75 protein-coding genes, 1 tRNA gene, 2 pseudogenes and 1 riboswitch are annotated in these 83,213 nt (G+C 71.1%); of the genes and pseudogenes, 38 read left to right on the top strand and 40 right to left on the bottom strand.

Translation table 11 applies throughout. The features are described 5' to 3' along the window. Window positions 1-628: 628 nt before the first annotated feature. Window positions 629-1,459, top strand: a pseudogene (locus ABD256_RS05725) (glycoside hydrolase family 16 protein); the annotation flags it as partial. A 56-nt stretch (window positions 1,460-1,515) separates the two neighbouring features. Here ABD256_RS05725 and ABD256_RS05720 read toward each other — a convergent pair. The 3 genes from ABD256_RS05720 to ABD256_RS05710 all read right to left on the bottom strand — a co-directional run bounded on the left by ABD256_RS05720 (window position 1,516) and on the right by ABD256_RS05710 (window position 3,729). After that, complete coding sequence (locus ABD256_RS05720) at window positions 1,516-1,944, bottom strand: cold-shock protein (protein ID WP_344414179.1); 429 nt, start codon at window positions 1,942-1,944, stop codon at window positions 1,516-1,518. A gap of 92 nt (window positions 1,945-2,036) precedes the next feature. Then, the gene (locus ABD256_RS05715) at window positions 2,037-2,975 is read right to left on the bottom strand and encodes an NBR1-Ig-like domain-containing protein (RefSeq protein ID WP_344414177.1); all 939 of its coding nucleotides are present in this window, start codon (window positions 2,973-2,975) and stop codon (window positions 2,037-2,039) included. A gap of 34 nt (window positions 2,976-3,009) precedes the next feature. Next, window positions 3,010-3,729, bottom strand: coding sequence for an SDR family oxidoreductase (locus ABD256_RS05710; protein ID WP_344414175.1), 720 nt, complete (start codon window positions 3,727-3,729; stop codon window positions 3,010-3,012). Between the two features lie 169 nt (window positions 3,730-3,898). Here ABD256_RS05710 and ABD256_RS05705 point away from each other — a divergent pair, with 169 nt between their 5' ends. Beyond that, on the top strand, window positions 3,899-5,041 hold the full coding sequence (locus ABD256_RS05705; protein WP_344414173.1) for a glycerate kinase: 1,143 nt from the start codon (window positions 3,899-3,901) through the stop codon (window positions 5,039-5,041). Window positions 5,042-5,163: 122 nt separating this feature from the next. Here ABD256_RS05705 and ABD256_RS05700 read toward each other — a convergent pair whose 3' ends face one another. The 5 genes from ABD256_RS05700 to ABD256_RS05680 all read right to left on the bottom strand — a co-directional run bounded on the left by ABD256_RS05700 (window position 5,164) and on the right by ABD256_RS05680 (window position 11,539). Continuing rightward, window positions 5,164-5,874: an MBL fold metallo-hydrolase gene (locus ABD256_RS05700; RefSeq protein ID WP_344414171.1), complete on the bottom strand. Its 711-nt coding sequence runs from the start codon at window positions 5,872-5,874 to the stop codon at window positions 5,164-5,166. Window positions 5,875-5,894: 20 nt separating this feature from the next. After that, window positions 5,895-6,650 (bottom strand): DUF427 domain-containing protein, encoded by a 756-nt coding sequence (locus ABD256_RS05695; RefSeq protein ID WP_344414169.1) that lies wholly within the window; start codon window positions 6,648-6,650, stop codon window positions 5,895-5,897. Between the two features lie 91 nt (window positions 6,651-6,741). Next, window positions 6,742-9,288, bottom strand: a complete 2,547-nt coding sequence (locus ABD256_RS05690; protein ID WP_344414167.1) for a family 78 glycoside hydrolase catalytic domain — start codon at window positions 9,286-9,288, stop codon at window positions 6,742-6,744. Window positions 9,289-9,302: 14 nt separating this feature from the next. Next, a complete protein-coding gene (locus ABD256_RS05685) occupies window positions 9,303-10,655 on the bottom strand; it encodes a vWA domain-containing protein (RefSeq protein WP_344414165.1) in 1,353 nt (450 codons plus the stop codon). A gap of 2 nt (window positions 10,656-10,657) precedes the next feature. Then, on the bottom strand, window positions 10,658-11,539 hold the full coding sequence (locus ABD256_RS05680) for an AAA family ATPase (RefSeq protein ID WP_344414163.1): 882 nt from the start codon (window positions 11,537-11,539) through the stop codon (window positions 10,658-10,660). Window positions 11,540-11,686: 147 nt separating this feature from the next. On the opposite strand from ABD256_RS05680, the gene ABD256_RS05675 reads away from it, so the two are divergent. Both ABD256_RS05675 and ABD256_RS05670 read left to right on the top strand, forming a co-directional pair. Next, window positions 11,687-11,965 (top strand): SRPBCC family protein, encoded by a 279-nt coding sequence (locus ABD256_RS05675; protein WP_344414161.1) that lies wholly within the window; start codon window positions 11,687-11,689, stop codon window positions 11,963-11,965. Between the two features lie 27 nt (window positions 11,966-11,992). Next, complete coding sequence (locus tag ABD256_RS05670; protein WP_344414159.1) at window positions 11,993-14,026, top strand: ATP-binding protein; 2,034 nt, start codon at window positions 11,993-11,995, stop codon at window positions 14,024-14,026. On the opposite strand, the gene recD2 is transcribed toward ABD256_RS05670, so the two are convergent. The 3 genes and pseudogenes from recD2 to ABD256_RS05655 form a co-directional block, all read right to left on the bottom strand. Continuing rightward, on the bottom strand, window positions 14,023-16,242 hold the full coding sequence (gene recD2 / locus ABD256_RS05665) for an SF1B family DNA helicase RecD2 (RefSeq protein WP_344414157.1): 2,220 nt from the start codon (window positions 16,240-16,242) through the stop codon (window positions 14,023-14,025). The two genes, ABD256_RS05670 and recD2, sit on opposite strands and share 4 nt — an antisense overlap. A gap of 169 nt (window positions 16,243-16,411) precedes the next feature. Further along, window positions 16,412-16,831, bottom strand: a pseudogene (locus tag ABD256_RS05660) (aconitate hydratase); the annotation flags it as partial. A gap of 28 nt (window positions 16,832-16,859) precedes the next feature. Then, window positions 16,860-18,434 (bottom strand): alpha/beta hydrolase, encoded by a 1,575-nt coding sequence (locus ABD256_RS05655; protein ID WP_344414155.1) that lies wholly within the window; start codon window positions 18,432-18,434, stop codon window positions 16,860-16,862. 439 nt (window positions 18,435-18,873) lie between these two features. Between ABD256_RS05655 and ABD256_RS05650 the strand changes: the two genes are divergently transcribed. Further along, complete coding sequence (locus tag ABD256_RS05650) at window positions 18,874-20,874, top strand: glycoside hydrolase family 31 protein (RefSeq protein WP_344414154.1); 2,001 nt, start codon at window positions 18,874-18,876, stop codon at window positions 20,872-20,874. Here the strand turns inward: ABD256_RS05650 and ABD256_RS05645 are convergent. Next, window positions 20,848-22,347: a glycosyltransferase 87 family protein gene (locus ABD256_RS05645; RefSeq protein WP_344414151.1), complete on the bottom strand. Its 1,500-nt coding sequence runs from the start codon at window positions 22,345-22,347 to the stop codon at window positions 20,848-20,850. The genes ABD256_RS05650 and ABD256_RS05645 overlap by 27 nt on opposite strands. 230 nt (window positions 22,348-22,577) lie before the next feature. On the opposite strand from ABD256_RS05645, the gene ABD256_RS05640 reads away from it, so the two are divergent. Beyond that, window positions 22,578-22,877, top strand: coding sequence for a YciI family protein (locus ABD256_RS05640; RefSeq protein ID WP_344414149.1), 300 nt, complete (start codon window positions 22,578-22,580; stop codon window positions 22,875-22,877). A gap of 66 nt (window positions 22,878-22,943) precedes the next feature. Here the strand turns inward: ABD256_RS05640 and lepB are convergent, their stop codons facing one another. The 3 genes from lepB to metH form a co-directional block, all read right to left on the bottom strand. Then, window positions 22,944-23,861 (bottom strand): signal peptidase I, encoded by a 918-nt coding sequence (gene lepB, locus ABD256_RS05635; RefSeq protein ID WP_344414147.1) that lies wholly within the window; start codon window positions 23,859-23,861, stop codon window positions 22,944-22,946. A gap of 123 nt (window positions 23,862-23,984) precedes the next feature. Continuing rightward, window positions 23,985-24,308 (bottom strand): hypothetical protein, encoded by a 324-nt coding sequence (locus ABD256_RS05630; RefSeq protein ID WP_344414145.1) that lies wholly within the window; start codon window positions 24,306-24,308, stop codon window positions 23,985-23,987. Window positions 24,309-24,352: 44 nt separating this feature from the next. Further along, window positions 24,353-27,982 carry a methionine synthase gene (gene metH, locus ABD256_RS05625; RefSeq protein WP_344414221.1) on the bottom strand — a complete coding sequence of 1,210 codons (3,630 nt, stop codon included), beginning with the start codon at window positions 27,980-27,982 and terminating at the stop codon, window positions 24,353-24,355. Window positions 27,983-27,996: 14 nt separating this feature from the next. Continuing rightward, window positions 27,997-28,073: riboswitch (S-adenosyl-L-homocysteine riboswitch) on the bottom strand. Window positions 28,074-28,645: 572 nt separating this feature from the next. Here metH and ABD256_RS05620 point away from each other — a divergent pair. The 4 genes from ABD256_RS05620 to ABD256_RS05605 all read left to right on the top strand — a co-directional run bounded on the left by ABD256_RS05620 (window position 28,646) and on the right by ABD256_RS05605 (window position 31,093). After that, window positions 28,646-29,290, top strand: a complete 645-nt coding sequence (locus tag ABD256_RS05620) for a TetR/AcrR family transcriptional regulator (protein ID WP_344414143.1) — start codon at window positions 28,646-28,648, stop codon at window positions 29,288-29,290. A gap of 197 nt (window positions 29,291-29,487) precedes the next feature. Further along, window positions 29,488-29,814 carry a 3-hydroxyacyl-CoA dehydrogenase NAD-binding domain-containing protein gene (locus ABD256_RS05615; RefSeq protein WP_344414141.1) on the top strand — a complete coding sequence of 109 codons (327 nt, stop codon included), beginning with the start codon at window positions 29,488-29,490 and terminating at the stop codon, window positions 29,812-29,814. Beyond that, window positions 29,811-30,110: an O-linked N-acetylglucosamine transferase gene (locus tag ABD256_RS05610; RefSeq protein ID WP_344414139.1), complete on the top strand. Its 300-nt coding sequence runs from the start codon at window positions 29,811-29,813 to the stop codon at window positions 30,108-30,110. The genes ABD256_RS05615 and ABD256_RS05610 overlap by 4 nt, the downstream gene beginning before the upstream one ends. Beyond that, the gene (locus ABD256_RS05605; RefSeq protein WP_344414137.1) at window positions 30,107-31,093 is read left to right on the top strand and encodes an ROK family protein; all 987 of its coding nucleotides are present in this window, start codon (window positions 30,107-30,109) and stop codon (window positions 31,091-31,093) included. Before ABD256_RS05610 ends, ABD256_RS05605 begins: the two co-directional genes overlap by 4 nt. Window positions 31,094-31,601: 508 nt before the next feature. On the opposite strand, the gene ABD256_RS05600 is transcribed toward ABD256_RS05605, so the two are convergent. The 5 genes from ABD256_RS05600 to ABD256_RS05580 all read right to left on the bottom strand — a co-directional run bounded on the left by ABD256_RS05600 (window position 31,602) and on the right by ABD256_RS05580 (window position 36,694). Continuing rightward, window positions 31,602-32,594, bottom strand: coding sequence for an aldo/keto reductase (locus tag ABD256_RS05600; RefSeq protein WP_344414135.1), 993 nt, complete (start codon window positions 32,592-32,594; stop codon window positions 31,602-31,604). 278 nt (window positions 32,595-32,872) lie between these two features. Next, complete coding sequence (locus tag ABD256_RS05595) at window positions 32,873-34,108, bottom strand: FAD-dependent monooxygenase (protein WP_344414133.1); 1,236 nt, start codon at window positions 34,106-34,108, stop codon at window positions 32,873-32,875. Continuing rightward, a complete protein-coding gene (locus tag ABD256_RS05590) occupies window positions 34,087-34,314 on the bottom strand; it encodes a hypothetical protein (RefSeq protein WP_344414131.1) in 228 nt (75 codons plus the stop codon). Before ABD256_RS05590 ends, ABD256_RS05595 begins: the two co-directional genes overlap by 22 nt. A gap of 274 nt (window positions 34,315-34,588) precedes the next feature. Further along, entirely contained in the window at window positions 34,589-36,274 is a 1,686-nt protein-coding gene (locus tag ABD256_RS05585) for a SpoIIE family protein phosphatase (RefSeq protein WP_344414129.1), read from the bottom strand. A 63-nt stretch (window positions 36,275-36,337) separates the two neighbouring features. Next, entirely contained in the window at window positions 36,338-36,694 is a 357-nt protein-coding gene (locus ABD256_RS05580; protein ID WP_344414127.1) for an STAS domain-containing protein, read from the bottom strand. Between the two features lie 231 nt (window positions 36,695-36,925). On the opposite strand from ABD256_RS05580, the gene ABD256_RS05575 reads away from it, so the two are divergent. After that, complete coding sequence (locus ABD256_RS05575; protein WP_344414125.1) at window positions 36,926-37,351, top strand: ATP-binding protein; 426 nt, start codon at window positions 36,926-36,928, stop codon at window positions 37,349-37,351. A 303-nt stretch (window positions 37,352-37,654) separates the two neighbouring features. Here ABD256_RS05575 and ABD256_RS05570 read toward each other — a convergent pair whose 3' ends face one another. Further along, the gene (locus ABD256_RS05570) at window positions 37,655-38,188 is read right to left on the bottom strand and encodes a hypothetical protein (RefSeq protein WP_344414123.1); all 534 of its coding nucleotides are present in this window, start codon (window positions 38,186-38,188) and stop codon (window positions 37,655-37,657) included. 86 nt (window positions 38,189-38,274) lie between these two features. Here ABD256_RS05570 and ABD256_RS05565 point away from each other — a divergent pair, with 86 nt between their 5' ends. The 5 genes from ABD256_RS05565 (at window position 38,275) to ABD256_RS05550 (ending at window position 41,426) form a co-directional block, all read left to right on the top strand. After that, the gene (locus ABD256_RS05565; protein WP_344414121.1) at window positions 38,275-38,565 is read left to right on the top strand and encodes a transposase; all 291 of its coding nucleotides are present in this window, start codon (window positions 38,275-38,277) and stop codon (window positions 38,563-38,565) included. Window positions 38,566-38,636: 71 nt separating this feature from the next. Further along, a complete protein-coding gene (locus ABD256_RS44340; protein WP_425546388.1) occupies window positions 38,637-39,056 on the top strand; it encodes an IS3 family transposase in 420 nt (139 codons plus the stop codon). Window positions 39,057-39,866: 810 nt separating this feature from the next. Further along, window positions 39,867-40,433 carry a hypothetical protein gene (locus tag ABD256_RS05560; RefSeq protein WP_344414119.1) on the top strand — a complete coding sequence of 189 codons (567 nt, stop codon included), beginning with the start codon at window positions 39,867-39,869 and terminating at the stop codon, window positions 40,431-40,433. A 27-nt stretch (window positions 40,434-40,460) separates the two neighbouring features. Next, window positions 40,461-40,922: a tyrosine-type recombinase/integrase gene (locus ABD256_RS05555; protein ID WP_344414117.1), complete on the top strand. Its 462-nt coding sequence runs from the start codon at window positions 40,461-40,463 to the stop codon at window positions 40,920-40,922. Window positions 40,923-41,216: 294 nt separating this feature from the next. Then, on the top strand, window positions 41,217-41,426 hold the full coding sequence (locus tag ABD256_RS05550) for a hypothetical protein (protein WP_344414115.1): 210 nt from the start codon (window positions 41,217-41,219) through the stop codon (window positions 41,424-41,426). Window positions 41,427-41,625: 199 nt separating this feature from the next. Here ABD256_RS05550 and ABD256_RS05545 read toward each other — a convergent pair. Beyond that, window positions 41,626-41,699 (bottom strand) — tRNA-Pro (locus ABD256_RS05545). Between the two features lie 248 nt (window positions 41,700-41,947). Here ABD256_RS05545 and ABD256_RS05540 point away from each other — a divergent pair. Then, window positions 41,948-42,370: an NUDIX hydrolase gene (locus ABD256_RS05540; RefSeq protein ID WP_344414113.1), complete on the top strand. Its 423-nt coding sequence runs from the start codon at window positions 41,948-41,950 to the stop codon at window positions 42,368-42,370. Here ABD256_RS05540 and ABD256_RS05535 read toward each other — a convergent pair. Then, entirely contained in the window at window positions 42,342-42,980 is a 639-nt protein-coding gene (locus ABD256_RS05535; protein ID WP_344414111.1) for an HD domain-containing protein, read from the bottom strand. The genes ABD256_RS05540 and ABD256_RS05535 overlap by 29 nt on opposite strands. A 114-nt stretch (window positions 42,981-43,094) precedes the next feature. Here ABD256_RS05535 and ABD256_RS05530 point away from each other — a divergent pair, with 114 nt between their 5' ends. The 3 genes from ABD256_RS05530 (at window position 43,095) to ABD256_RS05520 (ending at window position 45,756) form a co-directional block, all read left to right on the top strand. Continuing rightward, complete coding sequence (locus ABD256_RS05530; RefSeq protein WP_344414109.1) at window positions 43,095-44,060, top strand: GlxA family transcriptional regulator; 966 nt, start codon at window positions 43,095-43,097, stop codon at window positions 44,058-44,060. A gap of 62 nt (window positions 44,061-44,122) precedes the next feature. Continuing rightward, a complete protein-coding gene (locus tag ABD256_RS05525; protein WP_344414107.1) occupies window positions 44,123-45,106 on the top strand; it encodes a GlxA family transcriptional regulator in 984 nt (327 codons plus the stop codon). Between the two features lie 11 nt (window positions 45,107-45,117). After that, entirely contained in the window at window positions 45,118-45,756 is a 639-nt protein-coding gene (locus ABD256_RS05520; protein ID WP_344414105.1) for a DJ-1/PfpI family protein, read from the top strand. An 89-nt stretch (window positions 45,757-45,845) separates the two neighbouring features. On the opposite strand, the gene ABD256_RS05515 is transcribed toward ABD256_RS05520, so the two are convergent. Further along, window positions 45,846-46,151, bottom strand: coding sequence for a methyltransferase domain-containing protein (locus ABD256_RS05515; RefSeq protein WP_344414103.1), 306 nt, complete (start codon window positions 46,149-46,151; stop codon window positions 45,846-45,848). A gap of 39 nt (window positions 46,152-46,190) precedes the next feature. Between ABD256_RS05515 and ABD256_RS05510 the strand changes: the two genes are divergently transcribed. Continuing rightward, window positions 46,191-47,429 (top strand): glycosyltransferase family 87 protein, encoded by a 1,239-nt coding sequence (locus ABD256_RS05510; RefSeq protein ID WP_344414101.1) that lies wholly within the window; start codon window positions 46,191-46,193, stop codon window positions 47,427-47,429. On the opposite strand, the gene ABD256_RS05505 is transcribed toward ABD256_RS05510, so the two are convergent. The 4 genes from ABD256_RS05505 to ABD256_RS05490 all read right to left on the bottom strand — a co-directional run bounded on the left by ABD256_RS05505 (window position 47,389) and on the right by ABD256_RS05490 (window position 53,250). Next, window positions 47,389-48,681, bottom strand: coding sequence for a type I glutamate--ammonia ligase (locus tag ABD256_RS05505; RefSeq protein ID WP_425546381.1), 1,293 nt, complete (start codon window positions 48,679-48,681; stop codon window positions 47,389-47,391). The genes ABD256_RS05510 and ABD256_RS05505 overlap by 41 nt on opposite strands. Further along, on the bottom strand, window positions 48,675-50,420 hold the full coding sequence (locus ABD256_RS05500; RefSeq protein ID WP_344414217.1) for an IucA/IucC family protein: 1,746 nt from the start codon (window positions 50,418-50,420) through the stop codon (window positions 48,675-48,677). The genes ABD256_RS05505 and ABD256_RS05500 overlap by 7 nt, the downstream gene beginning before the upstream one ends. An 83-nt stretch (window positions 50,421-50,503) precedes the next feature. Then, window positions 50,504-51,784, bottom strand: a complete 1,281-nt coding sequence (locus ABD256_RS05495) for a lysine N(6)-hydroxylase/L-ornithine N(5)-oxygenase family protein (protein ID WP_344414099.1) — start codon at window positions 51,782-51,784, stop codon at window positions 50,504-50,506. Next, on the bottom strand, window positions 51,781-53,250 hold the full coding sequence (locus ABD256_RS05490; protein ID WP_344414097.1) for a pyridoxal phosphate-dependent decarboxylase family protein: 1,470 nt from the start codon (window positions 53,248-53,250) through the stop codon (window positions 51,781-51,783). The genes ABD256_RS05495 and ABD256_RS05490 overlap by 4 nt, the downstream gene beginning before the upstream one ends. 221 nt (window positions 53,251-53,471) lie before the next feature. Here ABD256_RS05490 and ABD256_RS05485 point away from each other — a divergent pair, with 221 nt between their 5' ends. Beyond that, window positions 53,472-54,101 carry an SRPBCC family protein gene (locus tag ABD256_RS05485; protein ID WP_344414095.1) on the top strand — a complete coding sequence of 210 codons (630 nt, stop codon included), beginning with the start codon at window positions 53,472-53,474 and terminating at the stop codon, window positions 54,099-54,101. Between the two features lie 775 nt (window positions 54,102-54,876). On the opposite strand, the gene ABD256_RS05480 is transcribed toward ABD256_RS05485, so the two are convergent. The 3 genes from ABD256_RS05480 to ABD256_RS05470 are packed head-to-tail and all read right to left on the bottom strand — an operon-like array spanning window position 54,877 to window position 58,800. Further along, window positions 54,877-55,830, bottom strand: a complete 954-nt coding sequence (locus ABD256_RS05480) for an LLM class F420-dependent oxidoreductase (protein ID WP_344414093.1) — start codon at window positions 55,828-55,830, stop codon at window positions 54,877-54,879. Between the two features lie 29 nt (window positions 55,831-55,859). Then, window positions 55,860-57,938, bottom strand: a complete 2,079-nt coding sequence (locus ABD256_RS05475) for a S9 family peptidase (protein WP_344414091.1) — start codon at window positions 57,936-57,938, stop codon at window positions 55,860-55,862. Window positions 57,939-57,978: 40 nt separating this feature from the next. Then, entirely contained in the window at window positions 57,979-58,800 is an 822-nt protein-coding gene (locus ABD256_RS05470) for a PPK2 family polyphosphate kinase (protein WP_344414089.1), read from the bottom strand. A gap of 196 nt (window positions 58,801-58,996) precedes the next feature. Between ABD256_RS05470 and rocD the strand changes: the two genes are divergently transcribed. Then, the gene (rocD, locus tag ABD256_RS05465) at window positions 58,997-60,223 is read left to right on the top strand and encodes an ornithine--oxo-acid transaminase (protein ID WP_344414087.1); all 1,227 of its coding nucleotides are present in this window, start codon (window positions 58,997-58,999) and stop codon (window positions 60,221-60,223) included. 547 nt (window positions 60,224-60,770) lie between these two features. Here rocD and ABD256_RS05460 read toward each other — a convergent pair. After that, entirely contained in the window at window positions 60,771-61,679 is a 909-nt protein-coding gene (locus ABD256_RS05460) for an FAD-dependent oxidoreductase (RefSeq protein ID WP_344414085.1), read from the bottom strand. A gap of 82 nt (window positions 61,680-61,761) precedes the next feature. On the opposite strand from ABD256_RS05460, the gene ABD256_RS05455 reads away from it, so the two are divergent. After that, window positions 61,762-62,418, top strand: a complete 657-nt coding sequence (locus tag ABD256_RS05455) for a phosphatase PAP2 family protein (protein ID WP_344414082.1) — start codon at window positions 61,762-61,764, stop codon at window positions 62,416-62,418. A gap of 95 nt (window positions 62,419-62,513) precedes the next feature. On the opposite strand, the gene zapE is transcribed toward ABD256_RS05455, so the two are convergent. Continuing rightward, window positions 62,514-63,557, bottom strand: coding sequence for a cell division protein ZapE (gene zapE / locus ABD256_RS05450; protein WP_344414080.1), 1,044 nt, complete (start codon window positions 63,555-63,557; stop codon window positions 62,514-62,516). A gap of 162 nt (window positions 63,558-63,719) precedes the next feature. On the opposite strand from zapE, the gene ABD256_RS05445 reads away from it, so the two are divergent. The 10 genes from ABD256_RS05445 (at window position 63,720) to ABD256_RS05400 (ending at window position 68,471) form a co-directional block, all read left to right on the top strand. After that, window positions 63,720-64,478, top strand: a complete 759-nt coding sequence (locus tag ABD256_RS05445) for a pyrimidine reductase family protein (RefSeq protein ID WP_425546380.1) — start codon at window positions 63,720-63,722, stop codon at window positions 64,476-64,478. A gap of 5 nt (window positions 64,479-64,483) precedes the next feature. Beyond that, window positions 64,484-65,059: an RNA polymerase sigma factor gene (locus ABD256_RS05440; protein ID WP_344414215.1), complete on the top strand. Its 576-nt coding sequence runs from the start codon at window positions 64,484-64,486 to the stop codon at window positions 65,057-65,059. Further along, the gene (locus tag ABD256_RS05435) at window positions 65,056-65,502 is read left to right on the top strand and encodes a hypothetical protein (RefSeq protein ID WP_344414076.1); all 447 of its coding nucleotides are present in this window, start codon (window positions 65,056-65,058) and stop codon (window positions 65,500-65,502) included. The genes ABD256_RS05440 and ABD256_RS05435 overlap by 4 nt, the downstream gene beginning before the upstream one ends. A gap of 132 nt (window positions 65,503-65,634) precedes the next feature. Then, window positions 65,635-66,099 (top strand): Asp23/Gls24 family envelope stress response protein, encoded by a 465-nt coding sequence (locus ABD256_RS05430; RefSeq protein ID WP_344414074.1) that lies wholly within the window; start codon window positions 65,635-65,637, stop codon window positions 66,097-66,099. A 14-nt stretch (window positions 66,100-66,113) separates the two neighbouring features. Then, window positions 66,114-66,473: a hypothetical protein gene (locus tag ABD256_RS05425; RefSeq protein ID WP_344414071.1), complete on the top strand. Its 360-nt coding sequence runs from the start codon at window positions 66,114-66,116 to the stop codon at window positions 66,471-66,473. Next, window positions 66,470-66,745 carry a hypothetical protein gene (locus ABD256_RS05420; protein WP_344414069.1) on the top strand — a complete coding sequence of 92 codons (276 nt, stop codon included), beginning with the start codon at window positions 66,470-66,472 and terminating at the stop codon, window positions 66,743-66,745. The genes ABD256_RS05425 and ABD256_RS05420 overlap by 4 nt, the downstream gene beginning before the upstream one ends. Window positions 66,746-66,760: 15 nt before the next feature. Continuing rightward, complete coding sequence (locus ABD256_RS05415) at window positions 66,761-66,937, top strand: hypothetical protein (RefSeq protein ID WP_344414067.1); 177 nt, start codon at window positions 66,761-66,763, stop codon at window positions 66,935-66,937. Further along, window positions 66,934-67,293: an Asp23/Gls24 family envelope stress response protein gene (locus ABD256_RS05410; RefSeq protein WP_344414065.1), complete on the top strand. Its 360-nt coding sequence runs from the start codon at window positions 66,934-66,936 to the stop codon at window positions 67,291-67,293. Before ABD256_RS05415 ends, ABD256_RS05410 begins: the two co-directional genes overlap by 4 nt. Before the next feature lie 42 nt (window positions 67,294-67,335). Then, a complete protein-coding gene (locus ABD256_RS05405; RefSeq protein WP_344414063.1) occupies window positions 67,336-67,872 on the top strand; it encodes a DUF6286 domain-containing protein in 537 nt (178 codons plus the stop codon). Next, the gene (locus tag ABD256_RS05400; RefSeq protein ID WP_344414061.1) at window positions 67,869-68,471 is read left to right on the top strand and encodes an Asp23/Gls24 family envelope stress response protein; all 603 of its coding nucleotides are present in this window, start codon (window positions 67,869-67,871) and stop codon (window positions 68,469-68,471) included. The genes ABD256_RS05405 and ABD256_RS05400 overlap by 4 nt, the downstream gene beginning before the upstream one ends. On the opposite strand, the gene ABD256_RS05395 is transcribed toward ABD256_RS05400, so the two are convergent. The 3 genes from ABD256_RS05395 to ABD256_RS05385 are packed head-to-tail and all read right to left on the bottom strand — an operon-like array spanning window position 68,472 to window position 74,481. Next, window positions 68,472-69,428 (bottom strand): threonine ammonia-lyase, encoded by a 957-nt coding sequence (locus ABD256_RS05395; protein ID WP_344414059.1) that lies wholly within the window; start codon window positions 69,426-69,428, stop codon window positions 68,472-68,474. It abuts the gene before it with no gap. Between the two features lie 9 nt (window positions 69,429-69,437). Beyond that, entirely contained in the window at window positions 69,438-73,832 is a 4,395-nt protein-coding gene (locus ABD256_RS05390; protein WP_344414057.1) for a HAMP domain-containing protein, read from the bottom strand. Then, window positions 73,825-74,481 carry a response regulator transcription factor gene (locus ABD256_RS05385; RefSeq protein WP_344414055.1) on the bottom strand — a complete coding sequence of 219 codons (657 nt, stop codon included), beginning with the start codon at window positions 74,479-74,481 and terminating at the stop codon, window positions 73,825-73,827. The genes ABD256_RS05390 and ABD256_RS05385 overlap by 8 nt, the downstream gene beginning before the upstream one ends. Window positions 74,482-74,581: 100 nt before the next feature. On the opposite strand from ABD256_RS05385, the gene ABD256_RS05380 reads away from it, so the two are divergent. Further along, a complete protein-coding gene (locus ABD256_RS05380) occupies window positions 74,582-75,658 on the top strand; it encodes an ATP-dependent DNA ligase (protein ID WP_344414053.1) in 1,077 nt (358 codons plus the stop codon). Window positions 75,659-75,735: 77 nt separating this feature from the next. Further along, entirely contained in the window at window positions 75,736-77,307 is a 1,572-nt protein-coding gene (locus tag ABD256_RS05375) for an alpha/beta hydrolase (RefSeq protein ID WP_344414051.1), read from the top strand. 146 nt (window positions 77,308-77,453) lie between these two features. Here the strand turns inward: ABD256_RS05375 and ABD256_RS05370 are convergent, their stop codons facing one another. Continuing rightward, window positions 77,454-78,377 carry a LysR family transcriptional regulator gene (locus ABD256_RS05370; protein ID WP_344414049.1) on the bottom strand — a complete coding sequence of 308 codons (924 nt, stop codon included), beginning with the start codon at window positions 78,375-78,377 and terminating at the stop codon, window positions 77,454-77,456. 73 nt (window positions 78,378-78,450) lie between these two features. Between ABD256_RS05370 and ABD256_RS05365 the strand changes: the two genes are divergently transcribed. Further along, a complete protein-coding gene (locus ABD256_RS05365; protein WP_344414047.1) occupies window positions 78,451-79,386 on the top strand; it encodes a DMT family transporter in 936 nt (311 codons plus the stop codon). Between the two features lie 4 nt (window positions 79,387-79,390). Here ABD256_RS05365 and ABD256_RS05360 read toward each other — a convergent pair whose 3' ends face one another. After that, window positions 79,391-80,209, bottom strand: coding sequence for a thermonuclease family protein (locus ABD256_RS05360; protein WP_344414045.1), 819 nt, complete (start codon window positions 80,207-80,209; stop codon window positions 79,391-79,393). Between the two features lie 202 nt (window positions 80,210-80,411). Here ABD256_RS05360 and ABD256_RS05355 point away from each other — a divergent pair, with 202 nt between their 5' ends. After that, complete coding sequence (locus ABD256_RS05355) at window positions 80,412-81,938, top strand: 3'-5' exonuclease (protein WP_344414042.1); 1,527 nt, start codon at window positions 80,412-80,414, stop codon at window positions 81,936-81,938. 25 nt (window positions 81,939-81,963) lie between these two features. On the opposite strand, the gene ABD256_RS05350 is transcribed toward ABD256_RS05355, so the two are convergent. Together ABD256_RS05350 and ABD256_RS05345 are read right to left on the bottom strand one after the other, a co-directional pair. Beyond that, window positions 81,964-82,788, bottom strand: coding sequence for an endonuclease/exonuclease/phosphatase family protein (locus ABD256_RS05350; protein ID WP_344414040.1), 825 nt, complete (start codon window positions 82,786-82,788; stop codon window positions 81,964-81,966). A gap of 40 nt (window positions 82,789-82,828) precedes the next feature. Beyond that, window positions 82,829-83,071, bottom strand: a complete 243-nt coding sequence (locus tag ABD256_RS05345; protein WP_344414038.1) for a DUF2630 family protein — start codon at window positions 83,069-83,071, stop codon at window positions 82,829-82,831. Window positions 83,072-83,213 lie beyond the last annotated feature (142 nt).

The following is an 83,213-nucleotide window of genomic DNA, read 5'->3' as shown; positions in this document are numbered from 1 at the left end:
TAAGAACAGTATCTCAAAGGAACCTCATACGAGGTTCTAATACATAAGCTCTACTGGCTTAGTTCACTAGCACACTGTTGAGTTCTCAAGCAACACGCCCGGAATGGTTCGCGACCAGCGCAGCCGCATCCCGTGCATTATTTCTTCGTCTTGTGTTCGGAGCAGACCTTACCCGACGTCGAATCCGGAGATTCAGTGGGGGTACTTGTTCCGCACCGTTCGGGCCCACCCACTCTACCGCCTGAGGCGGGAGCTTGGTTCGTGTTCCCGGTGGCCGCCGGGTTTCCCTGGCGACGAAGAGAACATTACACGGCCGGAAACGGGCCGAAACAGGGGGGTCCCTTAACTGCGAAATGCCTGTTCACGAGGCTTCCCGGCGGTCGTGGCGGACAGAACGGGCCACCGGCGGTCTCCACGCCCTGCCCGCACCCGCAGGCGCGAAGGCCACCCCTCTCGCCACGAACGGCGAGCACGAGTCGTCCGGACCAATACGGTTCCCCCGGATGGAGGTAGCCGACACGGTGGGTAAATCGCATACTTCGTTTGTTGTTGGTCGCAACAAACGAAGACGGTCCCCACCCGGCCGGCACCTCGTGTGCCGGTCGACCACACGTGAGAGGTGACAACGATGTCGACCGCACGCACCCGAGGAGTTCGCAGCGCCGCCGCACTGGTCGCGGCCGCCGCGGCGGGCCTCGCGTTCACCGGCGCCCCCTCGGCGACCGCCACTGCCCAAGCGCCGGCGGCGCCGATGGCCACCTTCACCGACGACTTCGACGGGCCGGCGGGCAGCGGTGTCGACGGTTCGAAGTGGCAGCAGGAAACCGGCGACAACGTCAACAACCACGAGCGCCAGTACTACACCTCGGGCGCGGGCAACGCCGCGCTCGACGGCCAGGGCCACCTGGTGATCACCGCGAAGAAGGAGAACCCCGGCAACTACAACTGCTGGTACGGCCGCTGCGAATACACCTCCGCGCGGCTCAACACCTCCGGGAAGTTCAGCTCGAACTACGGGCACTACGAGGCCCGCATGAAGCTGCCGCGCGGGCAGGGCATGTGGCCCGCGTTCTGGATGCTCGGCGGCGGGAACTGGCCCGCCGACGGCGAAATCGACATCATGGAGAACGTCGGCTTCGAGCCGAACACCGTGCACGGCACCATCCACGGCCCCGGCTACTCCGGCGAAGGCGGCATCGGAGCCGGCTACAACGGCCCCAACTTCTCCGACGACTTCCACACCTACGCCGTCGACTGGGCCCCGGACAAGATCACGTGGTCGGTGGACGGCAACACCTACCAGACCCGCACGCCGAACGACCTGAGCGGCAAGAAGTGGGTGTTCGACCACCCGTTCTTCCTCATCCTCAACCTCGCCGTCGGCGGGTACTGGCCCGGCGACCCGGACGGCAGCACGCAGTTCCCCCAGCAGCTCGTCGTCGACTACGTGCACGTGACGGGCTGAGCACGACCGTGCCGGGTGCCGTCGGAGGGGCACCCGGCACGGTTCGGGAGTCAGTTGGCGGAGTCGATCCAGCCGTGCCCGCGCGCGAACGACACCAGGCGCTGCCGCACCTGGACGATCTGCGCGCCGGTGAGCGTCGGCGCGGCGGTGAGCAGCGCTTCGGTCAGCTCGGCGGTGAACTCGGGGATCGACAGCACGTCGCACAGGCCGTCGTCGAACTCCGAGCGGTGCTCCGTGCGCGGCGGTGCGGCGGCACCGACGGGACGAGCGGGCGGGCCTTCGACCAGCGTCACCCCGGAGGCCTTGAGCCCGCGGTCCCCGTCCTCGACGGCGAACTCGACGATCGCGCCCGGCGCGATCAGGCGCTTGTCCACCTCGAGATCGTTGACGTGCATGAAGACGTCTTCGCCGCCGCCCTCCGGCGCCACGAACCCGTACCCGCGAACCTCGTCGAACCGAACGACTTTTCCGGTGACCACGAACCGCCCCGTCCTCGAAACCAGCAGCGCGCCCACCCCGGGCGCTGGCCGACACGGTACAACCGGCCCCAGCGGCGCACAACACGGCGCACTCAGGCGGTGACGGTCACCAGGAAGTAGACCCCGCGCGCGGCGGGGAGCACCTGCTTGCCCGCGGTGTCGACCATCTTCCAGTACACCTTGCAGATCCCGTCGCCCTGCGGGTCGACCGGGACCGCGACCTGCACGGTGTGCCCCGGTTCGGTGGTGGGCACCGGCACCCGCGCGGGGGTCCGGCAGTCGGCGGTGGTCTCGCTGCCGCCGACGCGCTGGAGGTACCGGTCCACCCAGCGCACCGAGCCGGTGTTGCGCAGCTCCCACACCTTCACGAACTGCTGCCCGCGCCGGACACCGCTGCCGTCCGGGATGCTGACGTCCCGCACGAACTCCGAGGCGTCACCGGGAACCGGATACGGGTCGGCAGGCGGTGGCGCCGCCTGCTGCTCCTTGCCGTCGAAGGCGAAGAACGCCACGCCCGCGGCGACGATGAGCACGACGACCACCACGACCACGACCGTGACCAGGCGCCGCCGGTCGAGCATCGCCCGGCCGGCCGTCGTGGCGGACTCGACCGCGGGCTCGACCGCGGGCACGGACTCCGGCGCCGGGGCGGGCACCAGGCCCGGCCCGGGTGCCTGTGCGGCCGCCTCCCTCGCCGCCGACCACCTGGCCTGCCAGTCGGCGCGGACCACGGCCTCGTTGTCGCCGAGCCTGCTCACGGCGAGGCAGCGGACGAACTCCCAGGTGGTCTCCCACGACGGGAGCTCACGGCCCCTGGCCGCGGCGGACAGCGCCGATCGTGACGCGGCCGCACCCAGCTCGTCGCGCATCCGGTCATACGAAGGATCGCCCGCGGCGTCCTTCAGCTCCCACAACCGGTGCGCGAACTCGGCGACGGGCCCGTCGGCCGGGTCCGGCCGCACCGCGCGCCGTCCGCGCTTGCCGTTCGACGGCACCCCGTCCACCTGCACCTCCGCGCTGCCACGAGTCACGCTTTGTGTAGCACGGCCGTACCGGGCTCACCTCTCATGCCCCCGCCTCCCACTGGCGCCGCACCTCGGGGTAGATGAGCTCGAGATCCCGGGGAACGGCGGCCTTCATCTGCTTCGTCCGCTCGTCCGCCAGCACCTCTTCCTCGCCTGCCTCGACGGCGTCGAGCACCTGCGCGGCGATATCGGACGGCGCGTGCTTCCGGCCGGTGAACCCGGTGGCGAGCCTGGTGTCGATGAACGACGCGTGCACACCCACCACCTGGGTGCCCTGCGCGCGCAGTTCCACCCGGACGCCGTTGGTGAGCGACCACAAGGCCGCCTTCGTGGTGCAGAAGGCGCCCATCGCGGGCACCGAGAAGAACGACACCACGGACAGCATGTTCACCAGCGCGCCGCCGCCGTTGCGCGCGAGCACCGGGGCGAACGCGCGGCACATCGCGAGCGTGCCGAAGTAGTTGGTGTCCATCAGTTCGCGCGCCCGTGCCATCGACGGCTCGCCGATCAGCGGCGCGGTACCGGCGATCCCGGCGTTGTTGATCAGCAGTGCCACGTCGCCGCAGCGCCGCGCCGCCGCCTCGACCGATGCCTCGTCCGCGATGTCCAGCTCCACCGGGGTGTGGCCGGTGACCGATGCCGGGTCGCGAGCGGCCGCGTACACCGTGGCCGCGCCACGGGCGGCCAGTTCGTCCGCGAAGGCCTTGCCGAGCCCCCGGTTCGCCCCGGTCACCATCGTGGCTGCGCCGTCTATCCGCATGTCCTGCTCCCCCTTGTCCGCGCTGCTCCGAGCCGAGGACCGTTCTATCAGCGGGGTACGACAATCCCGGTCCCGCCAGTACTGTGCCTGGGGAACTGCCTGGGGACCTGCCTGGGGACCTGCCTGGGAAGACACCGACCGGCGCCGCGACGGCGCGGAGAGGATCACGATGCCTTCGCACGTTCGTGTGGTCATCGCGCCGGACAAGTTCAAGGGGACGCTGCCCGCGGACGGGGTCGCCGCCGCGGTCGCGGCGGGGCTGCGGCGGACCCGCGAAGGCGGCGTCCGCCAGTGGCTCGAGATCGCGGAGTGCCCGATCGCCGATGGCGGGGACGGCACCGTCGCGGCGGCGGTGGCGGCCGGGTACCGCTTCGTGCCGGTCACCGCGACCGGGCCGACGGGCAAGCCGGTGGAGACCGGGTTCGCCCGCGACGAGCGCATGGCGGTCGTCGAACTCGCCTCGGTGTCGGGGCTGAGCCTGCTCCCCGGTGGTGAGCTGGAACCGTTGACGGCGAACACGATCGGCGTCGGCGAGCTGATCAAGGCCGCGCTCGACGACGGCTGCCGCCGGATCGTGCTCGGGGTCGGCGGCAGCGCGGGCACCGATGGCGGCGCCGGTGTCGTGCGCGCGCTCGGCGCCAGGCTGCTCGACGCGGACGGAGCCGAGCTGGCGCCCGGTGGTGCGGCGCTGCTGTCGCTGGCGCGGCTCGACCTCGGCGGATTCGATCCGCGCGTGCGCGAGGCGGAGTTCGTGATCGCGAGCGACGTCGACAACCCGCTGCTCGGCCCGCACGGCGCGGCGGCGGTCTACGGGCCGCAGAAGGGTGCCGACGAAGGCCAGGTGAGCCTGCTCGACGACGCGATGCGCCACTGGTCCCGCATCGTGGAATCCGTGCTGGGAGCACGGTTCGCGGACGCGCCGGGCGCGGGTGCGGCCGGTGGCACCGGGTTCGCCGCGCTGGCGCTGCTCGGCGCGCGGTTCCGGCCGGGGATCGACGTGGTGATGGGGCTGACCCGGTTCGCCGAGCTGTTGCCCGGCGCCGATCTGGTGATCACCGGCGAGGGCTCGCTCGACGAGCAGACGCTGCACGGCAAGGGGCCGGCCGGGATCGCCGCGGCCGCCGCGGCCGCCGGAATCCCGGTGGTGGCGGTCGCGGGGCGGTCCGCGCTGCCGCTGGAAACGTTGCAGGAGAACGGTTTCTCCGCGGCCTACGCTCTGACGGACGTCGAACCGGACGTGGCGCGCTGCATGTCGGCCACCGCCGAGGTGCTCGAAGAACTCGCGGTGCGGGTCGGCGAAGACTGGCTTTAGCCGCAGCGCAGGTGCTCTCGTCCTTCAGGGCTTGCCCGAGACACCGCGACGCGAGCCGAAAGACCCGGCAGCATCGTCACCGCCACGCAGACCACATCGCGCGCGGCCCACGGCGAAGGGAGCTAGCCGCCGAACATCGCCTTCCACTCTTCGAGCGAACTCGGCCGGTAGACGAAGTTGTTCTCCTTCACCGAGGACAGCGCGGCCGACGGGGAGGCGGAGTACTGGTGACCCGGGTAGACGACGGGATCGCCGTCGAGCCCGGCGAGCCACTGCAGGCTGCGGTACATGGCGTCGGGGTCGCCGCCGGGGAAGTCGGTGCGCCCGCAGCCGTCGAGGAACAGCGTGTCCCCGGCGACGAGGTTGCCGTCGACGAGGAAGCACTGGCTGCCGGGGGTGTGGCCGGGCGTGTGCAGCAGGCGGATGCCGATCGCGCCCACCTCGAGGAGGTCGTCGTGGTCGTGCGGGACGAGATCGGTGCCCGACACCCCGGTCACCCTGCGGACCCATTCGGTCTCGTCGCCGTTGACGTGGATCGGGACCTGGGCCTTGCCGAGCAGGTCCGCGATGCCCGGCAGCGAGAACCCCATCATCTCGCCGCCGACGTGATCGGGGTGGTGGTGGGTGGCGAGCACGCCGGTGAGCCGCATGCCGTCGGCCTCGATGACGTCGAGCAGGTCGCCGACGGCGTAGGCGGGGTCGACGAGGACCGTTTCGCGGGTTTCCCGGTCGCCGATCAGGTAGGCGAAGTTCACCATCTGGGTGGCGACCGGGTCCCCCACGGCGTAGTCGCGGCCGGAGAGCAGCTGCCGGAAGTACAGGCGATCGGACATGCGCCCACCCTACGGGCGGGTCAGCCGAAGTGCGTCTTCGGCCGCTCCTGGCGGACGCCGTCGACGAACACGTCCGCGCGCTCGTCCAGGAAGGCGACGCGACCGGCGATCTTCTGGCTTTCCGGGGCCGGATAGCGGTAGTACCAGGCGATGTCGGTGTGCACGGTGTCGCCGGTGCGGAACGTCCAGTACTGGGCGTCGCCCTTGTACGGGCATTGGGTCACCGTGTCGCTCGGCTCCACGAGGTCCATCCTGATATCGGTCTTCGGCAGGTAGTACCTCGTCGGCAGGCCGGTTTCGAACAGCAGCATCGGCTTCTCGGATTCGGCGACCGTGACGCCGTCGAGTTCGACGCGCACGTGCCGGGACGACGCGAGGATGTCGACGCGCGTGTACGGGCTTCGCGGGTGCACGAAGACCTCTTCGTCCTCCTCGAACCAGGCGTCCATCGTCGCCCAGTCGAACCGGACGTGCTCGCGCAGCTCGTCGATCGGCGAGTCCGGGTAGTCGAGCGCCGCGTTCACGGCTTCGCGCCCGCCTGCCCGCACCGTCCAGACCCGGCCCTCTCCCCTGCTCGGAGACCGCTTCGTCCGATCGGTGGCGACCAGCACGCCGTCGGCAACATCGGCGCGCGGCACGTAGTACGCGGGGTAGTACGGGAACTCCCACACCAGCAGCGGCGCGGTCGTGTCGGCGACGACCTGGCCGCCCAGTACGGCACGGACGCGCTTGGCGCCGTGCTCCACGCGGACCCTGCCGCGTTCTCGGGTGCTCATGCCCGGTCCAACCCCGAGCCGCACCGCCGTATTTCCGGCGAACGAGGGAGGCGAGGCGGACGGCGGCCGCCTCGCCACCGCCCAGGATAGGCTAAATCGTTTCAAGCCCGTCGGAGGAAAACACGTACCGGCCGTGCGCTGCCTCGAAAACACCCTCGCGCACCTGCTCGGCGGGACCCTCCACGACCGCGCCGCGTCCCGGCACGTGCACCTCGGCGACCGCCCCGACCGGTACCTCGACGGCCAGCCGGAACCGCCGGCCCGTGCGCGACCACGCGACCGAGATCCGCCCGCGCACGGTGTCCACCGCGGTCTCCGCGCGATCCAGCCCCGCCAGCGCGTCCGGCCGGACGAGGAAGCGCGCGTACCCGTCGTCGACGGGCCGAAGTCCCACCACGTTTTCGTACAGCCAGCCGGTGACGGTGCCCTGGAAGTAGTGGTCGCGCGAGCGCGCGCCGGCGTCCCAGCGCTCCCACATCGTGTCGGCCCCGAGCTCGAACCAGTACCCCCAGCTCGGGTACTCCCGCTGGGTCGCGACCGCGTGCGCGAGGTCCGCGTGGCCGTGCGCGGTGAGCACCGGAAGCAGCACGCTGGTGCCGAGCGCGCCGGTGTTCAGGTGCTCGCCCCGCGCCCGGATGTCCGCGACGAGGCTTTCGACGACGGACGGCACCGCGTCGTCGGGGACCAGCCCGAAGGCGAGCGGGATCGCGTTCGAGGCCTGCCGGTATTCGGGATCCGTCGCGGTCCGGTAGTGGCCCTCGACGAAATCGAGGAATTCGGCGTTGAGCGCGTCCTTCACCGCCGCGGCCGCCGATCGGTACCGCTCGACGTCGTGGCCGAGCAGATCGCCGAGTTCGGCGGCCAGCACCAGCCCGCGGTGCAGGTACGCGGACGCGGTGAGCCGGGTGTCCTCCGGCGGGATGCCCTGCGGGTAGCCCGGCGGGAGGTAGTCGCCCAGTTCCGTCGTCGCGAGGCCGCCGGACAGGCGCGCCAGCTCCCAGTCGAGATAGCGCACGAGCGCGCCCCAGTGCCGCCGCGCGGGGCGGTCGTCGCCGTACCAGCGGTGGAACTCCCGCAGCAGGTACGGGAACACGGTCGTCCACTCCGGGGCGGGGGCCAGCTCGTCGAACCCCCAGCCGCCGCTCGGCACGATCACCGGCAGCCGCCCCGCCTCGTCCTGGCTGTCGGCGAGATCGTCGATCCACTTGGCGAAGAACCGCGGGAGCGCGAAGGCGTGCGCCATGACCGGCGCGCCGAGCTGGGCGTCACCGGTCCAGCCGTTCTTCTCGTACAGCGGGGTGTCGGTGGGGATGCCGTGCAGGTTGTTCGCCAGCGTGCGCCGCATCGCCACGTCGAAGGTCTCGAACAACGGCTCCGAACAGCGGAACGTACTGTGCTCGCGGACCGCGCCGCGCACCACCCTGCCGGTGACGCGATCCGGTTTCGCGCCGCTGATCTGCACGTACCGGAAGCCGTGGTAGGTGAACCGCGGTTCCCAGGTCTCCCGGCCGGTGCCCGCGCAGACGTACTCGTCCGTCTGCTTCCTGGTGCCCGAGACGAACCGGTTCTCCACTTCGACGCTGCCGTCGGCGTTCAGCTTCTCGCCGTGCTTCAGGGTCACGACGGTGCCCGCGGGCGCGGTCACGGTGAGCCGGGTCCAGCCCGCCATCGTGCGGCCCAGGTCGGCGACCACGGAGCCGCCGATTTCGGTCAGCGACACCGGTTCGACGTCCTCGACCACCTTGATCGGCTCGTGCTGCTGCGCCCGGAGGACTCCCGCGGGCGCTTCGCGGAGGAGGGCGTTTTCCCAGGCGCTGTCGTCGAAACCGGGGCCGCTCCATCCGTCCGGGACGAGCCGGGCATCGAAGGTTTCCCCGGCGTACAGGGAATCCGAGCGGATCGGGCCGTCGGCGGCGGTCCAGGTCTCGTCGGTGCCGACCACGGTCCTGGTGCCGTCGGCGTGCTCGATCTCCAGGCGCGCCAGCAGTTTCGGCTCGTCGTGCCAGCGCGCGCGGTCCCAGTCCCACGCGTTCGGCACCGTCATCGCGTAGAACCCGCGGCCCAGCATCGCCCCGATCGCGTTCTCCCCCGCGCGCAGCATCGCCGTGACGTCGTGCACGGCGTACAGCACGGTCCGGTCGTACGCGGTGAACCCGGGATCGAGCACCTGGTCGCCGACCTTCTCGCCGTTGATCTCGACGTGGTAGTAGGCGAGACCCGAGACGTACAGCCTGGCCCGCACGGCGTCGGATGCCGAGAAGCCCTTGCGCAGCAAGGCCGAATCCGGCCCGCCGATCCACCTCGCGCCGAAGTCCCCGCCGAGAAGCCCGGTCTCCCACCACGAGGTCCCGCTCCACGGCGACACCGCGCCGTCGCCGTCCCACACCCGGACCCGCCAGAAGTAGCGGGTGCGCGGCGCGACGGGTCCGGCGTAGGCGATGCCGACGGCCCGGTCCGATTCGACGCGCCCGGAGTCCCACACGTCCGCAGCTCCCGGCTCGCTGCCGACGGTGACCTGGTACGCCGTCTGCCGCGCGCGGTGTCCCGGCGCGGTGAGCGTCCAGGAGAGCCACGGGTCTTCGACATCGGTGCCCAGCAGCGTGGGCGCGTACTCGACGGTGGTCGTGGCGACGAGCATGCCCGGTGCCCCTTTCAGGTCGGCAGGATCTTGGCGACGAGGTCGGCGAGCTGGCGCGCGGTGCGGCATTCGTGCATCTCGACGACGGCGGCGTAGGCGTGCGCGGCCGAGTCGCCGGTGGACCAGAGCGCTTCGCGTTCGGGGTTGAGCCAGTAGGTGCGGCGGGCCCGCGCGCGGATCTCCCGTACGGCAGCGAGGTTCGGGTCGCCGCCGTTGGTGCGGGCGTCGCCGAGGATGAGCACCGACGTCTTCGGCCCGACGGCGTCGAGATAGCGTTCGGTGAACCCGCCGAGCGCGTGCCGGTAGTCGCTGTGACCATCCCAAGTGGACAGCTCGGCCCCGGCGGCGATCCGCTCGCCGAGTGCGGCGGGGTCGCCTTCTCCCCCGGTCACCAGGTGCGTGACTTCGTCGACGGTGTCGACGAAGGCGAACACGCGCACGCGCGAGAACTCCTCGGCCAGTGCCTGCACGAGCAGCATGGTGAAGTTCGCGAACCCGGCGACGGACCCGGAAAGATCGCACAGCAGCACCAGTTCCGGCCTGCCCGGCCGCCGCACGCGGTAGGCGGGGCGCAGCGGCACGCCGCCGGTGCCGAGCGAGCGGCGGAGCGTGCGCCGCAGGTCGATCCGGCCGCGGTTGGCACGGCGGCGGCGCGCGGCGAGGCGGGCGGCGAGCTTGCGGGACAGCGGCTGGACGGTCCGCCGCAGCTCGGCGAGCTGGGCCCGGCTCGCGATCAGGAAGTCGACGCGGTCCGACGGCGGGGCGATGGCGTGCTTCGCGACGCGGTCGCGCCCGCGCACCTCGGCCGTGCGGCGGCGCGCCTCGGTGCGGACGTGGCCGCGGAACGACTCCACCCGCCGCCGCACCTCCTCGCGCCGGAAGCGGTCGGCGAACTCCGGCTCGCCGGTCCGCAGCGCGGCCAGCACGCGCGAAATCAGCGTCTGCGGCTGGAGCCGGTCGAGTGCCTGGTGCGCGGAGAACCCGCCACCGCCCGCCGCCTGCCCGTGGCCGCCGAGCAGGTCCACCGCGACACCGGCGAGCCGCGCCATGGCGGCTTCGTCGCCGGAGACCAGTGCCGAAGCCAGTTCCTCGCGCAGCGCCGCGAGATCGAATTCGCGTTCCCGCGCGCTTTCCGGGATGCCGGCGCCGAGCGGGAAGAACAGGTCGAAGGTCGCGTCGAACACCGCGCGCTGCCCGCCGCGCCGGATGAGCGCCGCGGCGAGCCCTTCCCGCATCCGCTCGCGGTCGTCGAGGCCGAGCACCTCGAGCGCGGCCGCCGCGTCGACGGTCTCGCTGGGGCCTGCCTGGACGCCGTGCTCGCGCAGCGCGCGGACGAACTCGACCAGCCGATCCGGGAGATCGCCCATCCTCAGCCGCCGAGGACGCGGTCGAGCTCCAGCCGGTCGGCCGCCTTCGTCATGTCGTCCTGGTGCTTGAGGATCACCCCGAGGCTGTCGCGCACCACGGTTTCGTCGAGCGTGTCCGCGCCGAGCGCGAGCAGCGTGCGAGCCCAGTCGATGGTCTCCGCGACCGACGGCGCCTTGCGCAGGTCCATCGCCCGCAGCTCGCCGATGACCCTGACCAGCGCGGCGGCCAGGGTCGCGGCAAGCTCCGGCACCCTGCTGAGCACGATCCGGCGCTCCAGCTCGGCGTCGGGGAAGTCGATGTGCAGGAACAGGCACCGGCGGCGCAGCGCCTCGGACAGCTCGCGCGTCGCGTTGGAGGTCAGCACCACGAACGGGCGCCTGCTCGCGGTGATGGTGCCCAGTTCGGGCACGGTGACCTGGAAGTCGCCGAGCACCTCGAGCAGCAGCCCTTCGATCTCGACGTCGGCCTTGTCGGTCTCGTCGACGAGCAGCACCGTCGGCTCGTCACCGGAGATCGCGGTGAGCAGCGGGCGCCGGAGCAGGAACTCCTCGCCGAAGATGTCCGTCCGCGCCGCGTCCCAGCCCTCGTCGCGGCCCGCGGTGATCCGCAGGAGCTGCTTGGCGTGGTTCCACTCGTACAGCGCGCGGGCCTCGTCGATGCCCTCGTAGCACTGCAACCGGACGAGCCGTGCGTCGCGGACCTTCGCGACCGCGTTCGCCAGCTCGGTCTTGCCGACGCCCGCCGGGCCCTCGACCAGCAGCGGCTTGCCGAGACGGTCGGCGAGGTAGACGGTGGTGGCGACCGCGGTGGAGGCGAGGTAGCCCACCTCCGCCAGGCTCGCCGTCACGTCGTCCACCGACGTGAAGAACCCGGTCTGCGTCACGAGCCGTCCTCCCGAAGAGTTGTCATCCGACTCCGATTGTGCGGGATGGCCGTGTCCTCCCGCCGTGCGACTCCGGTCACAGGGGGCGTGCCAGACTGATCCCGCCGGGCACGTCGCGATCGACAGCTCCGGGATGCTGCAGTGCCCATGGGCGAGTACGACGTGACCGTGATCATCACGCGGTTCGAGCCGGACCGGGAGATCGAGTGGACTATCTCCGGCACCGTCCAGCCGCCGATCAGGCACCGCTACGGCTACCGGCTCGAACCGAGCGAGCGGGGCACGCTGGTGACGTCCTACTACGACTGGAGCGAGATCGAGCAGCGCTACCGCGACAAGGACATCTTCCCGGTCATCCCGGAGGCCGCGCCGCGCGCCACGCTCGGGATACTGGCGCGCACGGTGGAACGGCCCGCGTCGCGCTGAGGGCGCTCTTCCGAGAGGATCGCGGCCATGGGTGAGACCACGCCCGCGGGCGAGGTGCCGAACCGGTTCGGCGGCGGCCGTCCCCGGTCGATGGCCGAGCGGGTGCGGCAGCTCCGCCGCCAGGGTTTCGTCGGCAGGGCCAGTGAGCGTCGCGCGTTCGCTTCAGCGCTGCGGGGCGGGCACAACGATCCGCGGGTGCTGCTGCTGCACGGTCCGGGCGGGATCGGGAAGTCGGCACTGCTGCGGCGGCTGGCCGACGACGCCGAGGACCTCGGCCACACCGTGGTGTGGGTGCACGGCGAGTACGTCGCCGCCTCCGCCACCGAATTCGCCGAAGCGGCGGCACCGGTGTGGACCGGCACACGGCCGGTACTGCTCATCGACGGGTTCGAACACTGCCAGGTACTGGAAACCTGGCTGCGAGAGCACTTCCTGTCCACCGTGCCGGACGACACCGTCGTCGTGGTGGCGGGACGGCGCCGTCCCGAACCGCACTGGACGCTCGATCCCGGCTGGCGCCGTGTCGCGCTGGCCATCGCCCTGCCACCGTTGAACCCGCTCGAAGCCAGCGTGCTCCTCGGCGACCGAGGGGTGCCCGGTGCGCTGCACCCGGCGGTGAACCGGTTCGCGGCCGGGCATCCGCTGGCACTGTGCCTCGCCGCCGAGGCCCCGTCGGCGGACGACACCGCGTGGGAACCGAGCCCGGATGTCATCGAGACCCTGTTGACGCGGATGATCGACCGGGTGCCCTCGGCGGCACACGAATACGGGCTGCGCGTCGGCGGCCACGTCCGGCACGTCACGATCGACCTGCTGCGGACCGGCTTGGCCGAGCGGGACGCGCTCGCCGTGTTCGACTGGCTCGCCGCGTTGCCTTACGTGGAGCCGGGAAAGCACGGCCTGGTCGCGCACGAACAGGTCCGCGAGGCGCTCGACACCTCGTTCCGCTGGCGTGATCCCACCGCCTACGCCGAGTTGCACGTGCGCCTGTGGCGGCACCTGAGCGAGCGGGTGAAAACCGCCTCGGAGGACACCGTCACGGCGGTGGCCACCGAGCGCCTCTACCTCTACCGCTACGGCGCGCACGACCTCAGCAACCCGTTCGAACCCCCATCGACCGAGAACCTGTTCGAACGGCACTACACGCCGGACCTGCGCGAGGACGTACTGCGCCTGGCGCGGGAGGACCAGGGCGAGCGCGGTGCGCGGCTGGTGGCCCACTGGCTCGACCGGCAACCCGGGGCGTTCTCCGTCTACTGCCGCGCGAACGACCTGGCCCCGGTGGCCTTCTTCGCCGGGCTGCGCCTCGGCCCCGACTTCGACGACTGGGAGCGCGACCCCGCGCTGGCCCCCGTGCGCGAGCACCTCGACCGCACCGGAGGGATGGCCCCCGGCCAGTACGTCGGAATCGCCCGGTTCATGGTGCCGGCACCGCCCGACGACACCCGCCTGTTCGAAGCGACCGGGGTGAACCTGCACACCGCGCACATCACCTCCGCGAACCTGCGGGAACAGGGCGGTCTCGTCGCCAGTTTCGTGGTGGCCGCCTACATCGACGTCCTCGCCCCCGGGCTCGAGTTGTTCGATTACAAGCTGCTCCGCGCGGTGCCGGAGCTCGGGGACCAGCGGTGGGGTGTCGTCGTGCACGACTGGCGGGGGATCCCGCTGACGCAGTGGCTCGAACGGATCAGCGTCGCGTTCGGCTGGACGAACTCCCCCGGCCATGGCTCCGGCACGCCACCGGCGCTGGCCCGGCCAGCGTTCGACGAGGCGGTCAAGCAGGCACTGCTGGACTGGCACGACGACGGCGCGATCGCCGCGAACCCGCTGACCAGGACCTACGGCGACGGGGATGCCCTGCGCGCCGCTGTGACCGCCGCCGCCCTGCGCGAGGACCCTCGATACGTCAAGCACCAGCGCGTCGTGCGGGCCACCTACTTCGACCGCCGCACCACGCAGGAAGCGGCGGCGGCCCGGCTCGGCCTTCCGTACGGCACCTACCGGCGCCACCTCCGCACCGGTGTGCAGCAGCTCTGCGACGCGCTCTGGAACCGCGCCTAACGCGAGCCGGCCGGAGCCTTCAACCGGAAGTCCAACGCCGTGTGCCTGCGCCCGGCGCCGACCGTCCGGACCGCCTGCCCGATCGCCTTCTTCGAGCCGACGAGCACGACGAGCCGCTTCGCGCGCGTGACGGCGGTGTAGAGCAGATTGCGCTGCAGCATCATCCACGCGCTCGTGGTGAGCGGAATCACCACGCACGGGTATTCGCTGCCCTGCGAACGGTGGATGCTCACCGCGTAGGCGTGCGTCAGCTCGTCGAGTTCCGCGAAGTCGTAGTCGACGTCCTCGTCGTCGTCCGTGCGCACGACCAGCTTCTGCTCTTCCAGCCGCACGTCCACCACCACGCCCTGGGTGCCGTTGAACACCCCGTTCGCACCCTTGTCGTAGTTGTTGCGCAGCTGCGTGACCTTGTCGCCAGGACGGAAAACCCGCCCGCCGAACCGGCGTTCCGGCACGCCGTCGCGCGACGGCGTCAGCGCTTCCTGCAGCCCGAGGTTGAGCGCACCGGCCCCCGCGGCACCCCGGTGCATCGGCGCCAGCACCTGCACGTCGCGGCGCGGGTTCAGGCCGAACTTCGCCGGGATCCGCCGCGCCACCACGTCGACCGTCATCTTCGCGGCTTCCTCGGAATCGTCGACGCTGAACAGGAAGAAGTCGTCGAGCCCCTTGACCTGTGGGTAGTCACCGGCGTTGATCCGGTGCGCGTTCGTCACCACGCCGGATTCGCTGGCCTGCCGGAAGATCCGGTTCAGCCGCACGTGCGGGATCGGCGTCCCCGCCGCGAGCAGGTCGCGCAGCACCTCGCCCGCGCCGACCGAGGGAAGCTGGTCCACGTCGCCGACGAGCAGCACGTGCGTACCCGGCGCGATCGCCTTCGCGAGCTTGTTCGCCAGCAACAGGTCCAACATGGACGCTTCGTCGACCACCACGAGATCCGCTTCGAGCGGCCGGTCCTTGTCGTAGGCGGCGTCCCCGCCCGGTTTGAGCTCCAGCAGCCGGTGCACGGTCGCCGCCTCGTGCCCGGTCAGCTCGGTGAGCCGCTTCGCGGCACGCCCGGTCGGCGCGGCGAGCACCACCTTCGCCCGTTTGGCACGCGCCAGCTCCACAATGGACCGGACCGTGAAGCTCTTGCCGCAGCCGGGACCGCCGGTCAGCACGGACACGCGTTCGGTCAGCGCGAGCTTGACCGCGGCCTCTTGTTCGGGCGCCAGCTCGGCGCCGGTGGTCTTCGCGAGCCAGGCGAGCGCCTTCGTCCAGTCGACATCGGCGAACGCGGGCATCCGGTCCGCCGAGGTGCGCAGCAGGCGGGTGAGCTGGCCGGCGAGCGCGATTTCGGCGCGGTGGAAGGGAACCAGGTAGATCGCGCGCACGTCCTCGCCGTCGCCGCCGGGGATCCGGTCGGCGACGACGCCCTCCTCGCCGACGAGTTCGGCGAGGCAGTCGATCACCAGCCCGGCGTCGACCGCGAGGATCTTGATCGCCTCGGCGATGAGCTCGGTGTCCGGCAGGAAGCAGTGCCCGTTGCCGGTCGCCTCGGACAGCGTGAACTGCAGGCCGGCCTTGATCCGCTGTAGACTGTCGTGCGGGATGCCGACCGCCTTGGCGATGGTGTCGGCGGTCTTGAACCCGATGCCCCACACGTCACCGGCGAGCCGGTACGGCTCGGTGCGCACGACCTCGATCGCGGTGTCGGCGTACTGCTTGTAGATCCGCACGGCGAGCGAGGTGGACACGCCGACCCCCTGCAGGAAGACCATCACCTCCTTGATGGCCTTCTGCTCCTCCCACGCCGCGGCGATCAGCTTGGTGCGCTTGGGCCCGAGGTTCGGCACCTCGATGAGCCTGCCGGGGGTCTGCTCGATGACTTCGAGCGCGTCGACCCCGAAGAAGTCCACGATCCGTTCCGCGAGCTTGGGCCCGATGCCCTTGATCAGCCCGGACCCGAGGTAGCGGCGAACGCCCTGCACCGTCGCTGGCAGCACGGTGGTGTAGTCCTCGACGTGGAACTGCTTGCCGTACTGCGGATGCGAGCCCCAGCGCCCGCGCATTTTCAACGCCTCGCCCGGTTGCGCGCCGAGCAGCGAGCCGACCACCGTCACCAGGTCACCGCCGCGGCCGGTGTCGACGCGCGCGACCGTGTAGCCGGTTTCCTCGTTGGCGAAGGTGATCCGCTCGAGCGTCGCCTCCAGCAGCGCTCCCCGAACCGGCTCCGTCACGACGGCCATCTTGCCCCACGCCGGGTCGCGGTGCCGTCATGAGGGCGGCCGTCCTCGGGTGCTCACCGCGTGCAGGGCGGAGCCTTCGTGGTGTCGCGGACGGTGATCTCCGCATGGGAGCCGAGGTCCCGCGGGTCCTCGAGCACGAGCGTGTCGCCGGATCCGATGCGCTCGTGGTCGGCGGGTAGTCCCCGTCGACCGGGGTGAAGGTGAAATCGGCGAGCTTCGGCACGTTCGACCGGAACGGCAGCGCCCTCGCGGGCGCGATCTCGTCGGTGGACACGTTGTCACCGAGCTTGAACAGCACCGGTGCCTCGGTCCGGCCGGGCAGCTCCGGGAAGTCCGGCGGGGAGGAGATGCCGGGCCCCTTCACCAGTTCCTCGTCGCGGGCACGCTCGGGCGGCAGCGGCGGCATCAGCGTCCTGGTGTTGACGGTGGCCTCGGCGGGCAAGGCGAGCACCGGATACGCGAGCCCCGCGTCGGCGGCGAAGTCACGCGGGTCGGTCAGCACGCCGGTCAACGCCGAGGCGGCCGCGGTTTCCGCGGAGCACAGCCGCACCGAGTCCTCCCTGGTCCCCGGCCGGGGAGGCGCTCAATCCGCGATCACCCTTCCGGTGTCACGCGGGCGAACGGTCGAGGCTCGCCGCCGTCGCCCCGGACGGTCCCGGCACCGGATGCCCGCCGATCGTGGTGTCCGAAGGCGGGAGCTGGCCGGTGGTCAGGTAGGCGGCGCCGAGCTGCTGCGCGCGCTCGTTGGCGTACCCGATCGGGTTGGCGAACACGCAGTGCTTGCCCGAGTCGCGCTCGGTCACCAGCACGGAACCGGGCAGCGCGTTGTGCATCTTGACCGCGCCCGCGTACGGCGTCGACGGGTCGCCGACGGAGTTGAACATCAGGATCTTCGGCAGGGCCTTCCCGGTGATCGGCACCCGCGTGCCGTGCGGGGCCGGCCAGTTCGCGCACGCCGCGCCACTGGCGAAAGTGTTGTACCAGGCGAACTGCGAGCCCTTCGCGACCGCGGCGGTGTCCCGTTCGTAGACGGCGCGGTCGGCAGGCCACGCGGCGTCCGCGCAGATCACCGACTGGAACGCCGAGGTCGTCTGCACCGCGCCCGCGCCGGTGTCCGGCGAAGCCATTCCGACGAGCGCGCTGTCGTCGTGCTTGACCGTGTAGTCGCTCAGCGCGCGGCCGAGTGCTTCCCAGCCGACCTCCGCGAACATCACGTTGAACGTCAGGCCCAGAAGTTCGTTCGCGCCGACGGCACCGTGCGGGTGTGCGCGGAACTCCTCCAGCGCGGCGTTCCACGCCTTCGTGGTCTCGGCGGCGCTGGTGCCGAGGTGGAACACCGGGTCGTACTTCGCGACCCAGGCGAGCCAGTCGGTCACGCGCTTCTGCACGGCGGGCGGCTGCGCCAGCGCCGCCTGGTACCACAGGTCTTCCGGCACCGGGTTGACGTTGCCGTCGAGGATCATCCGGTCGGCCTTCGGCCCGAACAGCTCGCCGTACACCGCGCCGAGGTAGGTCCCGTAGGAGAAGCCGAGGTAGCTGAGCTTGCGCTCGCCCATCCGGTCGCGGATCAGGTCCATGTCCTTCGCGACGTTCACCGTGCCGAGGTGGGGCAGCACCGCGCCCGCCTTCGCCTGGCACCCGGCGGCGAACTTCGCCCACGTCTGCCACAGCCGCTCGCGGCCCGCCGCGGCGTCGGGATCCGGTTGCGGGCCACCGAAGTAGCCGGGGTCGACGCAGCCGAACGGCGAGCTGTGCCCGACGCCGCGCGGGTCCATGCCGATGATGTCGTAGGAGTCGAGCACGCTCGGCGGCAGCCGGGTGACCCCCTTGCCGTCCGGTTTGGTCAGCTTCCCGACATAGGACGCGGCACCCGCGCCGGGGCCGCCGGGGTTGACGAAGAGCGCGCCGCGCCGCTTCGCCGGATCCCGCGCGGGCACCTTCGAGATCAGCAGCGTGGCCTGGCCCTTGCCCGGCGCGGCGTAGTCCAGCGGGACCTGCACGCTGGCGCAGGTCATCGCCGGGTACGGCGTGGCGAGGTCACCGGGGCAGGCATCGAAGGACAGCGACGGTTTCGGGGTCGCGCCCGCCGGTGCCACGACGGCCGCCCCCAGCGCCATCCCCAGCGCCGTTCCCAGCGCCACGGCCAGTGCGGCCGCGCGGAACTTCTGCATGAGCTCCCCCACGGGTGGTCATCTCGGATCAGGTGGCCGACCGCAGGCTATCCGCGAAATGCGCGCTTCGCCGCCCGGCTCGCCCGTTCAGCGCAACACTTTGGCCTGACACCGGGGAAAACGGCTTCGGAAGTACCGTAACGGACCATGGTGTTCGCGGTGTTCCGGCGCCGTTCCCCGGTTTCCGGCTCACGATTCGCGGGGAAGCGCACCATTCGAATTGGGCCGTCCGGCCGATTCACCCCGCCGCGGGGCAGCGCCGCGCCCGCCACCGCCCCGCCTCCACAGTGGACTTTCGCGGCGGGGCGCGCATGCTCCGAAGGTGACCTCGGCACCGGCACGCCGCACGCCGCGAGGGGCCGGGCCTTGACAACGCGGGGTCTGAAGCGTTCTGCTTACTCATGACTGATTAGTCGCTGTAACGTGCATATTCACGCACCTGGAGGCATCCATGCGCTGGCGTCCCCTGCTGTGCGGTGCGACCGCGAGCCTCGTGCTCGCGAGCGCCGTCACGCCCGCCGAGGCAGTGGAAGACGGGCTCACCCGGGCGCCGGGATCCGTGACGTTCTCGGTTCCCCGCACCTTCGGCGCACCCGGGTACCAGCTGCGCATCGACACCGGCCGCCTCGGTGTGACCGCGTCCCGCGGCGGCGACCCGCTCCTGCGCACCGCGCCGGACGCGTTCACCTTCGGCGGCGGCGTGGCCACCGGGGTCCGCTCGGTCACGAAGCAGAACGGCACCCTCGTCGCCGTGGCGGGCAGCACCACCGGGAGGACCGTCACGCTGCGGCTGACCCCGAAGGCCGACCGGTTCGACCTGCGCTGGTCGGTCGACGGTGAACCCGAAGGAGACCGGGCGACGCACTTCGACCTCGCCGCCTCCGGCCAGTGGTACGGCGGCGGCGAGACGAGCGAGGGAAAGCAGCAGCCCTACCCGTTGTCGGCGGGCGCCGTCGACGAGCCGGAGTTCTCCCCCGCCAGCTACATGATGCAGGAGCCGTACTTCTACACCTCGAAGTCGATCGGCGTGTACGTCCGCACCGACCAGCCGATGAAGGTCGCACTCGGCGGCGGGCGCGCCGACCTCACCGTCACCAAGGCAGGCGAGTACTCGAGCACGGTGTTCGTCGAGAGCAGCCGCCGCGCGGTGTACGACGACTACGTCGGCGAGGTCGGGAAACCGGAGAAGAGCGACGCCACCGACGCCGAGTTCGCCAGTCCACTGTGGAACTCCTGGGCGCAGTACTACCGCGACATCGACCAGGACAAGGTGCTGAAGTGGGCCGGTGACCTCAAGGCCGCGAAGGTCACCGGGCACACCATCCAGCTCGACGACAAGTGGGAGTCGAACTACGGCAACCTGACCTTCGACGCGAAGACCTTCCCCGACCCGAAGTCCATGGTGGACAGTATCCACGGCACGGGCCAGAGGTTCGGGCTGTGGACCACGTTCTGGATCAACCTCGACTCGGCGAACTACGCCTACGCCCGCGACCACGGGTACCTGGTGCGCGCCAAGGGCGATCCGGCGAAGCCGTGCACCGTCAAGTGGTGGAACGGCACCGCGGGCATCATCGACCTCGCCAACGAAGCGGCGCGGAACTGGTACACCGGCAACCTGCGCGGGCTGATGTCGAAGTACGGCGTGGACGGGTTCAAGTTCGACACCCGCTTCTTCGACGACAGCTGCGCCACTTCGAACGGGCTCACCCCGCGCGACTACCAGAAGCTCGGCGCGGACATGGCCGACGGGTTCGACCAGCAGGGCGCCGGGATCCGCACGCACTGGGGGAACCAGCGCTACGGGTTCGTGATCAGGGCCGTGGACGCGGACGCGAGCTGGGGCGGGCTGCGCACGTCGCTGCGCCGTTCGATGGCCATCTCCGGCAACGGCTACCCGTTCGTCGAGACCGACATGATCGGGGGTTCGAACAGCAACCCGCCGCCGTCACCGGAGGTGCTGGTGCGCTGGGCGCAGGCGGCCTCGCTGATGCCGCTGATGTACTCCTCCACCTCACCGGTGAGCACGGTCGACACCACCACCGGCAAGCCGGTGACCTACCCGGCGGAAACCGCCAAGCACTACGCCGACGCCGTGCGCACGCACGCGAAGCTGGCCGGCTACCTGAAAACCCAGGTACGGCAGGCGGTCGCGGACGGCAGCCCGATCATGCGGCCGGTGTTCTTCGACTTCCCCGGCGACCACCGCTTCGACACGATCGACGACGAGTGGATGCTCGGGCCGGCGCTGCTCGCCGCGCCGAAGATCACCGAGGGCACCAGCCGCGACGTGGTGCTGCCCGCCGGGCTGTGGTGGGACCCGGGCGCGAAGCGGCTCGTGCTCGGCGGCGGGACGCTGCACGGGTACCCGGCGCCGCTGGGCACCACCCCGATGTTCGTCAGGATCGGCGCGCCCGGCTCCGCGTCACTGATCGCCGACCTTTCCCGCTAGCTCACCAGTCCCCGCGACGAGCCGCTCCCCGCCACCGGGCGGCTCGTCGCGGATTCCACCCGCCTTCGTGGTTTCCCGCGCCGACGCCCACCACGCAGTGGCCAGCAGGAGCGCGCCGATCAGCGCGTAGCTTTCCGCGCCGAGCCACGAGAGCGCCGAACCGGCGGGGAACGGCATCAGCCACGGCAGCCCGGTGAGGAACAGGACCGCGGCGAGCGCGGACACCGCCGCCAGCACCTTCGCCGCGAACGGGTCGGCGGCCCAGCGGGTGCGCGCCGACCACACGAGCAGGACCACCGCGGGCGCGCACCACACCCAGTGGTGCGTCCACGACACCGGCGAAACCAGTAACCCCAGCTGCGCGCAGCTCACCAGCGCCAGCGGGACCCGTCCCGCGCGCAGCGCCGCGGTGATCGCCCCGGCGGCGAGCACCAGCGCGCACACCGCCAGCGCCGCCCACACGACCGTCGTCGAGGTGGTCAGGCCCATCCCGGCACGCGCGAGCATCCCCCGCAGCGACTGGTTGCCGACGAACCACAGGTCCCCCATGCGCGTGGTGTCCGACATCAGGTGCAGCCAGTACTTCGCGGACGCGGCAGGCGCCACCAGCCACATCACCAGCCCGACCCCGGCGAAGGTGCCCAGCGTCCGCGCGAGCGAGCGAAAGTCCTTGCGCAGCAAGAAGAACAGGCAGAACACCAGCGGGGTCAGCTTGACCGCGGCGGCGAGCCCCACCAGCACCCCGCGCGGCCACCGGCGCCACGGCACGAGCACGTCGGCGACGACCGCGAGCATCAGGAAGACGTTGACCTGGCCGTAGTTGAGGGTGGCCAGCACCGGTTCGATGAGCGCCGCGCCGAGCTGGACGACGAGCGCGACCACGGCCGAAGTGCGACGGCGCCTGCCGTCGGCGACTTGCAGCAGGTACACCACGATCCCGAGCCCGGCGATCGACGCGACGCTCATCGCCATCAGGGTGAGCTTCAACGGCGTGACGGTGCCGAGCAGGAACACCGCCGCGGCGAACGGGGTGTAGGTGAACGGCAGGTTCACCCCCTGCGAGGTGAGGACCTTGCCGAGGTACGGGTCGCCGTGCTCGGCGAGCGCGCGCGCCCCGCCGAGGTAGACCTCCAGATCCATGCCGGGGAACCCGCGCAGCAGCAGGACCGCACCGAGGACGGCGATCTCCAGCACGAGGAACACGGCGACGGCGCGATATCGGTGCACCGGATCATCCAACACCGGGGGCCGGCCCGGCTGCACCGCGGGTAACGGCCTGGCTCCGCCCGCCCGGATCGGCGAGACCGGCGGCGGAGCGGCGATCCGCCGCCCGGCCGGCGAGCCCAGCCACTCGGAGCGGCACCCGGCGACGAACTGGCCGGGCGTCCGCCCCGGTGTCGCGGTGGCGGCAGGCGAGATCCTCGCGGCGGGCCCCGCACGAACCGGCCCATCCGAGTGCGGACTTCGGCGCACGACTTCCCCTTTGCCCTGCCGAGCACGCCACCCCCGGCGGCCGAGCGCGCCGCCGCGTGTCCTGGCCCCTCCTCCGGCGCGGCGACACCCGGAGTTCCTCAATTCCACCATCGGTCGAAAAAGGAGCAGTAAAGGTTTCGCGAATTCGCTTGGCTTTGACTTTGCACTCGTGTCCAGCGCCACTGGAAAAGAGCACTCCCCGGCCAGCGCACGAGGTCTAGAATCACAGTATGTACATAGCCATGCAGAAATACCTCGAACCGGAGATCGAAGTCGACTACTCACTGGCAGAACACATGGTCTGGCTGCGACGGCAATTCGAAAGGGGAATTTTCGTGGCCGCCGGAAAATGCACGACGGATTCCGGGAGGGTCATTCTCGTCCGCCCGCTCGACCAGGCGAAACTGCGCGCGATACTGGCCACGGACCCGCTCGTGCTCCGGCACCTGGCGCGCTACGAACTCGTCGAGTTCTCGCCGACCAGGACCGCGAACGACCTGCTCGGGATCAACGAGGCGATCGCCTCCTGACACGGACACCGACGAGCCCGGCGCGACCCCCGCATCGAGGCGAGCGCACGCCGGGCCGCCGTGAAATCACCGCTTCTTGCCTGCTTTGCGCACCCCGGAAACGAGCTTGCGCCCGCCTGCCAGCACCGGCCAGGCCGCGAGCGCGCCGAACCCGATCGGGATGCCCTGCTGCCACGACGGCGCGCTCAGCCCCGCCGCCACCGCCGTCGGCTGCGCGTTCGCCTGCGGATCGTGATCGCTGACCCCGCCCCACCTTCCCGGCGGCAGCACGATGATCCGCGCCTTCCCGATCACGTTGTCCACCGGCACCATGCCGCCGAGCATCTTGTCGCCCTGGCACCGCGAATCGCACGAATTGTTCCGGTTGTCCCCGAGCACGAACAAGGAGTTCGGCGGCACCGTGCGCGGCGGGAAGTCCTGCTGGTACTGCTTGGACGGCGATTCCCAGTGCAGGTACGGCTCGTCGAGCGCCTTGCCGTCCACCACCACGCGGTTCTTCGCGTCGCAGCACTGCACCGTCTGGCCAGCGGTCGCGATCACGCGCTTGACGAAGTCGCGCTCGTCCGGGGGTGCGAGCCCGAACGCCGACCCCACGGTGTGCAGGAAGCGGACGAACGCGTTGGAAGAGGGCTCCGGCAGCATGTCGTTCTTCAGCCACGGCTGCGGCCCCTTGAACACGACCACCTCACCCGGTGTCGGCTCGGTGAAGTCGTAGACGATCTTGTCGACCAGGATCTTGTCGCCGTAGCAGCCGGTGCAGCCGTGCAGCGTGCTCTCCATCGACCCGGACGGGATGGTGTAGACCTTCGCGAAGAACTGCTGGAACACGAACGCCAGCACGAGCGCGATCACGATCAGGATGGGCAGCTCGACCCAGAACGAGCGCTGCTTCTTGGCCTTGCGGCGCCTGCCCGAGCGCGGCCGTGCCTGCTCGTCGGGTTCGGGTTCGTCCTGGGACGCGTGCTGGGAGAGGGGTTCGACCACCCGGCCAGGCTACGGGAATCGGGTTCGGTGCCTCCGGCCCGACACCGGCCCGTCGAGTGAAAGTTCGCCACGGGCGCCGGGCTCGTCCCCGTTCGCCCGGTATCCCCCCACGGCGCGCTCGCGTCAGCCGGTGCCCGCGGGCGGCAGCGCGAACAGCACGTACTGCGACCCGTCGTCCTTGCCGAAGCCGCGGATCCGGCGGCACTTCAGGCAGGTGACCTCGTGGCGCGTCGGCGTCAGCTCACCCGAGCCGAGGCCGGACCAGCCCTGGTGGCACGCGGGCGCCAGCAGGGTCAGCCCGTTGATCCACGGGCGGTCCGCGGAGGCGTGCACCGCGGCGGACAGCCCGATGCGCATGTTGTGGTCGCGGAACCGGTCGTGCTGGACCTCGGCGAACACGGCCGGATCCACCGTCGGCGCGGGGAAGAGCGGGATCGGCTCGGTCATCGGTCCAGTATGCGCCGCGACCCCGACAGTTCCCGGTGTCCGGCTCAGGCCGTGTCGCCCTGGGGTTCGTAGGCGAGGTTGGGCCGCAGCCAGCGTTCGACCTCGGCGATGTCGAGGCCACGGCGCTTCGCGTAGTCCTCGATCTGGTCGAGGCCGAGCCGTCCCACGGTGAAGTACCGCGAGCCGGGGTGCGCGAAGATCAGGCCGCTGACGCTCGCCGCCGGGGTCATCGCGTACGAGGTCGTCAGCTCCATCCCGATGGCCTCGGCGTCGAGCAGGTCGAACAGCTCCTGTTTGAGGCTGTGGTCCGGGCTCGCCGGGTAGCCGAGCGCGGGGCGGATGCCGCGGAAGCGTTCGGCGTGCAGGTCCTCGAGTGCCGGTTCGGAACCGGGCTCGAACCATTCGCGGCGGGCCTGGAGGTGCAGGTACTCGGCGAACGCCTCGGCGAGGCGGTCGGCAAGCGCCTTGACCATGATCGCCTTGTAGTCGTCGTGCTCGGCCTCGTAGCGCGCGGCGAGCTCTTCGGCGCCGTGGATGGCCACCGCGAACCCGCCGAGGTGATCGCCCTCCGGCGCCACGTAGTCGGCGAGGCAGCGGTTCGGCCGTCCCGTCGGCTTCTCGGTCTGCTGGCGCAGCATCGGGAATGCCACTCCGTTGTCGAGCAGGATGTCGTCGCCGTCGGAGCGCGCGGGCCAGAAGCCGTAGGCGCCCTCCGCCCGGAAGTGCCCCTTCTCGATGATCTCGTCGAGCAGGGCGGTCCCCTCGTCGAACAGCTCGCGCGCCACCGGCTGGTCCAGGATCGCCGGGTACTTGCCCTTCAGCTCCCACGCCAGGAAGAAGAACTGCCAGTCGATCATCTCGCGCAGTTCGGCGAGCGCGGGGCGCACGGTGCGGACGCCGGTGAACTCCGGCACCGGCAGCTCGTCGAACGGGACGCGCTCGGGGTTCGCGCGGATCTGATCCAGGGTCAGGAGCGGGCGCTGCTGACGGTTCGCGTGCTGTTCGCGCAGGCGTTCCTGTTCCTCCCGGTTGGCGACGTCGAGACCTTCCGCGCGGTCGGGGTCGAGCAGGTTCGAGACGACGCCGACCACCCTGGACGCGTCGAGCACGTGCACGGTGGTCCCGTGGTAGGCGGGCGCGATCCGCACCGCGGTGTGCTGGCGCGAGGTGGTGGCGCCGCCGATCAGCAGCGGCAGCTTCAGCCCGCGGCGCTGCATTTCGGTGGCCACGTTGACCATTTCGTCCAGCGACGGCGTGATCAGCCCGGACAGGCCCACCACGTCGGCGTTCTCGGCGACCGCGGTGTCCAGGATCTTCGCCGCCGGTGCCATCACGCCGAGGTCGATGACCTCGTAGTTGTTGCAGCCCAGCACGACGCCGACGATGTTCTTGCCGATGTCGTGCACGTCGCCCTTGACCGTGGCGAGCACGATCTTCCCGTTGCCGTGCCCGGAAACCACGTTGCCTGCCAGCCGTGCCTGCTCCTTCTCCTCCTCCATGAACGGCTCGAGGTAGGCGACCGAGCGCTTCATCACCCGCGCGCTCTTGACCACCTGCGGCAGGAACATCTTCCCGGCGCCGAACAGGTCGCCGACGATCTTCATCCCGTCCATGAGCGGGCCCTCGATCACTTCGAGCGGGCGGGCCATGGACTGCCGGGCTTCTTCGGTGTCGTCCTCGATGAAGTCGACGATGCCGTGCACGAGCGCGTGCGACAGCCGCTCCGCCACCGGCGCGTCGCGCCAGGACAGGTCCACCTCGCGGCGGGTTCCCGAGCCGCTGACCGTCTCCGCGAAGGTGACCAGCCGGTCGGTGGCGTCGGGCCGCCGGTCGAACAGCACGTCCTCGACGAGTTCGAGCAGGTCCGCCGGGATGTCCTGGTAGACGGCGAGCTGCCCGGCGTTGACGATCCCCATGTCCAGCCCGGCCTTCACGGCGTAGAACAGGAACGCCGAGTGCATCGCCTCGCGCACCACGTTGTTGCCGCGGAAGGAAAAGGACAGGTTCGAGATCCCGCCGCTGGTGTGCGCGCCGGGGCACCGCTGCTTGATCCGGGGCAGAGCGTCGAGGAACGCCTTCGCGTAACCGTTGTGCTCCGAGATGCCGGTGGCGACGGCGAGCACGTTCGGGTCGAACACGATGTCCTCGGCGGGGAAGCCCGCCTGGCCGGTGAGCAGGTCGTAGGCGCGGCCGCAGATCTCCACCTTGCGGTCGGCGGTGTCGGCCTGGCCCTGCTCGTCGAAGGCCATCACCACGACACCGGCGCCGTAGTCGCGGATCCGCCGCGCCTGCTCCAGGAAGGGCCCCTCCCCCTCCTTCAGGCTGATCGAGTTGACGATCCCCTTGCCCTGCACGCATTTGAGGCCCGCTTCGAGCACCGTCCACTTGGAACTGTCGATCATGATCGGGATCCTGGCCACCTCGGGCTCGGTCGCGATCAGGTTCAGGAACGTGGTCATCGCCCGCTCGCTGTCGAGCAGGTCGGCGTCCATGTTGACGTCGAGCACGTTCGCGCCGCCGCGGACCTGCTCCAGCGCGACGTCGACGGCGGCCTGGTGGTCGTCGCCTTCGATCAGCCTGCGGAACCGCGCGGAGCCGGTGACGTTGGTGCGCTCCCCGATCATCGCGAACCCGGTGTCCTCGGTGATTTCCCACGGTTCGAGACCGCTGAACCGGGTGCGCGCCGCGGGCACCGGGACCGGGCGCGCCGTGGCGCCGGACACCGCCGAGGCGATCGCGGCGATGTGCTCCGGGGTGGTCCCGCAGCAGCCGCCGACGATGTTCGCCATCCCGGTGTCGGCGAAGTCGCCGAGCAGCTGCCCCATTTCGCCGGGGGTCTGGTCGTAGCCGCCGAAGGCGTTCGGCAGGCCGGCGTTCGGGTAGCACGCCGTGTAGGTGTTCGCGAGCCGGGACAGCTCAGCGACGTGCGGCCGCATCTCCTCGGCGCCGAGCGAGCAGTTCACGCCGACCACCAGCGGGGAGGCGTGTTCGATGGAGCGCCAGAACGCCTCGACCGTCTGGCCGGACAGCGTGCGCCCGCTCAGGTCGACGATCGTCACCGAGATCCACAGCGGCAGGTGCGGCGCGACCTCGCGGGCGGCAGAGATCGCCGCCTTCGCGTTGAGCGTGTCGAAGATCGTCTCGACGAGCAGCACGTCGACGCCGCCGTCGGCGAGCGCCTTGACCTGCTCCGCATAGGCGGCGCGGACCTGGTCGAAGGACACCGCGCGGTAAGCGGGGTCCTCGACCCGCGGCGACAGGGAAAGGGTCACGTTGAGCGGGCCGATGGACCCCGCCACGAACCGCCCGCCCGCCTCGTCGGCGGCCTGCCGCGCCAGCTCGGCGCCTCGCAGGTTCATCTCCCGCACCAGCGGCTCCAGGCCGTAGTCGGCCTGGCCGACGCTGGTGGCGGTGAAGGTGTTGGTGGTGGTGACGTCCGCGCCCGCGGCGAGGTACTGGCGGTGCACGTCGAGGATCACGTCGGGGCGGGTGAGGTTGAGCAGGTCCGGATCGCCGGTGACGTCCTTGTGGTGGTCGCCGAACCGGTCGCCCCGGTAGTCCGCCGGGGTGAGCCCGGCGTTCTGGAGCATGGTGCCCCAGCCGCCGTCGAGGACCACGACCCGCTGGTCCAGAAGCTCCCGCAGGGCCTTCTCGCCGCTCGCCACGCTGACCACAGCCACCTCCCAGGTAGTGGGAGGCGCCCTTGCGGAAGATCACCGAGCCGAGCGTGGCGGGCCGGAACCCGTTGCAGCGCCTCTCGGCTCGACGACCAGGATAGTGGGCGAACCGGCTCCTACGCCAGGTTCCCACCCACTGCGAACCGCGCGCGCCCCTCGCCGGCGCGCTCCGGCAGCGATCAGCCCCGCCCGGTATCCGGCCACAGTGGACCGTCCACTCCGGACACTCACCCGCGGCTCCCCGCCACCCCGGGCCACTTTCAGGAGCTGCGCGCCTCCGCTCGTGCGCCGGCCCACCGCGTCATGGCGGCGTCGGGCCGCGCCCGCGCGTCACCGTCCGGTGGTGTGGCCCAGATGACAATCCAGATGAAAAATCCAGATGACAATCCAGACAACAATGCCGTCCGGCCGCACGAGCAGGCTGGGCCGCGACATCCGCGACCTTCCGCTCCACCGGCCGTCGTGGGCGAAGCCCGCCAGCCTGCCCCGGAGGACAGCGCGAGCACCCTGATCGTCACGCCGGGCACGGTGAACAGGTCGTCCCCATCACGTCAGTTCGCCGCATGGTGTACCCCTTAGCCTGGTCCAACAGCCTTTAGTCAGTAGACTTATCAAGTAAAGTTACTGAATAAACACGACAGGACGAGGAGGCGCTGTCACATGCCCAACCGGGGAGATCGCGGCGGGTCGAAGACGCGAGCACACATCGCCGCGGTCGCGACCGCGCTGTTCCTCGAACGCGGCTTCGACGACGTCACGATCGCCGAAGTCGCCGCTGCCGCCGGAGTGTCGAAGGTGACGGTGTTCGCGCACTTCGAGCGGAAGGAAGACCTCCTGTTCGATCGGCTGCCCGACGCGGCCGACATCGTGCGGACCGCCCTTCGCGAACGGGCGAGCGAGGTCAGCGCCGTCGAAGCGATCCGCCGGGCCGCACTGGCACTGACCGGGGAACGACATCCGCTGTCGGTGCTGAACGAGGGAATCGAACCGTTCATGCGGATCGTCGCCGAAGCACCCGCGCTGATCGCGCGGCTTCGCGTGTTCGAGCACGAGATCGAGGTGGCGCTGGCCGGGGAACTCGAAGCCGACACCCGGTTCCCGGGTGACAGCGCCCTCGCCGCCGCACTGGTCGTCGCCGCGTACCGCACCGTCGTCGTGGCGACCGTGCGGCGACGGCTCGCCGGCGATGACCTGGCCGAGGTCGTCACGGCACATCACCAGCACCTGAAACGTGCTTTCGACGCCGTCGAACACGGCGTCTCGCACCGAAACGATACCGAGAAGGTCGAATGCCGCGGGAAATGAGCTGGAATAGATCTTGGGGGGTTCAGGGGCTGCTTAGGGGGTGGTAACCGCACACCCGGACGAAGACGGGATGAGATCCACCGGCGCATGGAGGACTGCCGATCCGCGCTGAACGCTATTTTGCGGAATGATTCTCCGGCTATGCGAATAAGGGGAACCCAGGGGGAGCATTAGGGGGGTGCGCGCCGGTCTTCTCGATGAAGATGAACAGTGCGAGTGCGTGCCGGAGGTGCGGGATCGACGCCTTTCTTGCGGAGGAAACGTGCTGGGCGAACAGGCCGGGAACCACTCCCCCGCCGTGGTCGGCGGGGGCACGACGGGCTTGGGGATCGATTCCCATCGACGAGGTGGCAGGCTACGTCCCCGAACCGGGCAGGCTGATCGGCACGCACTTCATGAACCCGCCGTGCCCGATCCCGGCGGTCGAGGTCATCCGGGGAGTGCGGACCAGCACGGGGGCGGTTCTTCGTGCTGACGCCAGCCTGATCCCCGCTCTCCTCCGGCCACGGGAGGCACCGCAGTGAACCCGACCCCCGTCCCACCGCCGGACTGCGTCGACGTGGACGCCGTCGGCGAGGTGCACGTCGGCGTCACCAAGCTGTTGGAGTTGCTCGAGGACGCCGGCAGCGGGTCGGACGCGGTGCTGGCGGCGTGTGCCGCCTGCTTGGAAGCCACCCGCAGCGTCACGTCGGTGGCGACGGGGCAGCAGGACCCGGCCACCGGCTGTCAGGAGGCGTTGCACGCGGCCAACGCCGCTTCGCTCGCGATCCGGTTCGCCCTGGTCGAAAACGCCGATGCGCGGCGAGCGGCGGCGTCATGACCGGGGTGGCAAGTGGCAAGGTGGCGCACCGGCCCGGCGGCGGTGCGCTGCTCGGCGTGGACATCGGCGGGACGAAGGTGGCGCTGCGCGTCGAGGACGGCGATCGGGTGCTCGAAAAGACCTTCAGGTGGCAGGAAGGCGACGGCTCGCAGGCGGACCTGGACCGCCTCACCGCCGCCATCGCGGACCTGCGTGCCGGCACGCCCGCGCCGTTGACGGCGATGGGGGTGGCGCTGCCGGCCACGGTCTCCGGCGGTGTCGTCGCCGCGTGGCCCTCGCGGCCGGGCTGGGCCGGGCTGGAGATCCGGGAACGGCTGCGGGCCATGGTGGGGGGCGCGCCCGTGGCCATCGCCGACGACGGTGACCTCGCCGCGCTCGCCGAGTCCCGCGCGGCCTCCTGCGACGACCTCGTGTACGTGGGCGTCGGCACCGGGATCGGCGGCGGGATCGTGCTGGACGGGCGGCCCTGCCCCGGACCCGGCCGCGGCTCCTGCGAGCTCGGCCACGTCGTCGTCGCCCTCGACGGCCCGCGCTGCACGTGTGGCAGGCGGGGATGTGTGCAGGCGATCGCGTCGGGCCCGGCGATCCTCGCCGCGGCCGGTCGCGCCCGCGGCAGCCCGGTGTCCGGACCGGATCTGGCGGCGGCCGGGATGGGAGCGCACTGGGCCCGATCGCCGGTGGAGCGGGCGAGCGCCGCGTTGGCCGCCGCGCTCGTCGGCGTCGGCGAGCTGGTGCGCCCGTCGCTGGTGGTCGTCGGTGGCGGGTTCGCCGCGGCCGTACCGGGTTTCACCGACGAGGTCGCGCGGCACTGCGCCGCCCTCGCGCGCCCGGGCCACGTGCCGGCGCCGGTCCGCCCCGCCCTGCTGGGTGGCCTGTCCTCGCTGCACGGCGCGGTGCACGCGGCGGCATTCGCGCGGGACGGCGCCCGTTCAGTCCGTGACGATGTCCAGCAGCGCACGGGCGGCGAGCCGGTAGCCCCGTGACCCGGGTCCCGCGATGACACCGGCTCGTGGCGGAAGCCCTCCCGTGCCCACATGTTCGACAGGTGCACCTCGACCCGCGCCGGAGGAAACCCTGACCAGTGCTCCCGGCCACGCCCCCGCTGAGTCCCGGCAGGTCCGGGTCGAACTGGGCGGCCGTGCATACACCGTCCACATCGGACACAGTGTGCGGTCGCCGGGGTCGTCGAACGGCCGGGCGCACGCCGGGCCGCGGTGGTCACCGCGCGCCCGGCCGCGCAGACGCCGGACACCGGCGCGCCCTCGCTCGTGATCTCCCTCCGTGACGGCGAGAAGGACAAGGACGTCGCGGCCTGCTTCACCCCCGCGTTCAGGGTGTCCGCGCCCAGTTCGCCCGACAGTCGCCGGGCGAAGATCCGGCCGGCGACTGATCCACCACGATGACTGGCGCAGGTGGCGCCGGTCGATCACGGTGCGGGAACGGGCGCTGGCACGACCTCGACGACGTGGTCGAGCTGGACGCCGTGACCGGCTAGCCCCGGGCGACCTCAGCGGTGTGCGCGGGGGTGTAGCGCTCGCCCCGCACCTGGTCGCTGAGCGGGTCCAGCGCGGCCAGCGCCTCAGCGTCCAGGGTGAGTTCCAGCGCCGCCGCGTTCTGCTCCAGCCGGGCCGGGCTGCGGGTGCCCGGAATGGCCGCCACCGCCACCCCGAGCCGCTCGGCCTTGGCGTACACCCAGGCCAGTGCCACCTGGGCCGGGGTGGCACCCAGCCGACCGGCCACCTCGCGCACGGTCTGCGCGATCTTCTCGTTGGCCTCGCCCGCCTCGCCGGTGAATCGGGGGTTGGTGCGCCGGAAGTCCTTCTCGCCCAGCGCGGAGCGGTCCAGGGCGCCGGTCAGGAACCCCCGCCCCAGCGGCGAGTACGGCACCAGCCCGGCACCCAGCTCGACCAGCACCGGGATGACCGCCTCGACGTCGCGGGTCCACAGCGAGTACTCGCTCTGCACCGCGGCGATCGGGTGCACCGCGTGCGCCCGGCGCAGCAGTTCGCCGTCGACCTCGGACAGGCCCAGCTGGCGGACCTTGCCCGCCTCGACCAGCTCGGCCATCGCCCCGACGGTCTCCTCGATCTCCACGTCCTGGGGCGGGCGGTGGGCGTAGTACAGGTCGATCACCTCGACGCCCAGCCGCAGCAGCGAGGCGTCGCAGGAGCGCAGCACGTAGTCCCGCGCACCGCGGATGTGGCGTGCCCGGTCGCCCGCGCTGCGGTCGATGCCGAACTTGGTGGCCAGCTGCACCTGGTCCCGGCGGCCGTGGATGGCCCGGCCCACCAGTACCTCGTTATGCCCGGTGCCGTAGGCGTCGGCGGTGTCCAGGAACGTGACGCCCAGCTCCAGGGCCCGGTCGATGGTGGCCAGGCCGCCGTCCCAGTCGGCGGCGCCGTAGCTCTCGCTCATTCCCATGCACCCCAGCCCCATCGCGCTGACGGTGAGACCGGGCGAGCCGAACGTGGTTCGGGTGATCATGCGCGGACACTCCTCCTGCCCGGCGGACCGGGCGGTGACCTCGAAGACTGCGGTGACCTCGAAGACTGACGAACGCCCCCGACGCTAGGGCCTGGAGCGCGCTCAAGGTCAAGCCGGAGAACCGGCACCGCCGACGTGCCAGGCACAGCGGGAGTGGGAGCGGATGCAACGGTCCACCGACAGCAGGTCGCCCTTCCTCGTCCGAGGCGAGTATGACCAGGCGTGCCACATGATCCACTACGCGACGACGGTTGTTCCCTGCGCTCTGCCGAAGAAGGTCACGACGCTGCTCGCCTCTGGCCGTGGACGCGGGGGCAAGCCGGGTACCGGAGCACCACGTCGGCAAGTGCTTCCGGATCGCGATGCGAGCTGTTCCGCTCCGCCCGGGTGCGGACGGCCGCCGCACCGGGCGGCACCGCACCCTCGGGCACTCCGAACCACCTCTCCAGCGCCTCCGCCAGTCCGGCCGCCGGCACCCGCGTCACCGCGTCGGCAGCCCAGGCCGTGAAGCCGTCCGGACGGACGAGGACCGCCGCCAGTTCCGGGCGGGACGGGCAGCCAGCCGTCAGGGTGTCGACGCGGCCGGCATACCCCGCGGCGAGGGCCCGGAGCTCCGGGTCGTCGGTGAGGTCGAGCAGGAGCGCCCGGCCGCCGTGAAGGTGGTCCGCGAGTCGGCCGCCGCCGGTGAGTTCGAGGTCCGGGGCGCTGCGGCCGGTCAGCGGGTGCTCGCCCGGCAGCTCGTACCGCACCCCGCCACCGTTGAGCCGCGCCGTGAGGTACGTGGTGCCCACGACCGTCCCCGCCAGGTCGCTGACGATCTCGCGCAGGGCCCGGGACCGCGGGTCCGGGCGCATGGCCGCGACCTGGGACCGAGTCCAGTCCAGGACCCACGCGCCGACCGGGTGCCGCTCAGAGGTGTACGTCTCCAGCAGCCCTTCCGGCGCCCACCCGCCGATCACCGCGGCGAGCTTCCAGCCGAGGTTCATCGCGTCCCCGATACCCAGGCTCAGCCCCTGGCTCCCGAACGCGGAGTGCACGTGTGCCGCGTCGCCCGCCAGCAGCACCCGGCCCTTGCGGTACTCGGTGACCTGGCGGGCGTGGTCGGTGAAGCGGGTCGCGGTCCGCACCCCGGTGATCGTGACGTCCACGCCGGACACGCGGCGCAGCCGCGCCTGCAGGTCCTCGGGGGCGACCGGTGCGTCCCGGCCGGCCGGCGGGCCGTCGAACTCCACGGTGACGACGCGGCCCGGCATCGGCCCGTAGGCGTACACCCCGGTGTCCGTGGCGGTCCAGCCGACCTTCAGGTCCTCGGCGCCGGTCATCTCCACGACCGCCTGGTGACAGGTGATCTCCGGGTCCGTACCAGGAAATTCGAACCCCGCGAGCTTGCGGACCGCGCTGCGGCCGCCGTCGCAGCCCACGAGCCAACCGGCACGCAGGGTCCCATGGCTGGTCCGCGCGGTGACGGCCCCGGCGTTCGCGTCGAAGCCGGTCAGCTCCACCCCCCGGCGCACGTCGACGCCGAGCTCGTCCGCTCGCCGAGCAGCCGCTCGATGTCCTGCTGCGCCACGAAAGCGACCTCGGCGGCGGGTCCGGCGTCGCCGAGGCCCGGCTCCGTGCGGTCGACCAAGTCGGCGCGCAGCACGATCCCGGCGAAGTGCCCGACGAACCCGAGCCCTCGGCCGGCCCCGCCTCCCTCCCCGCCGTTCCGCTCGCCCAAGAACGGCCACCCGCGCGCCTCCGAGCCGGAGCTCGCAGGCCAGCATCAGTCCGACCGGGCCGCCCCCAGCCACCACAACGTCATAGTCCATGGCGCCCACTATCACCGAGGGCTCGGAAGGCCAAAAAATCGTTGCGGTGTCAAGGAATCAGCCCCGCGAGGGCTCCCGGCCGGTCTTCGGCCTCCTGCGGCGCCGCCCCAAGTCCGTCAGCGCGGGCGCTGGCCGTCGGCTACGGCTCGCTACTGCCTCGTCGTATTGACGTGGCGTTCGGGTCTAGCGGGAGCCGGGCGGGGTTCGCGTGGCGATGAGGGTGAGGTCGTCGCGGGTGTCGCCGAGGTCGCGGGCCAGCTTCGCGCAAAGTTCGGACAGGGGCAGGCCGTGGTGGGCGCAGGCGTGCTGGCGCAGGCGGGTCAGGCCGGTGTCGATGTCCTGGGTGCGGGATTCGATCAGGCCGTCGCTGTAGAGGATGAGCGTGGCACCGGGAGGCAGCGTTCTATGCTCGGTGGGACGCGGCTGGGTGGGGCGGACCCCGAGGAGCATCGCGTGCGGGCCGGTGAGGTAGGTGGCGGTTCCCTCGGCGGTGATCAGCAGGGGTGGCGGGTGGCCCGCGACGGACCAGGACAGCTCCCACGAGCCGTCCGGGCCGGGGTGCAGGCGGGCGAGGACGGCCGTGGCGGAGTCGGCGAGGGTGAGCCGGGCCTGCGCGGTGTCCAGCCGCCGCAGGATCTGCCCCGGGCTCTCCTCCGCACGGTCCACGGCCAGCGCGCGCAGCATGTTCCGTAGCTCGCTCATGCGGGACGCGGCCTGGATGTCGTGCCCGGTGACGTCGCCGATCACGACGGCGATGTCGCCGTTGTCGAGGGGGAAGGCGTCGTACCAGTCGCCGCCGACTTCCGCGGCGCTCTGGGCGGGCTGGTAGTGCGCGGCCAGCGCCAGCCCGGGCACGGTGGGCAGCTCGGTGAGCAGGGCGCGTTGCAGGGTGGCGGCGATATCGGCCTGGTCGGCGTGCAGGCGCGTGTTGTCCAGGCCCAGCGCGGCGCGGCGGGCCACTTCCTCGGCCACCGCGCGCAGTGCTTCGTTGAACGGCGGGCTGGCCGCCGCACGGGCCAGCGTCAACGCGCCGAACGTGGTCGCGCGCAGCCGCAACGGGATGACAAGGGTCTCCACCGCTTCCACCACGCTCAGCAGATCCGCCCCCGCCGCCGGAGGGACGGCGACGGTCTGGACCCCGGCGCCCCGCAGCACGCGGGCCAGCGCGGCGGCGTGCGCGGGGTGGTCCGGCAGGGAACCGCCTCGCGCGGCGGGATCCGGGGGCAGCACGTCCGGGACGTGGTGGGCCCAGGCGACCCGGCGAAGCGCGCGGCCGTTGACGTCGTGGATGACGGCGGTGTCGGCCAGCCGGGGCACCAGCAGCCGCACCAGGCGCCGCAGGGCCTCATCGGCGTCGAGGGTGGTGACCATCGCCAGCGTCACCTCGCTGAGCCAGGTGATCTGCGCGAGGTCGTACTCGGCCTGCTCCCGCATCGTCTCGCTGTGCGCGTAGCGGTCCGCGCGCCGGTCGTCGCGCTCGCGGCGGGCCGAGGCGTCGTGGAAAACGACCACGACACCCTGCCCGTGGCCCGCTTCCGGCGGCAGCGGGGCCGCGGTCCACCACACCTGCAACGCACTGCCATCCGCGCGCACCAGGATCGCGCGGTCACCACTGGCCCGCTTGCCCAGCGCCACGTCCTCGAGAACGGACCGCTGCGGCGGCAGGCCCCTGCCGTCGCCGGCACGGGGATCGAGGACCCGATGCGCGTCCACCCCGATCAGCGCGCCCGGCGCGTAGCCAAGGACCCGCTCGGCCCACGGGTTGCACGCGATCACCACGCCTTCGCCGTCCACCGCGTACACCCCGGCGCCCGCGGCCGCGAACAACGCGGACACCAGAGCCGGACCGGTGACAGCGGATCCGGGCACATCCGCTCCCGATGCACTGTCCACTCGCGACATTCCGCGCACCTCGTCTCCGATGTCCAAAGGTCAGCCAATCCCCCGCCCGCGCGCCGCTTCGACGTCGGGAAACGCCTCGAACGCACCGTCCAGGCCGGTCAGCTCAAGCAGGCGCCGAACCTGAGCGCCCGCACCCGCCAGCCGCAGGCTCCCCCGCCGCCGCTCCACCCGGCGCATCCCGTAGACCACGACCCCCAGCCCGGCCGAATCCAGGAAACTCACCAGCGTCATGTCCAGCACGATCCACACCCGGTCCTCGGCGACCAGTGCGTCGATGGCCTCCCGCAGCACGGGGGCGAGGGCGAGGTCCACCTCACCGGAGGGCGCCAGGACAGCCCATCGGCCGGAGTGGTCCGGCAACGGCACAGCGGATGTCGGAACCAACATGGTGGCTCCCCCTCACTCTGGAAGAGCTCGATCGTCCCACCGATTCACCTGCCACGCACCACTGCACCCTTCTCACGGCACCACGTCTCCGCCACCAGTCCCGGTCCCCGAAAATCGAGTCCGGTCAACGTGATCGAGCGTGTTCGAGTGTGAACGCGGACCGCACGGGGTACTCCGGTCAGGCTCCCACGCTCTCGACTCCGGCGGGGAAAGCCCGCTGAGGGGAGAGAGATGGCTACCTGCGAAACCCGGTTCGACTTCGACCTCGCCGCGGGCCACGCGAACAGCATGCCGCCGTTGGCTCAAATACGGTCCTGGCTCCGGGCCCGGCTCGACGGCGTCGCTCGCGAGTGCGCAGCCGATGCCGAACTGCTGATCACCGAAATGGTCACCAACGCCCACCAGCACGCGGCGGGCGTCACCGCGGTCCGGCTGTGCCTACCGGCCGACCGGACGCGCCTGCGGATCGAAGTCGACGATTCCCGTCCTCGGCTTCGGCCGCATCGGCGACCGGAACGAGTCCCCGAGGCAGTGCACGGCCGGGGAATGGTGCTGATCGCGGCGATCAGCACCAGCTGGGGTGTCCACACCCGGCGGCGGCACAAAACCGTATGGGCCGAGATGCCCTGCCACCACCGCACCACTGTTCTCCGGTGAAGTCCTCGCCGGCGCTTCCGGTGCCCGCCAGAGCAGCGCCGACCGAGCCGGACACCGGGAACACGCGATCCAGGGCGGTTCCTCGGGTTTGGCCGGACGGTGGAAGTCGAGCGCCCGCTTGTCCGTTTCGGCGAAGCGGGGCACGACCACGGTGCTCATGAGACGCCGAAGTGGAAGGTGCCTACCGAGCTAAGCTGGCCCTTGCCTCACCCACCAGGGTGTTGGTGGTGCCTCGCAGCGAGCGAACCTTGGCGACCCAAGAAGTTGTCACTGACGTTTTGGGCTTGCGCTGCATCTCCTGGTTCAGCATAGTTCGGCGCTGGCGGCCATGCAGTAGCGGTCTTGGCTGTAGGTGGCTTTGATCGGCTTGCCGTTGCGCACTATGTTGCCTTGGCCGATTTTCGCTGTCACTTCGAACACGTGGACATCGCGGTCCCAGTTGGCGGTCGGGTCGCGGAGTTGCATGACTACCAGCCTCGTACGGGGTGTGGAACCAGCGCAGTTGTCCACGTGGTACCCGACCGGGGTCGTCGCGATCACCGTCTTGCCGCTCCGGGTTTTCTGTTCGAAGGTCGCCGCGATCGACGCTCCGACCCCTGTCAGTCCCCCTTGAGGGCAGGTGTACTCGACGTCAGCGAGGATGTTGCTTTCGAAGAGGCCGGGTGTGTAGCGCGCGCCGCCTTTGATGCGGACAGACCACCCCTTCTCGTTCGCCATGCTGGACTGGGTGGAGTGCGCGGTAGCCATGTCCTGAACGGGTTCAGCTTGGGCGTCAGTCGCGGAGGCCAGTGTTGTCGTTGTCATCGTCAACGCCGTAGCGGCAACAGCTGCGATCATCAGATGGTGTTGGGGTTTCATTGAGGGACCCGAAAGATTCCAGACAGCGACCCAAAGTAAAATTTGGGTGACTGAGCGGAGTTGTGGTGACGCAGAACAAGTCGCGTGGTTTCACCCCGGAGTTCCGGGAGGCTGCTGCTCGCGAAGTGGTGGAGAAGTCGCGGCCGGTGGTCGACGTTGCGCATGATTGCGGGGTTACCCCGCAGAGTGTTCGGAACTGGGTGAAGGCGTACCGCGCGGTTCGGGTGGAACCAGCAGACCTGACATCCGACGAGCGGAAGCGACTCCAAGAGCTGGAGAAGGAGAATCGCAAGCTCCGAGAGCAGATGGAGTTTCCGGGAAAAGCGACTGCTTTCTTCGCGGCGAAATATCAATAATCGCACGATATGAACTCATCGCCGATGAGGAAGGCAACTACGGTGTCGTCGATAGGTGTGAATGGTTGAACGTGTCTCGATCCGGCTACTATGACCAGAAGAACCGTGAGCCATCGACAACGGCGCGGCGTCGGGAAATCCTGGAGGCGGAGGTGCGCTTCGCCTTCGAGCACTCCAATGGAACCTATGGGTATCGGCGTGTGCACGCGTGGATGGTGCGACGTGGCACAAGAGTGGACCCGGAGACTGTTCGCGGGATCATGCGTGACCTGGGCCTTGTCCCGCGCCAGCCGCGGCCGTGGCGGCCAGTGACAACGATCACCGGAGACGCCGCGGACCTTCCGGACCTGCTCAACCGCGACTTCACCGCGACTGAGCCAGCGACCAGGTTGGTCGGTGATATCACCTATTCACACCCGGGAGGGATGGTCGTATTTGGCGACCGTACTCGACTGCCTCTCAAAGAAATTTGTCGGCTACGCCCTCGCTGAGCATATGCGCACGGAATTGGTGACCGTCGCGCTGCGCATGGCTGCCCGAAATCATCCATTCCGTCGTGGTGTGACCATTTTTTTACAGTGACCGTGGGACACGGTACCTCTCCGTGGAATTCGCCACCGTCGCCGAAGAACTGGGCGCACGGCGATCTGTCGGCCGCACCGGAGTGTGCTACGACAATACCTGGGCGGAATCGTTCAATGGCACCCCTGAAGAACGAGCGAGTCAATCGCACCGAGTACCCAATGCGCGAACACGCACGTAAAGACATCATCAGCTACATCGAACTGCTATACAACCAGATCTGGCTCCATTCTAGTATTGACTACCGCACTCCCAACGAAGTAGAATACGAGTGGATTGAACGAAACAGGGCGACATAAGAAGCCGAATGACACGTTGTCCGAAATCTTCCGGCACCTCAATCCAGACAATTAATGAAATTGCTGACACACTTGCGAAACTTGCAAAAATTGCGACTTTAGAGAATTGCACTGTCGCTTGTTCTGCCAAGAATCCTGAGTTACCGTGATTCCGCCGAGGTCAAGGTAGTCAATGGTCGCCACTCAGGAAGATTGCCGTGATTCTCAGCGAAACTCCCTACTCGTCTTGTCCCCAGAATGCATGCCGCCGATCTAGAAGAAGCAACATGACTCAGCCGAAAAGAGGTACACGTCGCCCCCATGGGCGTATCGCTTGCGACCGACATTGAGTACCGAGAAGGGCGCCCCAAGCCGTATCGTGCTCGTGTGCGGTGGAGCGACCCGGGTTCTGCCGACTACCCGTCAATCTCGCGGTCTCACGTGACGGACGACGAAGCTAAGGCGTGGATCGAGAGCATGGAACGCGCCGCGAAAAGCGGCGTCGACCCCACAGCGGCGAAAATGCCGCTCGCCGAGTACGGCGACCTCAATCTATCCGGCGCGATCCGTGGCCTGGCAGCGAAAACGACGGACCCCTACCTCGCGGGCTGGCGAAAGCGCGTGAAGCCAACACTCGGCCACCTGCCCGTCCGGATGATCACCTACGGCGTCGTCGACCGCGCCGCGACCGGCTGGATCGCCTACGGGTACAGCAAGTCGACGATCAAGAACAGCCTCGCGATGCTTGTGCGCGTCATGGAGCAGGCACACCGCGACGAACTGATCAGCCGCAACCCTGCCCGCATCACCGGATGGCAGCGTGAATTCGAGCTGGCCGAGGACGAACTGGACGACCCGCGGTCGTTGGCGCTTCCGGGCTGGCCCACGCTCGTGCAGCTCGCGGACGCGCTGGTTGCGCGGTCGGCGAACGAATTCCCTGACTGGGGCAACATCGTCAAGTTCATGGCGTCTACAACTGCCCGGATCGGTGAAGTCTCCGGCGTCTGAGTCTGCGACATCGACCGCGAGAAGTGGTTGTCGACGGTTCGGCGACAGACGACCACCGCGCCCGGCGGCCTGGTCGACAAGGGCACGAAGGGCCGCCGGGTCCGCGACGTTCCCTTGATCGAGGAGATCCGCCCTCTGGTGGCGAGCCGCCTGGACGCGGTCGGACCGGATCCGATGGCCCGTCTGTTCATAGGCCCGCGTGGCGGTCGGATCACCACCGCCATTCTGCGGGACGCGACCCATTGGGACGAGGTGGTCACGAAACTTGGGTTCAAGCACCTCCGGCGCCACGACCTCCGCCACACCGGGCTCACGTGGATGGCCGACGCCGGCGTGCCCGTGCACGTACTGCGCAAGATCGCCGGACACGGCTCGCTCTCGACCACACAGCGATATCTCCACCCCGACCGGCAGTCGATCACGGACGCTGGCGAGCTTCTGACCAAGCACCTATCTGCACCGAAGCGGCCGAGACTACGGGCCGTCTAACGGCCAGCCTCGGGCACACACCGTTTCCCACAGATGTGACACCACTACGCTCCGCTGCCACTTGGCAGCACATATAGTGGTGATGCTGTCAAGACACCCGAACATGTAGTAGCGCTTGGTCGGAACTGCGATACACTTCACGGAACGCAAGCAGGAAAAGACCCCGACCGGGGTCAGCGCCCAGGCCGGGGTCCGATGCATTGGGGAATGCCTTGTGACCGTACTAGCTGGTAGGAGGCAGCGGCAATGGCCGCCTTCTGCCAAGGTGCTCGCGCTCGCATTAGCAGGTGACACATGGCGAAGACGCCGAAAAAGTCGGGTAAGGCCTGGAGTGACAAGGACGTATCGAACCTCAAGCGGTTGGCGGGCCAGAACACGCCGACAGGCTTGATGGCTTACGAGCTGGAACGCTCCCAGGCCGCGGTGCGAGCCAAAGCGTCCGACGAGAAGGTTTCCCTGAAGCCGACTAACCAGTCGCCCGACAAGCGCCGGAAGAGCAAGTAACCGAACACGGGGGGACCTGCGGCATGGGAAGGAGGGTGTTGATCGAACGCTCTTATGCCGCAGGCGCGCAGTACCAACAGCCTGTCCCCGGAGTGTCCCCACGGATGGCTAACCTAGATCCACTTCTAGGATTGGCTGTACACAACAGAAACCCCGCTGACCTGGACCAACGTCCATCTCAGCGGGGTTTCTTGCCCGGTCGGGCTGACAGGATTTGAACCTGCGACCCCTTGACCCCCAGTCAAGTGCGCTACCAAACTGCGCCACAGCCCGGGCCTTCGAACCTCGTGTGAAGTTCGATGCGGAGAGCTTAGCTGGTCATCCGGCGCCCGTCGCAGGCAGGTCGCCTGTTGCCGCCGACCTGCGGAAACGGTGCGGGCAGGCGGTCTCGCGGCCGAGGCGCGGAGGAGCGGGTGGACACCGTCAGCGGGTAAGCGGCGCTCCGTCGGCCCCAGTCGTGCGACTCCCAGCTCGATAGGATGCGCCCGCTCGCACAAGGGAATCCGGTAGCGTCCCGGCCCGTGGCTCCTATCGACAAGATCGCCTGGCTCCGGGTGGAGGACGGGCGGGTCCTCGGTGCCCGCTCGCACGGCAAGGACGTGTTCTACCTGCCAGGCGGCAAGCGGGAGCCGGGTGAGGCCGATGTCGAGACCCTGGTCAGGGAGGTCGGCGAAGAGCTGGCTGTCGCCATCGAGGCCGCGAGTGCCGTGCGGTTCGGGGTGTTCGAGGCGCAGGCGCACGGCAAGGCGGCCGGGGTGCTCGTCCGGATGACCTGCTACACCGCCGAGTTCTCCGGCGCGCTCGTCGCGAGCGGCGAGATCGCGGAGCTGGCCTGGCTCACCTACGACGATCGCGACCGCGTGTCCCCCATCAACCGGCTCGTCTTCGACCACCTGCGCGAACGGGGGCTGCTGGCTATTCGGGCCACGCCGAGCCGCGGATGATGCCGACGAAGTCCTCGCGCGCGAAATCCGGCTGGAAGTGCGCGAGCACGTCGTCGTTCATCGTGCCGAACGTGGTGCCCGGCCGGTCCTTCATGCCGTCGAAGAAGGCGCGCAGGATGCCCTCCTTGAACGCGGGCCGCGGATGCGCCTCGGTGACGGCCGCCAGGTCGTCGTCAGCGATCTCCGCCAGGTCGTGGCCGAGCACGTCGGTCTCCACCCCGGCCATGACGAGCGCCACCTCCGGTTCCAGGTGCTCCGGCACGCCTGGCGTGGTGTGCAGCGCGATGCCGAGCCAGACCCGGCGCGCCTCGGCCTCGGTCCTGCCGTGCGCCAGCAGGAAGTCGCGGGCGAGGTCGGCGCCGTCGACCTCGAAGCGCTGGTCGGTGCGGCGGTACCGCTCGGTGAGGCCGAGGTCGTGGAACAGCGCGCCGACGTAGAGCAGTTCGGGGTCCGGCTCCAGCCCGCGGCGGCGCCCCTTGAGCGAGCCGAACAGGAACACCCGCCTCGAATGGTCGAAGAGCAGTGGCGGGGCGGCGTCGCGCACCAGTTCCGTTGCTTCCTTCACCAGTGCGGTGCCGGGGATTTCGATCCCGGCGATCGTTTCGGTCATGGCGGGCTCCTTCGCGTGTACTACCGTCCGTGAACAAGGGTGGCCGCCGCCGGGGTGCCCGCGCTCCGCTCACCCGGACGGAGACCGCACGGATTCGGACACCGGAGGGCGCCCGTGCAGCACCAGGTGGGTTTGGTGGTCTTCGACGGCGTGAAGCTGCTCGACGTGGCGGGGCCGAGCGAGGTGTTCGCCGAGGCGAACCGGATGGGCGCCTCCTACGACCTCGCGCTGTGCTCGGTGGGGGCGCGGGAAGTGCGCTCGTCCACCGGGATGCGGATCCCCGTCGACGCCGACGCGGCGGACCCGGGACTGCGCTTCGACACCGTGCTCGTGGCGGGTGGCGACGTGCTCCCCGAGCATCCGGTCGACACCGGGCTGCGCGACGCCGTCGCCGGGCTGGCCGCCGCGTCGGGTCGCGTGTGCTCGATCTGCACCGGCGCGTTCGTGCTCGCCGACGCGCGGGTGCTCGACGGGCGGCGCGCGACCACGCACTGGCGCCACACCAAGCGGTTCCGTGACCGGTACCCGGCCGTCACGGTGCAGCCGGACGCGATCTTCGTCCAGGACGGCGCGGTCTTCACCTCGGCAGGGGTCAGCGCGGGCATCGACCTCGCGCTCGCGCTGCTCGAAGACGACCACGGCGACGAGCTCGCCCGCCAGGTGGCCCAGTCGCTCGTGGTGTTCCTGCAACGGCCAGGCGGGCAATCCCAGTTCTCGCCGCCGCTTCCCCGCCTGCGGCCGAGAAAACCCGTGCTGCGCGCGGTTTTCGACGCGGTGACCGCCGATCCGGCTGCCGAGCATTCGATCCCGAAGCTCGCCGCGCAGGCATCGGTGAGCACACGGCACCTCACCCGGCTGTTCGCCGACGAACTCGGCACGACGCCGGCGAAGTACGTGGAATCCGTGCGGTTCGCGCACGCGCAGGCCGCGCTCGAACGCGGGCATTCGGTCACCGAGGCGGCGCGGGGCGCGGGCTACGGCAGCCCGGAATCTCTGCGCAGAGCGTTCGTGTCGCGGCTCGGCGTCCCGCCCCGCGCCTACCAGCAGCGGTTCCGATCGGCCCGTCGTCACGATGCGTGATGGCAGAAAAGGTGGGTTCTTCGACGTTGCCGTCATGCTGACGCCCGGCCAGCATGGAGCACATGCGGACCTCGGCGGTGCTCTTCCTCCTCTTCGACAAGGTGCAGAGCCTTGACGTGACGGGCCCGCTGGAGGTGTTCACCAGCGCCAACGGCTGGCTTCGCGCGCACGGCGAAGAGACCGCGTACGCGATCACCACCGCGAGCGTCGGCGGCGCGGCCGTACGCACTTCGAGCGGGCTGCGGATCACCCCGGACGCCGATCTCGCCGAGACCGCCGTCCCCGACCTCGTGGTGGTGCCGGGCGGTGAGGGCACCTGGTCGCCTCCTCCGGAGCTGACCGGCTGGCTGCGCCGCAACGGCGCGGGCGTGCCACGCGTGGTTTCGGTGTGCACGGGCGCTTTCCTGCTGGCGGAAGCGGGTCTGCTCGACGGCCGCCGCGCGACGACGCACTGGGCCTACTGCGACGCGCTGGCGGAGCGGTATCCCGACGTGCTGGTGTCGAACGAGCCGATCTACGTCGAGGACGGCCCGCTGGCGACCTCGGCCGGGGTCACCGCGGGCATCGACCTGGCGCTGGCGATCGTCGAAGCGGATCTCGGCAGGGAAATCGCGCTGACGATCGCGCGCTACCTCGTGATGTTCCTGCGGCGGCCGGGAAACCAGGCGCAGTTCAGCACCCAGCTCTCCGCGCAGGTGGCCGAGCGCGAACCGGTGCGGGAGGTCCAGCGGTGGATCGCCGAGCACCCGGACGCCGATCTTTCGGTGGAGGCGCTCGCCAGGAAGGCGAGCCTGTCGCCGCGGCAGTTCGCGCGCGTGTTCGCCGCCGAGGTCGGGGTGAACCCCGGCCAGTACGTCGACCGGGTGCGCGTCGAGGCGGCACGGCGGCTGCTCGAAGACACCGGCCGCGGCGTCGAAGAAGTGGCCCGCGACTGCGGGTACGGCACGCCCGAAGCGATGCGGCGGGCGTTCCTGCGGGTGCTCGAAGTGAGCCCCGCCGAATACCGGCGGCGGTTCCGTCCCGGACCGCGACCGGCACGTCACTGAGGAGAATCCTGATGCGCGTTGCCATCCTGCTCTACGACCGGTTCACCGCGCTGGACGCGGTCGGCCCCTACGAGATCCTCTGCCGGCTGCCCGGTGCGGAGGTGGTGTTCACCGCGGAACGCACCGGACCGGTCCGCAACGACGCGGGCAGCCTCACGATCGTCGCCGACGCCTCGATCGACGAGATCGCGGCGCCGGACATCGTGCTGGTGCCCGGCGGCCCCGACACCAGCGGACCGAGTGCCGACGGTCCGGTACGGGACTGGCTGCGCGCGGTGGACGCGACGAGCACCTGGACGACGTCGGTCTGCACCGGGTCCCTCATCCTCGGTGCCGCGGGGCTGCTTTCCGGGCGGCGGGCGACTTCGCACTGGCTCGCGCTGGACCTGCTGCCTTCGTTCGGTGCGGTCCCGGTGAGCGAGCGCGTGGTCACCGATGGCAAGTACGTCACCGGGGCCGGGGTGTCGGCAGGCATCGACATGGCGCTGACGCTGGCCGGGAAGATCGCGGGTGACGAGGTGGCACAACGGATCCAGCTCGGCGCCGAGTACGCGCCGGAACCGCCGTACGACGCGGGCAGGCCCGACACCGCGCCCGCGGAGATCGTCGACGGGATACGCGCGATGAGCGGGCGGATCCTTCAGGGCTGAGAGGACCGTGATCGCCGCGATCCCGGCGCCCCGCACCGTCATCAGCCCTCCACTTTGGACGGTGAAGAGCCTGCCGGGCCGCAGCTCCCCTACGACCGCCGCCGGATCGCCGACGTGCTGCGGACCCGGTCGGTGTACGCCCTGTCGGCGGAGGAGTCCGGGAGGCCGAGCGCGTGGATGCCGCCTTCCGCAGTTCGGTGCGCGGCGGCGCGGGCCTTCCCCAGCGGCGCCGGGTCGTGGTCGATCCCGATGACGTGACCGTCCGCACCCGCCGCCCCGGCGAAGGCGGCCAGGTCCGCACCGGGGCCGCGGCCGAGGTCCAGCACCACGTCGCCGGGGCGGCTGTCCAGCAGGGTGGCCGCGAGCGCACCAGAAAACCGCGATCCCCAGGTCAACTGCGAACACGCTCGGCACACGTTCTATTCTCGACCCCGATGCGAAAATACTTCTGGGGCGTGCTCGCGCTGGCGGCGGTCGGTCTCTACTTCTCCGTCCGGCTGCTCCTCGACGACCTCCCCAACGCGCATCTCGACCTCGAGGTGTACCGCTACGGCGTCCAGGCGTGGTGGCACGACCAGGACATGTACGGCCAGTTGCCCCCGGTCGCCAACGGCGCGAGCCTGCCGTTCGTGTACCCGCCGTTCTCCATCCTGATCCTCGGGCCGCTCGCGATCCTGCCGTGGACGGCCGCGATCGCGACGCTCTACACGATCAACATCGGGTGCCTCGGCATCACGCTGTACCTGGTCGCCAGGCGGGTGTGGGCCAAGCTCGACCGGCGCGGCGGGATCATGGTCACCGCGGTCGCGCTGCCCATCGCGCTGTTCTTCGAGCCGGTCAACGACACCTTCGAGTTCGGCCAGGTCAGCCTCATCATGATGGCCGTGATCGCGATCGACTGCCTCGCGGGCCGCACGGTGTGGCCGCGGGGCTTCGGCATCGGCCTGTGCGCCGCGATCAAGCTGACCCCCGCCGCGTTCCTGCTCTACTTCCTCGTCCGCAAGGACTACAAGGCCGCGGTCACCGCGGGCGTCACCTGGCTGGTGGCCAGCGCGGTCGGGTTCGGCGTGGACTGGACGGCGTCGATCCGGTACTGGTTTCAGGGCGGCTCGGCCGCCGCCGGGGTCAGCGGCACCGCGTTCAAGACGAACCAGACGATCGAAGCGGTGCTCGTCCGCACGGGGATGCCCGAAGGCGTGGCGAAGGCGCTGTGGCTGCTCCTCGCGGCGGCCCTGCTCGTACTGGTGGCACTGGCGATGCGGAACTCGGAGCCGGTGCTGGCGCTGATGGCGAACGCGGGTCTCGGCCTGCTGGTGTCGCCGACGTCGTGGTCGCACTACTTCGTCTGGGTGGTGCCGACCGTGCTGGTGATGGCCGGGTACCTCGGCAGGCGGTGGTCGACGAGGTCGCCGAGCTTCGCCGGCTGGCTCGTCGCGGGGCTGGCCACCGTCGCGGTGTTCTACCTCGCGCCGTTCCACGCGCTGCCGGACACCGAATTCCCGGTGGTGACGCAGCTGTGGTCGATCAAGGACCAGGTCCTCACCGCGTCGTACGTGCTCGTCGGCGTCCCGCTGCTGATCGCCTACGCGATCCCGCGCCTGCGTGCCAAGCGCGCCGAGGGGCCGGCGCCGGTCAAGCCCGAAGCCGAGCCCGTCGACGCTGCCAGTCCGTGACGGCGCCGAGGCCGGCGTCCAGTTCCTCGGAGAGCAGCGCCGCCTGCTGATGTGCCAGCTCGGCGCCCAGCAGTTCGGCGGGCCGCGCGCTGCCGGTGAACGCGCGCAACGCGTCCCATGGCGTGCTGGCCAAAGCGCCGACCGGCGTGCCTTCGCGCGGCACCGCCAGGCCGTCTTCGATCCCGGCGCGGCCCGCTGCCAGCAGCGCGGCCACGACGAGGTGCGGCTGCGCGTCGGCGCCGGCGAACCGGAACTCCAGCCGCGCCGAGTCGCCACGTCCGGCCAGCCGGACCGCGGCGGTCCGGTCGTCGGTGCCCCAGCGCAGCTCGCTCGGCGAGAACGGCGCGGTCCGCAGCCGCACGTAGGAGTTCCAGGTCGGCGCCCAGATCGGGGTCAGCACGGAGGCGTCGCGCAGCACGCCGCCGAGGAAGTGCCCCAGCGCACCCGTCATCCCGGCCGGGCCGTCCGCTGTGGACAGTGAGAGGTGCACGTGGCACGAGCTGCCCTGCCCCGGCTCCGGTGCCGCGAGGTACCGCGCTTCGACGCCGTGGCGCGCGGCGGCCGTGCGCACGAGGTGTTGCAGCAGCATCGCGTCGTCGCACGCGGCCAGCGCGTCGCGGTGCCGCAGCACCAGCTCGTACTGGCCGGGATGGCATTCGGCGCGCGCGGACTCCAGGCCGAGACCGGCGCCGTCCACGTCGGCGCGAAGCTCGCGAACCAGGGGCGCGAGCTTTTCGGTGCCACCGAGCGCGTAGTCGACGCCGTACCCGGTCATCGGCGCGCCGTCGGCGCCGGTGAACACGACCTCGTGCTCGATGCCGACCGAGGGCACGAGGCCGACCTCTTCGAGCGCCCGCAGCTGCGCGGACAGCACCTGCCTCGGCGCGACGGCGACCGGCTCCCCGCTCGGCCATTCGGCGTCGCACACCACCGCGGCCGTCCCGTTCGGCAGCTCGGTCAGCGACGCGAAATCCGGCCGGAGCCGCAGATCGCCGTACCGGTCGACATAGCGCCGCAGCGATTCGTCCACTGTGGACAACGCGGTGCGCTCGGGGCTCCAGCAGAAGACGTAGGTGCAGAGCCCGTAACCGTGCTCGCGCACCTCGTCGGCGACGAAGCCCGCGTCCAGCTCGACGGCGGCGAACCGCGCGTGCGGGTCCGGCACGAGCAGCAGCAGGCGACCTTCCGGCGGGCTGAACGGGCGGCGTTCGGCGAGCGCGCGGGGCCCCAGCGGGTGGCGGGAGGTCACCACGCGCCGCCGGGGTCCGGCGCGTGCAGCGGGTTCGGCACGGTGCCCCAGCGGACGTCGAACTCGTCGTCCCGCTCCACCTTGTCGAACCCCTTGCCTGCCAGGTGTTCGCGGTTCAGGGTCACCCGCTCGACCTCGGGCGCGAACAGGCGGCACGCGTCGAACCGCGCGGACAGGTCCTGGTTCTCGTCGCGGAACCGCGTCACCACCTCGCGCACGAGCGCCCAGAACCGGCCGCGCGGCAGGCCGAGGTCGTCGAGCAGGATCTCCGCCCAGAACCGCAGCTGCCCGGAGAACACCGAGCTGAACAGCGACTGCGCCAGCAGGTGAGCGGGCCAGCGCAGCATCTCGGCGGAGGCTTCCGGCGCCATCGACCAGTAGCAGTCGAGGTCCTCGTCGAGGAGGTCGACGCCCTGCGCGAAGTCCTTGATCGCCACCCGCAGCGGCACCCCCGACGAGTCGACGACCAGCACCAGGTTCTGGCCGTGCGGGCAGAACCCGACGCCGTAGCGCAGCAGCCAGCGCAGCAACGGCGTGAGCAGCAGGTCGACCACCCGCCCGCACCAGTCCTCCGCGCCGAGCCCCGAGCGGCCGATCAGCTCGGCCAGCACCGACTCGCCATCGGGGCCGCGGTAGGGCAGCGCGGCGAAGGACAGCGCCTGCTCCCCGTCGGCGATGCGGGCCAGCAGCGGCTCGCGCCACAACGCGCCCAGCGTTTCGTGGAACCGGTACGGCAGCTCTTCGAGCGCGCCGAACACCGGGTGCCGGACCGACACGCTCGCCACCTCGCCGAGCAGTTCGAACCGGTATTCCTTGGACAGCACCGGATCGGCCGCGTCGATGGCCTTGAGCCACGCGGTGATCGCGGGCCCGGCCAGCGTCGCGGCCGAGTTGAGGCCGCGGTAGACGAGCGTGTTGCGCACCGAGACGGCCGTCTTCACGTCGCGGCGCTGCGGCCTGCCGACGTTCGCCAGCGTCCGGACCGTCTGATGTGGACGGTAGTGGTCCCAGCCGGGCCCGAGGTCGATCAGCGCACCGGTGGCGAGCTCCCCCGCGTACAGCGTGCCCACGATTTCGTCGGCCTGCCACGGGTGCACCGGGACCAGGAGGTACTCGGCCGGGTCGGCGCCCGCGTCGGAGATCACCTCGGTGAACTCGGCGCGCTGCTCGTCGTCGAGCTCGTCGGCCAGTAATTCCTCCGCGCTGAGCCCGTCGACGCAGCGGAACTGGGCGTGGTCGCGGTGCACCGCGAACCACCGCAGCACCACGTCGGCACCGGCCTCCGGCGAGTACCGCTCCCGGTCGGCGGCGGAGAACCCGATCCTGCCCTTGTTCAGCACCAGCCTCGGATGCCCGGTGAGGTACCCGTCGGCCAGGTTGTAGTCCATAGTGGACAGCCGGGCCGCGGTCGGCGCGGCGGCGATCCTGGTGGCCTCGTTGGTCACGGTGGCGGTCAGCTCCGCGAGCACGTCGGCGAGGCGGAGCCCGCCGAGCCCGAGCACCGCCCGCGCGTCCACGAGGAGCGCGCGCGGGTCTTCGGCGGACTCGGGCGCATTGTCACCGGCCGCCCTGGTCGCGCTGCCCGCGGCGACGCACCACGAATCGAACGCGCCGCGGCGGGCGCGGAACTCGTACCGCACGTCGCCCGGCAGCGTCAGCCGCCACGGCCGGTGCCCGTCGCCTCCGGGTTCGCCCGCGGCCTCGGGCTCCAGGAGGCGTTCGTAGGACAGCTCCCCCAGCATCTTGTGCACCACCAGCGATCCGGCCGCGCGCCACGCTTCGGCCGATCCGATCGCGTCTTCCGCGGTGCCGGTCAGGTTGCTGGTCACTGGTCCTCCGTGGGTAGGCCGAACGTGGTGAACGCGGTCCGGTCGGGAAGGGGATAGGCGGTGCGGCCGGTGACCGCGTTGACGATCGACGCCGCGCGCCACGCGCCGAGACCGAGATCCGGTGTCCCGACCCCGTGCGTGTGCCGCTCGGCGTTCTGCACGTACACCGCGCCGGGGATCTTCTCCGGCAGGCGCAGCCGGTAGCCGCGGTCCACCTCGAGCGGCACGGCCGGGTCGACGCCGAGCGGGGCGAGCAGCTCGTCGAGCGGCGTGTCCCGGTACCCGGTCGCGGCGACGACGGCGTCCACTTCGAGCGCGGTTTCGGTGCCCTGCTGGACGTGCCGCACCTCCAGTTCGACCCCGCCGGCCGTCCGGCGCGCCGAAACGACCTCGACGCCGGGCGTGAGCGTCACCGGTGGCCAGGCCCCGCCGATCCCCCGTTCGTACAGCGCGCCGTGGATCTGCGAGAGCGTCTCGGCGTCGACACCCTTGTACAACTGCCATTGCACCGGCAGGAGCCGTTCGCGGGTCTGTTCGCCGAGGCCGTGGAAGTACGTCGTGTAGTCCGGGGTGAACTGTTCGAGACCGAGCTTGGAGTACTCCATCGGGGCGAACGCCCGCGTCCTCGCCAGCCAGCCCAGTCCGTCCACTGTGGAGCGGTGCTGGAGCTGGTCGAGGAACACCTCGGCGCCGGACTGCCCCGACCCCACCACGAGCACCCGGCGCGTCGTGAGCAGCCGATCGCGCGCACCGAGGTAGGACGCCGAGTGCACGACGGGCGCGTCCGGGCCGGACGCCAGTTCCCGCAGTGGTTCCGGCAGGTGCGGCACCGTGCCGACGCCGAGCACCACCGAGCGGGCGAGCACCGGGTCGCGGTCGGCGAAGCGCAGCTCGAAGGCGTCCCCCGACCAGGCGACCGAACGGACCTCGGCACCGAACTCGCAGCTCGGCAACCGCTTGCTGGCCCAGCGCGCGTAGTCGTCGTACTCGGCGCGCGGGATGTGGAACCGTTCGGCGAAGTAGAACGGGAACAACCGCCCGTGCTCGCGCAGGTAGTTGAGGAACGACAACGGGTTCGTCGGATCGGCGAGCGAGACGAGGTCCGCGAGGAACGGCACCTGCAGCGTGGTGCCGGGCAGCAGCAGGCCGGGATGCCAGCGGAACTCGGGGCGCCGGTCGAAGAACGCGGCCCGCAGCCCCGGCACGGGACGCGCGAGTGCGGCGAGCGACAGGTTGAACGGCCCGATCCCGATACCGGCTAGGTCCAACGGCGTCACGAACCGACCGTACTCTGTCCCGCGCGGACCCCGGCCTCCCGGACCGGCACCGCGGCCGCGACCACGTCGAGCAGCGGCGCGTAGTCCGCGGGCGTCGCGCTCGGGTGCAGCAGGGTCAGCTTGAGCCACAACCGTTCCGGGCCGCCCGCGCGCGGTGGCAATGTCGCCCGGCCGATGACCGCGGTGCCCGCTTCGAGCAGCGCCCTGCGGACCCCGGCGACGAGCTCGTCACCCGCGCCCGCGTCGAGGTGGTCGGCGGCGACCGGCCGGAAGAGCACGGTGGACAGCGTCGGCGCCCCCCACAGGCGCAGCGCGGGATGCTCGCCGATCGCGGCCGCCACGGCCGCCGCGGTGTCCCGGCAGTGCGCGACCAGCGCCCCCATCCCGTCGGTGCCGAGCGCGCGCAGGGTGACCGCCATCCGGAACGCGTCCGGCCGCCGCGACGTGCGGATCGACCTGCCGAGCAGGTCCGGCAGCCCGGCCTCGGTGTCGTCGTCGGCGTTGAGGTACTCGGCGCGGACGGTCAGCGCGGACAGGTCCGCCGCTTCGCGCGCCACGAACAGACCGGCGGAAATCGGCTGCCAGCCGAACTTGTGCATGTCGAGCGCGATCGAATCCGCGCGGTCGAGCCCGTCGAGCAGGTGCCGGAGCGCGGGCGAACACAACGCCATCCCGCCGTAGGCGGCGTCGACGTGCAGGCGCGCGCCGCGGGCGCGGCACACTTCGGCGACCGCGGGCAGCGGGTCGATCTCACCGGTGTTCGTGGTGCCCGCCGTCGCCACCACCACGGCGGGGCCCGGCAGACCGGCCAGCGCGGTGTCGAGCGCGCCGGGCAGCAGGCGATCGCCAGCGCAGTCCACCACGACCGGCGCCGGCAGCCCGAGCAGCCACGCCGCTCGCGCGACGCTGTGGTGCGCGTTGCGGCCGCAGACCGGCACGACGCCGGGCTCCCGTTCGCGCGCCAGCAGCAGTCCCAGCATGTTCGACTCGGTGCCGCCGGTGGTCACCACGGCGTCCGGGGCGGCGGCGCCGGGGTAGCAGAGCGCGGCGATCCCGCCCGCGAACTCGCGCTCGATCTCACTGGCCGCCGGTGCCTGGTCCCACGAATCCATCGACGGGTTGACCGCGCTCGCCACGACGTCCGCCGCGACCGCGACCGCGAGCGGCGGGCAGTGCAGGTGCGCGGCGCACCACGTCTCGGCGGGGTCGACCGAACCCGCGGCGAGGAGCCTGCTGAGCCCTTCGAGCGCGCGCGTGGCCCCGACGCCTTCCCGAGGCAGCAACGGCGCGTCCGCGGCGGCCAGGCTCGCCGCGACCGTGGCCGGGCCGCCCGCGGGGGCAGGCCCTCCCCGCTCGGCCGTTCCGTCGGCGAAAGCGCGCAGTGCCACCGGAATCAGCTCGGCGAGCCGTCGGTGCCCTTCGGCCCCACCTGCGAGCGACCCTGCCTCGGGCGTCGAATCAGCCACATATGCTCCTTAGGTTTGCCTACCCTCAGCAACAATACGGAGACCGGCGGCGCCGCTGTCGGCGGGCCTCCAGCTCGTCCATTGAGCCTGCTTGCGCCACATACCGTTGTCCATCACCGGCAAGGCCGAACTTCCGTGGCCGTGCGTTAATAATAGAGTTTGACTTATATAAGCGCTGGCTTTACTGTCGGTTTCGTCCGCCGACGACGAAAGAGATGCTCATGATCGATTTGATCGACCAGATCGCCAAGGCCCGGCGCGAGCTCGGCACCCGGGGCGACGCCCGCACGGTCCTGCTTCGCCGCACCTACGACGCCACCCCGGAGGACGTGTGGGACGCCTGCACGAAACCCGAACGGCTCGCCCGCTGGCTCGGGCCGGTGGAGGGCGATCTCCGGCTCGGCGGCCGCTTCCAGGTCGAAGGCAACGCGGGCGGCGAGATCCTGCGCTGCGACGCGCCGAACCTGCTCGCGGTGTCGTGGGTGTTCGGCGAGAACCCGGCCACCAACACCTCCGAGGTCGTGGTGACCCTGTCTCCCGCATCCGGCGGGACCACGGAGTTCCAGCTCGAACACGTCGCGGTCGACGTCGATCCCGAGCACTGGGCGAAGTTCGGCCCCGGCGCGGTCGGCATCGGCTGGGACCTCAGCCTGCTCGGGCTCGCCGCGCACCTGGCGAAGGAAGAAAGCACGCTGGCGCCCGAGGAGCTGTTGCAGACACCGGAAGCGCTCGAGTTCATCAAGCGCAGCGGGCACGCTTGGGGCGCCGCGCACGAAGCCGCGGGCGCGAGCCCCGAAGAAGCGGCCGGCGCGAGGGACCGCACCGTCGCCGTCTACACCGGAGCCGAATAGCCCCGCATGCCCTGAAGGCCACCTTCGGGGACGCTGACGCCACTTTTCCGCCCCTCGCGGGCGTGCGGAGCGGGCTGCCCATGCGCTGAAGGATGCTTCTCGTGGTCAAGGCGAGGTCCGCTACGCATTCCCCGAAGGGGCCTTCGGGAATCTGATGCCGCGAAGGGCACCTTCAGGACGTGGGGCCGCCGCGCTCCGCGCTGTGAGGGCCGGGAATGCGGCGTTGGATGCCCTGAAGGCGCCCTTGCGGGCAGGTGCTGGGATTTCGCAGCTCACGCCTCTACCTCGCTGCCCCGAAGGGGCCCTTGAGGGAATCTGACGCCGCGAAGGCGTCCTTCAGGGCATGGGCGTGGCCGGGTCGCGCGCCCGCGAAGGCCGAGGATGTGGCGTCAGAGTCCCTCAAGGCGCCCATCAGGGCATGGCAGGATCCCGCCGGGGCAGCAGCATGACCGTGCCGTACACCGCCGAGGCGTCCTCCAGGAATGCACTGGACTTCCCAAGCTCACACCGCTTCCCCCGCCCGCACCTATGCCCCGAAGGGGCCCTTGAGGGAACCTGACGCCGCGAAGGGCACCTTCAGGGCATGAGCGCCACCGCGCCGCGCGCGGTGAGGGCCGCGAATCCGGCCTTCGTGGGATCCGATGGCACCGAGGCCATGCCCCGAAGGCGTCCTTCAGGGAATCCACCGCCGCAGATCTTCCCTTCACTCGGTTCACACCCAGCCCACCATGCCCTGAAGGTGACCTTCAGGGGCGTCGGCACCTCCCGCGCGGGGCTACCGGCGTGGTGCGAGGCCCCGCACCTGCTCGAACGGGTCGCCGCCGGTGGGCAGCACGCTGATCACCGGCGTGTCCAGTCCGCTGTCCACATAGGACTGGACGCGCTCGCGGCATTCGTCGAGCGAGCCGTGCACCACCAGATCGTCGACCACCTCGTCCGGGATGACGGTGTTCGCGCGCTGCCGGTCGCCCGCGGCCCACGCCTCGTGCATCGGGGCGAGCGCGTCGCCGCGGCCGAGCCAGTCGTGGAACTTCGCGTACACCGGCACGGTCAGGTAGCTGCTGATCAGCATGCGGCCGAGCCCGCGGGCGGCGTCGGCGTCCTCGGTGGGGCAGACGAAAATCCTGGCGACCAGTTCGACGTCCTCGCCGATCTCCGCGCGCACCTTCGGCACGTCGGCGGGGGCGAGCCAGTTCGTGATCGCCCCGTCCGCCTCCTTCGCGGCGAGGCGCAGCATCCCCGGCCGCAGTGCGGCCAGCATGATCGACGGCGGCGGGTCCGGCGGCCGCTCCAGCCGGAACTTGCTGACCGAGAACGTCCGGTACTCCTCGCTCACCTTCTCCCCCGCCAGCGCCGCGCGCAGGAAGCGCAGCGTGTCGCGGGAACGGCCGAACGGGTCGGCGAACTCGGCGGCGTTCCAGTTCTGCACGATCACCGGCGACGACGCGCCGATGCCGAGCACGAACCGGCCCGGTGCCGCCTCGGCGAGCGTCGCCGCGCTCATCGCGAGCAGGCCGGGACCGCGCGTGTAGACGGGCACGATCGCGGTGCCCAGCCGCAGGCTCGGCGCCCACTGCGACGCCAGCAGCAGCGGCGAAAACGCGTCCGTGCCCGCGGTTTCCGCCGACCACGCGTCGGTGTACCCGAGATCGGGAAGCTGTTCGATGAGCTCGCGGTGCGCCGCGAGCGGCACCCCGGTGAGCGGGATGGTCAGACCCCACCGTGCCACGTGTTCCTCCTGCCGTCCTGCCGGGCTCCTCAGCCCAGTTCCCGTTTGAGCCAGCCGATCTGCACCCGCATCAGGTTCTCCGCGACCTCTTCCGCCTGCGGGGTCATGTGCGTCGCGCCCGCGAGCGGGAGGAACGTGTGCGGCCGCCCCGCGCCGAGCAGCGCGCCGGAAAGCCGGAGGGAATGCGCGACGAACACGTTGTCGTCGGCGAGCCCGTGCACGATCAGCAGCGCGCGCTCGAGCCCCGGCGCGTCGGCGATCAGCGAGTTGCGGCGGTAGTCGTCGGGGTCCTCGGCCGGGGTGCCGAGGTACCGCTCGGTGTAGTGGGTGTCGTAGAGGGACCAGTCGGTCACCGGCGCGCCCGCGACGGCCGCGTGGAACACGTCCGGCCGCCGCAGCACGGCGAGCGCGGACAGGTACCCGCCGTAGGACCAGCCCCGGATCGCCACCCTGCCGAGGTCGAGATCGGGGTACCGCTCCGCGGCCGCGTGCAGCGCGTCCACCTGGTCCTCGAGCGTGACCGACGCGAGTTCCCTGCTGATTTCCCGTTCCCACGCCGCCCCGCGCCCTGGCGTGCCCCTGCCGTCCGCGACGAGCACCGCGAACCCCTGGTCGGCGAGCCACTGCGGGGTGAGGAAGGCGTTGCGGCTGGCCAGCACGCGCTGCGCGTGCGGGCCGCCGTAGGGGTCGAGCAGCACCGGCAGCTTCGTGCCGGGCCGGTGGCCGTGCGGGAAGAGGAGCGCGGCCCGCAGCCCGCGTTGGCCGAGGGTGAGCAGCACCGGCTCGGGCACGAGTTCCGGGTCGACTGTGTGCGACGCGATCGCGGCGACCGGTTCACCGTCGCGGAGCACGGACACTTCGGGGCCGCTGTGCGCGAGGCTCCACGACGAAAGCACCGTCACCGCGGCGGATCCCGATCCGATGTGCACACCATCCACTGTGGACACACGACGGACGCCGCCGCCCGGCTCGGTGCGGTAGACGTGGATCTGCGACGGGTCCTCTTCGGACCCGCTGAACAGGGTCTGCGCGCCCACGTTCAGGACCGACCGCACCTGCAGGCCCGGCGGGCTGACCGGCTCGCCGTCGATCACCAGCCGGTAGTCGCCGTCGGCGGAGCTGACGCGGACCAGCCTGCCGTCCGGTGTCCACGCGGGCACCCCGGTCACGATTTCGATCCACCGCGGATCGGTCTCGGTGTGCAGGGTCTTCGTGCCGCCGTCGGCGGGGTCGACCTCGACGACGTCCATCCGGCGCTGGTCGCGGGACTGCACGGCGAGCAGCGGGTTCCCGCCTGCCGACCAGTGCACCGCCGCGACGTACTCCCAGTCGCCCGCCCGCACGTCCACCCGTTTCCCGTCGAGACCGACGAAAGCCAGTGACACCTTGACGTTCGCCTCGCCCGCGGCCGGGTAGGCGACGACGTTCGCCTGCTTCGCCGGGTTCGCCGGGTCGGCGATCGTCCACTTCGGAACGCCGGCGCGGTCGCTTCGCTCGACGAGCACGCTCTGCCCGTCCGGCGCCCACCAGTAGCCCCGTGCCCTGCTCATCTCCTCCGCGGCGATGAACTCGGCGAGTCCCCACGCGATGTCTTCACCGTCCTCGGTGACCAGTTCGCGGTCCGCGTCACCGTCCAGTTCGACCACGCGCAGCCTGCGGTCCCGCACGTACGCCACGTGGGTGCCGGCCGGGTTCGGGCGCGGGTCGACCGCACCCGTCGCCCCGTCGAGCAGCGCCGCGATCTCCCCGGTCACCAGGTCGACCGTGTGCAGCCTGCCGGACAGCGAGAACGCGGCGACGCGGAAGCCGTCGTCGACCGCGTACCCGACGACGCCGCCGGAGGTCTCCCTCGCCCGTTCGCGGCGGGCGCGCTCCTCGGCCGGCAACTCCTCTTCGCCCGGCAGTAGCTCGGCGGCGTCCACCAGTTTCTTCTCCGCGCCCGTGGCGAGGTCGAGCGCCCACAGGCTGTTGCGCGGGTCGGTGCCGGATTCCGCGCGCTGGAACAGCACGCGCGAACCGTCCGGGGCGACCTGGAAGTTCTTGGGCGCGCCGAGCGTGAACCGCTGGGTGCGTGCCTGGAGCCGGAGGAAGGAGTCGCGGTCGGTCACACCCCGCACTCTTTCAGACGATCACGCACCGGCGCCAACATCACCCGAGTTTCGCCAGCTCCGTGTCCACGTCGAACTCCGGCTGCGGGAACCGGGGCGCCATCTCGGCGAGCGTTTCGGTGAGCAGTTTCGCCACCGCCCAGTTGCGGTACCACTTGCGGTCCGCGGGCACCACGTACCACGGGGCGTGCCCGGTCGAGGTCCGGCGCAGCACGTCGCGGTAGGCCCGCTGGTAGTCGTCCCATTTGGACCGCGCGTCGAGATCGGCCGAGCTGTACTTCCAGCGCTTCGACGGCGTGGTCAGCCTCGCCCGCAGGCGGCGGAGCTGCTCCTCCGGCGAGATGTGCAGGAACACCTTGACGATCGTGGTGCCCGACTCGGCGACCTCCCGTTCGAAGGCGTTGATCTCGGCGTAGCGGCGGCGCCATTCAGTGGCGGGCACCAGCTTCTCGATCCTCGGCACGAGGATGTCCTCGTAGTGCGAGCGGTCGAACACCCCGATCTGGCCCGGCTCCGGCAGCCGCTTGCGCACGCGCCACAGGTAGTGGTGGCGCCGCTCGGCCTGCGTCGGCTTCTTGAAGCCCGCGTACCGCACGCCCATCGGGTTCACCAGCCCCAGCACGTGGCCGACCGTGCCACCCTTGCCCGAGGTGTCCATGCCCTGCAGCACCAGCAGCACGCTCCGGCCGCCGCCGTCGGCGCCCTCCGCGTACAGGGCCTCCTGCAGCTCGTCGAGCCGCTCACCGGCGGCCGTCAGCTTCTTCCGCGCCTTGGCCTTCTGCTCCGGCCCGATCGGCGACGAACCGGGATCGGGCCAGGTGTCCCCCGCCTTCAGCGCGTCGCGCACCGCACGCTTGCCCATGGCTGTCCTCCCTGCGGTCGTCACCGTTCGTAGCCGACGATAACCGCCCCGGCGGCGCGGGGCCGGACTTGCCGGCGTGCCGTGCCGTCCCGGCACAACGAAACGTCGCCCGATGGCATGAAACCCGCAACGAACAACGGTCCCAAGCAACGTTCACCGGATGAAATCCACTCCTGCCTGGCCTTAGCCTGAACGTATGACTGTGCACGCCGAGAAGGTCGCCACCGGCACTGACGAGTTCATCGCGCTCGACGAGCAGTGGGGCGCGCACAACTACCACCCGCTGCCGGTCGTGCTCGCCGAGGCGGACGGCGCGTGGGTGACCGACGTCGACGGGAACCGCTACCTCGACTTCCTCTCCGGCTACTCGGCGCTCAACTTCGGGCACCGCCACCCCGATCTGATCGCCGCCGCGCAGGCGCAGCTCGGCAGGGTGACGCTGACCTCGCGCGCGTTCCACCACGACCAGATGGGCCCGTTCTGCCGCGAGCTGGCGGAACTGACCGGCACCGAGATGGTGCTGCCGATGAACTCCGGCGCCGAGGCCGTCGAGTCCGCGGTGAAGATCGCGCGCAAATGGGCCTACCAGGTCAAGGGCGTGCCCGACGGCACCGCCGAGATCGTGGTCGCCGGGTCGAACTTCCACGGCCGCACCACCACGATCGTGTCCTTCTCCACCGACGAAACCGCGCGCGCCGACTTCGGCCCGTTCACCCCGGGTTTCGTCACGGTGCCCTACGGCGACGCGGCCGCGCTCGCCGCCGCCATCACCGAGCGGACCGCCGCGGTGCTGCTCGAGCCGATCCAGGGCGAGGCGGGGGTGATCGTGCCGCCGCCGGGCTACCTCGCCGAAGCACGGCGCCGGTGCGACGACGCGGGCGCGCTGCTGATCGCCGACGAGATCCAGTCCGGGCTGGCGCGCACCGGCAAGCTGCTGGCGCTCGACCACGAAAACGTGCGGGCGGACCTGTACACGCTGGGCAAGGCGCTCGGCGGCGGCATCATGCCGGTCTCCGCCGTCGTCGGCAGCCGCGACGTCCTCGGTGTGCTGCGCCCCGGCGAACACGGCTCCACCTTCGGCGGCAACCCGCTCGCCTGCGCTGTCGGCCGCGCCGTCGTCGCGCTGCTGAAGACCGGCGAATTCCAGCAGCGCTCGGCCGAACTCGGCGAGCGCCTGCACACCCGGCTCGGCGGACTGATCGGCAACGGCCTGTCCGCGGTGCGCGGGCGCGGGCTGTGGGCCGGGATCGACATCGCCCCCGGCGGCCCCAGCGGCCGCGAAGCCTCGCGGGCACTGGCCGCGCGCGGCGTGCTGTGCAAGGAAACCCACGACCACACCCTGCGCATCGCCCCGCCGCTGGTGATCAGCGCCGAGGACCTCGACCGCGGCATCGACGCCATCACCGAGGTCGTCACCCGCTGAACCGAGCGGAGGGCCGCGAACGTTCCCTCGCGTACCGGGTGGCCGCCTGGAAATGCCGTGAAGGCGTCCTTCGGGGACGTAGCTGCCCCGAAGGACGCCTTCGGGGACCTGAGCGCCCAAGCTGACCGTGCGGAGCGATTGTTCATTCTCTGAAGGGCACCTTCAAGGATCCAATGCCGCGAAGGGCATGTGTTCACTTGGGCACCATTCAGTTTTCGAAAGTTGTGGCTGTTCAGGAGCCTTTCTGTCCGATGTCGGTCGCGTTCGGCTCCGTGCGGCCAAATCACGGTGACCGGTATGCCTCGCTCACGAGCGGCGCCGACGACGTCAGCGGTGCCGCCGTACCCACGCGCGGGCTTTCCGTCCCGGACAGCTACCAGTTCGCCGGTGCTTTCGATCATGCGAAAGGCTGGCGTCCAGGTGGGACCCGGTGTGATCGAGTTCGATCACCGCGGTCGCCTGGGGCAGCAGGGCGTCGCGGGTGGGGTGGTGGTCGACTGGGTAAGCCGTCGCGGTAAGTGCAGACCTCAGGCCACCTCCCGCCGACTCAGCCCGCGAGTGCCACCACTTCGTCGGCGCAGCCCCAGGACAGGGTGACGCCCGCGCCGCCGTGGCCGTAGCAGTGGATGACGTCGCCGTCGCGGTCGAGGCGCACTTCGGGGCGCCACGGCCGCAGGCCGACCCTGGTGCCGAGCACGTCCGCGCCGTCGAGTTCGGGCACCAGCGCGCGGCAGCGGCGCAGGATGTCTTCGGCGACCTCGGGATCGGGCCGGATGCCCGTCCTCCCCCGCTCTTCGGTGCCACCGCACACCACGTGCCCGCCGTGCGGGATCACGTAGGTCGGCACCGCCGCGTCCTCGTCCACGATCCATTCGGTGAGGCCGGGATCGGTCAGGTGCACGACCTGCCCGCCGACGGGCGCCACCGTGCCGTCACCGGCGAGCGCGCCACCGCCGAGACCCGCCGCGTTGACGACCAGGTCGGCGTCCGCCACCTCGGCGAGGCTCGCGAGCCTGCGGTACTCGACGGCCACCCCGGCTTCGGCGACCGCACCGGAAAGCCAGCCGAGGTACCGCGCCAGGTCCACCACCGGTGTGCTGAACCGCAACGCGTTCGTCCACGGCGACGGCACGTCGTCTTCGCGCACGAAACCGGGAGTCGTGTCGGCCCAGGCGGGCCACGGCGCGGTAGCGCGGTGCAGCAGGCGGCCGGGGAGCACGCGGATTCCTGCGTCCTTTTCGGACAGTCGGGTGAATTCCCCGACACCGGCGGCCATCCAGCCCGCGCACCGGTCCTCCGGTTGCGTGCCCGGCGGGTAGATCAGGCCGCCCGCGACGCTCGACGTGGTGTCGCCGACCCGGTCCGCGCTGGTCACCGTCACGGTGTGGCCCGCTTCGGCGAGCCGCAGCGCGCACGTGAGCCCGACGACACCGCCACCGACGACACCGATTCGCATGGAGTTCCGCCCTTTCCTCGTCTCCGGAGACCGTTCCACCGGGGTGGCACGCGGGTCAAGGCATCTGCGTAGGCTCGGTTCCGTGGACCAGGGAACGACGGCAGCGACCGCCGCGAAAACGGTGCGAGGGGCCAAACCCTTCGCGATCACCTCGGCGGTGTGCGCACTCGCGATGGTGGCGCTGGGCATCCCGTTCGCGGGCGGGACCGGCCCCGGCGGGTTCGACCGCGTCTTCGAAGGCTGGGTCGCGACGGTTTTCGGCGGCCAGGCCGAGCTTCTCCGGCTCTTCGTGGTCGCCACCCAGCCCTACGTGCTGATCCCGGTGTTGGCCGTCGTCGCGATCGCGTGCGGCCTGGCGCGGCGCGGTCCCGAGCTGGCGGTGACGCTCGCCGGGCCCGCGATCGCCGTCGCACTCAACACCTGGGTGCTGAAACCGCTGTTCGACCGGCACAACGGCGGCGCGTACGCCTACCCGAGCGGGCACACGGTGAGCCTCGTGTCGACGCTGGCCGTGCTGGTGATCGTGGCGAGGCCCGGCGCGGCCACCTGGCTGACCGCCGCGCTCGCCGTGCTGCTGGTGCCCTTCGCCGCGGTCGGGATGGTCGGGCTCGGCTTCCACTACCTCACCGACGTCATCGGCGGCACCCTGTTCGCGATCGCCTTCGTGCTCGCGACCCGGCTCGCCGGCCTGGCGTACTTCCGGCGGCATCCCTGGCCAGCGCGGCTTTCCCGGCCCTAGCCGCCCTCGGGTTTCTCGCGAGGCCACCGCATGCCCCGAAGGTGACCTTCGGAGAACCTGACGCCGCGATCTCGCCCCTCGCGGCGCGGATGGCGCTAGCTCGGCGTGCTTCCAGCGGCGTCCCTGGCCAGCGCCGTGAGCCTGCTCGTGGCGCGCAGGTACTTCTTGCGGTAGCCGCCTTCGATCATGTCGGCGCCGAACAGCTCCCCCAGCCCGACACCCGAGACCAGCACCGGGATCGCGCGGTCGTAGAGCCGGTCGGCGAAGGCGACCAGGCGCAGCGCCACCATCTGGTCCGGCGCCGGGCGCACGTCCCGCAGGTGCACCAGCGACACCCCGTCCACCAGGCGCCCGTACCGCGACGGGTGCAGGCTCGCCAGGTGCGCGCACAACGCGTCGAAATCGTCCACAGTGGACCCCGCGCGGGCTTCGGCGGAGCGTTCCAGCTCCTCGCCGGTCACCGGGGGCGGTGCGTCGGGGAGGCCGCGGTGCCGGTAGTCGGGGCCGTCCACCCTGATCACGCCGAACCGGCTCGACAGCGACTGGATCTCCCGCAGGAAGTCCTCCGCGGCGAACCGGCCCTCGCCGAGCTTCTCCGGCAAGGTGTTCGACGTCGCGGCGATGTGCACGCCGGCATCCATCAGCTCGCGCAGCAGCCGCCCGACGAGCATGGTGTCACCGGGGTCGTCGAGCTCGAACTCGTCGATCGCCAGCAGGCGGTGTGCCGAGAGCCTCCGCACCGCCTCGGCGAACCCGAGCGCGCCCACCAGGTGGGTCAGCTCGACGAACGTGCCGTACGCCTTGGGGCCCGGCACCGCGTGCCACAGCGACGCGAGCAGGTGCGTCTTGCCGACCCCGAAACCGCCGTCGAGGTAGACGCCCATCGGACCGGCCGGGGTGTCGTCGCGGGAGCCGAACAGCGACCGGAACCGCGAACGCTTCGCCTCCTTCGCCCCTGCCGAAACGCGGTCCGCGAACGCCGAGCAGGAGCGGACCGCCTCGGCCTGGCTCGGCTCGTCCGGGTTCGGCACGTACGTGGAGAACCGGACCGTGTCGAACCGCGGCGGCGGCACCAGCGCCGTGATCAGCTCGTCGGCGCCGATCTCGGGCCGCCGGTCGGTCAGATGCGCTGGGGACATGGCCACGACCCTAGAACCAGCGCACCCCACGCCCCGCACTCGCCCCGAGTCTCGACCACTCTCACTCGCCCCGAGTCTCGACCACTCTCACTCGCCCCGAGTCTCGGCCACTTTCACTCGCCCCGAGTCGACGAGAACCTGGTCACGTGCTGGGATGAAGGGGTGCAGACCCTGTGGCCAGCCCCGGCGGGAACCCCCGTGGACGACGACGAGCTGGCGCGCGTGTACGGATACCCGGACGGGCTGACGCGGCCGTGGGTGCAGGCGAACTTCGTGTCCTCGGCGGACGGTGCCGTCACGGTCGACGACCAGTCGGAGGGTCTGTCGCACCCGGCGGACAAGCGGATCTTCCTGCTCGGCCGCGACCTCGCCGACGTGGTGCTCGTCGGCGGCGGCACGGTGCGGGCGGAGGGGTACCGCGGGGTGCGCACGAACGCGACGCGACGCGCGCGCCGGGACCGGCTCGGGCTGTCCCCCATCCCGCCGATCGCGGTGGTCACCGGCAGCGCCGGGATCAGCCCCGATTCGCCGCTGCTGACCGACACCGAGGTACCGCCGATCATCGTCACCACCGACGCCGCGTCCGCGGAGCGCAAGCGGACGCTGGCGGGCGCCGGCGCCGAGATCCTCATCGCGGGCGAGCAGAAGGTCGACCTGACCGCGGCGCTCGCCACCCTCGGGAGCCGGGGGCTTCGCCGCGTCGACTGCGAGGGCGGCCCGCACCTGCTGGCGGAGCTGATCGCCGAGGACCTCGTCGACCAGCTCTGCCTGACCGTGGCGCCGCTGCTCGCGGGCGGCGGCGCCGGCCGGATCGCGATCGGCCGGACCTCGAGCGCGCCCCGGTCCATGGAACTGGCTTCGGTGCTGCACGAGGACGGGTTCACCATGCTCCGCTACCGGAAACCGGGGCCACCGCCTTGACCTCCCTGTCCGACGAAGCGCTGCTGGCCAAGGCCGTCAAAGGCGACCAGGGCGCGTTCGACCTGCTGGTGCGCAGGCACACGCCGAAGATGTACCGGGTCGCGCTGCGGATCACCGGGTCGGCGGCCGAGGCGGAGGACGTGGTGCAGGACGCCTGGATCTCGGCGTGGCGCGCGCTGTCCGGGTTCCGCGGCGACGCCGCGGTGTCGACGTGGCTCTACCGCGTGGTGACCAACGCCGCGCTCGGCCAGGTCCGTCGGCGCAGGCCCACCGTGTCGCTCGACGCCGCGATGGCGCCGGGCGAGCAGGGCGGCAGCGGCGCGGCCTTCGAAGGCGCCGCGTTCGCCGACACCGCGGCGAACCCCGAGGGCAAGGTGGTGCGCGCGGAGCAGGTCGAAGCCGTGCTGCGGGCGATCGCGACACTGGACGTTTCCCAGCGGGTGCCACTGGTCTTGCGCGAGCTGGAAGGACTGAGCTACGAGGAGGTAGCCGACGTGCTGGAGGTGAGCGTGCCCGCACTCCGGTCCCGCCTGCACCGGGCACGGGTGGCGCTGCTGGCGAAGTTGAGGGAAATCCGATGACCCCCTCCGGAGAAATGACCGAGGACCCGCGGGACGACCCGAACTGGGAGCTCGTCCGCGCGGCGGCCGGTGCCCCGGTGCCGACGCCGCCGGGGCTCATCGCGCGCGTGCTGCACTCGGTGCACGGGCTGCGGGGGCGCGTGTTCGGCGCCTCCGTGGAGTTCCCGTCCGAGCGGGGCACGCTGCGGGTGAGCGAGCGCGTGCTGGTGCTGCTCGCACGGCGGCTGGCGGCCGGGATCGGCCAGGAGATCGGCGGCGTGCACATCTCGGCGGTCGCGCTGGACGGGGACGGCCTGCAGGTCCTGCTCACCGTGCGGTACGGGGTCGCCGCGGGCGAGGCGTCGGCACTGCTGCGCGCCCGCCTGCACGCGGCGCTCACCGACCAGCTCGGCGGGACGGCGCCCGTGGTGACGGTGCACATCGTGGACGTCCACCCGGACTGAGACTCACCCGTTCGGAGGAACTTGCGACAGAAGACGAATGGGCGCGACATCGTAGGGGCAGCACCCCCTGGCACTACCGACCCGGCACCAGTGACCTCGGCCCGTTCCGGGCCGTCGGAAGGAGCGCATTCCATGACACAGTCCGCTTCGAGCGACAGTGGCACGCCACCGGCGAAAATCGCCGGGCAGACCGCCGCGCTGAACGAAGAGGGATCGCTCGGCAAGACCACCATCTCCTCGACGGTGGTGCAGAAGGTGGCCGGTGTCTCGGCCCGAGAGGTGTCCGGCGTGCACGCGCTCGGCGGCGGGGTTTCCAGGGCGTTCGGCGCGATCAAGGAGCGCATTCCCGGCTCCGGCACGGTGACCACCTCCGGGGTCTCGGTGGAGGTCGGCGAGCGGCAGGCCGCCGTCGACCTCGACGTGGTGGTCGAGTACGGCGCCAGGATCGTCGACGTGGCCAAGGCGGTGCGGCGCAACGTGATCACCACCGTCGAGCAGATCACCGGGCTCGAGGTGATCGAGGTGAACATCGCGGTCAACGACATCCACCTGCCCGAGGACGACGAGGGCGAAGAGACCTCCTCCCGCGTCGAATGAGCGGGGCGACAGGCATGACGAGGGCAGCCGGCGGCGACGTGCTCGCCGAGCGGATCGCGGCAGCGGTGGGCGCGCACCCCGCGGTGGAACGGCTCGACGCCGGGCCGCTCGGTGTCGTCGCGACGCACCTGCCAGGGCACCGGGTGCACGGGGTCCGGGCGGGCGAAGCGGGCGAGCCGGTCGAGATCTCGGTGGTGCTGCGGATGACCGGCCCGCTGCCGGACCTGGGCGCCGAACTGCGCGCGCTGGTGCGCGGGATCGCCGGTGACGTCGCGGTGCACGTCACGGTCACCGACATCACCGGACCCGGCACACCCGATCCGTCCACTGTGGACACCGGTCCGCCCGGCGGAAGCGGGACCCGCGTGCGGTGACCGAGGGCGCAGGCGAGCACGAGGACGAGGCCCGCGCCGCGAGAGCGGCGTTCCGGGCCTACGTGCGCGCCAACCACCCCGACGTCGGAGGCGATCCGGACGAGTTCGCCGAATGGCTCGCCGCGTCCCGCGCCGAACGGGACGCGGCGAGGAACGCGGACGGGCCCGAGGAAGACGACAGCCGCTACGACGCGCCGATCAGCTTCGTCACCAGCCCGAGGTTCACCACGCGCTGGCGCCGCCGGAAGAAGAGACCACCCAGAGTCGACTAAGGAGATTCCCTCAACATGAATGCGACCCAGACCGGCATTCTGGCCGGGCTCATCCTCGGCCTCGCCGCCACGCAGGGGTTCACCGCTTTCCTGATCACGCTCGCGGTCGGGGTGATCGGCCTCGTGGTGGGCCGGGTGCTCGACGGCGAGCTCGATCTCGGCGACGTGTTCGGCAAGGGCCGCGACAAGTGACGGTCGCGCTGCCGGACCCGGAGGAGCGGGGCACCCTCCGCATCGCGCACTCGGTGGTGCGCAAGGTCGCGCAACGGGCCGCGGACCAGGTCCCCGGCACGGCGCGCGTGCAGCGGAAGGTCGCCGGGCTCGGCCTTGGCGACCACGGCGCGAACGCGGCCGTTTCGGGCCGCGACAACGATGTGGACCTGAAGCTGGACGTGGCGCTGCACTACCCGGGTTCGGTGCGCGAAGTCGTGGCGCGGGTGCGCGAAAAGGTCTCGGGCGAGGTCGAGCACATCACCTCGTACCACGTGCGCGCACTCGACGTGACGGTCTCGGCGCTGGTGCCCGACGTGGCGCCGCGGGTGCGCTGAGGCGCTCACCCGGCGAGGAACCAAGAAACTAGGAGCACGATCGTGCGTGTATTCGTCCGCTTGCTGTCCACTCTGCTGGCGATCGCCGTCGCGGGGGCGGGCGGGCTGCTGGCGCTGGAGGTCGGCTGGCACTGGTGGCGCCCGGGGGACTCGCCCCTGCTGGTGCCGTGGCCGCGCTGGCGCGACCGGCTCGGCGAACTCGGGTGGGATTCGTCCGTGATGAAGGTGACCGCGGGCGTGCTGCTCGCGGCGGGCCTGATCGTGCTGCTCGTGGCGTCGGCGGCGAAGCGGCGCGCGGTGCGGCTCACCGATCCCGCGGACGAGGTCAGCGTGACGACCTCGCCGCGCTCGCTGGCGCGGATCGTCGGGAACCAGGTTCGCGCGCAGGACAACGTGACGGGCGCGTCGGTGACGGCCACCGCGAAACGGGTGCGGGTACGCGCGACCAGCAGGCTGGCGACCGAGGGGCAGTTGCGGCCGCAGCTGCTGGAATCGGTGCGGACGCTGCTGGACACGGTGCCGCTGGTGCGCAGGCCGAAGGTGTCCGTAGTGGTCGACTCCCCCAAGGACCGGAAATGACGCGCAAGTCGACTTCGGCCAAAGCGCTCGCGCGTTCGTACCGCGCGGAGCGGTCGCTGACCTTCGTCGCCGGGGTGCTCGCGGTCGCCGCGGGCGCCGCCGCGCTGCTGGTGGGGTTCCGCGTGTTCGGCGAGTTCCGGGCCGCGCGGCCGGTGCTGGACCCGATCGCGGTCACCTGGCTCGGCGCCCGCGCGACGATCGCGAAGATCGTCGCGATCGCGGCCGGGATCGCGTTGTTCGCGTTCGGCCTGTGGTGGCTGGTGCGGTCCCTCAAGCCCGAGGGCAAACCGGATCTGGAGCTGGACCGCACCGAGGGCAGCGCGCTGACGGTCGCCTCGTCCGCGATCGCGGACGCCGTGCGCGCCGACGCGGAAAACGTCGACGGGGTGAGCAGGGCCAAGGTGCGCGCGGTCGGCGGCACCGACGATCCCGCGCTGCGCCTCACGCTGTGGCTGCGCGACGGCACCGACGTCCGCAAGGTGTGGGAGGACATCGACACGCGCGTGCTGGCGCGCGCCCGCGATTCGCTCGGCGTCCGGACCCTGCCGACGGCGGTGCACCTCGAACTCGACGCCACCGACCGCAGGCGGGTTCGCTGATCAGTCGCGGACCCACCGGTGATAGGCGTCCAGGTCGACGTTGCTGCCGCAGAGGACGGTGACGACATGGCGGCCGGCGAAGCGGTCGCGGTCTTCCAGGACGGCGGCGACCCCGAGCGCGGCCGAGGGCTCGACGACCAGGCCAGCGTGCTCCAGGAGCAGCCGCATACCGGCGATGATCGACGACTCCTGGACGAGGACGGCGTCGTCGGCGATCGCGAGCAGGTCGTCGAGCACCGCGGGGATGGGGTACCGGCCCGCGACACCGTCGGCGATGGTGTCGGCCGATTCGGTGGTGACGACGCGGCGCTCGTGCCAGGAGCGGGTCATCGCCGGCGCGCCACCGGGCTGCACGCAGATCACCTCGGTTCCGGGTGCCAGTGCCTTGAGGGCGTAGCCGACGCCGGTCGCCATCGCGCCGCCGCCGAGTGCGATCAGCACCGTGTCGAACGGGGCGCCTGCCAGTTCGAGGCCGATCGTCGCGGCGCCCTCGCAGGTCTCGATGTCCAGGCTGTCTTCGAGCAGCCGGATACCGCGCCGCTGCGCGATGTCCACCGCCCGCTCGCGGGCCAGCTCGAAGTCGCCGTCCACCACTTCCAGCTCCGCGCCCAGCGCACGGATCCGATCGAGCTTGGTGGCCGGTGCGCGCCGCGACGCCACGACCGTCACGTCGAGGCCGCGGCGGCGGCCCGACCACGCCAGCGCCTGCCCGAGGTTGCCGGCGCTGGCGCACACCACGGCGGTCCGGCCCTGCTCCGCCAGCAGGCTCGTGACCAGCTCGGTGCCCCTGCCCTTGAAGCTGCGGACCGGGTTCGCGGTTTCCAGCTTGACGCTCACCGCGCAGCCGAGCCCGCGACCCAGCGCGTCGCAGGAGTACATCGGGGTATCCAGGAACACGGGGTCGATCCGGCGGCGGGCCGTGTGGATCCGGTCAAGGTCAAGCCGCGTCCCGAGCACGCTGCGACGTTAGTGCGAGGGTTCCGCGGCGTCCAGCCAGCGGCCCATGCAGGACAACAACTCGCCCGCGTCGACGGGTTTCGTGACGTAGTCGCTGGCGCCGGAGGCCAGGCTCTTCTCCCGGTCGCCCTCCATCGCCTTGGCGGTGACCGCGATGATCGGCAGCCGCTCGAACCGGGGCATGCCGCGGATCGCCGCGGTGGTGGCGTGCCCGTCCATCCCCGGCATCATCACGTCCATCAGCACCAGGTCGATGTCGGAGTTCTCGAGCAGCACGTCGATCCCCTCGCGCCCGTTCGGGGCGTGCACCACGGAGAACCCGTGCAGTTCGAGCATCCCCGACAGGGCGAACACGGTGCGCGTGTCGTCGTCGATCAGGAGGACCTTCCCGCCCTGTGTCGCGGAAACCGGGCGTTCGGCAGTCGCTTCCACCACCGCTGCCTCGTCTTCGTCACCGGTCAGCAGCCGCCGGACCCGTTCCCGTAGAACGTCCAAAGAGGACACCATCTCGATCGGGTGGGTGCGCGCGTGCGCGCGGAGGATGCGGTCCTCCGCGCCGCTGAGGCCGCCGACGGCGTGCGCGAGCACGGGAACGGTGATCGTCTCGGGGCCCTCGCCGAGCTGCTTGAGGAACGTGACCGCGGCGGCGCCCGGCAGGTCGAGGTCCAGCACCACGCACGTGTAGGAGCGTGAGGACAGCAGCTCGAACGCGCGATCGGTGCCGCGCACCTGGTCCACCCGCACCCCGAGGTCGACGGCCGCGCCGCGCGCCACGTGCGTGAGCAGGCTGTTCTCCTGCGACTCGACCACCAGGATGGCCCGTTCCGAGCCGGCCGCGGGCAGGGACGGCGCGTACGGCGTCGCGTCGCCTTCGAACCGCGCGACCGGCAGCCGCAGGGTGAACGTGCTGCCCTCGCCCGCCGTGCTGTCGGCGACGATCTCGCCACCGAGCAGGTGCGCGATCTCACGGCAGATGGACAGCCCGAGCCCCGTCCCGCCGTACTTCCGGCTGGTGGTGCCGTCGGCCTGCTGGAACGCCCCGAAGATCGATTCGAGGTTCGCCGTGTCGATCCCGATCCCGGTGTCCACCACGGTGAACGCGACGAGCGATTCACCCGCGTCCGCCATCGAGTCGACCCGCAGTTCGACGCTGCCCTCTTCGGTGAACTTCACCGCGTTGGACAACAGGTTCCGCAGTACCTGCCGCAGCCGCTGCTCGTCGGTGAACAACAGCTCCGGTACGCCGTCGCCCACCGTCACCGCGAACTCGAGTCCACTGTCGACGGTCAACGGCCGGAAGGTGGTGCGCACGTAGTCGAGTAGCTGGCGCAACGGGAACAGCTCGCGGTGGATGTCCATCTTGCCCGCCTCGACCTTCGACAGGTCGAGGATGTCGTTGATCAGCTGCAGCAGATCGGTGCCCGCGGACTGGATCACCTTCGCGAACTCCACCTGCTTCGCGCTGAGGTTCTGCGTCGAGTTCTGGGCGAGCACCCCGGCGAGGATGAGCAGGCTGGTCAACGGGGTGCGCAGCTCGTGCGACATGTTGGCGAGGAACTCGGACTTGTACTTCGACGCGAGCGCGAGCTGCTGCGCGCGCTCTTCGATCTCCTGGCGCGCCTGCTCGATCTCGAAGTTCTTGACCTCGATGTCGCGGTTCTGGCGCGCGAGCAGCTCCGCCTTCTCCCCCAGCTCGGCGTTCGAACGCTGCAGTTTCGCTTGCTGCGCCTGGAGTTCCTCCGACCGCTGCCGCAGTTCCTCCGCCAGCCGCTGCGATTCTTCGAGCAGCGCGTCCGTGCGCGCGTTGGCCACGATGGTGTTGACGTTGACCCCGATCATCTCCATGAGCTGTTCGAGGAAATCGCGCTGCACCGCGGTGAACCGCGTGAACGACGCCAGTTCGATGACGCCGAGCACGCGGTCCTCGAACACGATCGGCAGCACGATCAGGTTCACCGGCGCCGACGAGCCGAGGCTCGAGGTGATCCGCACGTAGTCCGGCGGCGTCTGGTCGACCACGATCGTCCGCCGCGTCCGCGCGGCCTGCCCGATCAGGGACTGGCCGAGGTCGAACTCCGTCGGCGCGCCCGCCCCGGCGTAGTGGCCGTAGCTGGCGATGAGCCGCAGCCGCTGGTCGCCCTCGTCCGAGGAGGAGAGGAAGAACGTGCCGTGCTGCGCGCCGACGAGCGGGGTCAGCTCGTTCATGATCACCGCGCCGACCACGCGCAGGTCGCGGTGGCCCTGGATGAGGCCGGGCACGCGGGCGAGGTTGGTGTTGAGCCAGTCCTGCTGCTGGTTCGCCAGCGTGGTGTCCCGCAGCGACCGCACCATCGCGTTGATGTTGTCCTTCAGTTCCGCGACCTCGCCCTGCGCCTCGACCGAAATCGACCTCGTCAGGTCGCCGCGCGCGACCGCGCTGGTGACCTCGGCGATCGCGCGCACCTGGCGGGTGAGGTTGCCCGCGAGCCCGTTGACGTTCTCGGTCAGCCGCTTCCAGGTCCCCGAAATGCCCTCGACCTCGGCCTGCCCGCCGAGCCGCCCTTCGCTGCCGACCTCGCGCGCCACCCTGGTCACCTCGGCCGCGAACGCGGAAAGCTGCTCCACCATCGTGTTGATGGTCGTCTTCAGCTCGAGGATCTCGCCGCGCGCGTCGACGTCGATCTTGCGGGACAGGTCGCCGCGCGCCACCGCCGTGGTCACCTGCGCGATGTTGCGCACCTGGTTGGTCAGGTTGTTCGCCATCGAGTTGACGTTGTCGGTGAGGTTCTTCCAGATCCCGGCCACATCGGACACCCGCGCCTGCCCGCCGAGGATGCCGTCCGTGCCGACCTCGCGCGCCACTCTCGTCACCTCGTCGGCGAAGGCGGACAGCGTGTCGACCATCGTGTTGATGGTCTGCGCCAGCGCGGCCACCTCGCCCTTCGCCTCGACGGTGACCTTTTTGGACAGATCGCCCTGCGCGACCGCGCTGGCCACCTTGGCGATCGAGCGGACCTGGTCGGTGAGGTTGTCGGCCATCACGTTCACCGACTCCGTCAACCCCTTCCACGTCCCCGAAACACCCTTCACATCCGCCTGACCACCCAGCCGCCCCTCCGTACCCACCTCACGCGCCACCCGCGTCACCTCATCCGCGAACGACGACAACTGCCCCACCATCGTGTTGATCGTGTCCTTGAGCTCCAGGATCTCCCCGCGCGCGTCGACCCGGATCTTCTGCGTCAGATCCCCGTTCGCGACCGCCGTGGTCACCTCGGCGATCGAGCGGACCTGGTCGGTGAGGTTGTCGGCCATCACGTTCACCGACTCCGTCAACCCCTTCCACGTCCCCGAAACACCCTTCACATCCGCCTGACCACCCAGCCGCCCCTCCGTACCCACCTCACGCGCCACCCGCGTCACCTCATCCGCGAACGACGACAACTGCCCCACCATCGTGTTGATCGTGTTCTTCAGCTCCAGGATCTCCCCGCGCGCGTCCACCGTGATCTTCTGCGTCAGATCCCCCTTCGCCACCGCGGTGGCGACCTGCGCGATCGAGCGCACCTGCGCGGTCAGGTTCCCCGCCATGAAGTTCACCGACGTCGTCAGATCACGCCACGTCCCGGCCACCCCCGGCACCTGCGCCTGCCCGCCGAGCGCGCCTTCGGTGCCGACCTCGCGCGCCACCCGCGTCACCTCGTCCGCGAACGAGGAAAGCTGGCCCACCATCGTGTTGATCGTGTTCTTCAGCTCCAGGATCTCCCCGCGCGCGTCGACCCGGATCTTCTGCGTCAGATCCCCGTTCGCGACCGCCGTGGTAACCTCCGCGATCGACCGCACCTGCGCGGTCAGGTTCCCCGCCATGAAGTTCACCGACGTCGTCAGATCACGCCACGTCCCCGCCACCCCCGGCACTTCGGCCTGCCCGCCTAGCCGCCCCTCGCTGCCGACCTCGCGCGCCACCCGCGTCACCTCATCGGCGAACGACGACAACTGCCCCACCATCGTGTTGATCGTGTTCTTCAGCTCCAGCATCTCGCCCTTGACGTCGACGGTGATCTGCTGCGTCAGATCCCCCTTCGCCACCGCCGTGGTCACCTCCGCGATCGACCGCACCTGCGCGGTCAGGTTCCCCGCCATCGCGTTGACCGAGTCGGTGAGCGCCTTCCAGGTGCCCGACACGCCCGGCACCACGGCCTGCCCGCCCAGCTTCCCGTCCGTGCCGACCTCGCTCGCCACCCGCGTCACCTCGGACGTGAAGCGCGCGAGCTGGTCGACCATGCCGTTGAACACCGTCGACATCTCGTCCATCAGCGGGTCGCCCGCCTTCGGCAGGCGGCGGCTGAAATCCCCGTCCCTGACCGCTTTCAGGCCTTCCAACAGGTCGAGCAGGCTCTGTTCGCCCGCCGTGCGCTCACCCATCACGCCGCTCCGTTCGCTCGAGTAGCCCATGGCGCCGCGCGGCCGGGACCACACCCGATTCGCTGGTGACCCCGAGCTTGGCCATCATTCCGCGCACCACGTGCCGCACCAGCTCCGGCTCCAGCCGCAGCCGCCTGCCGATGTCGTCGATCTCCGACCCGGTGCCGAGCATGCGCAGCACCTCGCGCTCGCCCTCGGTGAGGCCGAAGTCGCCGTCACGGGGTTTCGCGGCCGGAACTGGCGACCGCGCCGGTGCCAGCGACGGCGAGTCGGCGAACACCCCGTACCCGTCGGCGACCCTGCGGATCGCGCCGACGAGATCGCCGAACGGCCCCGCCTTGAGCACCAGCCCCGACCCGCCCGCGACGACGACCCGGTCGGCCAGCGCGCGGTTCGCGTCACCGGTGTACACCAGCACCCTGCTGCCCGGCGACGCTTCGAGGATCTCGCCGATCGCCGACACCGCGTCGCCGTCGGACAGGCGCCGGTCGAGCAGCACCACCGAGGGCCGGTGCCGTTCCACGGCGACCACCGTCTCCGCGACCGACCTGGCGCGGGCGACCACTTCGACGTCCTCGACCTCGTCGAAGGCGAGTTCGAGCGCGTCCGCGACCATGTCGTGGTCCTCGACCAGCAGCAACCGGACCATCAGGCCCTCCTGTCGTCGGAATCCATTGTTCGCCTCCCCGCGCCGGTAAACCAGCGTGGCGTGCGGCCACCTCCCACCGCGGTCCGGGCAGAATGTCGCCATGGCGTTGCCGATCGAGCCACCAGTCAAGCCCATGCTCGCGCGTCCGGTGAAGAGCATCCCGGATTCCGGCGAGTTGCTCTTCGAACCCAAGTGGGACGGGTTCCGGTGCCTGGTCTTCCGCGACGGTGACGACCTCACCTTGCAGTCCCGCGCCGGAAAACCGCTGAACCGGTACTTTCCCGAAGTCCTCGACACGCTGCGCGCCGCGCTGCCGGACCGGGTCGTGGCCGACGGCGAACTGGTCGTGGCGCGAGGCGGCAAGCTCGACTTCGACGCGCTCACCGAACGCGTCCACCCGGCGGAGAGCAGGGTGCGCCTGCTGGCCGAGCGGACACCGGCCAGCTTCGTGGCCTTCGACCTGCTCGCGCTCGACGACCGCGCCTTCGCCGACGAGCCGACGAGCGTGCGCCGCGAGCACCTGGTGAAGCTGGCCGCCGACGGCGTGCACATCACGCCCGCCACCACCGACCCGGCGACCGCGCGCGAATGGTTCACCCTCTTCGAAGGCGCTGGCCTCGACGGCGTGATCGGCAAACCGCTCGCGGCGGTCTACGAGCCGAACAAGCGGATCATGTTCAAGTACAAGCACACCAGGACCGCCGACTGCGTGCTGGCCGGGCTGCGGTGGCATGTGGACGGTGCCGAGGGCGAGGCCGTCGGCTCGTTCCTGCTCGGCCTGCACGACGAGCACGGTGTGCTGCACCACGTCGGCGTGGTGGGCTCCTTCCCGGTGGCGCGGCGCCGCGAGCTGGCCGCCGAACTGGCCGATCTCGTCACCGACGGCGCGCACCCGTGGCTCGGCGAGGCGACGGTCGAAGGACAGCGGCTGCCGGGCGGGATCACCCGGTGGCGGGCGAAGGAGCACGCCTGGGTGCCGCTGCGGCCGGAACGCGTCGTCGAGGTGTCCTACGAGCACACCGAGGGCGGCTACCTGTCGCGGTTCCGGCACACCGCGCAGTTCCTCCGCTGGCGGCCCGACCGCGAGCCGTCGTCGTGCGACTACGCCCAGCTCGAAGAGCCCGCGCGCTACGACCTCGACGCCGTGCTCCGCGGCGAAGTCCGCCCGTCGGCGTAGCTACCCGCTTACCGATCTCTCACCCAGGGCATGCGAAGGTCGTTCCAGCTCGCGTGCAGAAAGTGAGGACCCCGCCCGTGCCCCGCCGTCTCCCCCTCGCCGGTCGTCCCAGGGGGCTCCAGGCCGTGGTCATCCCGCTGGTGACCGCCGCACTGCTGGCCGGCTGTACCGCCGGCCCGTCGACCCGCCCGGAAGTGGTCCAGAACGACGGCCCGCCGCCGAAGGCGCCGTCCCCGGCGCAGCAGGTGCCGCTGCCCCCGCTGGTCGCGCCGACCAGGTCGACGCTGGAGTGGGCGGACTGCGGCGACGAAACCCGCGCGCGGCTCGGCGAGCCCGCGGTGGACCCGTCGCTGAAGTTCTCCTGCGCCCGGATGTCCGCGCCGCTGGACTCGCCCGATCTCCCCGGCCGCGGGCTCACCAGGGTCTCGCTGCTCAAGGTCGGCACCGGGCCGGTGCCGCTCGCCGTGCTCAACGACATCGACGGCGAGCCCGGCACCCTCCACGCCGCGCGGCTCGCCGCGACCCTGCCAGCCGAGCTGCTGCGGAAGTTCAGCCTCGTCGGCGTCGACCGGCGCGGCTCCGGCCAGTCGAGCCCGATCGGCTGCGTGTCGAAGGACGTCAGGTCGGCGCTGCTCGGCCACGACCCCGCCGACGAGAACGAGGACGCGGTGCTCGACGCGGCGCGCAAGGCGGGCCAGCAGTGCAGCATCGAGCTGGACACCGAGCAGCAGGCGCTGGACACCTGGCGGACCGCGGGCGATCTCGAGGAGCTGCGCGACGAACTCGGCCTGACCAAGCTGAACGCGATCGCGCGGGGCGAGGGCTCGAAGGTCCTCACCGCCTACGCGGTGCGCTACACCGGACGCGTGGGCCGGTTCGTGCTCGACGGCATCCCGGACCCGTCGAGCGACCGCACCACGGTGCTCGACGGCGCGGCGGCCGCGGCACAGTCCACTTTGGACGCCTTCGGCGCGGACTGCGTGGCGCGCGGCTGCCCGATCGGCGGCAACGCCACCGCGGCGGTGACCGGGCTGCTCGACCGGGTGCGCGGCACACCGCCGGTGCTCGAGAGCGGCGACCAGTTCGGGCCGGGCCTCGCGCTGCGCGCGGTACTGGCCGGGCTCGCCGACCGGGCGAAGTGGCCGGAGCTGGCCGACGCGATCGCCGCGGGCCGCGGCGGCGATCCGGCGAAGCTCGCGACGTTCACCGACCGCGCCCTCAACGGCAGCGCGCTGCAGCCCGCCCGGCTCGACGCGGCGCTGGCGACGACCTGCAACGACACGAAGACCAGGGTCCCCGCCGACCAGATCGGCACCGTCGCGGCCACGCTGCGCCAGAAGTACCCGCTGTTCGGGCCGCTGCTGGCACAGGAGCTGGCGTGGTGCAGCCCGTGGCCGACGCGGAGCGAGCCGCCGCCACCGGCGGGCGCACCCGGCGCGCCGCCGATACTCGTGACCAGCACCGCGACCGACCCGGTCACCCCGGAACAGGGCACGATCCGTGCGACGCAGCAGATGCCGAGCGCGGTGCGGGTGGCCTGGCAGGGCGCCGGACACGGCTCGCTCGGCTCACCGTGCGTGCTGACCGCCGTGCGGGGCTTCCTCGTGGACGGCAAGGTGCCCACCGACGGCACCCTCTGCCCCGCCTGACCTCGTCCCGGGCTCGCGTCGTGAAGGCCGAGCTGGGGTGCTGGATTCCATAAAGGACGCTTCCGCGGAGATCGGGTGGGCGGGTCCGCGCACGCTCTGGCCCGTCAATGCCCTGAAGGCGCCCTTCGGGGACCTGTCCGGGGGATTCAGCCGCCCAGGCCGCCCGCAACCTGTTCGGACACGGTCTTGAGCGCCTCGACGCCCGCGCGTACCGCGGGGGTGTCGGCGCCGGTGCGCCACACGACGTAGATCGTCCGGTACACGACCGGTTTGGTCGCCACGATCCGGACCTCGTCGGGGACCGAGCCCGGCCTGGTGTGGATGAGCTTCGGCACCATCGCGGCCACCAGGTTCCCGGCGACGAGCGCGAGCTGGGTCGAGTACCCGCCGACCGTGCAGGTCACGTCCGGTTCGAGCCCTTCCGCGCGCAGCGTCTGTTCGAGCCAGTGGTGGCACCGGGAGCCCTCGGTCCACGCGACCCACGGCAGATCGTCCACTTCGGACAGGTTGACCGTCTTGCGGTGCGCGAGGCGGTGCGTGGCGGGGAGCGCGAGATCGGTGGTCTCGGTCAGCAGCGGTTCGCGCGAGGTCGACGCGACGATCGGCGCGGGATAGTTCTCCCAGCTCTCGATCACCGCGAGGTCGAGGTCGCCCGCCGCGACCGCGGGCACCAGCAACTCCGCCTCCCCCTGGGTCAGGCTCACCGACACGCGAGGGTGCTTCGCCGCGAGCCTCGCGAGCGCGGGCGGCAAGAGCGCGTGCAGGCTCGTCGAGATGGCGCCGATCCGCAGCGGCCCCATGATGTCCTGGCGCAGTCCGTCCAAATCGGACCGTGCGGTGGCCAGCTGGGCGAACACCACCTCGGCGTGCTCGGCGAGCACCTTGCCGGCCGGGGTCAGGCGGACGCCCCTGCCCTGCGGTTCGAGCAGCGGCTGGCCCGCTTCCCGTTCCAGCTTGCCGAGTTGCTGGGACACCCCCGACGGAGTCACGTGCAGCACCTCCGCGGCGGCCGCCACCGACCCGTGCGTGGCGACCGCGAGCAGCGCGCGCATCCTCTCGAGTCCGAACACGGTAGCGATACTACCGAATCAGCCGCAGAAACATTCGCTTGTCGTACACCGTCCCGGCCACCAGGCTGGATGCATGACCGCCACCACCGACCGCGCCGAAGCGAAGCTTCCGGCCGTCCCGCGCACCGGATCGGGCCTGCTCACCCGGATCGTCGAGAGCGCCGATCCTCGCCTGCTCGCCGTCGCGGGCGGCCTGTGCGTCTCGGCCTCGTCGCTGCTGGTGAAGCTGTCCGGGACGTCCGCGGGCACCAGCGTGTTCTTCCGGTGCCTGCTCGCGCTGCCGCTGCTCATCCCGCTGGCGCTGGCCGAACGCCGCCGGGAGGGGCGGCAGCCCGTGCTGCTGCCGCTGATCGCGGGCGCGCTGCTCGGGGTCGACCTGGTGTGCTGGGCCGAGGCGATCGGCGCGGTCGGCGCCGGGATCGCGACCGTGCTGGTCGCCGTCCAGGTCGTGATCGTGCCGGGACTGGCGTTCGCGTTCCTCGGCGAGCGCCCCGGCCGCCGCTACCTGTTCGCGGTGCCGGTGTTACTCGGCGGCATCGTGCTCGCCGGCGGTGTCGCCGATCCGTCCGCGTTCGGCCCGGCGCCGCTGTACGGCACCGTCACCGGTGTCGTCGCCGGGATCGCCTACGCGGGGTACCTCCTCCTGCTGCGCCGCGGCACCAAGCCCGGCGGGCAGGTGCGGTCGGTGTGCCTCGCCACGGTGTCGGCGGGCGCGGTCGCGGTGGCCGTCGGCGCGCCGTGGCACGGCGTCGACCTCGCACCGGGCTGGGCCGCTTTCGGCTGGCTCGTCGCGCTCGCCGTGTGCGGGCAGGCGGTGGGCTGGCTCCTCGTCGGCGCCGCACTCCCCCGGCTGTCGTCGAGCACCGGCGCGACGCTGATGCTCATGCAGCCGATCGGCGCCGTGGTGCTCGGCGTACTGCTGCTGGGCGAAGCACCGAGCGCGCTCCAGCTCAGCGGGTGCGCCGCGGTGGTCGGCGCGGCGTGCTTCGTCAGCATGCGACGTCGCTGACCGCCTACTCGCAGGCGGTGCCGTCGTGGTCGCGGTCGAGCGCCGGGCGGTAGCCGGGTTCGCCCACGTGCAGGGGTGCCGCGTTGGCCGCCCTGGCCGCGTCGCAGTTCTTGTAGTAGGCCGAACCACCGCCGGAGCTCGCCGGTGGCGCTTCGGTCGTCGGTTCCGGTGGCGGGGCGGCCTTGGGTGTGGGCGGCGGCGCGACGGTCCGCTCGACCGGCGGCGCCGGTGGAGCCACCGAGGACGGTGACGGCGCGGGCGGGGTGTCGATGGTGCCGAGACACGGCGGCGCCCAGAGTCCCCGTTTCGCGGTCTCGGCTGCCCCTTCCGCGGCCTTCCTGGCGGTGTCGAAAACTGTTCCGGTCGTCGCGAACCGCGCATACCCGGCTTGCACCGCGAGCAGGGAATAGTCGCTGCCATCGGTGAGCTTGAGCGAAGCGACCGCGGAATCAGCGCTGTCGATATCGAGGGTGACGTACTGGTTCATCAGTGCGTTTCTCGCCCACGCGGCGGATTCGGCGCCAAAGCATCCCGTTCCGTTCGCGGGCGGGGTGCGCAGCCCGGAAATGCGCACCAGCGACACCCCGAGCGGACCGGTGACGCGTACCGTCCCCGCGTCGACGATCTCGGTCACGAGGTATCGCCCCGGTGGCGCGGAACTGGTGGTGGCGGTGGGCGTCGCCGTCGTGCTCGCGGCGGACGGCGCCGCCGATTCCTCCTTGGGCGACGGCCCGAAGATCGCGCCGAGCACGAAAAGGACCCCGAAAGCGGCCAACACGATTTTGATCCAGTTCGGCAGCATTCTCCGCATCGGCGCTCGCACGTTCATAAAGGTGGACTCGGCGTTCGAGATCACCGTGTTACGCGTTTCGCGAGATCGTGCGCGGAACCGTGATCCGGCCGGTCACGTTCGCGCTACGGAATCGCGGCGAATGAGCATTCACCCCGTTTTCCGGTCACATCCCGCGACGCAGGGCGATGCACCAGCCGTCACCGCGAACCCGAGGGGAACGGAGCCCATCGCCATGCCGGACCTCATCGACCTCGTGCGGTTGACCAAGGACGGGCGCCATTCGCCCGCCACCACCGAGTTCACCGCGATCGACGTGGAGACCACCGGACTGCACCCCGGCCACGTCGTCGAGATCGCGGCCGTGCGGATCCGCGCCGACGGGACGGTGCTCGGTGAGCTTTCCTCGCTCGTCGACCCCGGGTTCGGTATCGACCCCGGCCCCTCCCACGTCCACCGCATCACCCGCGTGCAGCTCGACGGCGCGCCTTCGTTCGGCGACCTCGCCGGCTACCTGCTCGAACTCTGCCGCGACAGTGTTCTGGTCGCGCACAACCTGCCGTTCGAAAAACGCTTCCTCGCACAGGAGTTCGCGAAACTGGGGATGCGCGTGCCACCGCTGCCCGGCGTCTGCACCCTCGCCACCTCGCGGAGCACGCTGAACCTGCCCAACCACCGGCTGGCCACGATCGCGGGCGCAATCGGGATCGAAGGCTTCGACTCGCACACCGCGCTCGCCGACGCACGCGTCTGCGCGCTGCTGGTGTCGACGTTCGTGGCCGCGCACGGCCTGTCCTTCACCACCCGTCCCCGATTCGCCGACCTGCCCCGCCCGCGCTCGACGGTCCTCCCCCGACCCCGGCCCGAAGCCGTGCCGAGCGGGCACCCGACCTGGCTCGCGGGGATGGTGGACCGGCTGCCGACCGCAGGGCTGCGGACCGGCGTCACCGAGGACGCCTACCTGGAGATGCTCGAAGACGCACTCGCCGATCGGCACCTGTCCCCCGGGGAAGCCGCCGCGCTCAGCGTGCTCGCCGATTCGGCGGGGCTGATGGCCGACGACGTGCTCCGGCTGCACCGGGGATTCGTCGCCGCGCTGCGCGAAGTCGCCGAAGGCGACGGGATCGTCACCGCCGACGAGGAACACGACCTCGTCCAGATCGCACACGCGCTCGCCGTGCCCGAAGTCCTCCACGGGCTTCACCGCACCACGCCGTTGGCGAAACGGCGGGCGCCGCGGGTTCTCGTGCTGGGGACCACCGCAGTCGAGGACGAGTTGCGCGCGGCTGTGCTCGTCGCCGGGATACCGCTGGCCAAGAAACTGACCGCCTCGGTCACCCACGTCGTCGTCGGTGCGGGCGTCCCGGCCGCCGAACCACGGCTCGAACGGGCGAGAGAGCTGGGAGCCGCCGTCCTGGCCGCTTCCGAGGCCCGAACGGCGCTCGGCCTGCCCTCACCCGGCGTTCCCATAGACCGTGCCGAACGTCGCGCCGGTGAACGCGAGGTCGTGCACGCCCCCGTTCCGCCGCCACGCCCTCCGGTGCCCGCGCAGCCGGTCTCGTACCGGGTGCGCACGGGACAGGTCTACATCCTGATCGGGCTGGTCCTGATGGTCATCTCGGTGGCCTCCCAGTTCGGCGGTGCCGGTCTGGTCGTCGGGCTCGTCGTGGGCGTGCCCGGCGGTTGCGCGCTCCTCGCGGGCTGGTACGTCATGGACGGCGCCACGCCCCCGCGTCCGCGAGGCGGCGCTCCATCGCGGTGACCGGCAGCCGCAGCACGTCAGCACGTCAGCAGAAGGCGAGCGCGGCGAGTACCGGGCGGTGGTCGGAGGCCCGCGTGACCGGCACTTCGGCGTCCCGCACCCGGAACCCGCCCGAGGTCGTCACGAAGTCGATCTTCGCGGTGGGTGCCACCGCGGGGTAGGTGGCGTCCGGCGGTCCCGCGTCGCGCACCCGGCGCAGCAGTGGCGCCAGCTCCGGGGCGGCCGGGGGTGCGTTGAAGTCGCCGAGCAGGACCTGCTTCGCGCGTGCGCCGTCGTGGTCGAGGACGCGTACGGTCTCCCCCGCCTGGATCCGCCGGATCGCGGGATCGGGCCGGTAGTCGAGATGGGTCACGTAGATGTGCAGGCGCTCGCCGTGAACGCGCACCTCCGCCTCGGCGAAACCCGGCGCCGGCGCGGGAACCGGGTTGGGGTCCACTGTGGACAGCCGGGTGAGCTGGTGGTTCTCGGTGCGCAGGAACGGGAACCTGCTCAGCACGGCGACCCCGTACCGCCGCCGGTCGGGGCGCCCCTGCTCGGCGGGGAGGTCGTAGATCGGCGCGAAGAACACGTGCATCCCGGTAAGCGCGGCGAGTTCCGCGGCCTGGTCGGCGTAGCCGCTCCTGGCCGCCCAGTGCTGGTCCACCTCTTCGAGGCCGACGACGTCGGCGCCGGTGTCGAGGATCGCCCGCGCGGTCCGCGCCAGGTCGAGCCTGCCGTCCGCGCCGATCCCGGTGTGGATGTTGTAGTTGAGCACGCGGATACCGGCGGGCTGCGCGCTCGCGCTGCCCGGCACGCACACCAGCAGAACCGCTGCCGTCACCACGGCACCGGCCGTTCGAAAGAACTTCACGGGTGCGAACCCTACTGCGTGAAGAGGTACTCGCCGTGTCCTACTGGCGGTAGGACTCGACCTGGCTGGCCGGGCGCACCTGCGCGCCGTTGGGGTCGGCGCCGAACTCGGTGTGCGCCCTGCGCTGGCGCAGGAGGTCCCAGCACTGGTCGAGGCGCTGCTCGAGCAGCCCGAGGCGGCCCTGCTCCTCGACGGACAGGCCGGTGCCGGTCACCCGCGAGCGCAGTTCGCGTTCCTCGGCGATCAGGTCGTCGATGCGGCTGAGAATCTCGTTTTCGGCCATGCGGTCTCCTGGGGTCGGGGTGCCGCCACGACGCTACGCCAACCAGCGGGGAATTCGCACCGGAATCCGTTCGTTGGGAGCGGTATGAGCTACGACGACGCACTCTTCCCCGCGGAGGAGTCATGAGCACAGACGACGTACT

Origin of the sequence: Amycolatopsis minnesotensis, from assembly GCF_039529815.1 — a bacterium.
Classification (GTDB): Bacteria; Actinomycetota; Actinomycetes; order Mycobacteriales; family Pseudonocardiaceae; genus Amycolatopsis; species Amycolatopsis minnesotensis.
This window is presented reverse-complemented; position numbering and strand designations above follow the sequence as displayed.

Bases quoted from the DNA above. Each gene is read 5' to 3' on its own strand.
- ABD256_RS05710 (WP_344414175.1), bottom strand. From the start codon at position 3,729: ATGCGGATAGACGGCGCAGCCACGATGGTGACCGGGGCGAACCGGGGG.
- ABD256_RS05705 (WP_344414173.1), top strand. From the start codon at position 3,899: ATGCCTTCGCACGTTCGTGTGGTCATCGCGCCGGACAAGTTCAAGGGG.
- ABD256_RS05700 (WP_344414171.1), bottom strand. From the start codon at position 5,874: ATGTCCGATCGCCTGTACTTCCGGCAGCTGCTCTCCGGCCGCGACTAC.
- ABD256_RS05695 (WP_344414169.1), bottom strand. From the start codon at position 6,650: ATGAGCACCCGAGAACGCGGCAGGGTCCGCGTGGAGCACGGCGCCAAG.
- ABD256_RS05690 (WP_344414167.1), bottom strand. From the start codon at position 9,288: ATGCTCGTCGCCACGACCACCGTCGAGTACGCGCCCACGCTGCTGGGC.
- ABD256_RS05685 (WP_344414165.1), bottom strand. From the start codon at position 10,655: ATGGGCGATCTCCCGGATCGGCTGGTCGAGTTCGTCCGCGCGCTGCGC.
- ABD256_RS05675 (WP_344414161.1), top strand. From the start codon at position 11,687: ATGGGCGAGTACGACGTGACCGTGATCATCACGCGGTTCGAGCCGGAC.
- ABD256_RS05670 (WP_344414159.1), top strand. From the start codon at position 11,993: ATGGGTGAGACCACGCCCGCGGGCGAGGTGCCGAACCGGTTCGGCGGC.
- ABD256_RS05650 (WP_344414154.1), top strand. From the start codon at position 18,874: ATGCGCTGGCGTCCCCTGCTGTGCGGTGCGACCGCGAGCCTCGTGCTC.
- ABD256_RS05640 (WP_344414149.1), top strand. From the start codon at position 22,578: ATGTACATAGCCATGCAGAAATACCTCGAACCGGAGATCGAAGTCGAC.
- ABD256_RS05630 (WP_344414145.1), bottom strand. From the start codon at position 24,308: ATGACCGAGCCGATCCCGCTCTTCCCCGCGCCGACGGTGGATCCGGCC.
- ABD256_RS05620 (WP_344414143.1), top strand. From the start codon at position 28,646: ATGCCCAACCGGGGAGATCGCGGCGGGTCGAAGACGCGAGCACACATC.
- ABD256_RS05615 (WP_344414141.1), top strand. From the start codon at position 29,488: ATGAAGATGAACAGTGCGAGTGCGTGCCGGAGGTGCGGGATCGACGCC.
- ABD256_RS05605 (WP_344414137.1), top strand. From the start codon at position 30,107: ATGACCGGGGTGGCAAGTGGCAAGGTGGCGCACCGGCCCGGCGGCGGT.
- ABD256_RS05600 (WP_344414135.1), bottom strand. From the start codon at position 32,594: ATGATCACCCGAACCACGTTCGGCTCGCCCGGTCTCACCGTCAGCGCG.
- ABD256_RS05580 (WP_344414127.1), bottom strand. From the start codon at position 36,694: ATGTTGGTTCCGACATCCGCTGTGCCGTTGCCGGACCACTCCGGCCGA.
- ABD256_RS05575 (WP_344414125.1), top strand. From the start codon at position 36,926: ATGGCTACCTGCGAAACCCGGTTCGACTTCGACCTCGCCGCGGGCCAC.
- ABD256_RS05570 (WP_344414123.1), bottom strand. From the start codon at position 38,188: ATGATCGCAGCTGTTGCCGCTACGGCGTTGACGATGACAACGACAACA.
- ABD256_RS05550 (WP_344414115.1), top strand. From the start codon at position 41,217: ATGGCGAAGACGCCGAAAAAGTCGGGTAAGGCCTGGAGTGACAAGGAC.
- ABD256_RS05535 (WP_344414111.1), bottom strand. From the start codon at position 42,980: ATGACCGAAACGATCGCCGGGATCGAAATCCCCGGCACCGCACTGGTG.
- ABD256_RS05525 (WP_344414107.1), top strand. From the start codon at position 44,123: ATGCGGACCTCGGCGGTGCTCTTCCTCCTCTTCGACAAGGTGCAGAGC.
- ABD256_RS05520 (WP_344414105.1), top strand. From the start codon at position 45,118: ATGCGCGTTGCCATCCTGCTCTACGACCGGTTCACCGCGCTGGACGCG.
- ABD256_RS05510 (WP_344414101.1), top strand. From the start codon at position 46,191: ATGCGAAAATACTTCTGGGGCGTGCTCGCGCTGGCGGCGGTCGGTCTC.
- ABD256_RS05500 (WP_344414217.1), bottom strand. From the start codon at position 50,420: ATGCTGGGGGAGCTGTCCTACGAACGCCTCCTGGAGCCCGAGGCCGCG.
- ABD256_RS05485 (WP_344414095.1), top strand. From the start codon at position 53,472: ATGATCGATTTGATCGACCAGATCGCCAAGGCCCGGCGCGAGCTCGGC.
- ABD256_RS05470 (WP_344414089.1), bottom strand. From the start codon at position 58,800: ATGGGCAAGCGTGCGGTGCGCGACGCGCTGAAGGCGGGGGACACCTGG.
- rocD (WP_344414087.1), top strand. From the start codon at position 58,997: ATGACTGTGCACGCCGAGAAGGTCGCCACCGGCACTGACGAGTTCATC.
- ABD256_RS05460 (WP_344414085.1), bottom strand. From the start codon at position 61,679: ATGCGAATCGGTGTCGTCGGTGGCGGTGTCGTCGGGCTCACGTGCGCG.
- zapE (WP_344414080.1), bottom strand. From the start codon at position 63,557: ATGTCCCCAGCGCATCTGACCGACCGGCGGCCCGAGATCGGCGCCGAC.
- ABD256_RS05435 (WP_344414076.1), top strand. From the start codon at position 65,056: ATGACCCCCTCCGGAGAAATGACCGAGGACCCGCGGGACGACCCGAAC.
- ABD256_RS05430 (WP_344414074.1), top strand. From the start codon at position 65,635: ATGACACAGTCCGCTTCGAGCGACAGTGGCACGCCACCGGCGAAAATC.
- ABD256_RS05425 (WP_344414071.1), top strand. From the start codon at position 66,114: ATGACGAGGGCAGCCGGCGGCGACGTGCTCGCCGAGCGGATCGCGGCA.
- ABD256_RS05415 (WP_344414067.1), top strand. From the start codon at position 66,761: ATGAATGCGACCCAGACCGGCATTCTGGCCGGGCTCATCCTCGGCCTC.
- ABD256_RS05400 (WP_344414061.1), top strand. From the start codon at position 67,869: ATGACGCGCAAGTCGACTTCGGCCAAAGCGCTCGCGCGTTCGTACCGC.
- ABD256_RS05390 (WP_344414057.1), bottom strand. From the start codon at position 73,832: ATGGGTGAGCGCACGGCGGGCGAACAGAGCCTGCTCGACCTGTTGGAA.
- ABD256_RS05385 (WP_344414055.1), bottom strand. From the start codon at position 74,481: ATGGTCCGGTTGCTGCTGGTCGAGGACCACGACATGGTCGCGGACGCG.
- ABD256_RS05380 (WP_344414053.1), top strand. From the start codon at position 74,582: ATGGCGTTGCCGATCGAGCCACCAGTCAAGCCCATGCTCGCGCGTCCG.
- ABD256_RS05365 (WP_344414047.1), top strand. From the start codon at position 78,451: ATGACCGCCACCACCGACCGCGCCGAAGCGAAGCTTCCGGCCGTCCCG.
- ABD256_RS05355 (WP_344414042.1), top strand. From the start codon at position 80,412: ATGCCGGACCTCATCGACCTCGTGCGGTTGACCAAGGACGGGCGCCAT.
- ABD256_RS05345 (WP_344414038.1), bottom strand. From the start codon at position 83,071: ATGGCCGAAAACGAGATTCTCAGCCGCATCGACGACCTGATCGCCGAG.